We start from the raw sequence: 112734 nt of genomic DNA on the forward strand, positions 1-112734 counted from the left end.
CCGCCTTCATCCTTGCCGTCCCAGTGGAACGCCACCAGGCCTGCCGTGGGCGTACCCAGGTTGAGCGTGCGCAGCACGTTGCCGCTCGCGTCGGTGACCTGCACCAGCACCGTGCCACCACCATCGGGCACGTTCACCGCGCCATCCAGACCACTGGCTTGCAGCTGGCCGACCGCCGATGGCACGGTGACGCTGCGCCCCACCATGCCGCTGGCCTGCAGCATCTGGTTGCCCTGCAGCGATTTGCCCAGACTGTCGAAGGAGGTCTGCAGCGATTGCGTCGCCGAGACCTGGCTGATCTGCGCCAGCTGGCTGACCATCTGCGACGAATCCATCGGCTTGGTCGGGTCCTGGTTGCGCATCTGCTGCACCAGCAGGCTCAGGAAGTCGGCCTGGCCGAGGGTCTTTTCCTTGCCCACGCTGGCCGCCTGCGCGGCGCTGGAGCCTACGCCGGAAACATTCATGTCGCTCATGCCGCATGCCTCATGGTTCGCCGCCTCACTTGCCCAGGTCCAGCGTCTTCTGCATCAGCTGGCGCGTGGAATTCATCACCTCGACGTTGTTCTGGTACGAACGCGAGGCGGAGATCATGTTGACCAGCTCGTCCACCGGGTTGACGTTGCTGCTGTAGACGTAGCCGTCGGCGTCGGCCAGCGGGTTGCCGGGTTCGTAGCGGCTGGGGATCGCCGCCTGGCTCTCGCTGACGCCGAGCACCTGCACGCCTTCGCCCGGCGCATCGCTGCCGTCCAGCCGGTTCTTCACCGCGGCGAACAGCGGTTCGCGCGCGCGGTAGGCCGCTTCCGGCGTGGTCGCCACGCTGTCGGCATTGGCGAGGTTGCTGGCCACCGTGTTCAGGCGCAGCGACTGCGCCGCCATGCCGGAACCGGCCACGTTGAAAATCGAGAAGAGTGACATCAGCCCTGGCCTCCGCTGATGGCGGTGCGCAGCATGCGGATCTGCGCGGTGATGAAGGACAGGCTGGCCTGGTAGTGCACGCCGTTGGCGGCGAAGGCGGCCTGCTCGGCCTGTGCATCGACGGTATTGCCGTCCATGCTCGGCTGGGTCGGCACGCGGTACGCCAACCCGTCCGCCGCCGGCCCGGCCGCATCGATCTGGCCGGGCCCGGTCGCCTGCAACGGCAGCGTGTCCGAAGCGCCACCCGCGGCGGCCAGCACCTTGCGGAAGTCGATGTCGCGGGCCAGGTAGCCGGGTGTATCGGCGTTGGCCAGGTTGTTGGCCAGCACTTCGGTACGGCGCTGCCACAGATCCAGTGCCTGGGTGTGGATGCCGAACAGGTTGTCAGGGGTCAGGGACATCGCTTCGCTCCGCGTGCAGTTGCCGCACGGAGCTGGAGGCAAATTGCATGCCACCACGGGAGAAAGCGTTGCTGCAGCTGGGCTGGCGAGGCCATGCCCGCGACGCGACGAAGGCGCCGCCGGCGAAAAGACGGATTGTTGACGCTGCCTGGCGCGAGCTGCGCCGGAGTCAGCCTGCCGGCGCTTCCGCCGGCTCCGGCAGCAGCTCCAGCACGGCCTGCGCCAGCAGGTCCGGCTGGAACTTGGCGACGAAGCCGTCGGCCTTGACCTCCTTCACCATCGCCTCGTTGAAGATGCCGCTGAGCGAGCTGTGCAGCACCACCTTGAGCTGGCGCAGGCCCGGCGTCTCGCGGATCGCGCGGGTCAGCGCGTAGCCGTCCAGGCGCGGCATCTCGATGTCCGACACCACCAGCTTGACCCCATCGGCAGGATCGCCCGCAGCGAGTTGCTGCAGGCGCTCGAGCGCCTCGCGGCCATCCGTCGCCACCACGCACTCGATGTTCATCTGCTTGAACAGGCCGACCAGCCGGCGACGGGCGATCAGCGAATCGTCCACCACCATCACCCGCCGCGACGACAGCGCGCGGGTGTCGGCGGCGCGCTGCATCTGCACGGACAGTTCGGCCGGTGCCGCATCGATGCTGGCCAGCACGTGCTCCACGTCGACCACCGCCATCAGCGCGCCATCGATGCGGGTTACCGCGTTGACCCGCGCGCCGAAGCCCAGGTTGCTCGGCGGCGCCACCAGCGTCTCGCCCGCGCACTGCACCATGCGCTGCAGGTCCGCCACCAGGAAGCCCTGCACCGAACGGCTGAACTCGGTCACCATCAGGTGCGCCGACTCCACCTCGCGCAGCGGCGCATAGCCCAGCGCGGCGGCCAGGTCGATCACCGGGATGGTCTGCCCGCGGTAGTCGCAACTGCCGGCCAGCAAGGCATGTACGCCCGGCATGCGTTCCAGCGGCGGACGTCGCAGCACCTCGCGCACCTTGAACACGTTGATGCCGAACAGCTGTTCGTCGCCGAGCCGGAACAGCAGCATGGCCACGCGGTTGTGCCCGGCCAGCCGGGTGTGCTGCTCCACTTTTTCCAGCAACGTGCCGCCCATGCGGACTCCTCGGGTGCGTTGCCGCCATGGCGGCTGTCCGCGTTGGCTATCGGCCGTAACCCGGCGCGCTTGAGCGGCCATTGCCGCGCAATCTCTGTGGCATGCGACTTGCTTCCTCAAGTTCCAAAGGTTTTTGTCGATGCACCGGTTGCACTCCCGCGCCATACACAAGGTGATCTCCGCCCCATGAGCCTGATCTGGAACCAGCACCTCACTGCCCTGGTGGAGGCCGCTGCCGCGGGCGACGACGTGAAGCTCGCCGCGTTGCGGCGCCGCTACCCGCGCGCGGCGCTGGCGCTGGCGCCGTTGCTTGCCCGCGTCGCCAGCCGCCCGCCCGCTTCCGTGGCGCTGCAGACGGTGGAACAGCAGAGCCTGGTACTCGGCGCGGTGCAGCAACTGTCGCGCGAGCAGGCGGCACTGGAGAAGGCCGCCAGCGAAGGCCGCGGCAGCGTCGATCGCTTGACGGACGGCAGCGCCGGTATCTCGACGGCACTGCAGCAGATCGGCGCCGATCTCGACCAGGCCGGACAGGCCGGGCAGGCTGGCGAACGCAGCGTCAGCGAGCTCGACGGCCAGCTGCGGCTGCTGCGCAGCGCGCTGTCGGCGATGAACCGCAACCAGAGCAAGCTGGCCGAGCAGGTCGCGCAGATCCGCAAGCTGACCGGCGTGGTGCAGGAGATCGCGCACCAGACCAACCTGGTGGCGCTGAACGCGGCGATCGAGGCCGCGCGTGCTGGCGAGGCGGGCCGCGGCTTCGCCGTGGTGGCCGACGAGGTCAAGCAGCTGGCGGAAAAGACCACGCTCACCACGACCGAAATCGAGACCGTCACCGGTTCGATCGGCGATTTTTCGCTGCAACTGGACGGCGACGTGCAGCACGGTCTGCAGCAGCTCGAGCGTGCGCAGGCCGGCGTCGGCCAGTCCGGCGCCACCCTGCGCGAGGGCCGCGAAGTCCTGCAGGCCGCCAGCGGGCGCATCCACAAGCTGCAACAAAACCACGACGTGCAACACGCTCGCGCCACCGCGGCGCAGGCCGCGCTCGGCGCGCTGCAACGTCGCGGCAACGAGGCGCGCCGCCAGTCCGACTCGCTGCATCGTGCTGCCCTGCTGGCCCACCGGCTGGGGCTGGACTGGCTGGAGGGTGAAAGCGGCCGCGACCCGGCCAGCCTCAGCCTGACCCTGCGCGAGGCAGCGCTGAACCTGCGTCAGGCGGCGGAACTGGCGCTGCTGGAACCGGGCGCGCTGGACCGGCGCTGGTTCGATACCCATGCGATCAACCGCAGCGCCAGCCGGCTGGGTGCCCTGTACCAGGGCCATCCCGCCAGCGCCGGCCTGAACGATGGCGGCGCCCGGCTGTGCGAACAGGGCAGCCGCTTCGTCACGCTGCTGTGCGATGGCCAGCTCGAACAGGCCACCGCGCTTTCGCAGCAGATGGAGTCCGGGCGCGAGGCCCTGCTGGGGCAACTCGGCGCCCTGCTGGCAGACGCATGAAGCAACGCCGGAGCATCGTCACCGGCTTGCTGGTCGCCATGCTGTGGTCCGCCGCAGCGTGGCCCGGAAGCGCCCACGCCGATCGTGCAACGGCCGCGACGCAATCGCCCGACAGCGTGCGTGCCGTGGCCGAACAGGCCATGCGCAAGCACTACGCGCTGCCGGGCAGCCGCGTCGTGGTCAGCTCCACGCCACTCGACCTGCGCCTGCACCTGGCTGCCTGCCGCGAGCCGCTGCGCGCGATGATTCCCCCCCAGGCGGCGGCTTCCTCGCGCATGACGGTGCGGGTGCAGTGCCCGCAGGACGGCGGCTGGACCGTGCGGGTGCCGCTGCAGCTGCAGCTGTTCCGCAGCGTGCTGGTGGCCAGCCGGGCGCTGCAGCGCGGCGACGGCGTAAGCGCCGCGGACGTGCGCGCCGAAGAACGGGACATCACCCGGCTCGGCTATGGCTACATCGAGAATCTCGACCAGGTGGCCGGCCGCACGCTGGCCCGCACGCTGGCCGGCGGCAGCGTGCTCTCGCCCGGTGCGCTGGGCGGCCGCCGCATGGTGCGCGCCGGCGACCATGTGGAAATGGTGGCCAGGCTCGACGGCATCGAGGTGCGCGCGGCCGGCGTGGCGATGGGCAGCGGCGACAATGGCGCCCGGCTGCGGGTGCGCAACGAAAGCTCGGGCAAGGTGGTCGACGCGATGGTCAGTGCGCCCGGCGTGGTGGTCGCGCTGCCATGAGGACCTGTTCCTGATCTCCAGGCGCCCCTAAAGTTTCCGCGAAACCGGCCGATCTGACAGTCACAGGGCCACACCCCCAGCGAGAACGGACCCATGAATACGACCATTTCCAACAACGGCTTGCCGAAATTCACGCAGGCCACCGGCAGCTCGGGCAACGGCCCGTCCACCGCGGGCGCCAATCCGCCGGACGCCGCCGCTGCCGCGCCCAAAGCCGATGACCAGGTCAGGCTGACCGACTCGGCCCTTGCGTTGCAGCAGGCTGCCCGCGCCGGCGACGCGCCGGTGATCGATTCGCAGCGGGTGGAACGACTGCGCCAGACGCTGGCCGACGGCAGCTACAAGGTCGATGCCGGACGTATCGCCGACCGCATGCTCGCACTGGAGCAGCAACTCGGCGGCACGGGCAAGGCATGAACCGGCAGCTGCAGCACGAGCTGGACGATGCGCTCGCCGCGGTGCTGGGCGACATGCAGCAGGCGGTCGACCAGCTCGCCCGGGTGCTCGAGGCCGAGCGCGCCGCGCTGGACACGCGCGACAGCGACGCCCTGGGCCAGGCCGGCACGCGCAAGCAGACCCTCATGCTGCAACTGGAACAGCTCGACGCCGAGCGCCAGCAGCTGGCCTTCGAGCAGCCGGCCGCGGCGGCCGCAGCGACGTCGGCCTGGAGCAGGGTCGTGCAACGGCTGCAGTACTGCCACCTGCTCAACCAGCGCAACGGCAGCGTGGTCAGCCAGCGGCTGGGGCAGACGCGCCGGGCGCTGGCGGTGTTGACCGGCCATGCCGGCGAAAGCGAGCTGTACGGACGCTCCGGCGAGCTGCACGCCAGTTTGCGCTCACAGGTACTGGCGGCGGTGTGACGCCGAGATGAGCGATGGCAGCGCCACCGGCCACACAGGCGATCTTCCCACTGACCGCGGAGCAGCCGCCTGCGGCATGCCCTCGCCCTAACTCACGACGACCGATCATGAGCAACCTCAACGCCTCCATCGCTGCCTCCCCTTCCATCGGCGCGCCAGGTTACGACGGCATGCCGACATCGGCACCGCTGCCGGTACTGCGCGTGCCGATGCTCGATCGCGAACGCCAGCTGTTCGCCTACGAGGTCGTGTTCCATCGCGAGCCAGGCGACGAACAGACCCTGCTGCAGTGCGTGCTGTCGACCATCACCGACGGCGCGCTGACCCGGCTGGTGCGCGGCAACCGCGCGTTCCTCAACATGCCGGCCGAGCTGCTGCCGGAAGATTCCGACGTCTTGCTGCACCAGCCGCGCCTCGGCGTGGTACTGCAGCCGGACGTTGCCAACGACGCGCCACTGATGAAGCGCCTGCAGCAGATGGCGCAACGCGGGTGCCAGTTCATGCTCGACGCGAGCGGCGTCGACCTGGAAAGCAGCCTGTCGCTCGAGACGCTGCTGCAGATGGTGCAGCTGGTGCGGCTGGATGCCAGCCATCTGACCCCGCAGCGGCTGAAGGAGCATGCCGAGCACCTGCACCTGCGCGGAATCCAGGTGGTTGCCGGCCACGTCAACGACCACCCCACCTACGAACGCTGTCTGGAGTTGCCATTCGAGGCGATCCAGGGACGCTACCTGCTGATCCCGCAACCGGTGGCGGTGCCCGTGCTCACCGCCAACCGGCTGAGCATGCTGCGCCTGATGCGCGTGCTGCAGGAAAGCAACCCCGGGCCGGTGGAGCTGGGCAACATCATCCGTGACGACGCGGTGCTCAGCTACAAGCTGCTGAGCTGTGTCAACTCGGCCTACTTCGCGTTGCCGCGGCAGCTGAAGTCGGTGCAACAGGCCGCGATCTTCTTTGGCGTCACGCGCATGCGCAACTGGATCGACACCATGTCCATGTGCGGCATGGACGACCGCCCACCGGAGCTGCTGCGCGCCGCACTGATCCGCGCGCACATGTGCGAGAAGCTGGCCACCGGCATGCCCAACGGCTATCCGGAGATGGCCTTCACCGTGGGCCTGTTCTCCCTGCTCGACACCCTGATGTGCGCGCCGATGGAATTCCTGCTGACCCACCTGCGGCTGGTGCCGGAGATCAGCGACGCGCTGACCGGTCGCGGTGGCCCGTTCGCACCCTTGCTGAAGCAGATCATCGCCTGGGAAGCTGGCGAGCTGACCAGCGAACACGCCGTACCGCAGCGCATCCAGCGCATGGCCACGATCTACCTGGGCGCCACGCAGTGGGCCGACCAGGTGTTCGCCTCCGCGGGCGGCAAGTCGGCTAGCGCATGAAAGAAGGCGTGGCTGTGCCGCGCGCGCGACGCAGCCGCCACCCGGTGAGCAACAGGCCGAGTACCGTCAGCGCCAGCCAGCCGCACATGGTCCCTGTGTCGTTGCCAAGCCAGAGCACGCTGGCCACGCTGCCAACCACCAGCGCGCCCAGACCAACAGCCAGCAGCGGATCGTGCCGGTCGCGCTGGGCCGAGAGCAGCGCAAACGCACCCAGCGACGCCAGCAGCACGGCCAGGATCCGCCAGCTCAGCACGTATTCCGGCGGCACCGGCAGGTCCGGGAAGATGTCCAGCACCGGCACATCGCCGACCTGCACGACGTAACCCTTGCCGTCGGCCGCATCGCTGGCCGCCACCAGCCGGTCACCGTCGATGCGGCCGACCACGGTCAACTGCTGCAGCGGCACTTCGTTCCAGCTCACCCGCACGTCGCCCAGCCGCGGGTCGCCCGGCCGCGCACTGGTCACCAGGTAATCCTGGTAGCGGGTGAAGCTGGCCGCGAGGTTTGCCGGCAGCGCGCCCGGATCCGGCGTGACCCGCTGCGTACCCGGCAACGCATGCAGCAGCACGGGTCCCAGCCCGAACCCGCCGAGCCGCACCAGGCCGGCGTCGAACTGCTTGCCGCTGAGCGGGAAGCTGGCCGGGTTCGCATGGCCTTGCGGCTCCTCGAAATGGCCGGCATCGAGCAGGTGGTCGACCCAGTCCAGTTCGTAGTGCACGCTGCTGCCGACACGCACCTCGCGCCACTGGAACATCTCCACGTGGCGCACCAACACCGGGGTATTCGCCAGCAGGTTGAAATCCGGGTCGCGCGGCGCCTCCACCACGGTCGGCGTGCCGACCACCCGCGCCATGGCGCCGTGCTGGCCGCCGCTCGGCGGCGAGTTCGCCCCCAGGTCGATCACCTCGCCACCATGCAGGCTGGCCACCGCGCGGTAGTTCAGCAGGCTGCGGGAAGTCATCGCCACCAGGCCGATGCCGGCCAGCACCAGCAGCGCGCCGAAGATGTTCAGCAGCAGCCCGCGCATGGATATCCTCCTGCGAAAATCCATCAGGCCACCCCGGTCCGATGCTGCGGCGGGACACCGCGCAACGCACGCTGCTCGTCGGCGGTACCGAAGCGGCCGCGCTCGTCGCGGGTCACCCGCGCCAGCGCGCACTCGTGGTCATGCGTGAAGAACAGTCGCACGCCGCGCGCCAGCTTGTCTTCCAGGAACACGCGCTTCTCGTCGACCAGCTTCTCCGGCCAGCGGTCGTAGCCCATGGTGATCGGCAGATGCACCCAGAAGCGGCCGGGGATCAGGTCGGCGCAGAACACCACGCCGCCGGCTTCGGCCAGCATCAGGCCCGGCGTATGGCCGTCCGAAAAGAAGAAGCGAACTGACTCGCCCAGCGTCTGCGAATGTTCGCCCTCGACCAGCTCCAGCCGGCCGCTGGCTTCCAGCAAAGGCTGCAACTCCGGCACGAACGAGGCGCGGTCGCGCGGGTGCGGATGCGTGGCGCGGCGCCAGTGCTCCGCACCCACCACGAAACGCGCGTTCGGGAACAGCAGCCGCGGCGGCTGGCCCTCTTCCCATGCCGCCAGCAGGCCGCCGGCATGGTCGAAATGCAGGTGCGACAGCACCACCACGTCGATGTCCTCGTGGGTGAGCCCGGCCTCGGCCAGCGAGTCCAGCAGCACATGCCGCGGTTCGACCACGCCGTAGCGCTCGCGCAGCGCCGGCTCGAAGAATGCGCCGATGCCGGTCTCGAACAACACGTTGCGCCCGTCCAGATCCTTCACCAGCAGGCAGCGGCAGGCAAGCGGAATGCGGTTCTCTGCATCCGGCTCGATCCAGCGCGACCACAGCGCCTTCGGCGCATTGCCAAACATCGCACCGCCATCGAGTTGCTGCGAATTGCCCAGCAGGGACCAGAGTTCCATATCAGATATCTCGCGTTGCCGACGGATTCGCCGGGAGCGAATCCGGACGCCGCAGGCGGCCCCGCGCAACGCGCGGGGTGAGGCCCATGGATGGGCCGAACAACATGGCGCCGCCGTCCAGCTGCTGCGAATTGCCCTGAATCGAGAACAGTTCCATGGCTGACCCTACTGCACCTTGCCCAGCCCCGACGGCCGGCGCGGGTCGCTGGCGGCGTCGAGCTTGTTGGTCTTGCGATCCCAGGTCACCACGTTCATGAAGCCCCACGACTCGCGCGGCTTCAGCGTGTAGCCCATCCTGGTCAGCGCATCGCTGGTGGCAGCGTCGAACGTGCCCTCTTCCACGTTCACCACGTCCGGCAGGTACTGGTGGTGGAAGCGCTTGTGCGCCGCGATCTGCTGTGCGCTCTCGCCGTCGATGAAATGCAGGATGCCTTCCAGCACCTGGGTGATGATGGTCGAGCCGCCGGGCGAGCCGATCACCGCGGTGCGGTCGGCGCCGATCACGATGCTGGGCGACATCGACGACAGCATGCGCTTGCCGCCCTTGGGCGCATTCGCCACGCTGCCGAGCAGGCCGTACACGTTCGGCTTGTTCGGCACCAGCGCGAAATCGTCCATCTCGTCGTTCAGCAGCACGCCGGTGCCCGCGGCGACGAAGCTCGAACCCATCGTGTAGTTCACCGTCGAGGTGACCGCGGCCATGTTGCCGTCGGCGTCGATGATCGAGAAATGCGTGGTGTGCATGCCCGGCTCGGGTGCCTCGGCACGCGGCAGCATCGACGACGGCGTGGCCTTGTCGGGCAGGATGCCCTGGCGCAGGCCATCGGCGTAGAACGGCGACAGCAGCATGTCCAGCGGCATCTTCACGAAATCCGGATCGCCCAGGTAGTCGTTGTGGTCGCGGAACGCGCGGCGCATCGCCTCGACGATGTAGTGCACGCGCGTGGCGGCATCCATCTTCGTCAGGTCGTAGCCGGACAGGATGTTGAGGATCTCGGCGATCGCCACGCCGCCGGACGACGGCGGCGGCGCAGTGACGATCTTGTAGCCGCGGTAGTCGACCGTGATCGGCGTGCGCTCCTTCGCCTGGTAGCCAGCCAGGTCGGCCAGCGTCCAGTTGCCGCCGGCGGCCTGCACGGCGGCCACCAGCTTCTGCGCGGTCTCGCCATGGTAGAAGCCCTCGTCGCCGTGGCTGGCGAGCAGCTCCAGCGTGCGCGCCTGGCCCGGGTCCTTCCAGATCACGCCCTCGGCCGGCGGCTTGCCGCCCGGCAGGTATTTCGCGGCCGAAGCCGGCCAGCGCTGCAGGTCTTTCTGCATGCCGGCGATGGCACCACGCAGGCGCGCATCAGGCTCGAAACCTTCGCGTGCGATGCGGATCGCCGGTGCCAGCGATTGCGCCAGGGGCAGGCGTCCGTAACGCCTGGCCATCAACACCAGTCCGGCCGGCTCGCCCGGGATGCCGGCCGACAGCGGCCCCTTCAGGGCGGTATCGCGGTTCGGGCTGCCGTCGGGGTTGAGATAATCCTTCGGGTTCACTGCCGCCGGCGCGGTCTCGCGCGCGTCGATGAACACGTTGTGGCCGTCCTTCGCCCGGTGCAGCACGGCCATGAAGCCGCCGCCGATACCGGAGCTCTCCGGCTCCACCACCGACAGCGTGGCCGCCACTGCGATCGCCGCGTCGAACGCGTTGCCGCCTTTGGCCAGCACTTCAAGGCCGGCTTCGGTGGCGTGGAAGTTCGCGCTGGCGACGGCCGCATGGCCGGGACGCTGCTGTGCGGTGCGGACCGCCGCGGCCGGGGCCGTCTTCGGCGCGCCGTCGGCGGCGAGCGCGATGCCGCCGACCAGCAGCAGGCTCAGCGAAAAAACACCCGGCAACAGCCGGTGCCAGTTCATGGGAAACCTCATGCCGCGGACTCCTTCGCCATCAGCTGGCGGTACTTGAATTCAAGCTGCTCGCGCGATTCGACGTGATCGGGGTCGCTGATGATGCATTCGACCGGGCACACCACCACGCACTGCGGTTCGTCATGATGGCCGACGCACTCGGTGCACAACGCGGGGTCGATCACGTAAAACTCCTCGCCCAGCGAAATCGCCTTGTTCGGGCAGGCCGGTTCGCAGACGTCGCAATTGACGCAGGTGTCGAGGATTTTCAGGGACATGGCGGTCGATACTACATGCCGGGGGGCGACGCCTGGGGAAGCGTGCGGTGCGCTGGCAACCTTGCAGCGACCAGTCGTTCGGCGCCCTCCCGTTGCGCGAGGGCGCCGCTGCGGGTCCGCGCCGGTGCTGCCGGCGCGGCGACCGCGCTTACATCGCGACGAAACGGACCGTGGCGCCGGTCGGCTTCAGCACGTCGTCGACGCGCTGCTGGTCGGCCTGGGCACCGATGAACAGGACGATCACGTCCTTGAACGAACCGGGCTTGGCATCCTTGAATGCCGCGGCGATCAGGTCGGCGGTCTTGGCCGAGTCCGGGCCGGCAAACACCAGCATGTTGCCCGGCAGCACGCCGCGCGCCACGGTGTCCTGCACGTTCGACAGCTGGCGAGCGCGCCCGGCCACCGCCTCCTCGGAATCGCCACCCGGCACCAGGTACGGGTACGGACGGTCGGCCTTCATGCCCTGCATGTTGTTCTGCACGATCTGGCCGAGGTAGGCGTTCCACGCCTTGGCATCGTTCGGATCGGTCGGCTTGGTCAGCTGCTGGCTGGCTTGCTGGCCATCCTGCTCGGCGGCTTCGTGCTTGCCGCAGGCGCTCAGGGCCAGGCTGGCGGTCAGCGCGACGGCAGCAATGAGAGCGAACTTACGCATGGTTATCACCTTCTGTTTCGGGTTGCTTGTTGAAGCCGGAACGGCTCTTCTGCCAGCGCTGCCGCATGGCCTGTTGCACCGCCGGATGCACGAAACCGGAGATATCGCCGCCGAGACGGCCGATCTCGCGCACCAGCGACGAGGAGATGAAACTGTATTGTTCCGCCGGCGTCAGGAACAGCGTCTCCGCCTGCGGAATCAGATGCCGGTTCATGCTGGCCAGCTGGAATTCGTATTCGAAGTCCGACACCGCGCGCAGCCCGCGGATGATCACGCCGGCGCCGATCTGCTCGACAAAGGTGGCCAGCAGGCAGTCGAAGCCGCGCACCTCCACGTTCGGCAGGTCGGCCAGCGCCAGCCGCGCCAGCGTGATCCGCTCGCCGATGCTGAAGCCTGGCCCCTTGCTGGAACTGTCGGCCACCGCCACCACCACCTTGTCGAACAGCGGCGCGGCGCGCGCCACCAGGTCGGTATGGCCGTTGGTGATCGGGTCGAAGGTGCCCGGATAGACGGCCAGGCGCGAATTGCCCAAAGTTTTGCTCACGAGACGGAAGCGGCAGTGATTGTGGCCCTAGCTTAACGGAAGCGCGCGCCGATAGAGCGCAAAACGCACCTCGCCGGCCTGCCCTTCGCGGTGCAGCTGCCAGTTCGGCGGCAGCGCCGGCGCGAGGCCGCGTGGCGATTCCACGTAGATCAACCCTCGCGCAGCCAGCCAGCCGCCCTGCTCCAGCTGCCGCGCCAGCGCCGGCCACAGCTCCAGCGCGAATGGCGGGTCGAGGAAGACCAGGTCGTACGGGTGCGCCGCGCCCTGCAGGAACAGCCCCGCGTCGAGCACCGCCAGCTGGCCGGCTTCGGTCTTCAAACGCGCCAGGTTCGCGCGCAGCGCCTGCGCCGCGCGCGCGTCGCGCTCGACGAACTGCACGCTGGCCGCACCGCGCGACAGCGCCTCGATGCCGAGCGCGCCGGTGCCGGCGCACAGGTCCAGGCAGCGCGCACCGTCGATCACCGGCGCCAGCCAGTTGAACAGGGTCTCGCGCACCCGCTCAGGGGTAGGCCGCAGACCCGACAGATCCGGCACGTCGAGCCGCGAATTGCGCAGGCTGCCGCCGATGATGCGGATCCGCCCCGCTGCGGCCTTGCGCCCGCCGTTCATGCCGCCGGACCCTCGGCAATCAGACCCTCAGCGGCCCGTACAGGTTGGAGTGTTAGCATGCCGCCCATTGTCTTTGAATCACGGCCGCAATGCTCAAGTTCTGGAAGAAGAAACCTGCCGGCAAGGACGCGCAGCAAGCCACCGCCAAGGCACCTGCCGACGCCAGCGTGCCGGAAAGCGGCGACGGAACCCTGCACGAGGCGCTGGCGGAAATTCCCGCGCCCGCCGAAACCCGGCCCGACACTGAGCGCTTCGTGGCGCCCGCCGCCGAAGCCGCCACCGAAACACCGGCATCGACCCGGCGCAGCTGGCGCGAGCGGTTGTCCGGCAATGTATTCGCGCGCAGCCTCGGCTCGCTGTTCGTGCGCCATCCCCGGCTCGACGACGACCTGCTCGACGAACTGGAAACCACCCTGATCACCGCCGACGTCGGCATCGAGGCCAGCACCGAGCTGGTCGAGAACCTGCGCAAGCGCATGCACAAGCGCGAGTTCGCCGACGCCCCGGCGCTGCTGGCCGCACTGCGCCAGGCGCTGGTGGCCCTGCTCAAGCCGGTTGAGCAGCCGCTGGACATGCGCGGCCGGCAGCCGTTCGTGGTGCTGGTGGTCGGCATCAACGGCGCCGGCAAGACCACCACCATCGGCAAGCTGGCCCGCCGCTGGCGCGACGAGAAGCGCGCGGTGATGCTGGCTGCCGGCGACACCTTCCGCGCCGCCGCGGTCGAGCAGCTGAAGACCTGGGGCGAACGCAACGCCGTGCCGGTGATCTCGCAAGGGCAGGACGCCGACGCCGCCAGCGTGATCTTCGACGCACTGCAGGCAGCACGCTCGCGCGGTGCTGACGTGCTGATCGCCGACACCGCCGGCCGCTTGCACACCCAGGGCGGACTGATGGACGAACTGGGCAAGATCGCCCGCGTGCTGAAGAAGCTCGACGCCGACGCGCCGCACGAGGTGCTGATGGTGATCGACGGCACCACCGGCCAGAACGCGGTCAACCAGGTACGCCAGTTCCGCCAGATCGTGGGCGTGACCGGCCTGGTCGTGACCAAGCTCGACGGCACCGCCAAGGGCGGCGTGGTGTTCGCGCTGGCGCGCGAGTTCGGCCTGCCGATCCGCTTCGTGGGGCTGGGCGAAACCGCCACCGACCTGCGCGTGTTCGAGGCCGAGGCGTTCGTCGACGGCCTGCTGCCGGCCAGCCTCGGTGGCGAGGCGCCCGACCATGACTGAACCACGACGGCGAGGTTGAACGCATGTCGCGCCGACTGCGGCTGACCCTGCTGGCACTTGGCAGCTTCGTGCTGACGGTGATGCTTGCCGCGGTGATCGCCGTCTACCTGCTGCTGCAGCCGGAGCGCTTCACCCGCATGCTGCAGACCCAGGCACGCAGCGCCGGGCTCGAACTGAACCTGGCCAGCCCGGCCAGCCCGACCCTGTTCCCGCGGCCGGCGCTGGACCTGGACGGCATCACGCTCAACGCCGCAGGCGCCAGCGCGCCGATCCTGCTGGCCGCGCACGGCCAGCTGGCGTTGCCGTGGCATACCGTGCTCGGCGGTCCCACGGTGATTTCGCAACTGCAGATCGAATCGCCGCGGGTCGACCTCGACGCGCTGCAGGAGTGGCTCGCCGCCCTGCCCGCGCAGCCCGCGGGCGCGCCGCCGAACATCCCGCGCATCGACACCGGTGTCAGCATCAGCCACGGCAGCGTGGTGCGTGGCAACCAGGTGCTGCTCGGCAACGTCTCGCTCGAAGCCGGCAGCCTGATTTCCGGCCAGCCGTTCCCGCTGCGCCTGTCCGCCGTCACCGCCACCGGCACGCCGCTGCAACTGCGGCTGTCCGCCACGCCGCGCATCGAAGGCAATGCACTGCAGTTGAACAACATCACCCTGCACCTGTCGCAGGGCAGCGCGATGACGCTCGCGCTCACCGGCAATGCGCGCTGGCACGGCGCCGCCGACGCCGCCGCCAGCCTTGCCGGCAAGCTCGACCAGGCCAGTGCCGGCCAGTACGACATCTCGCTGCTGCTGACCCCTGCCGACCAGAACAACCCGCTGCTGCTCGCGCTGAAACTCGACGGCCCCGCCAACCACGCCGACCTGCGCCTGCCGCCGCTGGCGCTGGCGCACTGGTGGAACCAGCTGGGCAATCCGCAAGGGCCGCAATTGAGCGTGCCGCCGGGCAGCGGCCACGCGGAAATCGCGAAGCTCGACGCCGCTGGCATCAGCATCGAAGGCCTCACCATCAGCACCGGCGATGCCGTGCCCGCGCCGGCCGGGACGGCAGCCGCGCCAGCGAAACCCGCCGGCAAGAAACAGCCATGAGCGCAGCCCTGGCGACCCGCCTGCTGCGCTGGTTCGACCAGCACGGCCGCAAGGACCTGCCCTGGCAGCGCACGCTCAACGACGGCCGGCGCGACGCCTACCGCGTATGGCTGTCCGAGGTGATGCTGCAGCAGACCCAGGTCGCCACCGTGGTCGGCTATTTCGAGCGCTTCGTCCGTGCGCTGCCCACCCTGCGCGCGCTCGCCGCCGCCGACGAGGACACCGTGCTGGCGCTGTGGTCCGGCCTCGGCTACTACCGTCGCGCGCGCTTCCTGCATCGCGCCGCGCAGCTCTGCGTGGAACGGCACGGCGGCGAACTGCCGCGCGACTTCGCGGCATTGAGCGCACTGCCCGGCATCGGCCGTTCTACCTCCGGCGCGATCCTGGCGCAGGCGCACGGCCTGCGCTTTCCCATCCTCGACGGCAACGTCAAGCGCGTGCTGACCCGCTACCACGGCATCCACGGCCACCCCGGCGAAAGCGCGGTAGAAAAACAGCTGTGGCAACACGCCGAGACGCACACGCCGAAAACTCGCGTCGCCGACTACACCCAGGCGATCATGGATCTCGGCGCGACGCTGTGCACGCGCTCGCGCCCACGCTGCGGGGACTGCCCGCTGGCCACCGGCTGCATCGCCCATCGCGACGACCTCACCGCGCAGCTGCCCAGCCGCAAGCCAACCAGATCCATTCCCACCCGCGCCACCGTGATGCTGATCCTGCGCGACCATGATCGACGCGTGCTGCTGGAACGGCGCGGTCCGCAAGGCGTGTGGTCCGGCCTGTGGAGCCTGCCCGAAGCGGGCGACCCGGGCAGCGCCTGGCGCCTCGCGCAGCAGCACGCGCAGATCGACGACGCGCAGGCGCTTGCCCCGTTCACCCACGTGTTCAGCCATTACCGGCTCGACATCGAGCCGCTGCTGTTCGACCGCGCGACAGCACGCGGCGGCATCGCCGATAATCCGCATCTGCGCTGGTGCAGCGCCGGCGAACTCGGCGCACTCGGCCTGCCCGCACCGGTGCGCAGCCTCCTGCTGCAGATCAACGACAGCACCTGAGCAGAACGGCAAGCTGCCTCCATTATTGTGGTCCCATCAGGATTCGAACCATGAGCCGTACCGTCCACTGCGCCAAGCTCGGCATCGACGCCGAAGGCCTCGACTTCGCCCCCTGGCCCGGCCCACTGGGCCAGCGCATCTACGCCGAGGTTTCCAGAGCTGCCTGGCAGCAATGGCTGGCCCACCAGACCACACTGATCAACGAATACCGGCTCAACCCGCTCGACCCGAAAGCACGCAAGTACCTCGGCGAACAGATGGAGAAATTCCTGTTCGGCGGCGACGTCGACCAGGCCGCCGGATTCACTCCGCCCGACCTGGAGTCTTGACGAAAAGCCGTGCATTCGGTCTAATGCGCGGCTCCACGCATCATCGGCAAGCTTCGCGGCAGCCCCTGATCGCCAGGTTCCCGGCCGGGTAGCTCAGTTGGTAGAGCAGGGGATTGAAAATCCCCGTGTCGGCGGTTCGATTCCGTCCCCGGCCACCATGAAAACAAAGACTTAGCCCGCTCTCACTCAGCGGGCTTTTTCTTGTGTAAGCCCTATGTAAGGCTGTAGCACAGGCAACAAAAAACCCCGCTCTTAGACGGGGCTTTCATCCACACAATCGCATCACACCGCGTCAGCCGGCGTGAACAAGCCGCCGCTGAGTGCTACGCACGGTATCGATCAACTTTCTCTGTTCCTGCGTCGATTTCTCGATCACTTCCTTGTAAACACGCTTCTTGTCCGCCGAGGAAGCGTTCCGAATGAAATCGGATAAGGGGGTCGACGCAAGCTTCTTATTTCCGAAGAACATGCTAGCTCCCATTGAGTATCCCTAGCGCATCGCTTAGGGACCGAACATCATAGGTCTCTTTAACGTAACCGTCAATAGCTTGAATGTTGCCTTCGTAGACTCGATTGCCACCGTCAAGGTTCTTGATGATGAGATCGACCTTTATCTTACTTCCAAGTTCCTCTTTCAACCTGTTTACCACATCTCGGGCCGCGAAGTATTGACCGATGAACACGCCTACAGGAATGCTACGTCCGTCTAACGCCTCTCGATCCTTTACGAACCGCCAAGCTTGGCAAGGTTCCTGAAAAACATACAAAATCTGAACCACCCTGCCCTTCGTCAGAGCCCGGCTTACGTTTCTGAACGCCACTTCGTAGTTCGACAACGTTCCGTCAAGGATGAAGCTTTGCCTATTTCCAAACGCTTCGTCTAGAACCTTCTCGACAATCTTGCCGACAGCTCTCTGGAAGAGGTTTGAGTTTTTGCCGGTGTACCCGGGTATGAGCTTGCGGTAGTCATCCGGATCGATCCTTAAAACGGGCCCGCCCAGTTTTTCGATGAGAGCTTGCGAAGCCTCAGTTTTCCCTGCACCGGGCGAGCCGGCCATAAAGACCGCTACGGGATCCCTCTCTGCGGGATAGATCGCAAGGTCCGTCAACTGCCTAGCAATCCGTCGACGATTTTGGCTCACGAAATCAAGAGCGGCATCCTCAACAGCTTGGTCTTCAGGCGTCAGATTCATTTCCCCCTCCCGCCTCAGTGTAGCGTAGCTGCCAAGCGTGCAGCGGCGGGCGGCACGACGGCGTGCAGGCGCCCGCCAATCCCCGTCACTCGGCGAAGGGATTGGCCTTTTCCACCGGCTTCGCCACGACACGCGACGCGTCGGCCGGGGACATGCCCAGCGACGAAAGCATGGCCGTCAAGCGCGACAGCTTGGCGGGGTGCATGTTCGCCGGGTCGGCCCTGAACTGGACGAACAGGGAGGAGGCCACTTCTACCCAAACGCGATCCCGGTCGGCGAGCACGCCGTCGGGGCACTGCGCGACGATCATGGCCCACGCCTTCGCGAAGGTGATCAGCCCTTGTTTCGGTGCCTTGCCGATCGGACCGTGTGGCACGGGATCGACGCGGCGACGGTTCGGATTCTTGGCAAACGCCCCGCTCAGTTCCAGGACGTTCGTTGCTTTGCGCTGGCGCGGCATGGATGCCTCCGAAAAATTTCAATTGGGGACGCGTGAAAAAAGGTGCCCGAACGGTCCCGGTGCGCGTTCATTTCAACTCTCGACCGTCCCTACCCACCGCTGGAAATTCTGAAATTCTGGTGCGGGCGCTGGGCAGCGGATCGGGCGTGCTGTTGGTGTTGCTCGTGCGTGCCGCGCGTGCTGCTGGCGCCGGTGTAGGTCGATGCTCGGCGACCCTCTTCACTTCACCTCACCCCCACACACGCAACGGGCCGCACACATCGCTGCATGCGGCCCGTCGTGCATCACTCACCGTCGCATGCGGGCCACGTGCGAGAATCGGCCACCCATCGATGTCTCGCCAATGCCATGACCTCCCCGAAATACGATTTCCGCCAGTTCCAGGAAGAGCTCGCCAGGCTCGAACGCAAGGTCGAGCAACAGCAGCCGGCCAAGCCGCTCGGCAAGAAGGCTGCGGCGGCGCAGCGGCTGGCGATGGCGCGGGAGGAGTTCCTGGCGCTGCGCAAGCGGCACGAACTGAGCGTGGCGGATGTGGTGGCGTTCTTCCCGGAGGAGGAAGGCATTGCCTACCTGCAGCAGCTGATTGCGGCGGCGCAGGCGAAACCCCGACGGACGCGGAAGGCGTAGACGAATGCTGACCAGGGACCGAGACATGATGAGCATGCCGACCGACACCCGCGCCCTGCCGCCAGATGCTGCCAACCGGCAGTGGCGGACACGGGTGCTGCTGATGGCGCTGGCCCTGACCACGCTGGGGGCAGGCGGCTGCACCCCGCTGCGCGACAGGCATTCCTCGGTGGTGGTCACTCCATCGTCGCCATCACCGGCAAGTGCCTCCAGGGAGCCCACGCTGGCCGCGATCGGCAGTCGGCTCCAGTCCGGTCACTACGCCGAAGGCGAAAAGGCCCTGCGACAGTATCTGGAGCGGCACCCGGGCGACCGCGCCGCGCCGGCCATGCTGCGCCAGCTCACCGCCGATCCGCAGCAGGTGCTGGGCGAGCGCTGGCGCGCGCATGTCGTGCAGCCGGGCGATTCCTACAGCACCCTGGCCGAGCGTTATCTCGGCGACCCGAACCAGTTCCTGATCCTGGCCCGCTACAACGGCTCGACCAACCCGTCGCGGCTGCGCGTCGGCGAGACGCTGCACATGCCGCTGTCTGCTGCCAGCGATTCCGCAGCCGCGGCGCCGGCTGCCACGACGATGCCGACAGCGATCGTGCGTGGCGCCGAATCGCCGGCGACGACGGCGCGGCGGTTGCAGGACGAGAGCGTGTCCCTGCTCGGCCAGGGGCACAAGGACCAGGCACTGGCCCGTCTCGACCAGGCACTGACCATCGATCCGCAGCTGAAGCCAGCCGGAGCCGGCGCAGCCGCGCTGCGGAAGCAGCTGCTCGACTCGTATCACGAGCGCGCGATCGTGCTGTACCGCGACCAGCAGCTGGACCAGGCCATCGCGTTGTGGGACCGGATCCTGGCGATCGCGCCGGACTATGAGCCGGCGATCGTCTACCGCACCCGCGCCCGCGAGCTCCAGCAGCGGCTCAAGCAGTACTGAGCCACGACTCAGGACTCGGCGGCGCCGTCATCCCCGGCCGTCGCCATGATCCGCGTCGGCCGCGAGACGTCCTCGCCGGCGGCGGCCGGCGTGGGCGCCCCGGACCGGTGCTGCCGGGCCTGCAACGCGCCGTTCATCAGGTTGAACGCGGCGAACAGGCGACCTAGCTCGTCGCGACGGGCCAGCCGGATGCGATGGCGAAAGTCGCCACGCGCCACCCGCAGCATCGCATCGCCCAGCAGGTTCAGCGTGTTGAGCGGCCGGCGGAACAGCCAGAAAGCCGCGCCGACGACCGCCACCAGGGTCAGCACCAGCACGCTGACGATCACCCACAGCGTGGTCCGCTGCGCCGCGCGCAGGGCCGCGTTGCTGATGCCCAGGCGCAGCTCGCCCACCGTCTTGGCCTGGTACTGGATCGGCACGTCGAACAGCAGCATGCCGCCCTGCTCGCGGTCGCCCGCGGTGCGGCTGAGATAGCTCTGGATGTCATCCGGGCGCGGCAGGTACTCCGTGCCATCCGGGGCGGACAGCCTGTGGCCGACCTCCTGCGCCTGCGTACTGGCGATGATGCCGCCATCGTGGTCGGCGATCGCCAGGTAGCGGATCTGCCGGTTGCGCGAGACGTCGGTGACCAGCGCGCGGGTGGCGGCCTGGTCGCCGAGCAGCAGGTTCTCGGCCGATTCGCTGGCGATCATGCGCCCCATCGAGCTGCCGAAATCCAGCGCCACGCCGGTTACTGCGCTGCCCTGCTTGGCATAGATCGCGGCCAGCCCCAGCACCAGCACCAGGCTCAGGATCGCACCCAGGCTGCCGGCCCAGCGCAGGCGCAATGAAATGATGCGGGTCGCCAGCGGGTTTTCGCGTTCGCGCTCGTACTCGCGCGCGGCCAGGCGCAGGTCGTCGATGACCTCCGCGCCGCGCTGGTAGCGCGACTCCGCCGCCGGCGCCAGCAAGGTGCGCACGATGTTGACCAGGATCGACGGCGTGGCCGGGTCGCGCGGGCGGATTGACGGGCGCGGCGAGCGCAGGCGCTTTTTGATCAGCTGCTGTACGTTGCCGATGTCCGGCCACGGCAGCTTGCCGGTGACCAGCCAGTACAGCACCACGCCCAGCGAGAACAGGTCGCTGCGCGCGTCGGTGCGCTCGCCACGCAGGCGCTCCAGCGCCATGTAGGCCGGCGTGCCGCCGATTTCCGCGGACGCCCCGCCGGCCTCGCGCGGCGAGCCGCGCCGTTCGGCAATGCCGAAGTCGCTGATCTTGGCGTAGCTCCAGCCGTCGGCCAGCATGATGTTCTCGGGCTTGACGTCGTGGTGCAGCACGCCTCGCGCATGCGCATAGTCGAGCGCCGCGGCAAGCTGCCCGACCAGCTCGATGATCACCGGCAGCGGCGGAAAGCCCTCGCGGGCGACCGCGCTGGCCAGCGTCTCGCCCGAGAGCCGCTCCATTGCGATGTACGAACGGCCGTCGTCGGTCTCGCCGACGTCGAAGATGGTGACGATGTGCGGGTGGGTCAGGTGGCCGGCCGCGCGCGCCTCGACCTGGAACCGGCGCCGGTAGGTGGGGTCGGTGGCAATCTCCCGGTGCAGGCACTTGATCGCCACCTTGCGTTCGATGCCCGGGTCGAAACCGGCATAGACGACGGCCATCGCGCCTTCGCCGAGGACGCCCTCGATGCGGTAGCGGCCGACCTGCTGCGGCATGGGACTCTCGCTCACGGCGACCCGAGCAACCACCACGCCAGCGCACCCAGCACGCCCAGCGCGGCAAGCAGCAGGACGATGCCGATCCAGCGCCGGGATGCGGGCTCCGGCAGGTCGCGTTCGCGGGTCAGGAACACGAATTCCGCCTGCCCCAGCCGGATGTGGTCGCCGTGGCGCAAGGCCACTTCGTGGATGCGCTGGTCGTTCACGAAGGTGCCATTGGTGGACAGCGTATTCACGATGACGCAGCGACCTTGCTGGTTGGTGATCCAGGCGTGATTGCCGGACACGCTCAGGTCGTCGATGACGATCTCGTTGTCGGCCCGGCGGCCGATCGCCTGCCGGCCCGGGCGAAGGATGAAGCGTTGTCCTTCGATGCCGGGGCTGCTGCCTTCCAGCACCGGTTCGCGCGCGCTGATCCGGCCATTCATCGCGCCCTCGGCGTCGCTGATGTACTGCCGCAACGCCTCGGTGGAAAAAAACCGGGTGCCCTGCGGTCCTGAAGATCGTTCGCCGGAACGGCTCAACGGTGCCTGACCACGATCGCTCATCGAAACCCCATGTTTCCGGACCAGTTGGCACTATAGCCGGACACGAGGGCGCTGCCATCGCATCCGGAAAGGATTGACGCGTACGTCACATGCCTGAACGCCAGCCACCGCTGGCACCCCATGTTCACCGCAGGTTGGATGGGGCGATTCAAGACTCGGGTTTCCCACAGGCAACGAGGTACTTCCCCATGACCAACAAGCTCGCTCCACTGACCCTTGCCCTGGCGCTGGGAACGCTGGCGCTGGGAGTCTCCACCACCGCCGCGGCGCAGCAGGCCATGACCGAACCGCTGGTACAGGGCCGGCTCACCGCACAGGGCTACACCAAGGTGCACGACCTGAAGTTCAAGGACGGCATGTGGTACGCCGAGGCAAGGAGCGCGAACGGCCATCGGGTGGAACTGCGCATCGACGCGAAGACCGGCCAGGTGTATCCGGACGAGCAGGTGTCCCAGCTGAGCAGGCAGGATGTGCATGCGGCGCTGGAAACCCAGGGCTACACGCACGTGCACGACGTGGACTTCGAGGACGGCATGTGGAAGGCCAGGGCCAGGAACCCCGCCGGCAACAGCGTCAGGCTGAAGATCGATGCCAGCAGCGGCAAGGTGATCGGCACGTACTGAGGCGCAGGCGGCCCGGCCGGCGGCAGCGGAAGGTCTGGAAAGCTCAGGAATGCCCCGCGGTTACGGGCAGTGCCGGCGATACGGACGACCCGGTCAGGTCGAGCCAGTCCGAAGCAATCTTCGCGACAGCGGCGCTGCTCATGTCGTGGGTATCGACAGCCTTGTTGGCGTGGCCATAGGGCGCATATTTTGTGGAGCTGGTGACCGAGAACAGGCCCAGTGTCGGCGTGCCGCTGGCGACGGCCAGGTGCATCACGCCGCAGTCCGCGCTGATGAATCCGTCCAGGTTGGCGATCATCGAGGCCAGTCGCCGCAAATCACGCGTGTAATAGGAGGCGAATTCCCCGCCAAGTTGTGTCTGTCCGTGCTCCGCCACCACATCGACGATCAGCACATCCGGTTGCAGTGTCAGCAGCGCATCGACAAATTGCTTCCACCAGCCCTCGCCGTAGCGCTTGGCACCGGTGGCGTTGGCAAAAATGCCGACGACACGGCGTCGTGCCGGCGGCTGTTGCGATGCACCGAGAATGGCAGCCAAAGCCTGGCCTGCCTGCTGCTTTTCGCCATCGGACAGCCGCAGGTTGAGCGAGAAACACTCCCGATCCACTCTCCCGGCATAGGCCGTGCGCAGCAGAAAAACACTTCGATGCGCCAGATGCTCCGGCGAGGTCAGGTCGTGCCATGCCGACGTCCTGTTCGCCCCGGCGTCCGGGAAGCCGATTTTGAAACGCGCCCTGACCATGGCCAGCAGCAGCCGACCGGATTGCGAACCGTTGCAGGCATCGATGGCCAGATCGTAGGAATGCAGCCGCAGCTGCCGAAGCAGGGTCACCGTCAGCCACGGATGCCGCGCCATCTTGCGTGGCAGGCTGAATATGCGGCGAACCTGGAAGCGATTCGTGAACAAGTCCCTGGCTGCGTCGCCGCCACTGACGAGATCGATTTCAGCACCCGGATAAAGCGCCTCGACTTCCGCAAGCAACGGACTGATCAGCACGGTGTTGCCAAGCCGGTGATTGGGCCGGCATATCAAGACGCGATGCACGCCTCGCGTCGGCAACTGGCCCGGCTCGCAAAGCTGCCTGCCGGTGAGCGCAAACAGCCGGCCAAAGAACAGCGCGATGGCCCGGTGCCGCAACACATCCCGGCGTCGCGCCACGATATGGGTGTGTGGCTGCCCGGCTTGCGGCAGTTCTGCAACGTCAGTCATCGGGAACCGGGCAAGATCAGGAAGGTTACCGTACGGTACGACGCGCCACCTTTCGAAACCCTTTTCGAATTCAACGACATCACTTCGGCCGCCGGCCTGGCGCAACGACTGAAAGGGCGTTGAAAAACATCCGGTCGATGCGGCCACGGGTGGCCCGCCACCCACGGATGGATCAATGCGTCCGACCTCACTACTATCGGCGGACCCATCCCCGCAACTGGTGACTGCCCGTGAAGCGATTGCTCCTGTGCGCCCTGATCATGTCTGCCTGCGCCGCGGCGCAGGCCTCCGATACACCGACCTTCAGCACCGAACGACTGTCCGCCGAAGTGAAGACGCTGGCCTCGGACGCGTTCGAGGGCCGTGGCCCGGCCACGCCGGCCGAGGCGAAGACCATCGACTACGTGGTGGCGCAGATGAAGGCCGCGGGCCTGCAGCCCGGCGGCGACCTCAAGGACGGCAAGCGCAGCTGGACCCAGGCGGTGCCGCTGCTGCGCAGCGAGATCGTCGGTGTGCCGAAGCTCTCGCTCACCCTCGGCGACAGCCACGAAGCATTGACCCAGGGCGAGCAGATCGCGGTGCGCGCGCCGATGGACGGCTCCACCTCGGTGGCGATCGCCAACGCGCCGCTGGTGTTCGTCGGCTACGGCGTCGAGGCGCCGGAGCGGCACTGGGACGACTTCAAGGGCGTCGACCTGCACGGCAAGATCGCGGTGGTGCTGATCAACGACCCGGATTTCGAGACCGGCGTGGGCGACTTCGGCGGCAAGGCGATGACCTACTACGGCCGCTGGACCTACAAGTACGAGGAAGCCGCGCGCAAGGGCGCGCTGGGCGTGCTGATCGTGCACGAGACCGCACCGGCCTCGTACGGCTGGGCCACGGTGAAGAATTCCAACACCAACACGATGTTCGACATCGTGCGCGACCAGCCGTCCGCCGCGCATCCGCAGCTGGAAGCGTGGATCCAGCGCGAGCTGGCGGTGGCGATGTTCAAGCACGCCGGGCTGGACTTCGACGCGCTGAAGAAACAGGCGCAGACGCGCGCGTTCAAGCCGGTGACGCTGAAGGGCGAGAGCCTGTCGGCCAGCTTCAAGGTCAACAAGAGCGTGATCACCTCGCACAACATCGTCGGCCGCATCGAGGGCAGCAAGCACCCGGAGCAAACGGTGATCTACAGCGCGCACTGGGACCACCTCGGCGTCGGTGCGCCCGACGCCAGGGGTGATCGCATCTACAACGGCGCCGTCGACAACGCCACCGGCACCGCCGCGCTGATCGAACTCGGCCGCGCCTTCGCGCAGGGGCCGCGCCCGGAGCGCTCGATGGTGTTCCTCAACGTCACCGCCGAGGAGAAGGGCCTGCTCGGCTCCGAGTACTACGCCGCCAACCCGCTGTACCCGCTGGCCACCACCGTGGGCGTGATCAACATGGACGCGCTCGACCCGCACGGCCCGGCGCGCAACTTCACCATCTCCGGCAGCGCGAAGCTCGGCCTGCTGGACGACCTGATCGCCGACGCGAAGCAGTACGGCATGAGCTACACCGCGGACCCGAAACCGGAAGCCGGCTACTTCTTCCGCTCCGATCATTTCTCGTTCGCCAAGCGCGGTGTGCCGGCGGTGTCGTTCGGCTCCGGCAATGACTGGGTCGACGGTGGCATCAAGGCCGGCAAGGCGGCGGAAGACGACTACACCGCCAGGCGCTACCACCAGCCCGGCGACGAGTGGCAGGCCAGCTGGCCGTTCACCGGCATGGCGCGCGACCTGCAGTTGCTCTACACCGTCGGCCACGACCTGGCGAACTCCAACCAGTGGCCGGACTGGAGCAAGGACTCCGAGTTCCGCGGCATCCGCGACGCCAGCGCCGCCGACCGCAAGTAAGCCACACTGTCGATGTGCTCCCTCCCCTGCTTGCAGGGGAGGGTTGGGGTGGGGTCGGCTCTTGATCTTCTTCGCTACCCTGAGCAACCCCCTCCTGACCTCCCCCCTGCGACCGAAGGAAGTCCCTTCTGGGGCAAGCAGGGGAGGAATCATTGTCAGTGCCGGCCGTAGGCCCAGCGCAGGAACAGCGGCAGCATCCGCTGCCATGACGCCTGGTTGTGCACGCCACCCTGCAACAGGAACAGCGAGGCATCCGCCCTGCGCGACGGATGTCCCGCGTAATCCAGGTTGATCGAATAACCGAGCTGCCTCAGGCCACGGGCACGGAAGCCGTCGGCGCCGCGATAGCCCTGCAGCAAATCCTGCACGTCGTCGACGGCATCGTTGACACCGTCGCCATCGCGATCATCGGTTTCCTCCGCCGTACCCACCGCGAACCACATGCGCAAACCGGCGCGCTTGTGGCCGTGATCGACCATCGCCTGCGCCAGCCGCGTGTGCTGCACCGCGGTGGCGCTAGTGCGATCCGCGGCCAGCCAGAACGAGGGCGAGAATGCGCCGACCTGGCCGAACACCTCGGGGTACTGCCAGCCCAGGTTGAACGCGTTCAACGCACCGAGCGACCAGCCCAGTATCGTGCGCCCGCGCGCGGACCGGCGCGTGCGGTAGTGCGCGTCCACGTACGGCACCAGCGCGGTGGCGACCCAGGCGGAATAGTCCTGCGCACGGGTGCCGATCGGGCCGATCCGCGAACCGCCGACCAGGCTGCGTGCCGTGGCGCGATCGGACAGGCCGTAGCCGCTGGCGCGGTCGTCGAGCATGCGGATCGCCACCACGATCACCGGCTCGATCGCCTTGTCCCGATACAGTTGCGCCAGCGTCGCTTGCAGGCCCACCGCTGCCATGTCCTGGCCATCATTCGCGTACAGCACCGGATAGCGGCGGCCGGATGCCTGCGCGTAGCCCGGCGGCAGATAGACGGCCAGCTTGATCCGCTGCGGCGCGAACGCCGATGCATCGAGCTGCAGTTGCACCGGTTCGTTGGCGGCGACGGCCTCCGAAGCGAAGGCGGGCGCGCCACCGGCAAGCAGCAGCACGCCGGGCAGCAGCCACGACAGGAGCGTGCGGCGACTCATCGTCGTCACGCCACGCCAGCGAACCATGCGCCGTAGCCAGGCAATCGCAAGCGGCCGCCGTCGAAACGGCCGCTCGTCAGGCCGTGGCCATCCAGCGGTTGCGACGTGCCGAGCGCTGCCGGCAGGTCGACCTCGACGGCGGAGCCAGCCAGGTTGAACACCACCAGCACGGTCTGCCCGTCCAGGTGGCGGGTGAACGCCAGCACCGGCTCGGCGGTGTCGATGAACGCGATGTCGCCCCAGCGCAGCGCGGGTTGCGACTGGCGCCAGTGCATGAAGCGGCGGAAGCCGTTCAGCACCGAATGCGGGTCGGCTTCCTGCCGGCTCACCGCCAGCGCGTGATGCTCCGCCGGCACCGGCAGCCACGGCAGGCCGCCGCTGAAGCCGGCCTGCGCATCGGCGTCGTTCCACGGCATCGGCGTACGGCAACCGTCGCGGCCCTTGAACTGCGGCCAGAACGCGATGCCGTAGGGATCCTGCAGCGCCTCGTACGGCAACACGGCCTCGGTCAGGCCCAGTTCCTCGCCCTGGTAGACGCAGACCGAGCCGCGCAGCGAACAGACCATCGCGGTGAGCAGGTTGGCCAGCGGCGCCGACGGGTGGCCGCGGCCCCAGCGCGTCAGCACGCGCTCGACGTCGTGGTTGGAGATCGCCCAGCACGGCCAGCCGTCGGTCATCTGCGCTTCCAGCGCCTGCACCGTGCCGCGGATGTGTGCCGCGCTGAAATCGTCGGTGAGCAGCTCGAAGCTGTAGCCCATGTGCAGGCGGCCGGGGCGGGTGTATTCGGCCATCGTCGCCAGCGAATCCTCCGAGGAGATCTCGCCCAGCGTGGCCGCGCCCGGGTAGCGATCCATCAGTGCGCGCAGCTCGCCGAGGAAGGCCAGGTTCTCCGGCCGGGTGTTGTTGTAATAGTGGTACTGGAACGCGTAGGGGTTGTCCGGGCTGAAGCCGCGACCCGTGCGCTTGTCCTTCGGCTTGGGCGGGTTGTCGCGCAGCTCGCGGTCGTGGAAGCAGAAGTTGATCGCATCCAGGCGGAAGCCGTCCACGCCCTTGTCCAGCCAGAAGCGCACGCTGTCGAGGATCGCCGCGCGCACGTCGGGGTGGTAGAAATTCAGGTCCGGCTGCGAGGTCAGGAAGTTGTGCAGGTAGTACTGGCCACGGCGCGGCTCCCACTGCCACGCGCTGCCCCCGAACAGCGACAGCCAGTTGTTCGGCGCGCTGCCGTCGTCCTTCGCGTCGGCCCACACGTACCAGTCGGCCTTCGGATTGTCGCGGCTCTCGCGGCTTTCGTGGAACCACGCATGCTCGGCCGAGGTGTGGCTGAGCACCTGGTCGATCATCACCTTCAGGCCCAGCTTGTGCGCCTTCGCCAGCAGCGCGTCGAAATCGGCGAGCGTGCCGAACAGCGGGTCGACGTCGCGGTAGTCGGCGATGTCATAGCCGAAGTCGGCCATCGGCGACTTGAAGAACGGCGCGATCCAGATCGCGTCCACGCCGAGGCTGGCCACGTAGTCGAGCCGCTCGATGATGCCCGGCAGGTCGCCCACGCCATCGCCATCGGTGTCCAGGAAACTGCGCGGATAGATCTGGTAGGTGACGGCGCCGCGCCACCAGGGTGCATCGGTCATTTGAACGGTTCCCCACGACATGATGCGGGCGCGTTCCATCGCCCGTCGTTGAATGCGGGCCAGCTTAGCCGTAGCCCCGCCGCCACCAGCACGGGTGTGCATACGTATTCATTCGTGCTGCAGCTGCGGCATGCCGCGCCTGCGGGGTGCCTCGTCCGCGTGCATACGTCCCGAGTGGATGTCAAGCCGCACCGCGGCTCGCGCTGGCATGGCCCGTTTCCTACATGCCTCATGCTGCAGTGCCATAAACGTTCGATGGCACCCGGCATGAATACGTATGCAGGAAATGCTTCGCTGCGGAAACGCCGGCCTACCATGCGATCACGCCGCCGAAAACCTCGGCAGCGCACCTGCCGACGGTCGTCGCCGACGAAAGCGCGGGGAACCCAATTATCGAATTCGACGGCGACACACCTTTGTGGGAGGGGAACATGGTTCTGAAACATAACGTGCTGGCAATGGCGATCGCCTCGGTTTGCCTTGGCATGTGCGCCACGGCCTATGCCGGGACTGCACCGTCAGCCAGCCAGCAGCAGAGCACGCAAGATCAGGCCCAGCCGTCAACGACCGACAAGGCGGACAAGAACGCCAAGGACGCCGACGGCAAGCGCAAGGCGCAGAAGCTGCAGGCCGTGGAAGTGAACGGCTTCGTCAGCAGCATCGAGAACTCCACCGCACTCAAGCGCAACTCCAGCACCATCGTCGAGGCGGTGTCGGCCGAACAGGTCGGCAAGCTGCCCGGCGTGTCCATCGCCGACACCCTCGGCCGCCTGCCCGGCCTGGCCGTGCAGACCGTCAGCGGCCGTCCGCAGGTGCTGACCATCCACGGCCTGGGCCCGGACTTCTCCACCGCGCTGGTCAACGGCGGCCAGCAGGTCTCGACGTCCAACAACCGTGACGTGCAGTTCGACCAGTACCCGTCGAGCTGGTTCGACAACGTGGTGGTGCACCTGACCCCGGAGGCCTCGCTGATCGGCCAGGGCCTGGCCGGCACCGTCGACATGCACACCATCCGCCCGCTGGAAAAGAACGGTCCGGAAGCCGCGCTGAATGCCCACTACATCTGGAACGACGCGTCCCAGCTGTCCAGCGGCCCCGGCGTCAGCGACAAGGGCTACAACCTCAACGGCGTGTGGGTGAACCAGTTCGCCGACCACACCCTGGGCGTCACCCTGGGCTTGGACATGGAATCCAACCCCTCGCAGATCCAGCACCAGGCACCATGGGGCTACCCAAGCGACAACAACGGCAACGCGGTGATCGGCGGTGCGAAGAACTACGGCATCTCCGACACCATGAAGCGCCGCGGCGTGCTGGCCACCGTGCAGTGGCAGCCGACCGAGTGGTACACCGGCACCGTCGACATGACCTACGACAACTTCAAGGAAGTGCAGCAGGCCAAGGGCATGGAGTTCCCGCTGTGGTGGAGCTCCGCGCAGCTGCAGCCGGGTAGCACGGTGCAGAACGGCATGGACGTCGCCGGCACCTACGGCAACGTCAAGCCGGTGATCCGCAACGACTACAACAGCACCAGCGCCCGGGTCTACAACTTCAACTGGGACAACAAGTTCACCATCAACGAGAACTGGACGGCCGACCTCGACGCGAACTACTCGCGCGCCACCCGCCGCGACATCAACCTCGAGAGCTACTCCGGCACCGGCTTCGCCTCCAACGGCGCCACCGACACGCTCGGCTTCGTCGAGCGCAACGACGGGCTGCTCTACGTCAACCCGTCGCTGGACTACACCAACGGCGTGGTGCTGACCGACCCGCAGGGCTGGGGCGGCGGCAACGACGTGGTGCAGGCCGGCTTCATCAACGCGCCGCACACCGTGGACTACCTGGCCAACCTGCGCCTAAGCGTGGAACGCAGCTTCTCCAGCGGTCCGTTCTCCAGCATGGAGTTCGGCGTGGCGCACAGCACCCGCGACAAGACCTACCACATCGACCAGAGCTTCCTGACCCTGGGCGGTGGCACCATCAGCGGTGGCAGCGCAGTCACCACGGCACCGTTCAGCGGCACGTCGTGCTCCCCGCTGGCGTGGATGGGCGTGAGCCAGCAGCTCTGCTACAACCCGTTCGACCTGATCAACAACGGTACCCTGCAGCAGGTGCCGACCTTCGGCTCGTCGCTGTCGATGCCGCCGAACTGGAAGGTGCGCGAGAAGACGTTCACCCCGTTCGTGCAGTTCAACCTCGACACCTACCTGGGCGGCGTCAGCCTGCGCGGCAACTTCGGCGTGCAGGCACAGCACACCTCGCAGCGCGCCATCGGTGAACGCGTGGCGCCGGGCAGCGCGATCACCGGCAACGCGATCACGTTGCTGCCGGTGGTGGGCAGCACCAGCTACAACAAGTACCTGCCAAGCGCCAACCTGATCTTCGGCTTCACCGACAATGACGACCTGCGCGTCAGCGCCGCCCGCACCCTGGCCCGTCCGCGCATGGACCAGATGAACGCCAGCCTCGGGGTGAGCGGCAACATCACGCATCTGTCGTCGACCGACCCGAACCAGGCCTACTTCAGCGCGTCCGGCGGCAACGCCAAGCTCAAGCCGACCATGGCCGACAACTACAACGTCAGCTACGAGCACTACTTCTCCGGCGGCAACGGCTACCAGTGCAACTCCAACGACGCGAAAAACTCCGACCTGTGCCGCAGCGGCGGTGGCTACTTCGCGCTGTCGGGCTACTACCTGAAGCTGAGCGACTACATCAACCCGAACGCCGCCTACCTGTATGACTTCAGCTCGTTCCTGCCGTTCGGCCTGACGCCGGCGCAGCAGGCCCAGCTGGGCACCACCCAGGGTACCGTCTCCGGCCCGACCAACGACGGCCATGGCTACGTGAAGGGCGCCCAGGTAACCCTCAACCTGCCGTTCAACGTGGTCACGCCGGTACTCGACGGCTTCGGCACGATCCTCACCGGCAACCGCACCAAGAGCTCGCTGGTGTTCGCCGGCAATCCCGATCCGATCACCGTGCCGGGCCTGTCGAAGTGGGTCGCCAACGCCACGCTGTACTACCAGCACAGCGGCTTCGAGGCGCGCATCAGCGACAGCTACCGTTCCAGCTTCCTGGGCGAGGTGTCGGGCATCAGCGCTTCCCGCATCGAGCAGACCATCCAGGGTGGCAGCAGCTACGACGCCCAGATCAGCTACGGCTTCGACAGCGGCAGCCTGAAGGGCCTGACCTTCATCGTGCAGGGCTCCAACCTGTCCAACAAGAAGTTCATCACGTTCCAGAACAACGACCCCCGCCAGGTACTGACGTGGGAGCGTTACGGCCGTCGCTACGATATCGGCGTGTCGTACAAGTTCCAGTAAGTCGTATTGACGTACCTCCCCATGAAGCCCCGCTGCGTACTTTTCAGCGGGGCTTTTTTTTCATGACCCGCGCCGCTGCAACGACGGCGGCGCGGCAACCAGGACGGCATCCCGATGGACCATGACACGCACGACTCGCGCATTCGCCAGTTGGTGATCGTGGGCGGCGGCACCGCCGGCTGGATGGCGGCGGCGCTGCTCGCCAAGGCGCTCGGCACGGGTGTTGCCATCCGCCTGATCGAATCAGCCGAGATCGGCACCGTCGGCGTGGGCGAGGCCACCATTCCGCAGATCCGCCACATCAACCGCTTCCTCGGCATCGACGAGGACGAGCTGCTGCGCTTCGCGCACGGCACCTACAAACTGGGCGTGCAGCTCAACGGCTTCGGCCGGCTCGGCGATTCCTACCTGCACGCTTTCGGCGACCTCGGCCTGCCGCTGGGGCTGACTCCGTTCCATCACTACTGGCTGCGTGCCGTGCAGGAACGCGGCCATGCGGACGCACAGGGGCTGTGGGCGTACTCGCTCAACGCCGCGGCGGCCGCCGAGAACCGTTTCGCGCCGCTGGAAAAAGTCCCGGACAGCCCGCTCGGCGGCATCCGCTACGCCTACCACTTCGACGCCTCGCGCTACGCCCAGTACCTGCGCGAACACATCGCGCCCGGCGCGGTGCAGCGCATCGAGGGCAAGGTGGTGGACGTGCGCCTGCGCGAGGGCGACGGTTTCATCGAATCGCTGCAGCTGGACAACGGCGAGATCGTCGAAGGCGACTTCTTCATCGACTGCTCCGGCTTCCGCGGCCTGCTGATCGAGGGCACGCTGAAAACCGGCTACGAAAACTGGCAGCAGTGGCTGCCCTGCGACCGCGCGCTGGCCGTGGCCAGCGCGTCGGGCGGCCCGATGCGCCCGTACACCCAGGCCAGCGCGCGCACCGCCGGCTGGCAGTGGCGCATCCCGCTGCGCCACCGCGTGGGTAACGGCCACGTGTACTGCAGCCGCTTCATCAGCGATGACGAGGCCGCCGCGCAACTCGTGGCGAACCTGGAGACCGAAGCGCTGGGCGAGCCGCGCCCGCTGCGTTTCGTCACCGGCATGCGCAAGCTGGCATGGAACCGCAACTGCCTTGCGCTGGGCCTGGCCGCCGGCTTCATGGAGCCGCTGGAGTCGACCAGCATCCACCTGGTGCAGTCCGGCGTCAGCCGCCTGCTGACGATGTTCCCCGACCGCCACTGCGACCCGCAGCTGGTCGACGAGTACAACCGGCAGACCCGCTTCGAGTACGAGCACGTGCGCGACTTGCTGATCCTGCATTACAAGGCCACCGAACGCACCGACACGCCGTTCTGGCAGCAGTGCGGCGCGATGGAGATCCCGCCGTCACTGCAACGCCGCATCGAACTGTTCCGCCGCACCGGCATGATCTTCCGCGAGGCCGACGAACTGTTCACCGAGACCGGCTGGCTGCAGGTGCTGCTGGGCCAGCGCATCGAACCGCAGCGCCACCACCCGCTGGCCGACGCGCTGACCGAAGGACAACTGGACGGCTTCCTCGCCGACATCCGCACCCTGGTCGGCCGCGCAAAGAACACGCTGCCGCCGCATCACGAATTCGTGGCACGCGCGGCCGGCAGCCTCGCCGCATGAGCGCCGCAGCGGCGCGCCACCCTTGCCGGAGCCACCCATGATCCGACGCATCGCTTCATCGCTGCTGTTCACCCTGCCCCTCGCCCTGCTGGCACCGGCCAGCGCCGCGCCGGTCGCCGCCGTGCCCGCCACCGCCGCGGCAGCAGCACCCTCCGGTGTCTGGTACGAGATCTTCGTACGCAGCTGGGTCGACACCAACGGCGACGGCATCGGCGACCTGAACGGCGTCACCGCCAGGCTCGACTATCTCAAGTCGCTTGGCGTCAGCGGCATCTGGCTGATGCCGATCAACCCCTCGCCGAGCTACCACGGCTACGACGTCACCGATTACTACAACGTCAATCCGCAGTACGGCACGCTGGCCGATTTCCGCCGCCTGACGGCAGCGGCGCACCAGCGCGGCATCCGCGTGATCATCGACATGGTGATCAACCACACCAGCGACCGGAGCCCCTGGTTCAAGGCCGCGCCGGACCCGGCCAGCCCCTACCACGACTGGTACACCTGGGCCGGCCCCTACACCGACCTGGAAAGCGGCAGCGCCGCCGGCAGCCGCGCCTGGCACGCCGCCGGCCTGCAGCACTACCTGGGCATCTTCACCGGCGAGATGCCGGACCTGAATTACGACAACGCGGCGGTGCGCGGCGAGATGATCAAGGCCGGCCAGTTCTGGCTGAAGCAGGGCGCGGACGGCTTCCGCCTCGACGCCGCGCGCCACATCTACGAGAACTTTCCCTGGGACGTGGACGATCCTGCCGCGCTGGCGAAGAACCTCGCCTGGTGGAACGAATACCGCCGCGGCCTCGACGCGGTGAATCCGCACACCTATTTGGTGGGCGAGGTGACGCAGCCCGCGGCCACCGACCTTGCACCGTACCTGAAGCCGCTGGACGCGGTGTTCAACTTCCCGCTGGCGGCACAGCTGATCGACGCGGCCAGAAGCGAGCGCAACCTCGGCGTCGGACCCACGCTCGATCGCACCTATGCCGCCTATGAAGCCGTGGGCGGCGTCGCAATCAAGGACGCGCCGTTCCTTTCCAACCACGACCAGGAGCGCGTGATGAGCCAGCTCGATAGCAACCTGCAACACATGCGCACCGCCGCGGCGATGCTGCTCACGCTGCCGGGCGAGCCGTACATCTATTACGGCGAAGAGCTGGGCACGCGGGGCAGGAAGCCCGACCCGGCACTGCGCGAACCGATGCGCTGGCAGCGCTCGACGAAAGCCCCGGGCGAGACCACCTGGGAGGCGACCGATGCGGCCAATGGCGCCGCGGTCTCGGTCGAGGCCCAGCGCGCCGATCCGCATTCCCTGCTCAACCTCTACACGCAGCTGATCCACTGGCGCAGCGAGCTGCCCGCGCTGCGCGACGGCGGTTTCCGCGCCTATCCCGAAGCCAGCGACCACCTGGTGGCGTGGCAGCGCACCGATCCGCACGGCAGCGTGCTGGTGGTGCACAACCTGTGCGGCCAGACGCAGACGATGGCGCTGGACGTGCCGGGTGCGCCGCACTTCGGTCGCGTGCTGAAACAGACCGGCCCCGGCGCCGCGATCCACGGCGACACGCTCAGCGTGCCGGCCTACACCAGCGTGGTGCTGCAGTGATGGGCCGGCGTACACTCGCCGCCGCGTTGGCCACGAGCCTGCTGCTGGCCGTGCCGGCCCATGCCGCAAGGACCGCCGTACTCGCCAATCCAGGCGTCGACGACGGCAGCGTGACGTTCCGGCTACCGCACGAGACATTGTCGATCCAGCTCGCCGGCCAGGGCGTCGTGCACGTGCGTGCGCTGCCCGACGGCGCGGACGACAGGCCCACGCTGGTGATGGACCCGGTCGCACCACCCGAAACGAAGTCGCAGGTCCGTCATCAGGACGGCGACCTGATCCTGGTCGGCAGCCGACTGACGGCGACCTGGCGCAAGGGTGGCAACACGCTGGAACTACGCGATACGCAGCACAAGCTGCTGCTCACCCTCGATCTCGCTGCGCTGGCGCAAGGTCAGGTGGTCCTGACCCACGCGCAGGGCGACGCGCTGTACGGCATCGGCGGCTATGACAAGGATGCCGATGCCTCCGCCGGCCTGCTGCGCACCGGCGCGCAGGTCGCCAGGGCCGGCGAGCAGGGCCATGCCGGTGCGCCATTCGTGTGGAGCACGGCGGGCTATGGCGTGCTGGTGGACAGCGACGGCGCGAGCTTTGCGCTGCGTGACGGGCGCATCGCCATCGACGGCCTTTCCAGGACCGCGATGGACGTCTATCTGATGGCCGGCAACCCGCCGCAACTGTTCGGCGAACTGGCCAACCTCAGCGGCCACGCGCCGCTGTTCCCGAAATGGTCGAACGGCTTCATCAACAGCCAGTGGGGCATCGACGAGCCGGAGTTCCGTCGCATCATCGCCACCTACCGTGCCAGGCACATCCCCATCGACGCCTTCACCTTCGACTTCGACTGGAAGGACTGGGGCAAGGACTGGGGCGAGTTCCGCTGGAACGCGGCGAAATTTCCCGACGGCCCCGACGGCAAGCTGAAGGCCGACATGGACAAGCTCGGTGTGCACATGACCGGCATCATGAAGCCGCGCGTGCACGTCGACACCGTGGAGGGCCGCTACGCCACCGCGCACGATCTGTGGCTGCCCGGCGAGAAGGCCAGTCCGGACTACTTCTCGCACTTGCCGGTGAAGGACATCGATTTCGACAAGCCAGCCGCGCGCGCGTGGTGGTTCAACGACGCGCTCAAGCACAGCTTCGACAGCGGCATCGTGGGCTGGTGGAACGACGAGGCCGACACCACGCAAAGCAACACCCAGTTTCTCAACATGCAGCGCGCCACGTATGACGGCCAGCGCGCGCATTCGCCGCTGCGCGTGTGGTCGATCAACCGCAACTTCTGGCTCGGTTCGCAGCGCTATGCCTACGGCCTGTGGTCGGGCGACATTGCCACCGGCTTCGCCAGCATGGCCGCGCAGCGCCCACGCATGCTCAGCGCAATCAACGTGGGCGCGATGCAGTGGGGTATGGACGGCGGCGGCTTCAAGAGCGGCACGCCAACGCCGGAGAACTACGCGCGCTGGGTGGAGTTCGGCGCGTTCACGCCGATCTTCCGCGTGCACGGCGAGTTTGGCCAGAAGCGCCAGCCGTGGGTATACGGCCCGCTCGCCGAGAAGGCCGCCACCGACGCGATCCGCCTGCGCCAGGCGCTGATCCCGTACATCTACAGCTATGAACACGTGCGCCGCACCACCGGCGTGGGCCTGGTACGCCCGCTGCTGTTCAACTGGCCGCAGGACCCGAAGCTGCGCAATGACGTCGACAGCTGGCTGTTCGGCGACTGGCTGCTGGTGTCGCCCGTGGTGGTCGAGGGCCAGACTGCCAAGGACATCTACCTGCCCGCTGGACGCTGGACCGACTGGTTCAGCGGCAAGAGCTACGACGGCGGCCAGACCATCCGCCTGGCAGTCGACAGCAAGACCTGGCGCGACATCCCACTGTTCGTCCGCGAGGGCGCGATCGTCCCCACCCGCGCCGATCCGGTGGACTACGTGGGCGAACGGCCGCTGACCCAGCTCGACGTCGACGTGTTCCCCGCCGCGCAGCGCAGCACGTTCGACTATTACGACGACGACGGCGCCACCTACGGCTACGAGCACGGCGCGTACTTCCTGCAGCCGCTGTCGGTGCAGCGCCAGGGTGCCACGGTGCAACTGGAGATCGGCAAGGCGAGCGGCAGCTTCAAGCCGGCACTGCGTTTCTACCTGCTGAAGATCCACGGCACCGCGGCAGCCAGCGTCGGCCAGCTGAAAGCCTTCGCCGATCTCGCCGCCCTGCAGCACGGCGACGGCGAAGGCTGGGCCCGCGGCCACGACCGCTACGGCGACGTCACCTACGTACGGGTGACGGCAGCGCGTGCCGCGCAAATCACGATCGCCATGTAGGACCGGCCGGCGGTTCAAGGTTTCCTGAAAGCGCAAGAACCCCGGCGTTCCCATGCGGGCACGCCGGATCCACTCACCTGCGGAGGGACGTTCGATGGGCAATCACGGCAACGCGAGACACGGCTCGAAATCCACCCTGGCTTGCGCGCTCGCCGCAGCGCTGGCGCTCTACGCACTGCCGGCCCTCCATGAGCAGGCGCGGGCCGCCAGCAACGACAACAACGTGGAGTGGAGCGGCCTGTTCCACGACCAGGGCCCGTTGTACGACAACCACGTCGAGCCGACTTCCGCGCAGGCGGTCACGCTGACCCTGCGCACGTTCAAGGGCGACATCAGCAGCGCCAACATCAAGTACTACGACAGCGCGGACGGCCTGTTCCACTGGGTGGCGATGAGCTGGACGGCTAACGACGCCACCGGCAATTACGATTTCTGGAAAGGCACCATCCCGGCCAGCGCCTCGAAGAAGTACTACCGCTTCCAGATCAACGACGGCAGCGCCACCGCCTGGCTCAACGCCGCGGGCACCACCTCCGCCGAGCCGTCCTCCGGCGACTTCTTCATCCTCCCAGGCTTCACCACCCCGGCATGGATGAAGAACGGCGTGATGTACCAGGTCTTCCCTGACCGCTTCTACAACGGCGACGCCGGCAACGACGTAACCAACGGCCAGTACACCTACGCGGGCTGCGCCACCGAGAAGCATGCCTGGGGGTCGAGCGTGGTGGCCAACGTCAGCGGCTGCAACACCGCCGTGTTCTTCGGCGGCGACCTGGCCGGCATCGACCAGAAACTGGGCTACATCAAGAACACCGTGGGCGCCGACATCATCTATCTCAACCCGGTCTTCCTCTCGCCGAGCAACCACAAGTACGACACCGAGGACTACATGACGGTGGACCCGGCGTTCGGCAGCAACAGCACGCTGCAGACGCTGAGCGCCGACATCCACAGCACCAGCAACGGACCGAAGGGCTACCTGGTGCTCGACGGCGTGTTCAACCACACCGGCGATACCCACAAGTGGTTCGACCGCTACAACTGGTGGACCAGCATCACCGGCGCCTACGAGTCGCAATCCAGTCCGACCTACGGCTACTACACCTTCCAGAGCTGGCCCAATACCTACTCAGCCTTCTTCGGCTTCTCCAGCATGCCCAAGCTGGATTACGGCGCCAGCGGCTCGGCCGTGCGCAACGCCATCTACGGCAGCACCAGCTCGGTGGTGAAGACTTACCTGGCATCGCCCTATTCGATCGACGGCTGGCGCCTCGATGCGGCGCAGTACCTCGACGCCGGCGGCGGCAACGGCAGCGATACCGCCAACCACCAGATCATGGCCGAGCTGCGCAGCGCGGTGAAATCGGTCAACGCCAACGCCGACATCCTCGGCGAGTTCTGGGGCAACGCCGGTCCGTGGACCGACGGCGGCGACCAGTGGGACGGCGCGATGAACTACGATGGCTTCACCCAGCCGGTATCGGAGTGGATCACCGGCCAGGATTACAGCGGCAATGCGGCGAGCATCCCGGTCTCGCAGTTCGACAGCTGGCTGCACGGCACCCGCGCGAACTACCCGACCAACGTGCAACAGGCGATGAGCAACTTCCTCAGCAGCCACGACATCACCCGCTTCGGCAATCGCGCCGGCGGCGACATCTGGAAAACCTACCTCGCGCTGTTCTTCCAGATGACCTACGTCGGCACGCCCACGATCTATTACGGCGACGAATACGGCATGCAGGGCGGTGCCGACCCGGACAACCGGCGCACCTTCGACTGGACCGTTGGCACTTCGACCAACAGCGCGGTGGCACTGACCCAGAAACTGGTCGCGATCCGCAATGCCTATCCGGCCCTGCGCACCGGCTCGTTCATGACCCTGCTGACCGATGACACCAACAAGCTGTACGCGTACGGCCGCTTCGACGCGACCAACCGCATCGCGGTGGCGCTCAACAACGATTCGGTGACGCACACGGTGACGGTGCCGGTGTGGCAGCTGAGCATGACCAACGGCAGCACCGTCACCGAGCTGATCTCGGGCACGCAGTACACCGTGCAGAACGGCCAGGTCAGCGTGAGCGTGAACGGGCATTACGGGGCGATCCTGGCGCAGTGAACCCGGGCCCGTGGCGGCGACGTGGCAAACGCGCCACGCCGCCGCTGGACGCGGCCCCTTGCGGTGTAGGAAACTCCGCTCGATGTAAACGTTTACATCCTGATGGTTGCAGGCTCCGGCTGCTCCGTCCCCCGCGCCACTCCCACGCGTCGAACAGGATCCCGCCATGACTCGTTCCGCCTCGCTTCGCCACCTGGCCCTGGGCGTTTGTGCGGCCGCCCTGCTGCTCACCGGCACGGCCAGCGCCACGCCACCCGCCACGACCACCAGCCTGAACATCGACGCCAGCGCGCAAGGCACGCCGTTCCCGCATTTCTGGGAACAGATGCTCGGCTCCGGCCGTGCCGCACTCGCGCTGCGCGACGACTACCGCAAGGACCTGGATGCCGTGCACCAGGCTACCGGCGTCGGCTACATCCGCTTCCACGGCATCCTCGACCACGACGTGGGCCTGATCCAGCGCGACGCGCAGGGAAAGATCTCCTACAACTTCTCCTACATCGACCAGATCTACGACGGCCTGCTCGAGCACGGCTTCAAGCCGTTCGTGGAGCTCGGTTTCATGCCGCCGGAACTCACCTCTGATCCCGCCGCGCTGCATCCGTTCTGGTACCACCCGAACATTGCGCCGCCGAAGGACTACGCCGAGTGGGACGCGATGATCGACGCACTGGCCAGGCACCTGGTCGGGCGCTACGGCATCGACGAGGTGGCCAGCTGGTACTTCGAGGTGTGGAACGAGCCGAACATCGGCTTCTGGGTCGGCAAGCCCGCGCAGTCCACCTACTTCACCCTGTACGACCACACCGTGCGCGCGCTCAAGGCGGTCAGCCCGCGCATCCGCGTCGGCGGCCCGGCCACGGCGCAGGCCGCGTGGGCCACCGACTTCCTCGCCCACGTGCACAAGAACAACGTGCCGGTCGACTTCATCAGCACGCACGTCTACGGCGACGACACCGCCGACAACGTGTTCCACACCAGCGAGAAGATCCCGCGCCGCGACATGGTCTGCCGCTCGGTGGACAAAGTGCACAAGGAGATCGCTGCCTCGCCCTATCCGCACCTGCCGCTGATCTTCAGCGAGTACAACGCCAGCTACGCCAACCTGCCCAACGTCACCGACACCGTGTTCATGGGTCCGTGGCTGGCCAACACCATCCGCGAGTGCGCCGGCAAGGTGCAGGCGATGAGCTACTGGTCGTTCTCCGACGTGTTCGAGGAACAGGGTGTGGTGCGCAACCCGTTCTACGGCGGCTTCGGCCTGATCGCCGCCAACCGCATCGCCAAGCCTGCGTTCAACGCGTTCGCGATCCTGCACAAGCTGGGCGACCGCCAGCTGGCGACGAAGTCGGATTCCGCGCTGGTCACCCGCCGCGACGATGGCACCGTCGTCATCGCACTGTGGAACTACGCGCCGCCGGTCGGCGACACCGCCAGCTACACGCCGGGCAAGCCGACCGGCACGCCGAAGCGCTTCGACATCGCGCTGAAGAACCTGCCCGCCGCCGCCCGCGCCACCGTGTGGCGCGTGGACGAAAGCCACGGCAACGCCGTCGCCGCGTTCGACCGCATGGGCCGCCCCGATTCCCCCAGCCGCGCGCAGATCGTGCAACTGCGCGAAGCGGGCAAGCTGGCTGCGCCGGAAACGGTGGACGTGCATGACGGCAAACTCGCGATCGACGTGCCGGTGCAGGGGCTGGTGGTGATCGAGCTGCGTTGAGGCAGCTTCCGCCCAACAGGGCGGGCACGGCCCGCCGCTCCGGTCCCGGCCAAAAGCTGGCGGGCCGTGCCCGCCCTGCGGAACGGCGCTGGTAATGTCGAGGTCGGCATACCGCCCGTTCGCCCATGAATACGTATGCATGGGCTGGTTGCTGCAGTGCGACGCTACCTACCATGCAGGGCTCATCCCGACATCCGTCTGTCGCCGATGTTGCAGCCGCAAATGCGGGACATGCCACGCCGTGACATAACAGCCGCCGGAGAGCCCATGTCGACGACCCACCCGATCCGCAACCCGCTGCAGCTGGCCAGCCGATGCTGAGCCTGCTGCTCGCCGCGGCCATGGCCGCCACCACCGCGCCGGCCTGGCACGACGGCCTTGACTGGCACGGCGTGCACATCGCCATCAGCCGCGACGCGCAGCACAGCTACACGCTGGCATGGCCGTACGGCCAGCGCGTCATTGCAGCGCAGCCGCTCTCCACGGACACCGCCAGCCCCCTGTTCGACGGCCTGTTCGCGATGGCGCAGGACGACCTGGCGCAGGATTCGGTCAGCGCGATCCGCGACGGCGCGTTCGACCACGGCCAGCCGATTCCCTGCCAGTGCTTCGTGACCGGCCTGAAGTGGCCGTACGTGTGGACGCGCGACCTGTCCTACGCGATCGACCTGGGCCTGTGGCGTTTCGACCCCACGCGTTCGCGCAACGGGCTGAAGTTCAAGCTGTCCGGCGTGCGCGTTCCGTCCGCACCGCAGGGCTTGTACGCGATGCAGGACACCGGCTCCGGCGGCAGCTGGCCGATCAGCACCGATCGCGTGGTGTGGTTCCTCGGCGCGCGCCACCTGCTCGATGACAAGGCCTTTGCCGCCGATGTGTACAAGGCGCTGGGCAATACGCTGGCACAGGATCGCCTGTACGCGTTCGACGCCGCGTTCGGCCTGTACCGCGGCGAGACCTCGTTCCTCGACTGGCGCGAGCAGAGCTACCCCGCATGGACGGCGGACCAGGTCACCTTCATCGCGCAGTCCTTTGCGCTGTCCACCAACGTGTTGCACTACCAGGCGCTGCAGCTGGCCGCGAGCCTGGCCGATGCCCACCACGACGCGAAAGCCGCTGCCGCTTACCGCACCAGCGCGGCGGCGCTGAAGGACGCGATCAACGCCCACTTCTGGCGCGCCGATCGCGGCATGTACATGAGCTACATCGGCGGCGATGGCACGCCTTACGACAGCTACGACCTGCTCGGCATCGCGCTGGCGGTCGACAGCGGCGTGGCCGACGGCGAGCGCGCGCGGCAGGCGCTGGCGAACTACCCGGCCTGGCCCGCGGGCAGCCCGGTGATCTGGCCCGAGCGTTCCGACCAGCCGATCTACCACAACCGCGCGATCTGGCCGTTCGTCAGCGCGTACGCGCTGCGCGCCGCGCGCACGACGGAGCAGCCCGCACGCATCGCGCACGAAATCGAATCGGTGATGCGCGGCGCCGCGCTGTACGGTTCCAACATGGAGAACTACGAGCTGCTCACCCAGGGCCAGCACGTGGACGAGGGCAAGCTCAGCGGCCCGGTGGTGAATTCGCCACGCCAGCTGTGGTCGGTGGCGGCCTATCTCGCGGTGGTCACCGAAGGCGTGTTCGGCCTCGACGAAGACGGCAGCGTGCAACCGAAACTGCCGACCTCGCTGGTACCGATGCTGTTCGGCCAGCGCCACGCGATTACGCTCGACCTGCGCAACCGCCGGATCACCCTGCAGCTTCCGGAAAACTACACCGGCAACCTGCTCGTCGCCGGCCGCACCGCCACGCGCGGCACGGCCACCACGGTGATGCTGAAGGCGGTGCAGGTGCCGGACCCGCCGCTGCGCACCGACGCGCCGCTGTACGCACCCGTCGCCCCCGCCGCACCGCTGGCGCGAGCCGATGGCGACGGCTGGAAGATCACGACCGACGGCAAGGTGCGGCTCTACCTCAACGGCCAGGCCTACGGCAGCGTCGACGGTGACGGCCACCTCGCGCGGCAAGCCGGCCTAGCCTGCCTCAGCGCAACGCGCGTGGATGCACACGGCCTGGAATCACTGCACAGCCCCGCCACCTGCGTGGGCGAGGTAACGAAAGTCACCGGCAACTGGCCGCGCACGTGGACGGCACCGGCCAGCGGCAACTATCGCGTCGCGCTCGACTACGCGAACGACCACGGCCCGATCAACACCGGCATCACTGCCGCAGTGAAGATGCTGGTGATCCGCTGCGACGGCAGCGACGAGCAGCGCCTGCCGATCGTGATGCCGCACAGTGTGCGTACGCAGCAGTCCACCTGGGGCAGCTTCACCGCGAAAGCCGGCAGCACCTGCCACTTCGCCCTCGACGACGGATTCAACATGAGCTACCTCGCCCACTTCGCCCACTACACCGCTGACAATGGCAGCGACGGCAACGGCGGCAGCAGCGGCCCGCTGAACCAGGCCGAGGTGCATGCCCTGCTGGTCGCGCCGCTCGCCACCGACCGGGGCACGCCATGAAGGACGGCACGGCCTTGCGCGCCAAACCCGAGCTGTCGTTCTGGCAGATCTGGCACATGTGCTTCGGCTTCCTCGGCATCCAGTTCGGCTTCGCGCTGCAGAACGCCAACGTCAGCCGGATCTTCCAGACGCTGGGCGCGAACGTGGACCAGATCCCGGTGCTGTGGATCGCCGCGCCGTTCACCGGGCTGATCGTGCAGCCGCTCATCGGCTATTTCTCCGACCGTACCTGGAACCGCTTCGGCCGGCGCCGGCCGTACTTCTTCGCCGGCGCGGTGCTGGCCACGCTGGCGCTGCTGGCGATGCCGAACTCACCCACGCTGTGGCTCGCGGCGGGCCTGCTGTGGATCATGGATGCCTCGTTCAACGTGTCGATGGAGCCGTTCCGCGCCTTCGTCGGCGACCAGCTGCCGCCGAAGCAGCGGCCGCTGGGCTACGCGATGCAAAGTGTGTTCATCGGCGTGGGCGCGGTGGTCGCCTCGTTCCTGCCCTACGTGCTCACCCACTTCGGCGTGGCCAACACCGCGCCGGCCGGCGAAGTGCCGCACTCGGTGAAGTACGCCTTCTACGCCGGCGCGTTCGTGCTGCTTGGCGCGATGCTGTGGACCATCCTCGGTACCCGCGAGTACCCGCCGGAGCAACTGGAGTCGTTCTCCGACAACCGCGTCGAAGAGGCGCCCGGCAGCGTTGCCGGCGCGTGGAAGATCGGCACGCTGTTCCTGGTGCTGGGGCTGGTGCTGCTGGGCCTGATCGGCCAGTTCGCGCTGGAGAAAGAGCTGTACCTGCTGGCCGGTGGCCTGGCCGGCTTCGGCGCACTGTTCGTGTGGCTCAGCCAAACCCGCAGCAACGGCGCGCTGCGCCACATCATGGGCGACCTGCACGGCATGCCGCTGCCGATGCGCCGGCTGAACTGGGTGCAGTTCTTCTCCTGGTTCGCGATGTTCGCCATGTGGATCAACACCACCTCGGCGGTGTCGCAAACCTTCTACGGCTCCAGCGACACCACCTCGGTTGCCTACAACGAGGGCGCCAACTGGGCCGGCGTGCTGATGGGCACTTACAACGGCGTGGGCGTGCTGGCCGCGATCCTGATCCCGCTGCTGGTGCGCGCCTGCGGGCTGCGCATGAGCCACCTGGTCAATCTGTGGCTGGGCGGGCTCGGCCTGCTGTCGTTCCTGGTGATCCGCGACCCGCACTGGCTGATCGCCTCGATGGTGGGTGTGGGCTTCGCCTGGGCTTCGATCCTCTCGCTGCCCTACGCGATGCTGTCGGACAATCTGCCGGCGGCGAAGATGGGCGTGTACATGGGCATCTTCAATTTCTTCATTGTGATCCCGCAGCTGCTCGCCGCCAGCGTGCTGGGCGTGCTGCTGAAACTGTTCTTCCACAACCAGCCGATCTGGGCGCTGGGCCTGGGCGGCGTGAGCCTGCTGATCGCCGGGCTGTGCACGCTGCGCGTGCCGAAGCCCGAGACCACCGCGTAACCGGCGCGCCCGCGCCACGTCCCGCTCCACGGAACCCGAACCATGCCGACGCTCCGCCTGCTTTCCGCCCTCGTCGCCACGCTGGCCTGCGGCCTCGCATACGCGGCCACGCCGGGCGGGGCGCCCGAATTCGTCGGCACCGACGCGCCGTTCGCCTCCAACGCGATCTACTTCGTGATGACCGATCGCTTCGTCAACGGCGACCCGTCGAACGACCACCGCGACCAGGGCGGCGCGCACCGCACCTTCGACATCCCGGTGCCCGGCGCGCCCAAGGGCGAAAGCGCGAACATCGGCTACCTCGGCGGCGACTTCAAGGGCGTGCTGGACAATGCCGGCTACATCCGCGGCATGGGCTTTGGCGCGGTGTGGATCACCCCGATCGTGGACAACCCCGACGAGGCGTTCACCGGCGGCGACCCGGTGAGCTGGGGCTCGAAGTTCACCGACCGCGGCAAGACTGGCTTCCACGGCTACTGGGGCGTCAACTTCTACAAGCTCGACGAGCACCTGCCCAGCAAGAACCTCGACTTCCGCCAGTTCACCACGGCGATGCACCGCTCGGGGCTGAAGGTGGTGCAGGACATCGTGGCCAACCACGGTTCGCCCGCCTTCAGCATGCCGGTGCGCCAGCCGCAGTTCGGCCAGATTTTCGACAAGGACGGCAAGCTCGTCGCCGACGAACAGAACCTGCCGCCATACCAGCTCGATCCCGCACGCAACCCGCTGCACCGCTTCTACCACGCCTACGACGACCTGGTGCAGCTGTCCAACAACGACGACCAGAGCCCGGCCGTGCTCGATTACTTCGTCGGCGCCTACACGCAGTGGGCCGACCAGGGTGCCGACGCCTTCCGCATCGACACCATCAGCCACATGTCCACCACGTTCTGGAAGCAGTTCAGCGCGCGCATCCGCGCGAAGCATCCGGGCTTCTTCATGTTCGGCGAGGCGTTCGACTACAGCCCCGACAACATCGGCCAGTACACCTGGCCGCAGAACGGCGCCATCAGCGTGCTCGACTTCCCGCTGCGCGGGCGCATCGCCGAAGTGTTCGAGCACCCCGGCAGCGACTACGCCCACCTGCTCGACCGTCTGTATCTCACCAACGGCCCGTACCAGAATCCATACGAACTGGTCACCTTCTACGACAACCACGACATGGCCCGCCTCGCCGCCAGCGACAACGGCTTCATCGACGCCAACAACTGGCTGTTCACCGCCCGCGGCATCCCCGCCATCTACTACGGCTCGGAAACCGGCTTCGAGCGCGGCAAGGCCGAGCACCAGGGCAACCGCAACTACTACGGCCAGCAACGCATCGACGCCGCGCCGCAAAGCCCGATCTACCAGCAGCTCAAGCGCATCGCCCAGCTGCGCGAGAAGACCCCGGCGCTGCAGCGCGGCCTGATGCTGCCGGTCCATTTCGCCGGCAACCAGGCCGCGTTCTACCGCGTGTACCAGCAAGGCGACACCCACCAGATCGCACTGGTGCTGCTCAACAAGGGCGATACCACCGCGTCATTCGACATCGCCGACTACCTGCAGCCCGGCCACTGGACACCGGCGCTCGGCGGCGCCGCGATCGACGTGGCCGAAGGCGGCAGCCTGCACGCCAGCGTCCCTGCACATGACGTGCAGGTCTACCTGCTGGATGCCACGGCAAAGCGCGCGGACCTGGTGGCGGAGCTGACGCGGCTGATGCAGGAGCGGGGGCATCCGGCGCACTGATCCAACCGATTCAATACTGCGGGATCAGGCAACCGGATCAGGTGGCAACAAGAAGCTGATAGATTGATTTTTCAGGCTTGGCGCAACGATGCGTGCCTCGATGGCATGGGGTAGGCTGCGGGATTAGACTGCGCTTTGAAATCTACTTAGCGTTAGGCAGCATGGACAGTGCTATGCCCGTCGAAGAACCATCGCTTAGCCATGCGCAAATCCAAGCTGAAGTGTGGAAGCGACTTGAGAAATACAAGGCGCTCAATTTCTTCGAGCAATTTGCAATGTTCATGGGTCTAGCCCAAGCCTTCGAGATCAGCCTTAAGCAACTTCTCCATCGCAAATACGGTGTGGAATTTGAGAGCCTCGAACGCACCACTCTAGGTCAGGCAGCGCACCAGTTAAAAGATCGTGGTCTACGCCCGGACTTCTGTGCGCTGCTAGACAGCGTTGTGAGCTATCGCAATCACATCGCTCACTCTCTTCTCGCCAACCAAATCATGCTCCAGTCATTGGGTGTTGGTGATGCGTGCTTCGAGCACCGAGAGCTTGAGAAGGGCATTTTCGAGTTGGAGCAGCTTTGGCTTCTCTTTGAATGGACGGAAAAGCCCAATGCTTGGGGCTGAAGGCTTGATGTCTAACAGTCCATTTCAATTGGATGGCTGCGCCGCCGCTCAATTCAAGCCTTAGGCCGGTATGTTCAAAGATGCTTCTAACTGCGGAATTGTGGCTACGGAGTACTCGCCAAGGTATCGCCGCTTCTCGCTCACACTCCAACCACAGGACGGTGGGCCCGAATTCCGTGTCGGCTTCACAGACGTAGCAGCCTATCGGTTCGACAACTTTTGCTCAGATGTCATCGTCACGGTCAGTCCAACTCCACTCGGCGTCATCGTCGCTAACGACTGGCAACAATTTCTCGTAGCCGATCAATCCGGCCTTTGGCCAGGCCCACTACCCCGGCCCCACTCAGTAGTTGCTGTGGCATCACGCTTGGACCTTCGTGGTTTTACGATCTCCCTGGCCTCAGGAGCGTGCGCGTGGGCAATAAGCAAAGATTTCGTGCTACTAGGCCGTCGAGCGCGCGCCTAACCACCCACGCAAGTGGGCGTGCGCATCACGCACGGTTTAATTCAGGCGCTAGGCGGCAAAAGGCGTCATGGACATTTTCTACTTTCCAATCGCGGGGACACAGATGAGACGCCTTCTTCTGGTTGCACTACTCGCAATCTCGTTCACGGCCAGCGCCATCGTCATTCGTAGCGACGTCAACGATGCCGAGTATCGAGTCCCGGCTTCGGCATTCCCCGCGCTGGTCGACATGCCGGGTGAGGGGCACGGTGTCCTGATTGCGCCTCGGTGGGTGTTAACCGCAGCGCACGCGGCGCCCATGCAAATGGAAGGCATGGAACACGAAGTATCCATCGGCGGTGTGGCGCGCAAGGTCAAACGTGTCATCACCTATCCCGGCTACAAGAAGCTGCCCAACCCGTTGGTCGAGGAAGCCCTGGCATCTGGCGATCTCTCCAGGGTGCACGCATTTCTTGCATCATCCGATGACATCGCGCTGATCGAACTTGCATCGCCGGTGACGGATGTGATTCCTGCGCCTCTCTATCGCGGGAACAAGGAAGCGGGGATGACCGTGCAGCTCGTGGGCAAGGGCGCCACCGGCAATGGCGTCGATGGCCAGGATCCCCACAGCCCGCATCGGACTGTGCTGCGCCGTGCCTTCAACGTGATCGAAGGTGCCGACGCGCGCTATGTCTGGTATCGCTTTGACCCGCCGCCATCCGCCTTGCCGCTTGAAGGCATCACGGGGAGCGGCGACAGCGGCGGCCCCTTGTTCATCGAGAACGGGGATTCAAGGCAACTCGTCGGCCTGGCCTCCTGGGGCAAGTATCCGGCAGGCCATCCATTCTGGGGCAGATGGGCACCGGGTCGCCAATTCGTGGAAGGTCTCTATGGCGAAATCCTGTACGGCGTCCGCGTCTCACGCTACATCCGATGGATAGATGGCGTGATATCAGGGCCCGCGAATGCTCATACCGGGCTTCAGCCGGCGGAGGGTGGCAACGCCGCGGGAGACTCCCCTTCGCCCCCAGGTGCGTAACGCTTTGCGCCTCGACGCCTGCAGCATCGAATATCGCCGGACCACGTTTCACCCACACACCAGGCACTCGCGGGAGACCCCGTTGCCCGTCATCCGACCAGCCACTCCCAGTGACGCAGAACCGCTCTCGCGGCTTGCCGAAGCGACCTTCCGCAGCACCTTCGGCGCGGCGAATACGCGCGAAGACATGGACCTCCACTGCCGCACCAGTTACGGCGCGGCAATCCAGTCAGGTGAGATTGCCGACCCGCGTATGCTGACCCTGCTGAGCGATGGCGATGAAGGGCTGGTCGGGTTTGCCCAGCTGCGCTGGGGTGATGCTCCGAAATGTGTCGCGGCCGAATCCCCGGGCGAGATCCAACGGCTGTATGTTGCCGATGCGTGGCATGGCAAGGGCATCGCGCAGGGCCTCATGCACGCCTGCACCGAAGCATTGCAGGCACGCGGCTCGGACGTGGCCTGGCTGGGCGTATGGGAGCACAACCCGAGGGCAATCTCGTTCTACCGGAAGTGTGGCTTCGTCGAGGTCGGCGACCATGTTTTTCCGCTGGGCAGCGATCCGCAGCGGGATATCGTCATGGCACGATCCATCGCAGGCGCACCGTCGAACATCACACCACAACGCGAGACATCGGGAGAACGACGATGAACTACAGAGGCAGCTGCCACTGCGGCAGGGTGGCATTCGAGGTGGAAGGCGAGATCGGGGAGGCGCTGGCGTGCAACTGCTCGATCTGCCAGCGCAAGGGTTCGCTGCTGTGGTTCGTTCCGCGCGAGAAACTTCACCTGCTCTCGCCCGAGGACGCGGCCAGCAGCTACACGTTCAACCAGCACGCCATCAGGCACCGCTTCTGCCCGGTCTGCGGCATGCATCCGTACGGCGAAGGCACGGATCCGAAGGGCAACGCGATGGCCGCGATCAACATCCGCTGCATCGAGGACATCGAGCTTTCGGCCATCCCGGTGCGGCAGTACGATGGCCGTTCGCGATGAAATGGCCGGGCCGGCCCCTGCTTCCACGGAACGGCCAGTAGCCGCCCGCGAAGCCATGCACCGCGCACCACACAACGAGGTGAACCCATGCGCCACCTGATCACATTCGCCATCTTCCTCGCGGCCGTCGCCGCCTATGCCCTCGGCCTCGGCCCGCTGTTCTTCGGCGCGCCGCTGGTCGGCAGCGTGCTGGTGCTCGCCGGCGTGCTGTTCGAGCTGGCGTTCTGGCTGCGGTTGTTCCGCCGGGCGCACCCAGCATCCACGTCGACAGGCAAATGAACCGGCGCGAATAACCGATGGACACGAACGACCCGGCCTACGCCGTCGTCCACGCCACCCCGAGCGCCAGCATCTACAACGCCCTGCGCACCGGCGCGGGACTCAGCGCGAAGAGCGATGAGGCCGCCGCGCGCGGGCTGCCGGGCTCGCTGTTCGCGGTGCAGATCCTGCATCGCGGCGAGCCGATCGGCATGGGCCGCGTGATCGGGGACGGCGGGTGCTTCTATCAGGTGGTGGACATCGCGGTGCTGCCCGAACACCAGGGCAAGGGACTGGGCAAGCGCGTCATGCAGGAGATCATGGGCTACCTCGACGCGAACGTGCCGCCCGGCGGCTACGTCAGCCTGATCGCGGACGGCAAGGCGCAGGAGCTGTACGCCCGGTTCGGTTTCGTACCGACCGCGCCGGCCGGCGTCGGCATGGCATACCGGACCGGGAGCGTGCGGCCGGCGAGCTGACTGCTTGCGCCGCCGCGATGACTGCCATGAGCCACGCCGTCTCGAACCTTGCCGAACTGCTGCACTCGATGAGCCCCGTGCTGAACCGCGGCGTGTATGTGTTCGTCGCGCTGCCCAGCGGCGATGTGCCGGATCGGATCGAGCCGATCGCCAGCTTCCGCGAGCGCGAGGGACTGACCCTGATCGTCGAGGAGCAGCAGGCGAAGGATGCCGGGCTGGCGGTGCTGTTCCGCGCCGCGTGGATCACCCTGAGCGTGCATTCCGACCTGCACGCCGTCGGCCTGACCGCCGCCGTAGCGACTGCGCTGGCCGAGGCCGGCATCAGCTGCAACGTGGTCGCCGCTGCGCATCACGGCCATCTGTTCGTGCCCGTCGAGTCGGCCAGCCAGGCGCTCGCCGCACTGCGGGCACTGCAGGAAAGTGCCGGCGCCGCCTGAGCGAATGCCGCCGATGCGCTACTCGCGCACCGGGCCGAAGCACTTCCCGGCCTGCTCCACATTCACGGCCGGACCGAGGTGGTTGCCCTGCAGTTCGTCGCAGCCGGCGGCGGCGAGGAAGTCCGCCTGTGCCGCGGTCTCCACGCCTTCGGCGGCAACCTGCATGTGCAGCTCGTGCGCCACCGCAATGATGGTGCGTGCGATCGCCGCGTCGGCGCTGTCCGCCGGCAGCTCGCGCACGAACGCCTGGTCGATCTTCAACTTGTCGATCGGGAACTGCTTGAGGTAGGCCAGGCTGGAATAGCCGGTGCCGAAATCATCCAGTGACAGCCGGATACCCAGCGCCTTCAGCTCGGCCAGCGTGCGCTGCACGCGCCAGACGTTCTCCATGAACGAGCTTTCGGTGATCTCGATGTCCAGCATCGCCGCCGGCACGCCGTGCCGCTGCAGGGCCGCGCCGACCTGTGCGGCCAGCCCGGGGCGCTGCACCTGCTGCGCGGACATGTTCACCGCGACGGTGAAGTCGCGGTGGCCGCGGTCCAGCCACGCCCGCAGCTGCCGGCAGGCCGCGTCGAGCACCCACTGGCCGATCTCGGGCATCAGGCCCAGCGCTTCGGCGATCGGGATGAAGCAGGCCGGCGGTACCTGGCCGAGCTGCCGGCTGTTCCAGCGCAGCAGTGCCTCGAAACCGGTCAGCCGGAGGTCGGCGGCGCGGTACTGCGGCTGGTAGTGCAGCTCCAGTTCGCCGTGCCGGATCGCATCGCGCAGCTGGTTGCCCATCACCAGGCGGTCTTCCAGGTGGCGCATCTGTTCGACCGAGAATGCGGACACCCGGTCGCGCCCTTCCCGCTTGGCCTGGTTCATCGCGGCCTCGGCCCGGCGCAACAGGTTGTTCGGGTCGCTGCCGTGGTCGGGCGAATGGCTGATGCCGACGCTGGCGGTCAGCAGCAGGCGGTAATCGCTGACCTCGACCGGTTCGGCCACGACAGCGCGCAGGCGCTCGGCCAGCGCATGCGCGCCGTCCGCCGACAGGCCGACCGCGGTCACCACGAACTCGTCGCCGGCGACACGGGCGACCTGACTCTGCTGCCCGGCCAGCGCCGCCTGCAGGCGGCCAGCCAGTTGCCGCAACACGTCGTCGCCGGCCTGGTGGCCCACCGATTCGTTGACGCCCTGGAAGCGGTCCAGCCCGATCACCAGCACCCAGACCGGCGCCGTCGCGTCCTTCAGCATCTCGCGCAGCGCACGCCCGAGCAGCAGGTACTGCGGCAGGCCGGTGACCGGGTCGTGGCTGGAGGCATGCGCCAGCTCGGCCTCGACCCGCTGGCGTTCGGTGATGTCGCGCGCCACCGCATAGACCAGCCCGTCGGGCGCGGCGAACGAGACCCACTCCAGCAGGCGCTCGCTGCCGTCGCTGCAGCGGCAGCGGTTGACGAACTCGTGGATCTGCTCGCCGCAGCGGCCGCACACCAGCATCGGGTCGGCAGCGTCGCCGGGATGCCGCGGCAGCAGGAATTCACGGTAGGGGAGCGAGGTCAGCTCGCTGGCGCGGTAGCCGGTCAGCTGCTGCAGCGACGGGTTGAACTGCCGCAGCCGTCCGCTGCGCGGGTCGAGAATGCAGAAGATTTCCTGCGACATCTCGAAGAAGCGGTTGCGTTCGCGCAGGCGGGCGGCCAGGCGCTCGCTCTCGATCGCGATACCGGTGATCGACAGCATGCGGTCGATGCTGTGCAGCTCCTCCTCGCGCGGTTCGCGCTGCTCGCGGAAGTACACCGCGAAGGTGCCCAGCACCTCCTTGTGGCTGCCGAACACCGGCGTCGACCAGCACGCCTTGAGGCCATGCGCCAGCGCCGGCTGCCGGTAGTTTTCCCAATACGGATGACTGGCGATGTCGGCCACCACCACCCGCTCGCCAAGCCACGCGGCGGTACCGCACGAGCCATGCGCCTCGCCGATCTCCTGCCCGTGCATGGCGCGGTTGTACGCGTCGGGCAGGCTGGGCGCGGCGCCGTACAGCACGTGCCGGCCGTCGTCGTCCAGCAGCAGCAGCGAGCACAGCGCGCCGGGGTTCATCGTCTCGTGCAGGCGCGCGATCCGTTCCAGGCTCTCCGCCAGCGGCCGCTGCGCCGCGATCCCTTCCAGGATCTCGTGCTGTCCGGCCGCCAGCTGTTCGGCGCGCTTGCGCTCGGTGACGTCGCGGAAATAGATGGTCAGCCCGTCCGCCGACGGGTAGATGCGGTTCTCGAACCAGCGGTGGTACGGCGGGTAGAACGCCTCGACCTGCTGCGGGCGCTGTTCGGCCATCGCCTTTTCGTAGGCCAGCTGGAACGGCTGCCCGACGCCTTCCGGAAACTCCGTCCAGATGTGCCGGCCGATCAGTTCCTCCGCACTGCGCCCGAAAAGCTCGCAGGCCGTCGCATTCAGGTAGGTGTAGCGCCAGTCCCGATCCAGCGCCACGTAGGCATCGGTGACCCGCTCGAACACCTGATGAAAGTCCAGCTCCAGCCGCGGTTCATCCATGGTGCGAGCACCCTCGTCACGCCAGTGGCGCTATGGCAACGCGGGCAGATTAGGTGATCGCGCGTGAAGGCGGTAGTGGCGCCGCGCGGTCAGCGTTTCAGCGCAGGCTGGACCGCCGTACCACCAGCTTCACCGGCAGCACCTCGCTGTCCACCGGCTCGCCGCGGATCAGGCCGAGCAGGCTGTCGACCAGCACCTCGCCGGCCTGCTTGGTGTCCTGCAGCACGGTGGTCAGCGGCGGGTTGACGAAGCTGGCGGTGGCGATGTCGTCGAAGCCGGCCAGCGCCACGTCCTGCGGCACGCGCAGGCCGTGGTCGCTGAGCGCGCGCATGGCGCCGATCGCAATCAGGTCGCTGGCGGCGAACACCGCGTCGAAGCCGACCTCGCGCAGGATCAGGCTGCGCATCGCCTCGTAGCCGGAGCGCTCGGTGCTCTCGGCATTTTCCTGCAGCGCCGGGTCCACCGCCACGCCGGCCTGCTCCAACGCGTCGACGTAGCCGCGATAGCGCCCGAAGAATTCCGGGTAGTGGCTGGATGCGTCGCCGAGGAAGGCGATGCGGCGGCAGCCGCGCTCCAGCAGGTGTCCGGCCACCGCCTGGCCGCCGCGGAAGTTGTCGCAGCCGATCGACACGCCGGGCTGGTCGGCCAGCACCGCGCCCCAGCGCACGAAGCGGGTGCCCTGGGCGACCAGCTTGTCCAGCTTGTCGGTATAGGCCAGATAGTCGCCGTAGCCGAGCAGGATCAGGCCGTCGGCCTTCTTGCTGTCGGCGAAATCGGCGTGCCAGTCGCGCGAGAACTGCTGGAACGAGATCAGCAGGTCGTAGCCCTGCAGCGCGCAGGCGCGGGTGATCGAGCCCAGCATCGACAGGAAGAACGGGTTGATGTGCGACTCGTCGGCGGTGGGGTCCTCGAAGAACAGCAGCGCCAGCGTGCCGGTGTGCATCCGGCGCAGGTTGGAGGCGTTCTTGTCGACCTTGTAGTTGAGCTGTTCGGCGGCGGCCTGGATGCGCCGCCGGGTTTCCTCATTGACCAGCGGGCTGCCGCGCAGCGCGCGCGACACCGTGGCCTGGGACACCCCGGCCAGGTGGGCAATGTCGATCGATGTGGCTTTTCCCTTCATCCGCAGCCTGATCCGGAATCCACCTGCCGCCCGGCACGACGCCGGCGCCCCCGAATCCTAGCCGGTTTGCCCGCCGCCTGTCGTATACAGCCCGCCGCGGCGCGATGCCACGGCAGCCGATGGGTACAGCGGCTCCATGAGGCCGCGGGCTCTGCAGGGATGGCGTCGCAACCCGCGCCCTGTCGGCACGGGCTAAAATGCCGGGATTCCCTCCACGGCCCACCGACATGCAGCACCTGACCATCGTCACCACCGGCGGCACCATCGACAAGATCTACTTCGACGACAAGTCGGACTACAAGATCGGCGCGCCGCAGATCGGCGAGATCCTCGGCCAGCTCGGCGTGGCGTTCCAGTTCGACGTGATCCCGATCCTGCGCAAGGACAGCCTGCACATGGGCGCCGAGGACCGCGCACTGGTGCGCTCGACGATCGAGGCGCAGCCGCACCGCCACGTGCTGGTCACCCACGGCACCGACACCATGGTCGAGACCGCGCGCGAACTGGCGAACATCAAGGGCAAGGTGATCGTGCTGACCGGCGCGCTGAACCCGGCGCGCTTCCAGGGTTCCGACGCGGTGTTCAACATCGGCTGCGCGGTGGCCGCGGTGCAGACCCTGCCCGATGGCGTCTACATCGCCATGAACGGCCGCGTGTGGGACCCGGCCAAGGTGCGCAAGAACCGCGACGCCAACCGTTTCGAGGAAGTCGGCGGCTGAGCCACGCCGATGAAAAAGGGCCCGGTCGATCCGACCGGGCCCGGGTTACTGCTCCTTGAGTAAAACGACGGGCCTTCCCTGGCCCGTCAGGGGGCTTACCAGGTGGCTTTCAGCGACACGCCGGAGAACGTCGTGTAGCCGCGCACCTTGATGTAGTACGTGCCCGAGGCCGCGCTGAACGAGCAGCTCTCGTTGTTACCGGTCAGGTACGGGCGGCAGTCGTAGCTGGTGGTGGTCGGCGCCATACCCTTCTTCACGTACAGGTCCGCGTCGCCGGTGCCGCTGGAGATCGCGATCGTCAGGTTGCTGCCCGACGGCACGGTGACCGTGTAGCTCAGCTCCTGGCCCGAGGAACCGGCCAGGCCGGTCACCGGCACGCCATTCTGCAGGCCGCCGGTGCCGCCACCGGTGCTGTAGGACGCCTTGACGGTGACGCCGGAGTACGCCGAGTAACCGTGCACCTTGAGGTAGTACTTGCCGGCACTCGGCGCGGCCACGCTGCAGCTCTCTGCATTGCCGGTCTTGTACGGGCGGCAGTCGTAGCTGCTGGTGGTCGGCGCGCTGCCGAACTTGGTGTACAGGTCCGCATCGCCGGTGCCACCGGAAATCGACATCACCAGATTGCTGGCACCGGTCGGCACGGTGATGAAGTAGTCGTTGTCGCCGCCCGTGGCTGCCGCCACGCCGGTGACGCCGACGTTGTTCTGCAGCTCGGTGGTGCTGCCGCCACCACCACCGCCCGCGCAGCTCACGCCCACGCTGGTGAACGCGGCGGTCACGTCGCTCTTGTTGTAGACCAGGTCCTGGGCCGCCGATTCTACGCCGCAGGCGCCGGAGTTGAAGGTGGTGGTGGCATTCCAGTAGACCTTGTTGGCCAGCGCAAAGACCTGGAAGGCCTTCTTGGTATCCCAGCCGGCAGTCTTGGCGAGCAGGCAGAACGCCTTGTTGTACACGCCGCTGCTGTAGTGCACGTCCATGGTGGAAGTGAAGTTGGCGGCGTTGTCGATCGAGCTGCCGTCCTGCGTCGGCGTGCACATCCAGCGCAGCGCGGTGCCGCTCTTCATGATGTCGGCGCCGACCAGCCAGTCGTTGCTGCCGCGATCGTAGAACTCGGCCGCCTCGCCGGCGATGTCCGAATAGGCCTCGTTGATGCCGCCCGACTGCCCGGAGTACTGCAGCGCGGAATGCTGCTCGGTGTAGCCGTGGCTGATCTCGTGGCTGGTCACGTCCAGCGACACCAGCGGGTAGAACGTGCTGGCGCCGTCGCCGAAGTTCATCGACGTGCCGTTCCAGAACGCGTTCTCGTAGTTGGCCTTGTAGTGCACGTTCATCACCAGCTGGAAGTTCAGCGGCGCCACGCCGACGTAGGCCATGTACATGTCATGGGTCACGCCGCCGAAGTGGTGGGCGTCGTTGACCGGCGAGTAGGCGCCGTTGATCGCGTCGGTGTCGCTGTTCGGACAGGTGAAGCTGACCACCGAACCAGTGGTACCCTGATGCAGGTTGTTGGTCACGACGTCGGTGTTCTGCAGCGTGCAGGTGCTGCCGGACTGGGTCACGTTGAGCGCCGCGTAGTTGGTGCCGTAGAGGTACTTGCCGGTCTTGGTGTTGCCGCCGGGACCGGTGGCGGAAGCATCGGTCAGGCCGTTCCAGCTCTGGATCACCTCTCCGGTGTTGGCATCGATGATCGCGGTCGGACGCGACGGATTGGTGCCGTCGACGAAGTAGGACACGCGGTAGACCAGGCGGGCCGGGCCATTCTCCTGCGGGTACACGAACAGGTCGGTCTGCTGGTTGCTGATGGTGGCGCCACCGATCAGGGTGGTATGCGCGTGCGACTTCAGCGCCGAGATGGCGCGGTCGCCGCTCAGCCTGGGCGCAACCGAGGCCAGGCCAACCTGGTCTTCCTGCATCAGCTCGCCGGTGGCGCGCAACGCGTTGCCATTGGCATCCTGCACCACGGCAATGCTGCGGCCGTAGACCGGCACGCCGCGATACATCTGCTGCTGGCGCACGACCTGGTGGCCGTTGGCGATGGCGGCCGAGTTGCGCGGTACCAGCGACATGTTCTGGCCAAGGTTGAGCTGGGCGGCCAGCAAGCTGACCGGCACCGCACCGAGATTCTGTGCATGCAAGGTCTTCGTGTTGGCAGCCGTGGCCACCGAGGCGGTAGCCATGCCGATCGCGGCAACCAGCAGCTTCAGACGGTAATGATTGGGCATTGAAAACTCCTAGACAAATTTTTTTCGGGACAAACGGGCCCGATGCGGCCACGTAGACCCCATTCAGAATTGCCGTGCGAGGCACGGCCCCTTTTTTTGGTGTGCTGTCTAGCGATCCCAAACTACGCCCGGATCGGCTGCCTCCCCCTGGCATTCCCTTGCATGGGCAGCGCGTGGACGCGTAACTGCAAAACGGCGATCACGCCGCCAAAGGATCATCCGTCAACCTCCCCGATGACGAATCTGGTTACGTTATTCCTTGCGCATCATGACGACAATCCGACTTTTTCCTACGCCGGGTGACGACAGTCACAGGACGCAGCATCTGCGCCGTTGCAGCGCGGATGCCGGGCAGGAAACAAGGTGGCGGCACCGCGTGCCGCGTTCCCGTATCGTCAGTTATTGCGCAAGGAAGCGATGCGTCATGGCGAATCGTAAAATTGTGCGCCAGCGCCGTCCATCACGCCGGCGCAGGGCCGGCAGGCGGGTTCAGAGCATGCCGGTTTCGAGCTTCGCCGCGTCGGACATCATCGAATGCGTCCACGGCGGGTCGAACACCAGGTCCACGTCGGCTTCGGCGATGGTGGGAATCATCTCCAGCTTGGTGCGCGCGTCGTCCACCAGGATGTCACCCATGCCGCAGCCGGGAGCGGTCAGGGTGAGCTTCACGTAGACCTTGCGTGCGCCGGATTCGGTCTGCTCCAGGCTGAGGTCGTAGACCAGGCCCAGCTCGACCACGTTCACCGGGATCTCCGGATCGAACACGGTGCGCAACTGGTCCCACGCCAGTTTCTCCACGTCCGCATTGGTGGCGTCGTCCGGCACCTCGATCGGCGCCGGCCGCTCCTTGCCCAGCGCGTCGGCATCGTCGCCGGCGATGCGGAACAGGTTGCCTTCCACGTAGACGGTGAAGCTGCCGCCCAGTGCCTGGGTGATGTAGCCGATCTGGCCGGCCGGCAGGGTCACCACGTCGCCTTGTGGCACCATCACGGCGCTGCAATCGCGCACCAGGGTGAAGGGTTCGCTGCTCAGACTGAAACCACTCATGCCAACGCCAATCCTGTATCTGCGGGCACGGCCAAGCGTCGAACCCTGATTGCCTATTATGCCGTCCGCTGCATGCGGCTGCTTGTCCCAGATCAGGCCGGGATCACCGGAACTCAAGGGATGCCCGCCGGCGACACGTTATGATGGCCGCTTTAACCGACGGCAAAACCCATGCTCCCTGCCCTCCTGACGTGTCGTCGCCGATGAGCGTGCGCACCGTATCGCTGTCGGTGTTCGTGCTGTTCAGCGCCGCCATGCTGGGACTGGCCGCCGGTGCCGTGTGGATGGTGGCGGCACTGTACCTGCGCCATCCGCTGCCATGGCTGGCGCTGCCGCTCGGCGCGCTGCTGGCCTGGACCATCCGCGCCTGCGTGCGCCCGGCCGGCACCAGCGCGGCGCTGCTGGCCGCAGGCGCCACCTTGCTGGCCGCGTTCTACGTCAACATGCTGGTCGCCGGCGTGCTGATCGCTGGCAACATGGGCATGGGCCTGATCGAGGCGATGCGCACCGCCGGCCTCGGCATGCTGTGGCAGCTGTCACGCATGGCGCTGTCGCCGGCGGACTTCGGCTACGCCGCGCTGGGCATGCTGCTGGCCGCGTGGCTGGCCTGGCGCCAGCCGCGCCGGCGTTGAAACGGCCCATCGCCGGTCAGGCGTCGATTTCCTTCAGCGACGCTACCAGTTCGCCCACCGCCGCCTGGCCGTCGCCATACAGCATGCGGGTGTTGTCGGCGTAGAACAGCGCGTTCTCGATGCCTGCGAAGCCGGTGCCCTTGCCGCGCTTGATCACGATCACGTGCTTCGCCGCGCTGACGTCGAGGATCGGCATGCCGTAGATCGGCGAGGCCGGATCGGTCTTGGCCAGCGGGTTGACCACGTCGTTGGCGCCGATCACCAGCGCCACGTCGGTGGCCGGGAACTCGGGGTTGATGTCGTCCATGTCGGCAATCAGGTCGTACGGCACGCCGGCCTCGGCCAGCAGCACGTTCATGTGGCCTGGCATGCGGCCGGCCACCGGGTGGATCGCGAACTTCACCTTCACCCCGCGCTTGATCAGCAGCTGCGCGAACTCCCACACCTTGTGCTGCGCCTGCGCCACCGCCAGGCCGTAGCCGGGCACGATCACCACGCGCTCGGCGTAGGCCATCATCACCGCCGCATCGGAAGCGTCGATCGGCTTCTGCGCGCCCTCGATCGCCTGCGCCTCGCCGCCGGCGGCGCCGAAGCTGCCGAACAGCACGTTGCCGATCGAGCGGTTCATCGCCTTGGCCATCAGCTGGGTCAGCAGCGTGCCGGCCGCACCGACCACCATGCCGGCGATGATCATCGCCTCGTTGCCCAGCACGAAACCCTCGAACGACACCGCCAGGCCGGTGAACGCGTTGTACAGCGAGATCACCACCGGCATGTCGGCGCCGCCGATCGGCAAGGTCATCATCAGGCCGAACAGCAGCGCCAGCGCGAAGAACAGAGCGATCAGCGCCGGGCTGGCATGGCTGGTGGCCAGCAGCACGCCCGCGACCACTGCCGCCGCCAGCAGCAACAGGTTCACCGCACGCTGGCCGGGGAACACGAAGCGCTTGTCCAGCCAGCCCTGCAGCTTGGCGAAGGCAACCAGTGAACCGGAGAAGCTCACCGCGCCGATCAGCGCGCCGAGCACGCCCAGCGCCAGCTCGGTCGGCGACAGCGCCGGCGGCAGGCCGTTCACCGCCCAGGCTTCCGGCCGCAGCGGCGAGGTATCCGGCACCACGTGCAGCAGCCCCGACGAACGCGCGTAACCGATCAACTCGACCGCGCCGATCGCCGCCGCCGCGCCACCGCCCATGCCGTTGTACAGCGCCACCATCTGCGGCATCGCGGTCATCGCCACGCGCTTGCCGCTCCACCAGGCGGCACTGACGCCGACCAGCACCGCGGCCATGATCAGCCCGCGGTTGTGCATGTCCGGCAGGAAGAACGTGGCCAGCACCGCCAGCAGCATACCGTAGCCGGCCCACACGATGCCGCCGCGCGCGGTGCGCGGCGAGCTCATGCGTTTCAGGCCAAGGATGAACAGCAGCGCGGCGAGGAAATAACAGGCCTTGATCAGCGTCGGCAACCAGCTCATCACTTGGCTCCCTTGCCGGCGTCCGGCTTGCTGGACTTGAACATATCCAGCATGCGCTCGGTCACCACGTAGCCGCCGGCGGCGTTGCCGGCGCCCAGCAGCACGCCGATGAAGCCGATCGTCATCTCGAATGGCGTCTGCGCATGGCCCAGTGCGATCATCGCCCCCACCAGCACGATGCCGTGGACGAAGTTGGAGCCGGACATCAACGGCGTGTGCAGGATCACCGGCACCCGCGCGATGATTTCATAGCCGGTAAACGCGGCCAGCATGAAGATATACAGCGCCAGGAAACCGTCGATCATGAGCCCATCCCCCGTGAGAGCCGCCCGCCAGGACGTCAAGTTCGCATCATACGGGTGCCGGTCAACCCGTGCGAGCCTGCCGCGTTGAACAACGGGAACCCACCGCTGGAGCCCGAGGATGCTTCACCCGATGCTGCGGCCGACGAGTCCATGAACGGCGTGGCCGGCACGCTCGACACGGACTTGCTGGGCGACGCCCGCGAAACGCCTGCCACGCTGGACGCGTTCCTGGCGCAGGTCGAGCGGCGCGCGTTCCGCATGGCGGAACTGCAGCTGCGCCATCGTGAGGACGCCATGGATGCGGTGCAGGACGCGATGCTGCGGCTGGTCAGGCATTACCGCGACAAGCCGGCCACGGAGTGGGCGCCGCTGTTCTGGGGCATCCTGCGCCGGCGCGTGGTCGACCTGCAGCGCCGGCGCAAGGTGCGCTCGATCGTGGTGGGCTGGCTCGGCGGCGGCCGCGACGACGACGGCGACGAACTGCCGACGTGGGAACCGGCGGACCCCGGCCAGGATCCGCTGGGCCGGCTGCACGACGTGCAGTCGTATGCGGACATGGCCGCCGCGGTCAGGCAGCTGCCGCAACGCCAGCGCGAAGCGTTCATGCTGCGCATGCTGGAAGGACTGGACGTGGCGGAAACCGCCCGCGCCATGGGCTGCTCCGAAGGCAGCGTGAAAACCCATCTGTCGCGCGCGATGCACCATCTGCGCGACCAACTGGAGGACTGGCGATGAACTCGCCCGATAACCGCAGGCCCGACGAACATTTCGAACAGCGCGCCCGCGAACTCTGGCGCGAAGCCGCCCAGCGCATCGACCCGGCCACCGCCGGACGCCTGCGTGCGGCCCGGCGGCAGGCGCTGGAGACAGCCAAAGCCCCCGCGCACCGCGCCGTGCGCTGGCTGATCCCCGCCGGTGCCTTTGCCGCGATCGCGCTGGCCACGATGATGGTGTGGCAGCCGTTGCCGCAGCGCCAGGCGACCACCGTGATGCACGCCACCAGCAGCACCGACGAGCTCGACAACGAGCTGCCGCCGGACGCCGACAAGACCGATCCGAACCTCTACCAGAACCTCGACTTCTACGGCTGGCTGGCTTCCACCGGTAGCCACACGGCGAGTCGCTGAGCCATGACCCGAATCCTCCGCACGCTCCTGCCGCTGCTGCTGGCCGCCCTGCTCGGCAGCATCACCGTGGCACCACTGCACGCGCAGGCTGCGCCACCGCCGCCCCGTGGCGACATGCCGCCGCCGCGTCCGTGGAGCAGCCTCGACCCGGCGCAGCGCGACGTGCTGGCACCACTGCAGAAGACCTGGGACAGCCTGTCGCCGCGCAAGCAGTCGCACATGCTGCAGCGTGCCGAACACTGGGTCACGCTGCCGCCGGAAAAGCGCGAGGAAGTGCGCCAGCACATCGCCCGCTGGCAGCAGATGACGCCGGACGAGCGCAGGCAGGCGCGCGAGAACATGCGCAAGTTCCACCAGCTGCCGCCACAGCAGCGCGAGCAACTGCACGCCACCTTCGAGCGCTTCCAGCAACTGCCGCCGGATCAACGCGAGAAACTGATCCGCGAATGGCACGCGCTGCCGCCCGCCGAACGCCTGCACTGGGACGAGCGACGCGGCCACGGCCATCCGCCGCCGGGTGGTCCCGGCCACCCCTGATCGACAAAACGCCCGCCTTGCGCGGGGCGTTTTCCCCAAGATTTGCAGGGCGGGCAGTGCCCGCTGCTCTTGCCGTCAAGAAAGCCGGCGGGCAGTGCCCGCCCTACGCAGTCAAGTCAACCAGTGAAGCACGTCTCGCCGGCATTGCTCAGGCAGCTCTTCGCCACCAGCTCGTCGTCGAAATCCGGCTTCAATGCGCCGTCGTGCACCAGCAGTTCCAGGAAGTTGAACACGTTGCGCGCGTACATCTCCGACGCGTGCAGCGGCGCGCCGGCCGGCAGGTTCAGCGGCCCCAGAATCACCACGCCACCGTGCTCGACCCGCTCACCCGGTCGGGTCAGTTCGCAGTTGCCACCGCTCTCGGCGGCCAGGTCGACGACCAGCGCGCCCGGCTTCATCCCTTCAACCATCGCCGCGCTGAGGATCTTCGGTGCCGGCCGCCCCGGCACCGCGGCGGTACTGACCACCACATCGAACGACTTCAGGTGATCGGCGAGCGCCTGCTGCTGCGCAGCACGTTCCTCTGCCGACAGCTCGCGCGCATAGCCGCCGCTGCCGGCGGCGCTGACACCGAGGTCGAGGAACTTCGCACCCAGCGACTCTACCTGCTCGCGTGTCTCCGGGCGCACGTCGTAACCCTCGATCTGCGCGCCGAGTCGGCGCGCGGTGGCGATCGCCTGCAGGCCGGCCACGCCGGCGCCGATCACCAGTACCTTCGATGGCCGGATCGTACCCGCGGCGGTGGTCAGCATCGGGAAGAATTTCGGCGAGGCCTCGGCTGCGATCAGCATGGCGCGGTAACCGGCCACCGCAGCCTGCGAGCTCAACACGTCCATCGCCTGCGCGCGGGTGGTGCGCGGCAGCAGTTCCAGCGAGAACGCGGTGAGCTTGCGCGCGGTCAGTGCGGCGATGCGCACGGCGGCGCCGTACGGACGCAACTGGCCGACCACCATGCTGCCTTCGCGCAGCCCGGCGAACACCGCGTCGTCCGGCGGCAGCACGCAGGCCAGCACGTCGGCCTGCGCCAGCACACTGGCAACATCGGCAAACTCGGCATCGGCGTACAGGCCATCGGGGAAACCGGCCGCGCGCCCCGCATCGTGTTCCAGCAGCACACGCAGGCCCTTGCCGCGCAGCTTCTTCGCCATCTCGGGCGTGATCGCCACGCGCCGCTCCCCGGCGGCAGTCTCACGCAAGGCGGCTACGGTGATCGGCATGGTCCATCCCCTCTGAGTGGTTCACGCATCTTAGCGGCACTCGCCGGCTTTGATCCGGCTGCCCGCCAAAGAGTAAGCTGGCCCGCCGGCAGTGGCTGACCGGGGGTCACGCCGGAGATCCCGATGCCCGCTACTTCCAACGCTTTCGACGACCTGCTGGCCCTGGCGCGCAGCGCACGCGAACAGGCCTATGCGCCATATTCGAACTTCCTGGTCGGCGCCGCGCTGCTGACCCGCGACGGCCGCCGCTTCAGCGGCTGCAACGTGGAAAACGCGTCCTACGGCCTGTGCAACTGCGCCGAACGCACCGCCCTGTTCAGCGCGATCGCCGCCGGCTGCCGGCCCGGCGACTTCGCCGCGCTGGCGGTGATCGCCGATACCGACCACCCGGTCAGCCCCTGCGGCGCCTGCCGCCAGGTGATGGCCGAACTGTGCGACGACGCCATGCCGGTGCTGCTGGCGAACCTGCACGGCGACACCCAGCAGACCAGCGTGGCCGCCCTGTTGCCCGGCTCGTTCAAGCTGCCGCTGTCGGCGTGACGGTTCGCGCGTCATCGGCCCGCCCGCTAGCATGGGCATTCCCCCATCGAAAGAACCGCTCCATGTCCGCTGCCCTGTCCCTGCTCCAGCAACGCCATTCCGTCCCCTCGCGCCAGCTGGGCGAGCCGGCGCCGGACGAGGCGAGCCTGCATGAACTTTTGGAGGCGGCGATCCGCGTGCCCGACCACGGCAAGCTGGTGCCATTCCGGCTGATCCGCCTCGAAGGCGAAGCGAAGCTGACGTTCGGCGAGCGACTGGCGGCGATCGCGATCCGCAACCACCCGGAGATGTCCGACGCCAAGCTCGAGAAGGAACGCCTGCGCTACACCTTCGCGCCGCTGATAATCGCGGTGGTCGCCCGTCTGCATGCCGACAGCAAGGTGCCGGAGATCGAACAGAAGTTGTGCACCGGCAACGTGGCCTACAACATCCTGCTCGGCGCCTACGCGCTGGGCTACGGCGCGCAATGGCTGACCGGCTGGGCCGCCTACGACCGCGAGGTGGCAGGCATCCTCAACCTGGCAGACAACGAACACGTGGTCGGTTTCATCCACCTCGGCACGCCGCAGATCGACGTGCCCGACCGCGAGCGCCCGGCGCTGGCCGACCTGCTGAGCACGTGGACACCGTGAACGCGCCGGCGAACGGACGTCCAGCCGTCCATCTTGTTGACGGTAGCATGTACGTTTTCCGCGCCTGGCACTCGATGCCGGACGAGTTCTTCGACGCCGACGGCCACCCGGTCAATGCGGTGCACGGCTACACCCGCTTCCTGTGCGAACTGCTGGAGCGCGTGCAGCCCGAGCACATCGCGGTGGCGTTCGACGCCTCGCTGAACAGCTCGTTCCGCAACGCGATCTACCCGCCGTACAAGGCCAACCGTGACCTGCCGCCGCCCGACCTGGAGCGGCAGTTCGTGCAATGCCGTGCGATTACCGATGCGCTCGGCGTGCACCTGATGATCGACCATAGTTTCGAGGCCGACGACCTGATCGGCAGCACCGTGTGGAACCTGCGCGCGCAGGGCTGGCGCAGCGTGATCGTCTCGGCCGACAAGGATTTCGGCCAGCTGCTGGGCGAGCACGACGAGCAGTGGGACTATGCCCGCGGCCTGCGCTGGGGGCCGGCCGGGGTGCACGAGAAACTCGGCGTGCACCCGCACCAGGTCGCCGACTACCTGGCCCTGTGCGGCGACAGCGTGGACAACATCCCGGGTGTGCCCGGCGTCGGCGCCAAGACCGCCGCCGCCTTGCTCAGCCACTTCGGCAGCCTCGACATCCTGCTCGACCGCATCGACGAAGTCGCCTTCCTGCGCTTGCGCGGCGCCGCGGCCTGTGCCGCCAAGCTGCACGAACACGCCGAGCAGGCCCGGCTATACCGCCGCCTCACCCGTATCGCGCTGGACGCTCCGGGCGCCGAATCCGCCGAAGCCCTGCAGCGCCGTCCAGCACCCGCCGACCAGCTCGAAACCCTGTGCGAACAACTGCGCCTCGGCGCCTTCACCCGCAGCCGCCTGCGCGCGCTGCTGCGCTGACCACACGACCAAAAGAGCACCCCCACCCAGCCTCCCCCTGCGTTGCAAGGGGAGGCGCCAAGCCCCCGCAGCCTTGCTCCCTCCCCTGCTTTGCAGGGGAGGGCTGGGGTGGGGTGCTCTTGATCTTCTTCGCCAGCCCGGAACTCCCCCCTCCCGACCTCCCCCTGCCTTGCTGGGGGAGGAACAAAAACGGCGACCCGAAGGCCGCCGCTTTCATGACTTCAACCGGCTCAGTGCGAAGCGGCTTTCGGAGCGCCCTTCGCCGTCCACTGCTTCAGCCACGCGTTCACCGCGTCATGCCACTGCACGCTGTTGTGCGGCTTCAGCACCCAGTGGTTCTCGTCGGGAAAATGCAGCAGCTGGCTGGGAATGCCGCGGCGCTGCAGCGCGGTGAACGCGCCCAGGCCCTGGGTGTCGGGGATGCGGAAATCCTTCGCCGAGTGGATCACCATCATCGGCACGCGCCAGTCCTTGACGTGATTGACCGGGTTGAACTTCTCGTAGTTCTCCGGGTGCTCGTACGGGGTACCGCCGTTCTCGCGCTCCTCGAACCAGAGTTCCTCGGTGTCGTAGTACATGGCGCGAGTGTCGAACACGCCATCGTGGTCGATCAGGCACTTCCACGGCTGGTTCCACACGCCGGCGATCCAGTAGGTCATGTAGCCGCCGTAGCTGGCGCCGAGCGCGCAGGCGCGGTCGCCGTCGAGGAAGCTGTACTTGTCCAGCGCGGCCTTCCAGCCCAGCTTCAGGTCCTCCAGCGGCTTGCCGCCCCAGTCGCCGGAGATCGAGTCGGTGAACGCCTGGCCGTAGCCGGTGGAGCCGTGGAAGTTCACCGTCACCACCGCGAAGCCCTGGCCGGCATAGGTCTGCGGGTTCCAGCGGTAGCTCCAGCCGTTGCTCATCGCGCCCTGCGGGCCGCCGTGGATGATGAAGGCAACCGGGTAGGTCTGCCCCGCCTTGTAGTCGGCCGGCTTCACCACGTAACCCTGCACGGTCTCGTTGTTCCAGCCCTTGAAGGTGAAGAACTCGGCGTCGCCCATCTCTGTGTTCTTCAGGTCTGCCGCGTTGAAGTGGGTGACCTGCTTCAGGCCGCTGCCGTCGGCGGCAGCAAGATAGACGTCGGCCGGTCGCTTCAGGTCGTCGCGGGTCAGCAGCAGCTTGCCGTTGGCCAGCGAGAAGCCGCCCACCGTGCCTTCACCGACCACCTGGCTGACCTTGCCGCTGGCCGCGTCGATCGCGAACAGCGGATGCTGGCCGTTGTCGTCGGCGGTGGCGTACAGGGTCTTGCCGTCGGCGGAAATCGTGAGGCCGCCCGGCGAACGATCCCACTGCGGATCCACCTCGTGACGGGTACCGCTGGCCAGGTCCAGCGCCATGATCGCGAAGCGGTCGGCCTCAAAGCCCGGCGTCTTCATCGCCAGGTAATACAGCGTCTTGCCGTCCGGCGAGGCCACCGGGTAGGCGTCCCACGCCTTGTTGTCGGCGGTGAGGTTCTTCGGCGCGGCGGAACCGTCCACCGGCACGCTGTACACGTCGAAGTTGGTCGACCACGGCTCGCTGTGGCCGGCGATGCGCACGTCGAAGTACACGGTCTTGCCATCCGGCGCGAAACTGAACTCGCCCTCGTCGCCGAACGGCTTGCTCGGCACATCGCCGTCGATGCCGCGGCTGAGCAGCTTCGGTTCAGCGGAAAGCTGCCCCTTGCCGTCGAAGCGGGCCACGAACAACTGGTTGCGCCGGCCGTCGGCCCAGGTATCCCAGTGCCGCACGAACAACTTGTCGTACAGCGTGCCGCTGGCCTTGTCCTTCGCGCGCGCGTCAAGCCGCTGCTGGGTGCACGCCAGCGTGCCGCAATCGGTGAATACCTCATACGACAGCAGCACCTGCTTGCCGTCCGGTGACAGCTTGTAGCCGCCCAGGTCCAGCACGCCACGACTGACCTGCACCGGCGCGGCGTGCTTGCCCAGGTTCAACCCGTCCTTGCCACCCAGATCCACCCGCCACAACTGCGCCACACCCTTGGCCGGCGCCACGAAATACAGACTGCGCCCATCCGCCGACCAGCGCGCCGAGCCACCCTTGTCCACCACCCTCACCGGCTGGCCAGCCTTGGCCAGGTCCAGCACGTAGATCGCATTGACGCCCTTGTTCGCCGCGTAGTCGGTGCTGCGCACGCCGAACGCCGCGTAACGCCCGTCCGGCGACAGCTGCGGATCGCTGACCCGATCCATCATCACCAGGTCGCGGACGTTGAAGGCGTGCGGGCCCTCGGCCTTGACGAAGCTGGTGTCCACGACATCGCCCGCCATCGCGGGCGCCGCCGTCACCAGTGCGAGCAGCAATGCAGCCATCAGGGGTTTCATGGGTGGTCCCTTGGTAGTCAAAGTAGTGACGGTAAGCGCCAAATTCGCCACGGGCAAGCTTTGCCGTGATCGGTGAAGAGTGAGCATGCTACCAACCCAGCGGCGGCCTCCGTATCAGCTTGCTACGTACCGTGTATCGATATGCGATATGAGCTCATGATCAAAACCTTCGCCAACAGGATGTGGGGTCGCTGTTCGATAGCGTGCGAGTTCACCACTTCGTGAACATCGAAGCTCCCACCCGCCACAAGCTGGAAGACCTCGACCCAGCCGGCACGCTGGAAGACCTTCGGTTGCCGCCGGGCAACCGCCTGGAAGCACTCAAGGGAGACCGACCGGGACAGCACAACATTCGCGTAAACGATCAGTTCCGCACCTGCTTCCGCTGGAAGATCGGTGACGCGTACGACGTCGAGATCACCAACTACCATTAAAGCGACAACGACGATGACCTCCACCCCGCTGTCCCCGTCCACCCCGGCGAAATCCTCCGTGAGGAATTCATGCTGCCGCTGGCGCTTTCCTGCAACACGCTCGCCCGTGCCATCGGTGTCACACCGGCACGCGTCAGTGACATCGCCATTGAGAAGCGCGGCATCATCGCGGACACCACCACCCTGCGCCTCGGCCGCTACTTCGGCACGACGGCGGACGTATGGATCAAACTGCAGAAGTGGTTCGAACTGGAAGTGGCACGCCGCGAACTTGGCAACGCGCCAGCCCGCATCCGCCCGCGCGCAACAGGCCGTTTCTGCATGCTGGTGGATCACCACCTGGCTGCAGCACAAGCATGCCAACAGACAGGCCACCTTCGACACCGCAATATTTAGGTAACCCCGGGCGAAAGTAGTCATTCCCGCCATTGTCGTCGCACAAACTGACAATAAACGTCACTAAGTGTCCTGGATGAACAGTACAAACCCATGCATCCGGGATCACATTTCCCGAACTTCATGGGCCCTTCCACCAAGGCTTGCGGGCTTTCGTGACCGCGGGCACAATCCAAGGGCCTACGGTTGTGAGGGAATACGCCTGCGGCAAACGTGGCATACAAGCTGCTTGACTTTGCCGCGAGCTTCCTGGTCGTTCCGACCATGCGAATGGGGTCCGATCCCGCCTAGGGGGATTACGGGGCTGGGGCTCAGGGGGCATCACACGGTTAGCTAACCAAAACAGAGGAACCACCATGAAGAGCATGCAAAAGGGCTTTACCCTGATCGAACTGATGATCGTGGTTGCGATCATCGCGATCCTCGCCGCGATCGCCATCCCGGCCTATCAGGACTACCTGATCCGCACACAGGCGAGCGAAGGCGTCACGATGATGGACGGCGCCAAAGTTGGCGTCACCGAGTTCTTTGCCAACACCGGCAGGCTTCCGACCAACAACACCTCAGCAGGTCTTTCGTCCGCTACCTCCATCACCGGCAAGTATGTGGCCTCCGTTACCGTTGGTAATACTGGCATCATCACTTCCAAGTTCAACACGACCCAGGCCAACAAGGCTATCCAGGGTACGGAGATCAACCTCTCGCCAGCGACGCTCAACGGTGTCGTGGTTTGGGCCTGTCATCCGGGTACTACGGCGCCGGCACTCAAGTACCTGCCAACGACCTGCCGCAACTGATAAACATCAACCCCAGTTGATCCACCTCGAAAGGCCGCCCAGCGCGGCCTTTCCTTTTGTGCCCCCCAGGCCGGGAAAGCTGCTGTGAGCTTGCGCAATCCCTTGTTTTTTCTACTGACGGCCTGCGCCCTGCTGCTGTTGTGGGCGTATGCCCCCGGCCTGCATGGCAGCTTCCTGTTCGACGATTTCGCGAACCTGCCCGCGCTGGGGACCACCGGCCCGGTCGACACTTGGCCGACATTCTGGCGCTACCTCACTTCCGGCACCGCCGACCCCACCGGTCGCCCGCTGACGTTGTTGACCTTTCTGCTGGATGCGCACGACTGGCCCGCTGATCCTTTCCCCTTCAAGCGCACCAACCTGATCCTGCACCTGCTCAACGGGGGCCTGCTTTACCTCTTGCTGGCCCAATTGAGCCGCTTGCTGGACCATGGCAAACGGCAGAGCCAGACCGCCGCCCTGACGGGTTCTGCGCTCTGGGTGCTGCACCCCCTGCTGGTCTCCACGACGCTGTATATCGTGCAGCGCGAGGCCATGCTGCCCACCACTTGCACCCTGGCAGGGCTGCTGCTTTGGCTGCATGGTCGCAGCCTGCTGATCCGGGGCAACACCACGGCGGGCCTGACCTGGGGCGTGCTGGGACTGGGAAGCTTCACCGTGCTTGGGGTACTGGCCAAGGCCAACGGCGCCCTGCTGCCACTGTTTGCCTTGCTGATCGAAGCCATCGTGCTTGCGCCACGGCATCCCGTGCCTGCCGGTGGATCACGGCAGGCGCATCGTTTCACGCTGTTCGCATTCGGCATCATTCCCGCCGCGGCTATTCTCGGTTACCTGTTCTGGATCGGCCTCAACGGAGTACTTGCCGGTGGCCCGGTGGGCATCCGTCCATGGAGCATCGGTCAGCGCCTGCTCACCGAGCCACGCGTGCTGCTGGATTACCTGCAGTTGCTGTGGCTGCCGCGCCCGTTTTCGAGCGGACTGTTCAACGACCAGTACGTCGCCTCGACCACGTGGTGGCAGCCGGCCACCACCTTGCCTGCCATGCTGTCCGTGCTTGGACTGATCGGGCTGGCCTGGTGGCAACGCAGGCGATACCCCGCACTGGCGCTGGCCATACTGTTCTACTTTGCCGGCCAGTTGCTGGAATCCACCTCGATATCACTGGAGCTCTATTTCGAACATCGCAACTACCTGCCCGCCCTGCTCATGTTCTGGCCGCTTGGCCTGTGGCTGGCCGATACACGCAGCCTGCGCCTGTTCAAATACACCTTGATGCTGGTGCTGCCACTGGGCCTGGCATGGATGACCCACGCCCGCGCCGAGCTGTGGGGCAACGTACACAGCCAGGCACTGCTGTGGGCACGGATCAACCCTGATTCGGCACGTGCCCAGACCAATGCCGCACAGATCGAAATGCAGGCTGGGCGACCGGAAGCGGCCATCCAGCGTCTGGAAAAGCTGCTCGCGACCCAACCGGATCAGGTGCAGCTCGCCTTCAACCTGATCGGCGCACGTTGCATGACCGGCGGCGTCCAGGCTGCCGATCTCGCCGCCGCCCGAACCGCCATGCAAGGCACGCCGAATACTGGCGCCCTGTTCGCCCATTGGTTTGACCGAACCCTGCCCGTGGCACTTTCGGGTAGATGCCCCGGACTGACGACGCAAGACCTGCAGGAGCTGATTGACACCGGGCTGAAGAATCCAAAACTGTCCGCGGCCGGACGGCAGCAGGATCTGACCTACATGCGCGGCAAAATTGCCCTCGCACACGGGCAACCCGATACGGCACTGGCCGATTTCATCCATGCCCTCGATCTGCAGGTTCGCCCCGGCATGGCGCTGCAGGCCGCGGCAACCCTGGGTGCCGCCGGTTACCCGGCACACGGCCTGCGCCTGCTCGACCATTACGAAATCGTCAGCGGGAACGCCATGAAGCCGGGCTTCGGCATGCCCTGGCTGCATGCATGGGTGCTTGAGCACCAGCACTACTGGCAACATGAAATGGATCACCTGCGCAGCCAACTCACCCTCGACGCGAAGGCTGGCTCCGTGAATACTTCCAGCCAGTCATCCCGACCGGACACACCAGATTGACGGACTCCCTTCGCCGTTCGCCATGGCAGCTGCTGATGCTGCTTACTGCCTTCGCCATGACCCTGGCCGTCTATTGGCCGGGGCTTTCCGGCGGATTCCTGTTCGACGACTACCCCAACATCGTCGACAACAAGGGGGTGCAACCGACGGACGCCAGCCTCCCGTCGCTGGTCGGCGCTGCGCTTTCCTCGCCGGCGAGTGACTTCAAGCGTCCGCTGGCCTCACTGAGCTTTGCCGCGAACTACCTTGCCACCGGGCTTGATCCGTACTGGATGAAGCTGACCAATCTGCTGCTCCATCTGCTGAACGGCTGGCTGGTGTATCTACTGTCGCTGGCACTGTTGCGATCCGATCCTTCCGATCGGCATCCGCACGCGCAGCTCGTTGCCGTGCTGATCGCTGCCAGCTGGATGCTGCTGCCGATCAACCTCACCGCCGTGCTGTATGTGGTGCAGCGCATGGAAAGCATGGCGAACCTGTTTGTGCTGCTGGGCCTGCTCGGCTACGTCGCCGGCCGCCGCCGCATGCTTGCCTTGATTCCTGCTTCCTCCCCTGCAGGCAGGGGAGGACTGAGGTGGGGTAGCTTCATCCTGTGCGCGACAAGCATCACCTTGCCCACCCTGCTTGGGCTGCTGGCCAAGGAAACCGCGGTGATGCTGCCGCTGTATGCGTTGTTGATCGAGTGGGCGCTGTTCCACTTTCGCAATCGACAGGAGGTTTCTACCGCTTCTGAAGAAAACGAGCCAAAACGCTCGCCATATGATCCGCGCACCATCGGCCTGTTCATGCTGGTGCTTGCACTTCCAATGCTGGCTGGCCTGGCGTGGCTGCTGCCCGGTGTGTTGAACCCGGAAACCTGGGCTGCACGCGACTTCACCCTCGGCACCCGTCTGCTCAGCGAAGCACGCATCATCACCGACTACGTCGCGTGGACCCTGCTGCCTACACCGGGCGCACTGTCGTTCTACCACGATGATTTTCAGGTCTCAACAGGGTTGCTGACTCCATGGAGTACGCTGGCCAGCATCGTTTTTCTCGCCATACTGATCGCGCTGATGCTGTGGCTGCGTCCACGCAAACCGCTGGTGGCACTGGGCATCGCCCTGTTCCTCGGCTGCCAGTTGCTCACCGGCACCATCCTGCCGCTGGAATTGATCTACGAACACCGCAACTACTTTGCCAGCTTCGGCTTGCTGCTGGCGATCATGCCTTTGCTCGCCGTACCGCGGACTTTCCCCTTGCCACTGCCTCGATACGTGCTGCTGGCCGGACTGATGCTCTGCTGGATTGGGCTCACGGCACTTACCGCCTACGTCTGGGGCAACCCATTGCGCCTGGCTGAGGACCTCGCCGCGCGTGCGCCTATGTCACCACGCGCTCAATACGAACTGGGCCGCACTTACATCATCTACTCGCATTACGACCCTGCCTCGCCGTTCACCCGTATGGCCTACACGCCATTGGAAAAAGCGGCCGCGCTGCCGAATGCTTCCATCCTTCCCGAGCAGGCATTGATCTTCATGAATTCACGCATGCACCTGCCGATCAAGGATGCGTGGTGGGACAGCATGGTCACCAAGCTCGTGGCCCGCAAACCTGGCGTGCAGGATGAAAGTTCACTGGGGGCGCTGACCATGTGCGTTCGTGAACGCAAGTGCGATTTGCCTACGCAGCGCATGACTCAAGCCTTTCTAGGCGCGCTGTCACACCCCGATCCCAGCGCGCGATTGCTCGCCATGTACGGCGACTACGCATGGAACGTGCTCGACGACCATGTCCTGGGTGAGCGCGTGACCGATGCTGCAGTGAAGGCCAACCCGGATGAATCCGCCTACCAGGTCACCTTGATTCGCATGCTGGCGGTGCAAGGCCGCCGGACCGAAGCCGAAAAAGCCCTGGAACGATTGGATCGGTTGAATATCGGCGGTCACCTGAACAACACTCTGGACCAGTTGCGTACGCAATTGTCCGACCTGCCAACATCCGTCCCATCAACGAGCACTCATTGAAAGGTCCACTCGCGCGCAGCAGCCTGCAGACCAGCGTCATGCTCGGGTTGCGGGTAATGACCCAGGCGATGGTCCTCGTCCTGCTTACACGACTACTCGGACCGCGCGCCTACGGAAGCTTCGCCGCCGCCGCTTCGCTGGCCGTGGTGCTGGGCCTGCTGCCCAATTTCGGCGCCGGCTTCGTGATGCTGGCCCGAAATGCGCACGACGCCAACGGCACGGCAGCCGTATGGCGTTATGCGTGGCCGATGACGGCATCGTTCGGACTGCTGTTGCTGGGCGTCTATATCGTCGTTGCCGGCTTTGTTACCCGGCCGGCGCTTCCACTGCACGTCCTGCTCGCGATAGGTGCGGCCGAGTTGCTGTTGACGCCGTTCACCATGCTGCTGAGTTTCGCGCTACAGGCGCGCGAACGGGTACCGCTGAGTCAATGCGTGCAATGGCTGCCGCTGGGTCTCAGGGTGCTTGCAGTATTGCCTTGCTTCCTCTTGCCGGATGTACAGCGGCTTTCGGCTTATGTCTTCTTCCAGCTGCTCGCGTCACTGCTCGGCTTGCTGCTGGGCTTGTGGATCACCAGCCGTCTCGTGACACTGGATTGGCGCCCGCGCCATGCCACGCGACAGGAGCTGCGCGACGGCGCCTCATACGCGGCAATGAACCTGGTAGCGGCGAACCCTTCCGAACTGGACAAGATCATTGCCGTTCGCCTGGTTGGTGCGCACGACGCGGGCATCTACGCGGCCACGGCACGCGTCATGGCGGCCACGGTAATGCCGGTGACCGCCATGCTGCTGGCCTCGCTGCCCCGATTGTTTCGACACGCGCACGCACCCACCCGGGAAGGGCAACGGCTGATCGGCCTGATCGCCTTGTTAGCAATGGTTTGGGGCCTCGCCAGTGGACTGCTGTTGGCGCTATGCAGTCCGTTACTGCCGTGGCTGTTCGGAGCTTCGTTCGCAGTCATGGCCCAGCTGATGCCGTGGCTGGCCACGGCCGCGCCACTGCTTTCGCTGCGACTGGCTGCTGGCGCCGTGCTGGTGGCATTGGGCAAGCCACTGGAGCGCATGGCGTTCGAACTCTGCGGCATCCTGCTTCTGGTTGGCAGCATGCTGGCGCTGGCGCCGCATTACGGTATCCGCGGAGTCGCCGTGGCTCTCGTCATCGCCGAAACAAGCATGGCGCTGATTGGCTGGTGGCTGGTGCGCCGCCGCCTCGCAAGCCGCGTGGCAATGGACGGGACTCTCTAGCGTCGTCCTGATGCTATCCGTACGCCATGCCACAAGGCCTTGCACGGCACCAGCGAACGGAAGCGAATCGAGCGGATCGCCCCACGCGCCACCAGCATGCACATGCGAGATGCCAGCAGGACGCCTGTCTCCACCCAACTTCGTGCAAGCTTGCGCGCCAGGATCAGGTGCGCGGCGACCATGTGCGACTCGTAGAACGCGGACCCCAGTCCGCTGCTCGCCGAGCCATCATGCTCGACCAGTGTCTCGTGCACATACGCCATCGCACCCGGCAACTGAGCGAGCCGCCAACCCAGCTCCCAGTCCTCGCCGTACATGAAGAAGTCCTCGTCGAACAGCTGCAAGGCGAAACGCCCGGTGGCGACCAGCAGGCAACAACCACTTGCATAGGGAAAGTAGCCGCGACGCGGCCGCCACGACAGCAGGCCGGTCAACCGATGGCAGTATGCCGGGCCCAGAACACGCCCGGCATGGTCAATATCGGGATAGGCGATCCTCGCGTTGCTATTCGCAACAAGCGCATCGACAAGTTTGGTCAGCCCACCCGGCAGCAAGCGTGCATCGTTGTTGATCAACAGCACCCAGGCGCCCGGATACCGTTGGTGACAATGCTCCAGTCCGCGGTTGACCCCTGCCGCGAACCCGAGGTTAGCCACGCTCACATGCAGATCGACACGCGCATCGTGAACAAATACGGCAGCGATCGCCGCTGCAGAGGTTCCTCCATCGGCCGAGTTGTCCCATACGACAACATGCTGGATGCCCTGCCCAAGCAGCGAATGGACGCAGCTGATGCTACGCACGGCATCGCGGTAGTTGAGCAAAAGCCCCGTAACCATTACTCGCACAGTGTCATCCAACCTTGCGCCAATAAACACCGCCCCAATCAATCGGAATGATTTCTTCGCGCAGCTCGAATTTAGCACGATAATCGTCGACAGCTTTGCGGCATCCATCGACAGCGCCATAATCATCGATAATAAGAAACCCTCCAATGCTAATCTTTGGATAGAGTGCATTCAAAGAATCCATGGTTGATTCATACATGTCGCCATCCAGCCTACAGACGGCCAGCTTGCTGATAGGCGCACTCGGTAATGTGTCTTTAAACCATCCCTTGAGGAATTTAACTTGTTCGTCAAGCAGCGAATAAAGCTCGAAATTCTGCCTGACCTCTTCGAGCCCAACTGCGAGGCCTTTGTAGGTGTGGTGTTTGTCGCCTTTGTCGGCTGGCGCTTTTTTTTCATTCGGTCGCGGGAGTCCTTCAAACGAATCAGCAACCCAAACAACGCGATCAGAAATGCCGTATGATTTAAGAATGCCCCTCATGAAAATACATGCACCACCCCGCCATACACCCGTCTCAATGAAATCACCCTCAACACCTTCGTTTATGGCCGTTTCCATGCAGAGCTGAAGGTTGTTCAATCTCGGCAAACCTATCATCGTGTGCGCGTATTGCGGCCACACTCGGCCTTCAATTTTCTCCTGAAAATTTCCGCGTGGATGCCCAAAAATGCTAGGCGCAATTGATTTTAAATTTCTCATAACCAAAGAGTCAACTGGCTCCTTGTTGTACCACAATGAGTGCATCAAAGATTTTTTCAAGATTTCAAGATAGAGCCGGCGAACATCCATAACTGATATATTTTCCGACATATTAAATTCCTCCGAAATTGGTTACAGGTGAGATTTTTATTTACACCTTAGAAACGACCGGTTGCCACGATAGACACATAACGCCATTCATGTGCGCGTCGGCACTATCTCGATACAGTCAGTTACAAATCAAGTACTACCAAGCACGGATCGATAAACATTTACATACGCCGCAATCGCCTTGGTCTCGCCGAAACATTCGACAGCACGCCGACGCCCTGTCGTCCCCAGCTGTGCGCATAGCGACGAGTTCTGCGCCAGCTGTTTCACGTAACGAACCAATTGATGAAGATCGTCTACTGGCGCCAGCAATGCCGTCTTCTCGTGCTGGCAGACTTCGGCCGTACCGGAGCTGGCAAACCCGACCACCGGCAACCCGCAGGCCATCGCCTCCAGCGCGACATAGCCGAACGCCTCGTAGCGAGTCGGCACCAGTGCCGCGTCGACAGACCGATATGCCGCCGGCATCTGCTCGGGCGCCAGGCGAGGCAACGGCTTCACATTCGCCGGCAGTCCAGAGGCATCGAAACCGGCGCGCAATCCACCAATACAGCGTATCTCGAAGCCCGGCCCCAACCGATCGGCAATGGCCGGAAGCAGGTCAGCACCTTTCCAACGCGATGGGTTGCCCACGAAAAGAAGTTTGAACGGTTCCGCATTCTTCCGCGGATCGGTTTCATGGGTTGCATCCACGTACGCCGGCGCGAAGCAGTCCGTGTCGACCCAGTTGTGGATGACGGCCACCGGCTTGTCCACGTCCGCGCGCATGGCCGTGGCGCAGTATTCGCTGACGGCGACGACGGCATCGGCAGCCGCGTAGGAGCGTTTGATCCATCGACTGCAAAACAGGTCGTGATACAAGGCCTGCGACCGACTACGCCAGGGCGCGAAATCCGGATGGGCGATGTACTGGTGCTCCGTGATCACCAGCGGAATCCCCGGACGCTTGAAGGCGAATCCCTGCCAGCTGTTCGCATGCACCACATCGATGCCTTCCGGCACAGCCATCGACGCGAGCCGCCAGGGCATCAACTCGTATCGGTGCTTGAACCATTGCACCACCGGCTCATGGCCGGCGAGACGCAATCCCTGCGCCAGGCGCTGTACGAAAACATCCGCCCCGCTACCGGCACGGATGGCCGGAAGCCAGATCCTTAGCGGCCGGTTCATGGCAATGATCCGTCATTGGAGACCAACTGCCGGAGTCGGTCGCTCAATCTTGCGCCGAACTTCCTCCATTCGAACCCGGCAGCAAATCGTCGACATGCAGCACTCACTTCGACCGTCCGACCAATCTGCAGGGTCTGCACGACCTGCTCGACGAACATGTCGTAATCGCCTGCTGGCACCAGCCGACCCGAGCAACCGTCGGCAACGGCGTCGCCAACGCCACCAACATCAAACGCCACCGTGGGAAGACCGTGCGCAGCGGCTTCAACCGCCACCATACCGAAGCCTTCCACGTCGCCGGGTAATGCACGGACCGGGAAAATACACAGATCCGCCACGTCGTAGGCGATAGCCAGCTCAGCATCCTCGCATGCGCCGAGCATCCGGATGTGCCGTTCGAGTCCCAACTCGCGCGCGCACTCCATGAGTCGTTCGCCGGCACCAAGCCCGCTGCCCTGAAGCGCATTCGGCGCCTCGTCGCCGATGATCACCAAGACCACATCCGGACATGCCGACACGATGCGCGGCAAGGCTTGGCGGACAAACTCCGGAATACCCTTGCGCGGCGTCAATCGCCCCACGGAGAGCATGACCTTGCATGCCTGGAGACCATGCCGCTGCCGAAAGTCAGGGGCGGCGCAACCATCGTTGCCGGTCTCGACCGGTAGTTCTACACCCGGGTGAATCACGGTGATGCGTTCCTGACGGATTCCCACCTGCCGGGCAAGCCGGGCGGTGTTACGGCTGTTGACGATACATACGTCACACCGTCGCAGGAATGGCAACCACAAAGCCCGGTACAGCAGGTTCGGCGTCACCAGATCGAGGCCATGTGCGTAGACTGCACTTCGCGCATGCATGATCCCGGCTGTGATCACAGCGATCGGTGCCGTCAAGCCGCTGCCTGCGAGAACGATGCGAGGCCGCGCCTTTTTTCCCCGCGACAACGACAGCAGGAGCGCCCTCGCGAGGAACCGCCAGAGCGGGCGGACCGGTGCCTCATGCACATCGACCGTTGCCGGCAAATGTGCGCGACACCCGTTCGGCCCCACCACCAGAACGCGGAACCCGCTGGCCAGTTCAATGGCAATGTGCCGGTTCAAGCGCTCCATGCCGCCGCGCAAGGGCGGCAGGTTGCGGGTAACGAGCAATATTGCTGCACGCGCGTTGCCCAACTCCTGCCCTTCAATCATGTGAGGTTCGGCAGTAGTGATAGACCTGGTATTGCCAGGCCGTCGGCCACGTCGTCAAGGCCAGGGCCTGCATCGCCCGCAATGGCCAGGACAAGATGTTGCCTCGGCAGATCCACGACCGCGAGAGTGGGTGCAGGTCGCGCCATTTCGCCACCACCTGCAAGCCCGCATCTTCAAAGAGCCGCTCCCATGCGGCAAGCTCGAGCACGTCCTCTCTGGCCTTGACTTGTTGCGTCCCCCCGTAAAGCCCCATACGGCGCGTCAGAAATCCCGCGTTGGGCACCAGCAGAAGAAATTTCGCGTCGGGCTTGGCCACGCGTTTCATTTCGTTCAATGCGCGTGGTTTATCCAGGAAATGTTCCAGCGACCCCATACAGGTAACAAGATCGAAACGGCCAGTATCGAACGGCAGCGATTCGGCCGGGCCACAGTAGAACTCGCCCTCAGGGAAACGCCGCACACACTCGTCGACCGCCTTGTGTGACAGGTCGATGCCAGCAATGGAGGCGCCACGGGACCGGAAAAAATCCAGCCACTCGCCGGTGCCGCAGGCTACATCCAGCACGGCCCGTCCGCTCAAGCCGCCTAACTGCTTGCCGATCTTTCGACAATGCCAAGGCAACGATTTACCTCCCGGGCCTTGGGCGTAATACTCATTGTCGTAAAAGTCGCGGATCGGGGCGAACTTGTCGGAAGTATCGGTCATGGTTATTTGGCCTACGTGTTGCCGTCGCGCCGATACGTCAGCGCAGTGACCTGTTCGGACACCAGCCCGATCAGGAACACGATCACCGCCGCGCTCCACATCAGAGTGCTGCCGTTGGTGAGGCGGCCTTCGTGCAGGAAGGTCCAGGCGTAGTTGGCACAGCCAAGCAGAAAAAACAGCGCACTCGCCGGCACGAACAACTTCAGCGGCGAGTACAGTGTGGCGATCTTGAAGATGATCAGCAGGAAGCGCACACCATCGCGCAGGGGCTTGATGTGGCTTTTGCCGACGCGTCGAGCGGCCTTGATCGGCAGGTAGGCCACCGGATAGGCGCTGCGGAAGAAGGCCATGGTGCTGGTAGTGGGGTAGCTGAAGCCGTTCGGCAGCAGGTGCAGGAATTCGCGGAACTTGTCCGCGCGCACAGCGCGGAAGCCGGAGGTGAGGTCCAGCACGCGATGGCCGGTCATCCGGGTGGCCAGCCAGTTGTACAGCGTGTTGGCGAGGCCGCGGCCGACACCGGCCTGGCTGCCCCAGTCGCGTGCGCCCACCACCATGTCGTAGCCGCGCTCCAGTTCGGCCAGCAGCCGCGCGACGTCAGCCGGATCGTGCTGGCCGTCGCCGTCCATGAACACCAGGATGTCGCCGCTGGCGGCACGGGCGCCGCGTTTGATCGCCGCACCGTTGCCCATCGAGTACGGCGAGGACAGGCACTGGACGCCACCACTCTTGCAGACACTGCGGGTGTCGTCGGTGGAACCGTCGTCGACCACGATGATTTCGGCCTCGGGATGGGCCGCGCGCAAACGCGGCAGCAACGCGGCGAGCGCGGGCGCTTCGTTCTTGGCAGGCAGGATAATGCTCAGGCGGTTCAACAGGCGACTCCCCCGAATGGAGAGGGGATCATAGCGTGAAGGCCGTCTGTAGGTTGCGGACGGGGTTGGTCTTTTGGGGTGCGACTTGGGCCAGCACGTCTAGCAAGGTCGAGGCCTTGACCAACTGCGCTGCATCGTCCTGCATGATGTGACGCACCAGCACATGGGTATCCAGGCCGATCATTTCGCCGCTGCACCCGCTGCAGCGATCACGGCGTTTATCCGCTCGATCGATATCGTCTTGGGCGCCTTGCCGAACATGCCCTTGAGTGCGGTTATGGGGCGCGTGGCGGCGACGAACTCACAGGATTTCCACAAGCTCCACTCGATCCCCTGCACGCAGGTGCATGGCCTCGCGCACGGCAACCGGGATCGTGATCTGGCCCTTGCTGGTAACGCTGGCGGTGATGATGGCCTTCTCTAGTGCCGAAGGGGAGATTTACAGGGTCTTGCGGGGGGAGATCAAGAGCTTTACCCCCTCCTGACCTCCCCCTGCACGCAGGGGGAGGAACTGAACGTGGGACCTCTACACGCAGGGGTAGGAACCGAACGTGGAGCCTCTGTGCGCGAGAAACTGAACATGGAGCCTCTGTGCGCAAGGGGAGGAGCCGAGCCTCACGGCCCCGCACCGACCAAGAAGCAGAACCAGGCTTGCGGAAGCTGGCTTGTGCGCTGCATCACCGCGCTGGATCGGGCTTGCAGGGAATGGGTGACCTGCGCGCTGGACTGCGGTAGATTCAACAACATACAGGGGCAAGGTCGAGCAGATTATGTCATCTCAATTACAACCATCGCTCGCGGGTCTGTCCGGCATGGCGCGCCGACTGGTGTCCGAGGGGGTAATGCCCGAAGACGTCGTGCGCAAGGCGATGGCCGACAGCAACCAGAGCAAATCCACGCTGACCACCTGGCTGCTGGATCGCAACCTGGTCGACAGCGCCGAACTGACCCGGATCGCCTCGGCCGAATTCGGCATGCCGACGATGGACGTGGCCGCGCTGAACCCGACGACGATGCCGCTGGACCTGATCAGCGAGGCGCTGATCACCAAGCACCAGACGCTGCCGCTGTTCCGCCGCGGCAAGCGCCTGTTCGTGGGCATCGCCGACCCGATGCAGTCGCATGCGCTGGACGAGATCCAGTTCCACTCCAACTGCATGGTGGAACCGATCCTGGTGGAGCGTGGCTCGCTGCAGCGGGTGATCGAAAGCCTGCTCAACAACCTGCGCAACACCATGCCCGACATGGGTGGCGGCGACCTGGACGAGCTGGACGTCGAGGGCGGCGACGACGAGGGCGAATCGAGCAGCGGCGTCGACGCGAACGCGAACGACGACGCGCCAGTGGTGAAGTTCGTCAACAAGATCCTGGTCGACGCGATCCGCCGCGGCGCCTCGGACATCCATTTCGAGCCGTTCGAGACTCAGTACCGGGTGCGCCTGCGCATGGACGGCATCCTGAAGGCGGTGGCCAGCCCGCCGATGAAGATGGCCAACCGCATCTCCTCGCGCATCAAGGTGATGGCGCAGCTGGACATCGCCGAGAAGCGCGTGCCGCAGGACGGTCGCATCAAACTCAACCTGTCCAAGACCCGCGCCATCGACTTCCGCGTGAGCACGCTGCCCACGCTGTTTGGCGAGAAGATCGTGATGCGTATCCTGGACGGCTCCTCGGCCAGGATTGGCATCGAGAAGCTTGGCTACGAGCCGGAGCAGCAGAAGCTCTACGTCGACGCCATCCACAAGCCGTACGGCATGGTGCTGGTCACCGGCCCCACCGGCTCGGGCAAGACGGTGTCGCTGTACACCGGCCTGAACATGCTCAACACCGCCGAGCGCAACATCTCGACGGTGGAAGACCCGGTGGAAATCCGCGTCGAGGGTATCAACCAGGTACAGCAGAACGTGAAGCGCGGCATGACCTTCGCCAGCGCGCTGCGTTCGTTCCTGCGCCAGGACCCGGACGTGATCATGGTCGGCGAGATCCGCGACCTGGAGACCGCCGAGATCGCGATCAAAGCGGCGCAGACCGGCCACATGGTGCTGTCCACCCTGCACACCAACGACGCCGCGCAGACCATCTCGCGCCTGATGAACATGGGCATCGCGCCCTACAACATCACCTCGTCGGTGACCCTGATCATCGCCCAGCGCCTGGCGCGGCGCCTGCACGACTGCAAGAAGCCGATCGAACTACCGCCCAAGGTGCTGCTGGACGCCGGCTTCAGCCAGGCCGATATCGACGCCGGGCTGACCATTTACGAGGCCGTCGGCTGCGACGGCTGCAACGAGGGTTACAAGGGCCGCGTGGGCATCTACCAGGTGATGCCGATGCTGGAGGATATCCAGAAGATCGTCCTGCAGGGCGGCAACGCGCTGCAGATCGCCGAGGTGGCCAGGGCCGCCGGCATCAACGACTTGCGCGCGTCGGCCCTGCTCAAGGTGAAGCAGGGGCTGACCAGCCTGACCGAGATCGACCGCGTCACCAAGGAATAAACGGGGAATTCTGGGATCTCCGTTGCACCGAACTTGCGTCCGGCACCACGGTTTGGCGCCGCAAAAATGACATAAGCTGTACCGGATACCTTGTCAGCCGCCGCAAAGGACGGCTTCGGGACTGGACCACTGGGGGAAGATGCGCATGGCTACGGCTACCGCAACGAACATCAACAAGGCGCGTGAGCTCGGTGCCCAGCGCGCCGAGGTCAGCAAGCTGACCACTTACGAGTGGGTGGCGCTGGACAAGCGTGGCAAGCGCATGAAGGGCGACATGCCGGCGAAGAACGCCTTGCTGGTCAAGGCCGAACTGCGCCGCCAGGGCATGAACCCGCAGACCGTGCGCGAGCGCGCCAAGCCGCTGTTCGGCGCCACCGGCAGCACCATCAAGCCGGGCGACGTGGCCATCTTCAGTCGCCAGATTGCCACCATGATGGCGTCCGGCGTGCCGATGATCCAGGCCTTCGACATCATTGCCGACGGCCAGAAGAACATCCGCTTCAAGAACGTCCTGCTCGACGTGAAGCAGAACATCGAGGGCGGTGCGTCGCTGCACGAGGCGCTGGGGCGTTACCCGGTGCAGTTCGACGAGCTGTACTGCAACCTGGTGAAGGCCGGCGAGGCCTCCGGTGTGCTGGACACCGTGCTGGACACCGTGGCGACCTACAAGGAGCGCACGGAAGCGATCAAGAAGAAGATCAAGAAAGCGCTGTTCTACCCGATGATGGTGCTGGCGGTGGTATTCATCGTCGTGCTGATCATGTTGCTGTTCGTGGTGCCGGTGTTCGCCAAGACCTTCCAGGACGCCGGCGCGCAGCTGCCCGCACCCACCCAGCTGCTGGTGACCGCCTCACGGTTCATGCAGAGTTACTGGTTCGTGGTTGTCGGCGTGATCGGCGGTAGCATCATCGCGATCGTGCTCGCCAAGAAGCGCTCGGTGAAATTTGCCCACTTCCTCGACCGCATGGCGCTGAAGATGCCGGTGATGGGCAATATCGTGCGCAACTCGGCGATCGCCCGCTTCGCCCGCACGCTGGGCGTCACCTTCCGTGCCGGCGTACCGCTGGTCGAAGCGATGGACGCGGTGGCCGGTGCCACCGGCAGCGTGGTCTACGGCGATGCGGTCAGGCAGATGCGCGACGACATCTCGGTCGGCCACCAGCTGCAGCTGGCGATGAAACAGACCGGCCTGTTCCCGAACATGGTGGTGCAGATGACCGCGATCGGCGAAGAATCCGGCGCGCTGGACAACATGCTGTTCAAGGTGGCGGAATTCTACGAGGAAGAAGTCAGCAACGCCGTCGACACTCTCTCCACCTTGCTCGAACCGATCATTATGGTAGTGCTCGGCACCCTGGTCGGCGGCATGGTGGTGGCCCTGTACCTGCCTATCTTCAAGCTCGCCGGCACGTTCTGACGACAATGCCGCAAGAAAGCCCCTCTCCCGTCGGCGACCGCAAGGAGTCCCCTTGTGGGTGAGAGGGGTGGGGAGAGGGGCCGCTCGAAGCGATGCATCACAAACCACCCCTGCCCACCCAAACGCTAGCCACAGCCAAGTCGCTGCGAGCCACCAGCACCGATGCCGAACGCAAGCTCTGGTATTACTTGCGCGCGCACCGCCTTGGTGGATTCAAATTTCGCCGCCAACATCCCATACCGCCATATGTCGCGGACTTTTACTGCGACGGACTCAAACTGGTCATCGAACTCGATGGTTCGCAGCACAGCGAAGAAATCGACAGCACGCGTATGCAGGCCCTCGAACGCCAGGGTTTGCTTGTATTGAGGTTCTGGAACAATCAGGTGTTGCAGGAAATCGAGGCAGTGCTTGAGGCGATCTTGAACTTCGCTCGGCACCGCACCCTCTCCCCCACCCCTCCCCCGGAGTGGGAGGGGCTTTAAAAAACACAAGGCCGACGCATGCCCGAACTTCCCCTTGTCCTGTGGATCGCCCTGGCCGGCGTGCTCGGCCTGCTGGTGGGCAGCTTTCTCAACGTGGTGATCCTGCGGCTGCCCGAGCGGATGGCCGCGGCATGGCGGCAGGAGGCACGGGAGGTGCTGGAGCTGCAGGCTGATGCCACGCCGCTGCCGCCGGGCATCGTGCGCGAGCCGTCGCACTGTCCGCACTGCAAGCATCCGCTGTCGGCGCGGGACAACATCCCGCTGTTCGGCTGGCTGCTGCTGCGCGGGCACTGCCGTTACTGCCAGGCGAAGATCTCGATCCAGTACCCGCTGGTGGAACTGCTCAGCGGCGTGCTGAGCGCGGTGGTCGTGTGGAAGTTCGGCCCGTCGTGGGCTGCGCTGGCCGGGCTGGCGCTGACCTGGACCTTGATCGCGCTGTCCGGCGTCGACTTCCGCACCCAGCTGCTGCCCGACCAGCTCACCCTGCCGCTGCTGTGGCTGGGCCTGCTGCTGTCGCTGCTGCCGATGTTCGTCACCGCGCCAGCGTCGATCCTGGCCGCGGCGATCGGCTACCTGAGCCTGTGGAGCGTGTACTGGGCATTCAAGCTGCTCACCGGCAAGGAGGGCATGGGCCACGGCGATTTCAAGCTGCTCGCCGCACTGGGCGCATGGATGGGGCCGGTATCGCTGTTGCCGATCATCCTGCTGTCGTCACTGATCGGCGCGCTGGTCGGTGGCATCCTGATCGCGCTGCGCCGGCACGAGCGCGAGATCCCGATGCCGTTCGGCCCGTTCCTCGCCGCCGCCGGCTGGGTCTGGTTCGTAGCCGGCGCGGATCTGCTGCAGGGTTACATGCAGCTGACTGGCCTGCGGTGAGCCAGCGCCCGCACGCCATGGCGATCGCCCTGACCGGCGGCGTCGCCGCCGGCAAGACGGCGGTGACGCGGCGCTTCGAGGCGCTGGGCGTGCACGTACATGACGCCGACGTGGCCGCCCGCGAGGTGATCGAGCCTGGCACGCCCGGGCTGGCCGCGGTGGTCGAGGCCTTCGGTGCCGGCGTACTGGATGACTCAGGGCGGCTGGACCGCGCAGCCATGCGCCAGCACGTGTTCACCGACCCTGCAGCACGAAAAACACTGGAGGCGATCATCCACCCGCGCGTGCGCCAGTGGCTGCACGAACGCGCCATGGCCGAGCGCGGCCCGTATTGCCTGCTGGCGATTCCATTGCTGGCCGAGAATATCGAACACTACCGCTGGGTCGACCGCGTGCTGCTGGTCGACGCCCCCGAACCGGTCCAGCTCGCGCGCCTGATCGACCGCGACGGCATCGACGAAACCCTTGCCCGCCGCATGCTGGCCCACCAGGCCAGCCGCAGCGAACGCCTGGCCCTGGCCGATGACGTGATCGAGAACAGCGGCGACGAAGCCGCGCTGGATCAGGCTGTCACCGACCTGCATCGACGCTATCTGGCCCTGGCGTCTGACCGGTAGGGTCCGCGCGGGCGCCGCGCGCCTCGATCAGGGTTTGCAGGATCGGGCAGTCTGCCGGGGTGAGGATCGCCATGTCGATCAGGGCGGGGAACTGCCATTGCAGCGCCTGCCCTTCCAGCGGACGTGGTTCGCCGATCCACGCTTGGACCCGCCAGGCGTCGAGCAGCAGCTCGCGCTCGCCGTAGCGCCACGGCAGCGCGACCAGCGGCTCGGCGTGTTGCAGCGTGACGCCCAGTTCCTCGCGCAGTTCGCGGGCCAGCGCCGCCACGGGTGCCTCGCCGGGTTCGCGCTTGCCGCCGGGGAACTCCCACAGTCCGGCCAGATGCTTGCCGGGCGGTCGCTGCGCCAGCAGCACGCGGCCGTCGGCGTCCAGCAGCAGTCCGGCCATCACGTGCATGACCGCGGGCGACACGGACGCGGGCATCAGCTGCTGCGCAGGTATTCGACCATGTCGAAGTCGTAGGCGTGCTCGGCATCGGCCTTGTGGTGCACGCGGGAGACCTCGGTCCAGTCGCTGAAGTGCACGCCGGGAAAGAACGCGTCGGCGCCGTCGATCGCGGCACCGACCCAGGTGAGGTACAGGCGACGGGCGCGCGGCAGCGCTTCGGCGAACACCATGCCGCCGCCGATCACGATCAGGCCGGTGTTGTCGCAGCGCGCCTGCGCTTCCTCGATCGAGCGCACGGTGATCTGGCCCGGATACGGCGCCTCGTGGCGGCGCGTCAGCACCAGGTTGACCCGGTCCGGCAGCGCGCGGCCGATCGACAGCGCGGTGTTGTAGCCCATCAGCACGTTCTTGCCGGTGGTCAGCTGCTTGAACCAGCGCAGGTCGTCGGGCAGGTGCCAGGGCAACTGCCCCTTGCGGCCGATCGCGAAGTTTTCGTCGAGTGCGGCAATCAGCGAAATGGCCATGGCGAATCCTTGGAAGGCTGGACGATCAGTGTGACGGCCTGCGCCCGCGAAGGACGCCGCCGATGACGCCCGATCTTAACAGGCGGCGGCAACGGCGCGCGGGTTCCGCACGTTCCTGCGCAGCGACTACACGGCAACGGCGGCCTTGATCGCCGGATGCGGCTGGTAGCCCTCGATCGCGACGTCCTCGTAGCGGAAATCGAAGATCGAGCGCACCGCCGGATCGAGCTTCAGCCGCGGCAACGGCCGTGGTTCGCGACTCAGCTGCAGCTGCGCCTGCTCGAGGTGATTGTTGTACAGGTGCGCGTCGCCCAACGTGTGCACGAAGTCACCCACGCCCAGGCCGCAGACCTGCGCCACCATGTGCGTGAGCAGCGCGTAGCTGGCGATGTTGAACGGCACGCCGAGGAAGATGTCGCCCGAGCGCTGGTACAGCTGGCAGCTGAGTTTTCCACCCGCCACGTAAAACTGGAACATCGTGTGGCACGGCATCAGCGCCATCTTCGGCAGCTCGCCTACGTTCCACGCGCTGACGATCAGCCGTCGTGAATCCGGGTTGCGCCGGATCTCGTCGACCACCCAGGCGATCTGGTCGACCGCGCCGCCGTCGGCGGCGGGCCAGGCGCGCCACTGCCGGCCGTAGACCGGGCCGAGATCGCCGTTCGGATCGGCCCATTCGTCCCAGATGCGCACGCCGTGTTCTTTCAGGTAGGCGATGTTGGTGTCGCCGCGCAGGAACCAGATCAGCTCATGCACGATCGACTTGATGTGCAGCTTCTTGGTGGTGACCAGCGGGAAACCATCGTTGAGGTCGAAGCGCATCTGCCAGCCGAACACGCTGCGCGTGCCGGTGCCGGTGCGGTCGGTCTTTTCGGTGCCATGGTCGAGGACATGGCGGAGCAGGTCGAGATAGGCGCGCATCCGGCAAGTATAGGCAGGCGCGTCAGGCAGTGGCGAGCGGCAGGGTCGGCGCGCGCCGCGACATGGCGAGCAGCAGCAACCCGACCGCGATCAGCGGCAACGACTGCATCTGCCCCATCGTCACCCACGACGTGCCGAACAGGTAGCCGAGCTGCGCGTCGGGCACGCGCACGAACTCCACCGCGAAGCGGAAGCAGCCGTACAGCAGCGCGAACAGGCCGGACACCAGGTAGCGCGGCCGTGGTTTCAGCGACACCAGCCACAGCACCACGAACATCACCACGCCTTCGAGCAGCATTTCGTACAACTGCGAGGGATGCCGCGGCAAGCGATCCGGCGCCTGCGGGAAGATCATCGCCCACGACACGTCGCTGGGCTTGCCCCACAACTCGCCGTTGATGAAGTTACCCAGCCGACCCAGCCCCAGCCCGATCGGCACCAGCGGCGCCACGAAGTCGATGGTGTCGAAGAAGTGCAGCTTCTGCTTGCGCGACCACCACCAGCCCGCCACCAGCACGCCGAGCAGGCCGCCGTGGAAGCTCATGCCGCCGTCCCACACCTTGAACAGGGTTTGCGGTGCAGTCCAGATCCAGTCGATGTCGGCGTAGAACAGCATGTACCACACGCGCCCGCCCACGATCACGCCCAGCATGCCGTAGAACAGCAGGTCGCCCAGCGCATCGCGGCTGACCGGCAAGCGGCCGCGCCGACGCCGGTATTCACCCAGCACGGCGACGAAGAAAAAGCCGAGCAGGTACATCAGGCCGTACCAGTGCACCTGGATCGGGCCGATCTGGAAAGCGACGGGATTGAAATCGACGACGTAGGGCTGGGACATGGCGACCGCGCTGACGGATAAAGGCCAAGTGTAGCGGGACGCCGGAGCGGGCGGCGCCGGCACCTCTTCCGCCCGGGCTTTCGCAGGAACTAGAATCCTCCCCTGATACCGTCACATCGTCCGCACTGGGGAGTCCGGACGAGGGTAGCGCCGCTACTTTGCCAGGGATGTCCGCATCCAGCCGCACCGTCTTGCTCCAGACGGCCGGACTTGTCGCATGGAGCTTCAGGGGAGAAAACCGATGTCGTACCGTCTTGCGCGGACCATGCTGTCCGCGGCCTGCCTGCTGTTGCCCGCCGCCGCCGTGGCTGCCGATCTGGTGCCGGTGGAGGATTTCGCGCGCCACGCGCAACTCTCCATGCCGCGGCTTTCACCGGACGGCAGGCACCTCGCCGTCAACATGAACGATACCGACGGCAACTCGCATGCGCTGGTCGTCTACGACGTGACCGACATGAGCAGGCCGGTCAGCCTGCTGCGCCTGCCCAAGTACGAGCTGGCCGTCGGCATCACCTGGGTCAGCAACACCCGGCTGGTGGTGGAAAAAGGCAAGCAGATGGGCTCGATCGACAAGCCCGCCGCCACCGGCGAAGTGATCGCCACCGATTTCGACGGCAAGAACCAGGACTATCTTTACGGCTTCGAAAGCAAGTTCGGCTCGCGTGCCGGCACACGCGGCACCGACCGCGGCTGGGGCTTCCTGGCCGGGCTGCCGACGCCGACCAACGGCCGCTTCTACATGACCACGTACGGCTGGGAAAGCCAGGACTACAGCACCCTGTACGACGTCGACGCGGGCAAGAACACGCGCCGCCTGATCGGCCAGATCAAGATGAGCGGACTGGACTTCATGGTTGGCGCGGACGGCAAGGCCCACTACGCCTATGGCCGTAACGACAACTGGGACTACGTGGTCTACCACCAGCAGGCTGGCGGCTGGACGCCGATGGCTGCCGCCCGGATCGGCAGCAGCTTCACCCCGATCGACTCCACGCCCGACGGGCAGCGCGTCTACGCCCGCTACAACGCCGGCGGCGGCCCGACCTCGCTGGTCGAACAGGACGAGGACGGCGGCAACCGCAAGGTGCTCGCCAGCGACGGTTTCAGCAGCATCGGCAGCATCGAGTGGACGGCGCTGCCGCGCCAGCCGTTCGCCACCGTACCGGCCACCGGCATGCCGCAGACTAGCTACATCGACGCCAACACGCCCACGGCCAAACTGCACCGCGCGCTGAGCCAGAAATTCGCCGGCCATGTCCAGTTCGTCGACTTCAGCGAGGATGGCAGCAAGCTGCTGTTCTGGGTCGGCAGCGACCGCGACCCGGGCACCTACTACCTGATCGACACACACAACTACAAGGTGAGCAAGCTGTTCGCCGAGGAGCCGTGGATCGACCCGGCGAAGATGGCCGAGCGACGCCCCCTGCACTTCAAGGCCAGCGACGGCATGGAACTGGAGGCGATCCTCACGATCCCCCGGGGCGTTGCCGGCAACAACCTGCCCATGGTGCTGCTGCCGCACGGCGGCCCGATCGACGTGCAGGACACCTGGTACTACGACGACGACGCGCAGTTCCTGGCCAGCCGCGGCTATCTGGTGCTGCAGGTGAACTACCGCGGCTCCAGCGGTCGCGGCGTCGGTTTCCAGGAAGCCGGCTACCTGAAGTGGGGCACCCGCATCCAGCAGGACCTGATCGACGGCGTGAAGTGGGCCATCGCGGAAAACTACGCCGACCCGAAGCGCGTCTGCGTCTACGGCGGCAGCTTCGGCGGCTACTCGGCCATGATGACCACGATCCGCGCACCGGGCATGTTCAAGTGCGCGGTGGGCTACGCCGGCATCTACGACCTGAAGATGATGTACAGCAAAGGCGACATCCGCGAAAGCAAGTCCGGCCGCAACTACCTGAACATGGTCATCGGCAAGGACGACGCCGATCTCGATGCGAACTCGCCCGACAAGCTGGTCGACAAGATCGACGTGCCGGTGCTGCTGATCCACGGTGAAGACGACAAACGTGCACCGTTCGCGCAGGCCAAGGCGATGCGTGCTGCACTCGACGCCGCGCACAAGCCGTACGAATGGCTGAGCAAGCCGGGCGAAGGCCACGGCTTCTACAGCGAAGAGAACAACATCGAGTTCTACAACCGGCTGCAGGCCTTCCTCGCCAAGCACATCGGGCCGGGCGCCAGCGCACGCTGAGTCCACCAACAGTAGGCCACTCCCGGAAGGCGCTTCGGCGCCTTCCTTTTTTGCGAGTGCATGGGGCGTGCTTGTGATGGACCGTCAGCCCACCCGTGAAGCACCGCAGCTCAGAGCAGCACCGGTCGGTCCGGCAGCTCGTCGGGATTGGCCTTGCCGTCGCCGGGGAAATGCCGTTCCAGCAAGGCGTTGGCGGCGGCGATGCCGTCCAGGCTGCCGGTGCGCCATTGTCCGGCGGCATAGCTTTCGCGCATGCGGGCGCAGAGGTTCGCCCATTCGTGCGTCGACACCTTCGCCGCGATGCCGCGGTCGGCGACGATCTCGATGCGGTGCTCGGCCATCAGCACGTAAAGCAGCACGCCACTGTTGAGTTCGGTGTCCCACACGCGCAACTGGGCAAACACCTGGCGCGCTCGAGCCGCGGCGTCGAGGCCCTCCAGCACGGCCAGCGGCGCCAGCCGCGATTCCACTGCGAAGCGGATCTCGCCCAGGTGGGTGCGCTCGCCGGTGGCGATCGCCGCGGCCATCTCGTCCAGCAATGCGCGCGGAAAACGCCGCGACAGCTGGAACCAGCCGCCACAAAGATTCGCCCACAGTCGCCGCATGCGCGCCATCACCAGCTCCCCGAAGAACCGCCACCGCCGAAGCTGCCGCCACCGCCGCTGAAGCCGCCACCGCCGAAACTTCCGCCGCCACCCCAACCACCACCACCACCGAAACCGCCCCAGCCGCCGCCACCGACCGAACGGCCGGCGCCGCCGGGAAGCAGCATCAGCACGCCGCCAACCAGCGCGCCGAGGATGCCGGCGCCCATCGAGATCAGCAGCCACAGCAGGCCGCCGACCAGCACGGCGCCCAGCGGCGTGCGCAGCCAGCGGCTGGTGCGGCCGAAAATGCCGCGCAGGAACAGCGCCACGAACACGGCGATCATCAGGCCGCCCTGCAGATCGAGGCCGGGACGGTCGCGCTCGGGAGCACCTTGCACCGGCGGCGGCAGCGGCTCGCCGTTGATCAGCTGAGTCAGCGCGCCGACCGCGTCGCTGATGCCGCCGAAGTAGTCGTTGGCGCGGAACTTCGGCGCGATGTATTCCCGGATGATGCGTGCGGTAGCGGCGTCGGGAATCGCACCCTCCAGACCGTAGCCAACCTCGATGCGCACCTGGCGGTCGTCCTTCGCCACCAGCAGCAGCACGCCGTCGTCGGTACCCTTGCGGCCCACCTTGTTCGCCTCGGCCACCGCCAGCGAGTAGCCCTCGATGTCCTGCTCGCCGGTGCTGCCGACCATCAGCACCACCAGTTGCGCGCCCTTGGCTTTTTCCAGCGCCACCAGCTGCGCATCGAGCTGGTCGATCTGTGGCGCGCTCAGCGTGCCGGTGAGGTCGGTGACGTGCCGCGCCAGTTTCGGCACGGCGTCGGCCGCCAGCAGCAAGGCCGGCAGCAGCAGCGCCAGCAGCAGCCAGCGGCGCGGGAGGCGCCCGGGCATCATCAACGCGTCGCGGCAGGCGCCGGCGTGCTGGTGCCGAAATCCACCTTCGGCGCGGTGGAGATCGCCTGCTCGTTCTCGACCGAGAAATTCGGCTTGACCTGGTAGCCGAAGATCTTCGCGGTCAGGTTGTTCGGGAAGGTACGGATCATCCCGTTGTACGCCTGCACCGCCTGCACGTAGCGGTTGCGCGCCACGGTGACGCGGTTCTCGGTGCCTTCCAGCTGCGCCTGCAGGTTCTGGAACAGGCCGTCGGCCTTCAGCTGCGGGTAGTTCTCGCTGACCACCATCAAGCGCGACAGCGCGTTGCCCAGCTCGCCCTGCGCGGCCTGGAACTGCTGCAGCTTCGCCGGATCGTTGAGCGAATCGGCGTTGACCTGCAGGCTGCCGACCTTGGCGCGGGCTTCGGTCACCTCGACGAAGACCTTCTCCTCGTGCTGGGCGTAGCCCTTGACCGTGTTGACCAGGTTCGGCACCAGGTCGGCGCGGCGCTGGTACTGGTTCAGCACTTCGGACCAGGCTGCCTTGACCGCCTCGTCCTGCTTCTGGATGGCGTTGTAACCGCAACCGCTCAGGCCGAAGGCAAGCAGCAACAGCACGAGATTGCGCAGAAGTTTCATGGGGTCGCTCCGATCCGGTGGAAAGCCATTCCATCATCCCACGCCACTTGCCGCAATCGTGTCAGCACGGGGTGAACGCGCGCGCTAACCGAACAGGCGCGGCCCGAGGATCAAGGCCCAGCTCAACACCACCAGCACCAGCAGCATGAATACCGCGGCCGAGCCCATGTCCTTGGCGCGCCCGGCCAGTTCGTTGAATTCCGGGCTGACCTTGTCGACCACCGCCTCGATCGCCGAATTCAGCAGCTCGGCCGACAGCACCAGCATCGGTGCCAGGACCAGCACGAATTTCTCCACCCCGCCGTGCCCCAGCCACAAACCGAGCGGGATCAGCACCACCGCCAGGCAGGCTTCCAGCCGGAACGAAGCCTCGTGCCGCCAGCCCGCGCGCAGCCCCTTCATCGACCACAGGAACGCGTTCCAGACCTGCTTCGGACCGCGGAAACCTTCGGCGGCCATCAGCGGCGGCGCCCGGTCGGCTGCGAACGCCTCGGCGATGTCGATGCAATGGTGGACATGGACGGCAAGACTCCCTGGAACGGGTCGGTTCGGACGGCCGATGATGCCACAAGCGCCGGCAGCGGACGCCCGTCACGGGCCCGCTGTCATGCCGCAGTGCAGCTACACCGTGATGGCGAATGGGTTACGCTTCGTCGGTTGTGGCCCATTCAGGGGCCGCATGGCAATGGCGCGTGCCCGCACGTCGCCACGGTTTTGAATCTCGCACGGAAAACCTATGGCAACCCAGAACCCGCCCGTCTCGCAGACGCGGTCCTTCAGCACCGTCTTCCTGATCGAAATGTGGGAGCGCTTCGGCTTCTACGGCATGCAGGTGCTGATGGTCACCTACATGGTGAAGAAGCTCGGCTTCGTCGACAGCAAGGCCAACCTGATCTGGGGCGCTGCCGCGGCGCTGATCTATGCCACGCCGGCCATCGGCGGCTGGGTCGGCGACAAGCTGATCGGCACCCGCCGCACCATGCTGCTCGGCGCGGTGGTGCTGACGCTGGGCTACGCGATGCTGTGGATTCCCACCAACAACGCCTACTTCCTGTACGTCGCGCTCGGCGTGATCATCGTCGGCAACGGCTTCTTCAAGCCGAACGCCGGCAACCTGGTGCGCAAGATCTACGAGGGCGACGACACCAAGATCGACAGCGCCTTCACCATCTACTACATGGCGGTGAACATCGGCTCGACCATCTCGATGCTGCTGACCCCGTGGATCCGTGACTACGTGGGCGCGAAATACGGCGACGCCTGGGGCTGGCATACCGCGTTCGGCGTCTGCGCGATCGGCCTGGTGCTCGGCCTGATCAACTACACGCTGATGCAGCGGACGCTGGCGCACATCGGCTCGCCGGCCGATGACAAGCCGGTGGACGTCAAGCGCCTCGGCATGGTGTTGCTGGCCGCGATCGGCATGGTGTTCGTCTCCGCCTTCATCCTGCAGGACCAGACCGTCGCCAAATGGTGCGTGTACGCCGCCGGCGTGGTGATCCTGGGTATCTTCGTGCACCTGATCCGCAGCAGCGAGCCGCACGAGCGCGCCGGCCTGGTCGCCGCGCTGGTGCTGACCGCGCAGACGATCTTCTTCTTCATCTTCTACCAGCAGATGTCGACCTCGCTGAACCTGTTCGCGCAGCGCAACGTCGACCTCTCGTTCGACCTGTTCGGCCTGCACCTGTTCAACTGGATCCCCGAGCAGTTCCAGTCGCTCAACGCGATCTGGATCGTGCTGCTGAGCCCGGTGCTGGTGTTCCTCTACAACACCATGGGCAAGGTCGGCAAAAACCCCTCGGTGGCGGCCAAGTTCGCCTGGGGCTTCGCCGCGGTGGCGATCGGCTTCTTCATCTACGGCGTCGGCGCCCGCTTCGCGGTGAACGGCCAGGTCTCGTCGTGGATCATGGTGTGGGGCTACGGCCTGTACTCGCTGGGCGAGCTGCTGGTCTCGGGCCTGGGCCTGGCGATGATCGCGCGCTACGTGCCGGCCCGCATGGGTGGCTTCATGATGGGCGCCTACTACGTGGCCTCGGGCATCTCGCAGTACCTGGGCAGCGTGGTGGCGAACTTCGCCAGCATCCCGACCGACATCAAGGATCCGCTGGTGTCGCTGCCGGTCTATACCGCGCTGTTCAACAAGCTCGGCTTCGCCGGCGTCGCCTGCACGGTGATCGCGCTGGCGATGCTGCCGCTGATGAAGAAGCTGTCGAGCAGCCACTCCGACTCCGTCGCCAACAACCCGCTGCCGGCCGTGCGCAGCGAGGAATTCAACACGCCGTCGTGACCCGACTGGGCCGCCGCACGGCGGCCCGGCAAGTCTGGATACCACCATGCCGCACCGGCACTCCCAACGCATCGGTCCGTTCGCGCTGACGCGCTCGCTCGCCTGGCTGCGGATCTGCGCCATCGCGGGCCAGAGCACCGCCGTGCTGGTGTGCGCCTGGGGAATGCACCTGGGCATTCCGCTGCTGCCGCTGCTGCTCGGCATCGGGCTGCTCGGGGTGTTCTCGGTGTTCGCCGCATGGCGGCTGACCCAGCCGTGGCCGCTGCGCGAGTGGGAGGCGGTCGGCCACATCGCCTTCGACACGCTGGTGCTCGGCTACCTGCTGTACTTCACCGGCGGCGCCAGCAACCCGTTCATCACCCTGCTGCTGGTGCCGATCGCGCTCAGCGCGGCGGCGCTGTCGGGTCGGGCGGTGCTGGCGGTGGCCGCGCTGGCCGGTGTCGCCTATGTGATCCTGCTGTACTCGTACGTGCCGCTGCCGCTGCCGATGCCCGCCGGTTCGCCCAGCCGCTTTACCCTGCACGTGGTCGGCATGGGCGTGAACTTCGTGATCATGGCGCTGCTGCTGAGTTTCTTCATCAGCCGGCTGGCCCGTGTACTGCGGCTGCAACAGCTCGAGGTGCAGCGGGTGCGCGAGCGAGCGCTGCGCGACGAGGGCATCCTGGCGATCGCCACCCAGGCCGCCGGCGCCGCGCACGAACTCAACACGCCGCTGTCGACCATGCGCACCCTGCTGCCCGAACTGCGCCGCGAGCACGCCGGCGATGCGACGCTGGCCGAAGACCTGGCGCTGCTGGAAGGCCAGGTCGACCGCTGCCGCACGATCCTGCGCGAGATGGTCGCCTTCGGCAAGGCGCAACTGTCGCAGGAGCCGGAACGGCTCACAGTGGCTGCCTTCATCCACGGCTGCCTGGAGCGCTTCCAGCTGCTGCGGCCCGAGGCGGAACTGGCCACGACGCTGGACGAGGACATCGTGCATACCGTGTTGCGCACTCCGCCGGGCCTGCGCCATGCGCTGCTCAACCTGCTCAACAACGCCGCCGACGCCTCGGCCGCCAATCACTCGCACGCGGTGGCACTGCAGGTCTCGCGCGACGGCGAATGGCTGCAGCTGAACGTGCGCGACCATGGCCCGGGTTTCGCCACCGACAGCGAACTCACCCTGCTCGGCTACTCGCAGAAGCAGACCGGGCTGGGCATCGGCCTGGCCCTGGCCGAAGCCACCGCCGAACGGCTCAACGGCGAACTGATCGCGCGCAATGCCGAACACGGCGCCGAAGTGTGCCTGCGCCTGCCGTTGGCGGTGATCGCCGAAAAATAGCCCGCCGGACGTGCAAGTGTCGCCGCTTCCGGCAAGAATGGGCACCTGATCCACTTTCAGGGAACATAGCCGATGACCGAGTTGCCCCATGCCGTCACGGCGCGCCCGCTGCTGCTGGTCGACGACGACACCACCTTCCTGCGCGTGCTGGCACGTGCGCTCGGCTCGCGCGGTTTCGAGGTGATCACCGCCAGCACCTTCGACGAGGCGCGTGCGCTGACGCGCCGGCACAACCCGCGCTACTGCGTGCTCGACTTGAAACTGGGCGAGGAGAACGGCCTGCGCCTGATCCCCGAGCTGCACACCCTGGTGCCGGACCTGCGCGTACTGCTGCTGACCGGCTACGCCTCGATTGCCACCGCGGTGGAGGCGATCAAGCGCGGCGCCCACGATTACCTGGCCAAGCCGGTCGACGCCGACGCCGTGGTGCGCGCCCTGCTCGACGGCGACAACGAGATCGACGACAACGACCTGCCGGACGCTCCCGAACAACCACTGGCGCTGCGTCGGCTGGAGTGGGAGCACATCCAGCGCGTGCTCACCGAATGCGACGGCAACATTTCCGAGACCGCCCGCCGCCTCGGCATGCACCGCCGCACGCTGCAGCGCAAATTGAGCAAGCACCCGGTACGCGAACGCCCTGACCGCGAAGAGTGAGCTGGCGCCACGTATAGAAGCGCATCCCGGATCGGGCACCTTTTGGCATGTCCGCGCATCCCATCGGCGAACCCCGCTGCGACAACGCGCCATCTGTCGCGCGCATGGCAGCGGACTATCCTTGCAACCCTAGATCCCCATCCAGAGTGTCGTCTTGAACACCCTACCGCTCGGCCTTTGTGCAGTCGCACTCGCCGTGTCCGCCAGCCCGCTGCTGGCCGCCGATGAACCCGCTCCCGCCACCACCACGCTCGCCCCGGTCTCGGTGCACGCCAGCGACACTATGGTGATGGAAACGCCCAGCGTGCAGGTACGCATCCGGCGGCAGAAACTGCAGCAGCAGAACCTCACCGAAAGCGCCGATGCACTGAAGTACGCGCCGAACATGCAAGTGCGCAAGCGCTACATCGGCGATCCCAACGCGGTGGTCAGCGGCCGCAACGCCGGCACCCTGCAGAGCGCGCGCAGCCTGGTCTACGCCGACGGCCTGCTGCTCTCCAACCTGATGACCAACGGCTGGGACGGCGCGCCGCGCTGGGGCATGGTGGCGCCCGAGGAAATCGGTGCGGTCGACATCCTGTACGGCCCCTATTCCGCGCTTTATCCGGGCAACTCGCTGGGCAGCACCGTGCTGATCCACACCGTGCTGCCGCAGCAGTTCACCGCCAGCGCGAGCACCCAGTTCTTCAGCCAGGACTACCATGACGCGTATGGCGCCGGCGGCCACTACAGCGGCCATCAGGCCGCCGCCACGCTGGGCGACAAGCAGGGGCGCTTCAGCTGGCTGCTGGAACTCAGCCGGCTCGACAACCATGGCCAGCCGATGCAATACGCCACCGCCAAGGCCGGCGGTAATGCGGCCGCGGCGGTGCCGGTCAGCGGCGCCGTGCTGGACCACAACCCGAACGGCTCGCCGCGACTGGTGTACGGCGCCAACAGCATCGAACACACGGTGCAGGACCAGGCCAAGCTGAAGGTCGGCGTGGATATCACCGATCACGTCGCCGCGCTGTTCACCGTGGGCTGGTGGCACAACCGCGCCGAGGACCGCACCCGCAGCCTGATCCGCGATGCCGCCGGCCACCCGGTCGCCGCCGGCACGATCAGCGCCGCCGGGCAGACCTGGACGCTGCCCGCCAGCGGTCTGGCACCCTCCTCGGCCAGCGACACCCACCTGCTGTACGGCGTCGAGCTGAACGGCCACCTCGACAACGGCTGGCGCTGGACCGCGGTGGCCAGCCACTACGACTTCCTGCGCTCGCAGGCTGCCACGGCCAACCTGGCCGAACCCGGCAGGCCCAGCGGCGGACCCGGCACGATCGCCGACAAGGCCGGCTCCGGCTGGAACACGCTCGACCTGCGCAGTTCCGGACCGCTCGGCGAGCGCCACATGCTCTACGCCGGCATGCACGGCGACCGCTACGTGCTGGACAGCCGCGTGCGCAACGCCAGCAGCTGGCTCGGCGATGCCGACGGTGCACAGGTCAGCGCGTTTGCTGGCCGCACGCAGACCCGCGCACTGTACCTGCAGGACGTGTGGAGCTTCGCCGACGCCTGGGCGCTGACCCTCGGCGGCCGGCTGGAGCAATGGCGCGCCTACGGCGGCCTGCGCGCGAATGCGGTCGACACCCTGCGTTATGCCGATCGCCGACGCACCGACTTCTCGCCCAAGGCGGCGCTGAGCTGGGATTTCGCCGACGACTGGGAGCTGCGCCTGGCCTACGGCAAGGCCGTGCGTTACCCGACAGTGACCGAGCTGTTCCAGGGCAGCCTGTCGGCCAACGCGATCGTCAACAACAACCCCGCGCTGAAACCCGAGACCGACGAGTCCACCGACCTCACCCTGACCCGCCACCTGGAGCACGGCCACTGGCGAGTCTCGCTGTACCAGGACCGCATCGCCGACTCGCTGTACTCGCAGACCGACATCACCGTCAGCCCCACCGTCACCAGCGTGCAGAACATCGACAGGATGCGCAGCCGCGGCATCGAGGGCGAGCTTGCCCTCACCGACCTCTGGCTGGACGGCCTCGACCTGCAGACCAGCCTCGCCCTCAATGACGCGAAGACGCTGCAGGATCACCAGTACCCGCTGGCCAACGGCAAGACCTTCCCGCGCATGCCGAAAGTCCGCGCCAGCGTGTTCGCCGATTACCGTTTCGCACCGCAGTGGGACGCCTCGCTCGGCATCCGCCACTCCGGCCGCCAGTACGGCACGCTGGACAACAGCGACTACATGGATACTTACGGCGCGGTCAGCCGCTTCACCGTGGCCGACGCGAAACTGCGCTGGAAGTTCGCACCGGGCTGGACCGCCGCGCTCGGCGTCGACAACCTCACCAACGAGCAGTACTGGGTCTACCATCCCTACGCCGGCCGCACCTGGTTCGGCGAGCTGCGCTGGGAGCTGTGAAAAGCTGCCAAGCCCTGCGCGCACTACTCCCTCCCCTGCTCGCAGGGGAGGGTTGGGGTGGGGTCGCTCTTGATCGCAAAGTCAAAAGCTTCACCCCCTCCCAACCTCCCCCTGCCTGCAGGGGGAGGAGCGAAGCCCGAGGAACACTCATGCGCCACCTGCTGTTTACCCTGTTCTGCCTGCTGTCACCCGCGCTGCTGGCGCACGACGGCATGCGCATGGAGATGCCGAAAGGCCCCGAGCTGGGCGCCAGCGCGGCGTTCGACAGCCACGGCCGGCTGTGGCTGGTGGATGCAGCCGATGACCACGTGCGGCTGCGCCATTCCGACGACGACGGCCGCACGCTGAGCGCACCGGTCGAGGTGAACGCCACGGCCGAACGAATCTACGCCGAGGGCGAGAACCGCCCGAAGATCGCGTTCGGGCCACACGACGAAATCTACGTGAGCTGGTCGCAACCGCGCGCCGCACCGTGGACCGGCTTCGTACGTTTCGCCCGTTCGACCGATCGCGGCGAACACTTCAGCGCCCCATTGACCGTGCACCACGACCGCGCCGAGATCACCCACCGCTTTGATGCACTGGCGGTGGATGGCAAGGGCCGCATCGTGATCGCCTGGATCGACAAGCGCGACCTGATCGCCGCCACCGCCGCCGGCAAGCCGTACCTGGGCGCCGCGATCTACTACAGCTGGTCGGACGACGGCGGCAAGAGCTTCGTGCCCGAACGCAAGCTGGTCGACCAGAGCTGCGAATGCTGCCGCATCGCGCTGGCGCGCATGCCCGATGGCGAAGTCGCCGCGTTCTTCCGCGGCATCTACGGCGACAACATCCGCGACCACGCGTATGCCGTGTTGCGTACGGACGGCCAGGCCAGCCGGGTCGCGCGCGCCACCTTCAGCGACTGGCAGATCGCCGGCTGCCCGCACCACGGGCCCGGCCTGGCGATCGGCACCGACGGCATCCGCCACGCCGTGTGGTACGAGGCGAAGGGCCAGCCCACGATCCGGTACGGCCAGCTCGATCCCGGCCATGCACCGAAACATGCGCTGGCGATCGCCGGTAGCGGCGCCAGCCACGCCGACGTGGCCGTGCACGGGCGCACCGTGTGGGTGGTGTGGAACCAGGTCGGTGCCGACGGCTACACGCTGATGCTGCGCCGCTCGACCGACGATGGCGCACACTTCGACGCGCCCCGCGACATCTCCCATAGCAGCGGTGCGGTGGGTTCGCCGCAGCTGCTGCTGAAACAGGGCCGTGCGTTCGTGGCCTGGAACACCGCCGCCGGCTTCCGCCTGGTCGAGGTACCACGATGAAGCGCCTGCTGCTCGCTTTCGCCCTGTGGCTGCCGGCGCTGGCCTGTGCCGGCACGCTGCAGCCGCTGGCCGCCACCGATGTTGCCGCCCTGCTGCAGCCGCCGGCGCACGGCACGCGCATCCTCGCGCTGTGGTCGCTCGACTGCGCCTACTGCGAGCCGAACCTCGAAGCGCTCGCGACATTGCAGCGTGCCCATCCGCACGAGCTTGAACTGGTCACCGTGACGACCGACAGCATTGCGTTGCGCACGGCGATCGAGGCGCGCCTGCACAGCATGAAGATGGACGTCTATCCCGCGCGCGCCTACGCCGAGGCCTCACCCGAACGCACCAACTTCCTGCTCGACCCGAACTGGGGCGGCGAGACACCGCGGGTGCTGGTGATCCGCGCCGACGGCAGCCGCCTGGGCATCAGCGGCGCGCTGACGCCGGCGCAGCTGCACAAAATTTTGTAGGCGGACAGCGCCCGCCGCCTTGCCCCGCCACCGTGCAGACCTCAGGGCTGCGCGACGCTGTCGGCCGGCGCCGGCAGCTCGGCGGTGCCGTCGTCCTCGTCGCCGTAGAGCGCCACGTGCGGCACGCCGTCGGCGCCGATCCAGCCGCGGTACATGCCGTCGGTGTTGAACGGGATCGAGATGTGGCCTTGCGCGTCCAGCGCGATCGCACCGCCGTTGCCCCCCATCGAGGGGATTTCCTGGTTGATCACCTCGGCGGCGGCACGCTTCAGCGGCACGCGCATCTGGGTCACTTTCATGCAAATTTCATGCGCGGCCACGGTGCGGATGTAGAACTCGCCCCAGCCGGTGCCGGAGACCGCGCAGCCGCTATTGGCATAGGTGCCGGCACCGATGATCGGCGAATCGCCGATGCGGCCCCAGCGCTTGTCGGTTATCCCGCCGGTGGAGGTGCCGGCGGCCAGGCGGCCCTGTGCGTCCAGCGCCACCGCGCCGACCGTGCCGAAGTGTTTGGCCGTCTCGACGTCCGCATGCGGCTGCTTCGCGGCATCCTCCTTCAGCGCCTTCTGCAGCTGCTGCCAGCGTGCTTCGGTGCGGAAGTATGAGGGATCGACCAGGGTGATGCCCTGCTCCTTCGCGAAGGCCTCGGCACCGGCGCCGGACAGCATTACGTGTGGCGAATGTTCCATCACCGCGCGCGCCAACAGGATCGGGTTCTTTACCCGCTGCACCCCGGCCACCGCGCCAGCACGCAGCGTGTTGCCGTCCATGATCGCCGCATCCAGCTCGTTGGTACCGTCATGGGTGAACACCGCACCCTTGCCGGCATTGAAATTCGGATCGTCCTCGAGCACGGTGATCGCCGCAGCCACCGCATCCAGCGCTGGCTTGCCCGCCTTGAGCTCGACGTAGCCTTTCTGCAACGCCTGCGTCATCGCCGCGCGTACCGCCTGCTCCTTCGCCGGCGTCATGTCGCGCTTGATCACGCCGGCGCCGCCGTGGATCACCAGCACGGGCGAGACGGCGGCGTGGCTCATGGCGGTGATCCCGAAGGCAGCAAGGGCAAGCAACAGGTGGTGCGGTCTCACGTGGGCGTTCTCCGGACAACGGCACGAGTATACCGGTGTCCGGTTGCTCACTTGGGCGCGAAGCGTACCCGCTTGCCGTCCAGCACCAGCTTCATGCCGGCAAGGTCGGCCACCCGCTGCAATGCCGTGCCCGCAGGCATCTCGTTGAACGACAGCGTGACCGGGGCAGCACCCAGCGCGTCCGGGTTGACGAGCGTCCAGCCCGCCTTTGCCGCTATCGATTCCGCCACGGCACGCGCCGTGCCGTTGGTGACGTGCTCGGTGACCTTGACCGGGGAAGCTTCGGCAATCGCTCGCGCCGGACAGCCAGCCTGCGGCGTGACGTCGATGACGTATGCATGTATTCCGTCGACTCCGGTACCTTCGGCGTGCAACTTCTGGCCGAGCGTGCCAAGCAGTTGACTGCGCGCAAGCGGTGAGGCGCCTGTGTTGCCCACGGCAAGGTCGATACGCACCTGTCGGTCGCCAACAGCAACGGGGGTCGCCTGCACCATCAAGCTGCCCACGTTCGCCACTGCTGTCTTGCCCGGTACCACGCACAACGCAAGCGCCACGCTCTGGGCCTCACCCTTGTGACCATCATCAGTCGACAGCTCGACCTGCATGTCCAGCTGGTACTCCGGACCCCGGACCTTCCAGGTCGCATGATCTGCCTGGACCTTCCAGGCCATGCGCTCTGCTTGCGGCGCACTGGCGGCATAAACCGAACCGGCCACGGCAATGGCGAGTGCAAAGCCGGCGATCGTTCCGACGTTCCGGCGCAGGCGATTTGGCGAAGGCAGTTTCAACATGGCAATACGCTCCGTGAGTGGATGACGGGGGGACCAGGTACACCCCACCGGCAGCGCGAACGCGGCCGACTGGGTCTTCAGCATCGCGTTCGCATAACTGCGCCGCTGCTCGCCGTGTTCGCGCAGCACGGCGGCGTCGCAGGCCAGTTCCTGGTCGTGGCGAAGTGCGGCAAGCGCCCACCAGGCCAGCGGATGAAACCAGAACAGCGCGACCGCCACCTGCGCGAACAGGCACCACCAGCCATCATGGCGGCGCGCATGCGCGGTCTCGTGAGCGAGGATCAGCGCGCGTTCGTTGGCGTCGTAGCGCTGCTCGAAGTCTGCCGGCAACACGATGTGCGTGCGCCAGGCGCCGACCAGCGCCGGGCCGACATCCGTACCGACGGCACGCAACACGGGCCAGCGCGACGAGGAGACATTCACGGCGGTGGCTCCGCGCAGACAGCGGCGGTAGCGCTGCTGCACAAGCGCGGCCAGCAACAGACTGCACACGCTGCCGGTGACCCAGGCGAGCACGGCAAGGACGCGCCAGTCGATGGCACCGGATTGGACCGCGTACCCGGGCAATGCGGCCGCCGCCGAGGTGATCGCAATCACCACCGGCGACAACACCACGACCGGTGCTTCAGCCACATGCGGCAACTGGCTGGCCAGCATCGCCAGCGGCGGCAGCAGCCACAGCTGGAACGCCCGCTCGGTGCCGAACAGTCGGCGGCATGGCCTGCGCAGCGCGGCGACCAGCAGCACCGCCGCGGTGAACGCGAGCAGCAGCAGCCAGCCGCGGCCTAGCCAGTCGATTGCGGCCAGCTCACTGCTCATCATCTAGCTCCTTCAGCAGCTTGCGCAGTTCGGCGATGTCCTTCTTCGTGAGCTTGCGCTGTTCGGAGAAGTGCGCCACCAGCGGCGCCACGCGGCCGCCGAACAGGCGGTCGAGCAGGCCCTTGCTTTCCTGCTGCACGTATTGCTCGCGCGCCAGCAGCGGTGTGTAGAGGTAACGGCGGCCGTCGCGTTCGGCATGCACCGCCTTCTTGCGCAGCAGGCGGTTGAGCAGCGACTTCACCGTGCCTTCCTGCCAGCCCTGCGCCGGGCCGACTTCGGCCAGGATCTCCTCGGCCGTGCGCGGCGCCTCGCGCCAGAGCACGTCCATCACTACCGCTTCGGCTTCGCTGATCGCCATGAGTCACCGTTTACATGTGTAAGTGAATTAATGTTTACACGCGTAATTGATTGCGTCAAGCCATGTGTCTGCGCATCTGCGACCTTGGTACAAGGCCGGCCGGCGTCAATCCGTCGTATCCTTGGCAGCTGACTCTCCATGAGAAAGGCACGGCAATGGACAAGGTTTATCCGAGCGCGGCGAAAGCCCTTGACGGCCTGTTGTTCGACGGCATGACCATCGCCGCCGGCGGTTTCGGCCTGTGCGGCATCCCCGAGAACCTGATCGGCGCACTGCTGGAGGCCGGTACCAAGAGCCTGACCATCGTCGGCAACAACGCCGGCGTGGATGATTTCGGCATGGGCCCGCTGCTGAAGACACACCAGGTCAAGCGCGTGTACGCGTCCTACGTGGGCGAGAACAAGGAATTCGAGCGCCAGGTGCTGGCCGGTGAACTCGAACTGCACCTGACCCCGCAGGGCACGCTGGCGGAGAAGCTGCGCGCCGGTGGCGCCGGTATCCCCGGTTTCTACACGCGCACCGCGTTCGGCACCAAGCTGGCCGAGGGCAAGGAAACCAAGGTGTTCGGTGGCAAGGAATACGTGCTGGAGGAGTCGATCACGGCGGACCTGTCGATCGTGAAGGCGTGGAAGGGCGACGCCCACGGCAACCTGGTGTTCCGCGAGACCGCACGCAACTTCAACCCGATGATCGCCACCTGCGGCAAGATCTGCGTGGCCGAGGTGGAACACCTGGTGCCGGTGGGCGAGCTGGACCCGAACAACATCCACGTGCCGGGCATCTACGTCGACCGCATCGTGCAGGGCGCGAAGTACGAGAAGCGCATCGAGTTCCGCACGCTCGCCGGCGTGGTCGGTGCGAAGGAAAGCCCGATCCGCGTGGCCATGGCCAAACGCGCCGCGCAGGAGCTGCAGGACGGCTTCTACGTGAACCTGGGCATTGGCATTCCCACCATGGTGGCGAACTACATCCCCGACGGCGTCAGCGTCACCCTGCAGTCGGAGAACGGCCTGCTCGGCATCGGCCCATTCCCGACCGAGGACCAGCTCGATCCCGACCTGATCAACGCCGGCAAGCAGACCATCACCACCCTGCCCGGCTCCAGCTTCTTCTCCAGCGCCGAGTCGTTCGCGATGATCCGCGGCGGCCACATCGACCTGTCGATCCTGGGCGGGCTGGAAGTCTCCGCGCACGGCGATCTGGCCAACTGGATGGTCCCGGGCAAGATGGTCAAGGGCCCGGGCGGCGCGATGGACCTGGTCAGCGGCGTCAAGCGAGTGGTGGTGCTGATGGAGCACAACGCGAAGGATGGCTCACCGAAGATCAAGGACGCCTGCGACCTGCCACTGACCGGCAAGCAGGTGGTGGACCTGATCATCACCGACCTGTGCGTGTTCGCGGTGGAGAAAGGCAAGGGCCTGACCCTGATCGAACTCAACGACGGCGTGACGCTGGACGAAGTGAAGGCGAAGACCGGCTGCGCATTCACGGTGGCGCTGCAAGCCGGTTGATGCCTGGCGCTGCGGAATCGAAAGAACCGGCGGGCCGTGCCCGCCCTACACGGCGGATTCCGCCGCTGCCTCGACCGGCAGCGGATGCGGGAAGCGGATGCGGGCGATGTTTTCCTGGCCCTGGCCCGTCTGCAGTTCCAGCGGCCAGGCAAACCGGTCGCTGATCCGCTGGGCGATGGCCAGCTCGAAACCGTGCCGGTCCGCGCTCCGCACGCGTACCGGGCGGCCATCGCCGCCGGGCAGCTGCGGCGCGGCCCGATTGCGCACGCTGACTACGCCGGGCAGCACGCAGACCACCACGCTGCCCTGCTCGGTCTGCTGACAGGCATTGCGGATCAGCTGCCAGCACAGCACCGAGAATGCCTGCGGCGAACCCTGCAGCGCGAAGTGGGCAGGCTCCTCCAGCAGCAGCTCGATCGGGCGGCCGGCGAGCAGCTCGCGGGCGAAGTCCAATTCCTTGCGCAACGCATCGTTGACGATGAAATATTGGTCGTCGGCCGCGCTGTCGGTCTCGCGCGCAAGGATCAGCAGCGCGTCCACCAGCACCTCCATCTCGCGGGCGGCGCGCTTGATCCGGCGCACCGAGCGCACGCCGAAGTCACTGAGGCCATCCTCCTCGGCCAGCATGTCCACCGACATCTTGATCACGGTGAGCGGGCTGCGCAGCTCGTGGCTGGCGTCGCGGGTGAAATTGCGCTCGCGCTGGTTGTAGCTGGCCAGGCGCGTGGCGAAGCCGTGCAGCCCCTGCGCCAGCGAAGCCACGTCGGCATCGGTACTGGCGGACCACTGGTCCAGGTTCAATGATTCCGGGTCCAGCTGCTGGCCGTCCCAGCGGTTCACCATGCGGGCCAGCGTGCGCACCGGCCGCCACTCGCGTCGCAGTGCGAGCCAGGCGAATGCGGTGGTGAGCACGATCACCGCAATCACCACCGCGGTGTGCGCGACGTTGTAGATGCCCAGGATGCAGACGATCACCACGATCAGGAACTGCAGGGCGAACACCCACGCGACGCGCCGGCGGAAGGCACCCACCCGGAACGTGACCGCGTTGACCCTGCTATCCATTAACTGCGTGCGCCTACCTGTATGCGCGGTGATCGTTGCTCAGGCCATCTGGGGCGAAGAGGCCACTTCCGATTCGAGATCCGCGAGACGATAACCTGCCGAATGGATGGTGTGTAACAGGGGTCGCGCGAAAGGTTTGTCGATGACCCGGCGCAGGTTGTACAGGTGCGAGCGCAGGGTGTCCGAATCGGGCAGCGTATCACCCCAGATCTCGCGCTCGATATCGCGCCGGCTGACCACTCGCGGCGACTCGCGCATCAGGATCGCCAGCAGCTTCAGGCCGATCGGCGACACGGTCAGTTCCTGGCCGTCGCGGGTCAGCCGCAAGGTGGCCGTATCCAGCGTCATGTCGCCCACGGTGAGCACCTCGGTGGATACCTGGCGGCGGTCGCGGCGGATCAGTGCGCGCAGCCGCGCTTCCAGCTCACGCACCTCGAACGGCTTGACCAGGTAATCGTCGGCACCGGCCTCGAGCCCGGCCAGCTTGTCCTCCAGCGTGTCGCGGGCGGTCAGCATCAGCACCGGGGTGGCTTTCTTGGCTTCCCGGCGCAGCTTGCGGCAGACCTCCAGCCCGTCCAGGCCCGGCAGCATCAGGTCCAGCACCAGCACGTCGTAGCTGTTGGACACCGCCAGGTGCAGCCCGCTCACGCCGTCGGCGGCGTAATCCACCGAATAGCCACGCCGCTCCAGGAATTCGCCGATCATCTCGGCAATCTGGCGGTTGTCCTCGACCAGCAGGATCAATCCCGCCTGTTCATCATGTACGGTCATCGTCCTTACCTCCGTGGCTTCACATATGTGAAGAGATAACCGGCGCGCAAGTGACGGCCGCGTGAAAGCCGGCGATGACGGTTCAGAACCGGTTCGGTTTCAATGCAGCAACGGTCGCAACGGCTTCCATACGGTAGCCAGCACCCGCGGCTGGGCGGCAGCCACCGGATGCAGGCCGTCGTCCTGCATCAACGCGGGGTCGAGCGCGACGCCTTCGAGCAGGAACGGCACCAGGGCGACGTGGCGGCTCTGCGCCAGTTCCGCGTAGATCGCGCGCAAGCCGTCGCGGTAGCGCGGGCCGTAGTTCACCGGCAGCTCGATGCCGACCAGCAGCACGCGTACCTTCGCTTGCTGCGCGATGCGGATCATCGCGTCGAGGTTGTTGCGCAGCGCCGGCAGCGGCAGGCCGCGCAGGCCGTCGTTGGCGCCCAGCTCCAGCACCAGCACCTCGGGCCGGTACTTCGCCAGCAGCGCGGGCAGGCGGTTGCGCCCGCTCAGCGAGGTCTCGCCGCTGATGCTGGCATTGATCGCGGTCCACTTCGGCACCATCTGGTTGAGGCGCGCATCCAGCAGATGCACCCAGCCGGCCTCGACCGGGATGTTGTGCGCGGCGGACAACGAATCACCCAGCACCAGCACGGTTTTCGGCGCCGCCGCCTGGGCGCTGCCGATGCCGCACAGAAAAACCAGCCACCACAGGCATCGACGCATGAGCGATTCTTCCCGGCCTCTTCTTGAAGCCTGCGATGTTAGCAAGTCGGTCAACGGCCCCGAAGGGAGACTGGAGATCCTCAGCCGGGTCAGCCTGCAGGTGCGGCCGGGCGAGAGCTTCGCCATCGTCGGCGCCTCCGGTTCCGGCAAGACCACCCTGCTCGGCCTGCTGGCCGGACTGGACACGCCGGACGACGGCAGCATCGCGCTGGACGGCCATGCGCTGCAGCTGCTGGACGAGGAGGCCCGTGCCGACCTGCGCAGAAAACTGGTCGGCTTCGTCTTCCAGTCGTTCCACCTGCTGCCCGCGCTCACCGCCGAGGAGAACGTGATGCTGCCGCTGGAGCTGGAGGGCAGCAGCGCGGCGCGTTCGCGCGCACGCGACGCGCTCGACGCCGTTGGCCTGGGCGCGCGGCGGCGGCACTATCCGGCCCAGTTGTCCGGCGGCGAGCAGCAGCGCGTGGCGATCGCCCGTGCGTTCGTGCACGGCCCGCGCGTGCTGTTCGCCGACGAACCCACCGGCAACCTCGACCAGCGCACCGGCCACCACATCTGCGACCTGCTGTTCGCGCTGAACCGCGACCACCACACCACCCTGGTGCTGGTCACCCACGATGCGACCCTGGCCGCGCGGTGCGACCGCCGGATCGAGCTGGAAGAGGGTCGCGTCGTAGCGTCCGGCGCGGACGCGCAGGCATGAAGATGCTGCTGCTCGCCCTGCGCAGCCTGCGCCGCGAATGGCACCTGCCGGAACTGCGCACGCTGGCCGCCTCGCTGGTGCTGGCGGTGGTGGCGCTGGGCGTGGTCGCCACGCTGGCGACGCGGATCGAACGCGGCATGCTGGCCAGCGCCGCCGAACTGATCGGCGGCGACGTCGGCGTGTCGTCGCCGCAGGCGCTGCCGGAAGCGTTCGTCGACAAGGCGCGCCAGGATGGCCTGCAACTCGCCCGTACCGCCGGCTTCCCCAGCGTGGCGTTCGCGCATGAGCAGACCCAGTTGCTCGACGTGCAGGCGGTCGATGCGGCCTATCCGCTGCGCGGCAAGCTGGAACTGCGCGATGCCGCCGGCCGCACGCGCAACGGCCACGCCCCGGCCGCGGGCGAGGTCTATCTCGACCATCGTGCGCTGGTCGCGCTGGGCCTCAAGGTCGGGCAGCCGCTGCAACTGGGCGGACGCGAGCTGACCATCGCCGCCGAACTGCTGCGCCAGCCCGATGGCGGCGAGCTGCTGGCGCTGGCGCCACGCGCGCTGATGAGCCTGGCCGATGCCGAACAGGCCGGACTGCTCGGCACCGGCAGCCGCGCCCGCCATCGCCTGCTGCTGGCCGGTACACCGGCCGCGGTGCAGGCCTGGCGCGACTGGGCGCAGACGACCGCGCTGCCGCAAGGCGCCCAGCTGATCACCCCGGAACAGACCCAGGAACGCATGCGCACCTCGTTCGACCGCGCCGGTGCGTTCCTGCGCCTGACCGCCCTGCTCTCGGCGCTGCTGGCCGGCATCGCGATCGCGTTGTCCGCGCAGCGCTACGCGCGGCGCAAGACCACCGAAGTGGCGTTGCTGCGCGCGCTGGGCATGTCACGTCGACGCGTGCTGGGGCTGCTGCTGGGCACGCTGGGTGCGCTCGCCGTGCCGGCGACGGCACTTGGCGTACTGCTCGCGTTGGGACTGGCGCAGCTGGCTTGGCTGCTGGCCAGCCAGCTGTTCGGCAACGTGCCGACCGTGCTGCCGCTGGCGCCCTCGTTCGCCGCCGCCGCGATGGGCACCGCCGTGCTGGTCGGCTTCGCGCTGCCGCCGCTGGCGCGGCTGGCCGAGGTCGCTCCGGTTGCCGTATTTCGCCAGAGCATGCAGCGACGCGTGCGGCGTTTCGATGCGCTGTACCTGATCCCCGCGCTGGTAGCGCTGGGCCTGATCTGGAGCCAGAGCAGTTCGCTCACCCTGGCCGGCATCCTCGCCGCCAGCCTGCTCGGTGTGGCGCTGATCGCGGCGCTGCTGGCCGGCGCGCTGCTGTGGCTGGCCCGGCGCATCGCGCCCGGTGCGCACCCGGCGTTGCGCCTCGGTCTCGCCGCGCTGGCGCGACGGCCTGCGCTGAGCGTGATCCAGGCCACCGCGCTCAGCCTGGGCCTGTGCGCGCTGTTGTTGCTGGCGGTGGTGGCGCCGGCGCTGCTGCAGGGCTGGCGCCAGGAGCTGCCGGCGGACACGCCGAACTGGTTCGCGTTGAACCTGCAGGACGACCAGCGTGCCGGCTTCGAGCAGGCGCTGGCCAGGGCCGGCGGCGACCAGCTGAACATGCTGCCGCTGGCGGTCGGCAAGCTCACCGCGATCAACGGCCGCCCGATCGACCAGCTCGCCTTCGCCGACGAGCGCGCGAAGGACTGGGCCGACCGCCAGCTGCGGCTGTCCTGGTCCGCCGAGCTGCCGCCCGCGAACGAAGTGGTCGCCGGCCGCTGGCAGGGTCCGCAGCCGGCCCAGGCCGAGGTATCGATCGACACCATGTGGCGCGACATGTTCGCGCTGAAGCTGGGCGACACGCTGAGTTTCGACGTGGGCGAAGGCCGCATCGACGCCAAGGTCAGCAGTATCCGCAAGGTCGACTGGAGCTCGTTCCGGGTCAACTTCTTCCTGCTGCTCGACCCGGCCCACGCCGGCAAACTGCCGCATACCTGGCTGGCCAGCTTCCACCTGCCGCGCGGACATGCCGCCGAACTGGCGCAGCTGTCGCGCGACTACAGCAACCTCAGCCTGGTCGATGTCGACTCGCTGCTCGACCGCGTGCGCGAGATCGTCGACCGGGTCGGCAACGCGGTGCGCTGGATCCTCGGCTTCAGCCTGCTCGCCGGTGCGCTGGTGCTGGCCGCGGCGCTCGCCGCCAGCGCGGCCGAGCGCCGCCACGAAGCCGCGCTGCTGCGCACGCTTGGGGCGCGCCGCGCACAACTGCGCGTGGCCGCCGCCTGCGAATTCGCCCTGCTCGGCCTGGTCGCCGGCCTCACCGCCGCACTCGGTGCCGCCGGCGCGGGCTGGTGGCTGGGCCAGGCGGTGTTCCACATCGAGCACTTCGTGCCGCCGCTGTGGCCGCTGCTCGGCGGTGCCATCGGCGCGGCGCTGGTGGTGATGCTGCTGGGCCTGGCCGGTACGCGCAAGGTCAGCCGCACGCCGCCGATGCGGCTGCTGCGCGAGGGTTGAGCCGGCA

Annotated in this window: 107 protein-coding genes and 1 tRNA gene (1 of these 108 running past the window's edge); 59 read left to right on the forward strand and 49 right to left on the reverse strand. The window is 66.6% G+C overall.

Annotated elements, in window-relative coordinates; translation table 11 throughout:
• The 4 genes from QQA13_RS11825 to QQA13_RS11840 form a co-directional block, all read right to left on the reverse strand.
• Positions 1-473, reverse strand: the 5' portion of a protein-coding gene (locus tag QQA13_RS11825) for a flagellar hook assembly protein FlgD (protein ID WP_108470746.1). 175 nt of this gene lie to the left of the window's left edge; the window shows 473 of its 648 coding nt (coding positions 1-473); it begins with the start codon at positions 471-473; its stop codon lies beyond the left edge, outside the window.
• Positions 474-498: 25 nt separating this feature from the next.
• Positions 499-915, reverse strand: coding sequence for a flagellar basal body rod protein FlgC (gene flgC, locus QQA13_RS11830; RefSeq protein WP_108470747.1), 417 nt, complete (start codon positions 913-915; stop codon positions 499-501).
• Positions 915-1316, reverse strand: a complete 402-nt coding sequence (gene flgB, locus QQA13_RS11835) for a flagellar basal body rod protein FlgB (RefSeq protein ID WP_108470748.1) — start codon at positions 1314-1316, stop codon at positions 915-917. Before flgB ends, flgC begins: the two co-directional genes overlap by 1 nt.
• A 169-nt stretch (positions 1317-1485) precedes the next feature.
• Positions 1486-2424: a chemotaxis protein gene (locus QQA13_RS11840; protein ID WP_108470749.1), complete on the reverse strand. Its 939-nt coding sequence runs from the start codon at positions 2422-2424 to the stop codon at positions 1486-1488.
• A 186-nt stretch (positions 2425-2610) separates the two neighbouring features.
• On the opposite strand from QQA13_RS11840, the gene QQA13_RS11845 reads away from it, so the two are divergent.
• From QQA13_RS11845 to QQA13_RS11865, 5 genes are all read left to right on the forward strand, one after another.
• Positions 2611-3915, forward strand: coding sequence for a methyl-accepting chemotaxis protein (locus QQA13_RS11845; protein WP_108470750.1), 1305 nt, complete (start codon positions 2611-2613; stop codon positions 3913-3915).
• On the forward strand, positions 3912-4643 hold the full coding sequence (flgA, locus tag QQA13_RS11850; protein ID WP_108470751.1) for a flagellar basal body P-ring formation chaperone FlgA: 732 nt from the start codon (positions 3912-3914) through the stop codon (positions 4641-4643). Before QQA13_RS11845 ends, flgA begins: the two co-directional genes overlap by 4 nt.
• 93 nt (positions 4644-4736) lie before the next feature.
• Entirely contained in the window at positions 4737-5060 is a 324-nt protein-coding gene (gene flgM / locus QQA13_RS11855; protein ID WP_108470752.1) for a flagellar biosynthesis anti-sigma factor FlgM, read from the forward strand.
• Entirely contained in the window at positions 5057-5503 is a 447-nt protein-coding gene (locus QQA13_RS11860) for a flagella synthesis protein FlgN (RefSeq protein WP_108470753.1), read from the forward strand. Before flgM ends, QQA13_RS11860 begins: the two co-directional genes overlap by 4 nt.
• 107 nt (positions 5504-5610) lie before the next feature.
• A complete protein-coding gene (locus tag QQA13_RS11865; RefSeq protein ID WP_108470754.1) occupies positions 5611-6894 on the forward strand; it encodes an EAL and HDOD domain-containing protein in 1284 nt (427 codons plus the stop codon).
• Here the strand turns inward: QQA13_RS11865 and QQA13_RS11870 are convergent.
• The 8 genes from QQA13_RS11870 to rsmD all read right to left on the reverse strand — a co-directional run bounded on the left by QQA13_RS11870 (position 6884) and on the right by rsmD (position 12784).
• Complete coding sequence (locus QQA13_RS11870) at positions 6884-7921, reverse strand: TMEM43 family protein (RefSeq protein WP_428992315.1); 1038 nt, start codon at positions 7919-7921, stop codon at positions 6884-6886. The two genes, QQA13_RS11865 and QQA13_RS11870, sit on opposite strands and share 11 nt — an antisense overlap.
• A gap of 23 nt (positions 7922-7944) precedes the next feature.
• A complete protein-coding gene (locus QQA13_RS11875; protein WP_108470756.1) occupies positions 7945-8817 on the reverse strand; it encodes an MBL fold metallo-hydrolase in 873 nt (290 codons plus the stop codon).
• A gap of 1 nt (position 8818) precedes the next feature.
• Positions 8819-8974 carry a hypothetical protein gene (locus tag QQA13_RS11880; RefSeq protein ID WP_159082159.1) on the reverse strand — a complete coding sequence of 52 codons (156 nt, stop codon included), beginning with the start codon at positions 8972-8974 and terminating at the stop codon, positions 8819-8821.
• An 8-nt stretch (positions 8975-8982) separates the two neighbouring features.
• Positions 8983-10722, reverse strand: a complete 1740-nt coding sequence (ggt, locus tag QQA13_RS11885) for a gamma-glutamyltransferase (protein WP_108470757.1) — start codon at positions 10720-10722, stop codon at positions 8983-8985.
• Positions 10719-10979: a YfhL family 4Fe-4S dicluster ferredoxin gene (locus QQA13_RS11890; RefSeq protein WP_108470758.1), complete on the reverse strand. Its 261-nt coding sequence runs from the start codon at positions 10977-10979 to the stop codon at positions 10719-10721. The genes ggt and QQA13_RS11890 overlap by 4 nt, the downstream gene beginning before the upstream one ends.
• 148 nt (positions 10980-11127) lie before the next feature.
• Positions 11128-11631 (reverse strand): hypothetical protein, encoded by a 504-nt coding sequence (locus QQA13_RS11895; RefSeq protein WP_108470759.1) that lies wholly within the window; start codon positions 11629-11631, stop codon positions 11128-11130.
• Positions 11624-12175 (reverse strand): pantetheine-phosphate adenylyltransferase, encoded by a 552-nt coding sequence (gene coaD / locus QQA13_RS11900; protein ID WP_234411264.1) that lies wholly within the window; start codon positions 12173-12175, stop codon positions 11624-11626. Before coaD ends, QQA13_RS11895 begins: the two co-directional genes overlap by 8 nt.
• A 27-nt stretch (positions 12176-12202) precedes the next feature.
• Positions 12203-12784 (reverse strand): 16S rRNA (guanine(966)-N(2))-methyltransferase RsmD, encoded by a 582-nt coding sequence (gene rsmD, locus QQA13_RS11905; protein WP_108470761.1) that lies wholly within the window; start codon positions 12782-12784, stop codon positions 12203-12205.
• A gap of 89 nt (positions 12785-12873) precedes the next feature.
• Here rsmD and ftsY point away from each other — a divergent pair, with 89 nt between their 5' ends.
• The 5 genes from ftsY to QQA13_RS11930 all read left to right on the forward strand — a co-directional run bounded on the left by ftsY (position 12874) and on the right by QQA13_RS11930 (position 16649).
• Entirely contained in the window at positions 12874-14013 is a 1140-nt protein-coding gene (ftsY, locus tag QQA13_RS11910) for a signal recognition particle-docking protein FtsY (protein WP_108470762.1), read from the forward strand.
• 23 nt (positions 14014-14036) lie between these two features.
• On the forward strand, positions 14037-15104 hold the full coding sequence (locus QQA13_RS11915) for an AsmA family protein (RefSeq protein ID WP_108470763.1): 1068 nt from the start codon (positions 14037-14039) through the stop codon (positions 15102-15104).
• Entirely contained in the window at positions 15101-16162 is a 1062-nt protein-coding gene (gene mutY / locus QQA13_RS11920) for an A/G-specific adenine glycosylase (RefSeq protein ID WP_108470764.1), read from the forward strand. Before QQA13_RS11915 ends, mutY begins: the two co-directional genes overlap by 4 nt.
• A gap of 50 nt (positions 16163-16212) precedes the next feature.
• Positions 16213-16491 carry an oxidative damage protection protein gene (locus QQA13_RS11925; protein ID WP_108470765.1) on the forward strand — a complete coding sequence of 93 codons (279 nt, stop codon included), beginning with the start codon at positions 16213-16215 and terminating at the stop codon, positions 16489-16491.
• 82 nt (positions 16492-16573) lie between these two features.
• Positions 16574-16649 (forward strand) — tRNA-Phe (locus tag QQA13_RS11930).
• A gap of 312 nt (positions 16650-16961) precedes the next feature.
• On the opposite strand, the gene QQA13_RS11935 is transcribed toward QQA13_RS11930, so the two are convergent.
• Both QQA13_RS11935 and QQA13_RS11940 read right to left on the reverse strand, forming a co-directional pair.
• Positions 16962-17684 (reverse strand): zeta toxin family protein, encoded by a 723-nt coding sequence (locus QQA13_RS11935; protein WP_199909802.1) that lies wholly within the window; start codon positions 17682-17684, stop codon positions 16962-16964.
• 85 nt (positions 17685-17769) lie between these two features.
• Positions 17770-18144: a terminase gene (locus tag QQA13_RS11940; RefSeq protein ID WP_108470766.1), complete on the reverse strand. Its 375-nt coding sequence runs from the start codon at positions 18142-18144 to the stop codon at positions 17770-17772.
• A gap of 348 nt (positions 18145-18492) precedes the next feature.
• Between QQA13_RS11940 and QQA13_RS11945 the strand changes: the two genes are divergently transcribed.
• Entirely contained in the window at positions 18493-18771 is a 279-nt protein-coding gene (locus QQA13_RS11945; protein ID WP_108470767.1) for a hypothetical protein, read from the forward strand.
• 25 nt (positions 18772-18796) lie between these two features.
• Positions 18797-19699, forward strand: a complete 903-nt coding sequence (locus tag QQA13_RS11950; protein ID WP_159082160.1) for a LysM peptidoglycan-binding domain-containing protein — start codon at positions 18797-18799, stop codon at positions 19697-19699.
• 8 nt (positions 19700-19707) lie between these two features.
• On the opposite strand, the gene QQA13_RS11955 is transcribed toward QQA13_RS11950, so the two are convergent.
• Positions 19708-21414 (reverse strand): protein kinase domain-containing protein, encoded by a 1707-nt coding sequence (locus tag QQA13_RS11955; RefSeq protein ID WP_108470961.1) that lies wholly within the window; start codon positions 21412-21414, stop codon positions 19708-19710.
• The gene (locus tag QQA13_RS11960) at positions 21411-21950 is read right to left on the reverse strand and encodes an FHA domain-containing protein (RefSeq protein WP_234411265.1); all 540 of its coding nucleotides are present in this window, start codon (positions 21948-21950) and stop codon (positions 21411-21413) included. The genes QQA13_RS11955 and QQA13_RS11960 overlap by 4 nt, the downstream gene beginning before the upstream one ends.
• A 188-nt stretch (positions 21951-22138) precedes the next feature.
• Here QQA13_RS11960 and QQA13_RS11965 point away from each other — a divergent pair, with 188 nt between their 5' ends.
• Complete coding sequence (locus tag QQA13_RS11965; RefSeq protein ID WP_108470770.1) at positions 22139-22573, forward strand: PepSY domain-containing protein; 435 nt, start codon at positions 22139-22141, stop codon at positions 22571-22573.
• Between the two features lie 43 nt (positions 22574-22616).
• Here QQA13_RS11965 and QQA13_RS11970 read toward each other — a convergent pair whose 3' ends face one another.
• Entirely contained in the window at positions 22617-23930 is a 1314-nt protein-coding gene (locus QQA13_RS11970; protein WP_234411266.1) for a glycosyltransferase family 9 protein, read from the reverse strand.
• An 83-nt stretch (positions 23931-24013) separates the two neighbouring features.
• On the opposite strand from QQA13_RS11970, the gene QQA13_RS11975 reads away from it, so the two are divergent.
• Entirely contained in the window at positions 24014-25666 is a 1653-nt protein-coding gene (locus QQA13_RS11975; protein ID WP_108470772.1) for a M28 family metallopeptidase, read from the forward strand.
• 155 nt (positions 25667-25821) lie between these two features.
• On the opposite strand, the gene QQA13_RS11980 is transcribed toward QQA13_RS11975, so the two are convergent.
• Positions 25822-26829: an alpha/beta hydrolase gene (locus QQA13_RS11980; RefSeq protein ID WP_199909803.1), complete on the reverse strand. Its 1008-nt coding sequence runs from the start codon at positions 26827-26829 to the stop codon at positions 25822-25824.
• Positions 26808-28430, reverse strand: coding sequence for an alpha-glucosidase family protein (locus QQA13_RS11985; protein WP_108470773.1), 1623 nt, complete (start codon positions 28428-28430; stop codon positions 26808-26810). Before QQA13_RS11985 ends, QQA13_RS11980 begins: the two co-directional genes overlap by 22 nt.
• 431 nt (positions 28431-28861) lie before the next feature.
• On the opposite strand from QQA13_RS11985, the gene QQA13_RS11990 reads away from it, so the two are divergent.
• The 16 genes from QQA13_RS11990 (at position 28862) to QQA13_RS12065 (ending at position 51183) form a co-directional block, all read left to right on the forward strand.
• Positions 28862-31759 (forward strand): TonB-dependent receptor, encoded by a 2898-nt coding sequence (locus tag QQA13_RS11990; RefSeq protein WP_108470774.1) that lies wholly within the window; start codon positions 28862-28864, stop codon positions 31757-31759.
• 114 nt (positions 31760-31873) lie between these two features.
• Positions 31874-33403, forward strand: coding sequence for a tryptophan halogenase family protein (locus QQA13_RS11995; protein WP_108470775.1), 1530 nt, complete (start codon positions 31874-31876; stop codon positions 33401-33403).
• Positions 33404-33440: 37 nt separating this feature from the next.
• Positions 33441-35009, forward strand: a complete 1569-nt coding sequence (locus QQA13_RS12000; protein WP_108470776.1) for an alpha-amylase family glycosyl hydrolase — start codon at positions 33441-33443, stop codon at positions 35007-35009.
• On the forward strand, positions 35009-37339 hold the full coding sequence (locus tag QQA13_RS12005) for a TIM-barrel domain-containing protein (RefSeq protein ID WP_108470777.1): 2331 nt from the start codon (positions 35009-35011) through the stop codon (positions 37337-37339). The genes QQA13_RS12000 and QQA13_RS12005 overlap by 1 nt, the downstream gene beginning before the upstream one ends.
• 94 nt (positions 37340-37433) lie before the next feature.
• Complete coding sequence (locus QQA13_RS12010; RefSeq protein ID WP_108470778.1) at positions 37434-39461, forward strand: glycoside hydrolase family 13 protein; 2028 nt, start codon at positions 37434-37436, stop codon at positions 39459-39461.
• A 166-nt stretch (positions 39462-39627) separates the two neighbouring features.
• Positions 39628-41181: a GH39 family glycosyl hydrolase gene (locus QQA13_RS12015; RefSeq protein ID WP_108470779.1), complete on the forward strand. Its 1554-nt coding sequence runs from the start codon at positions 39628-39630 to the stop codon at positions 41179-41181.
• Between the two features lie 314 nt (positions 41182-41495).
• Positions 41496-43697 carry a Six-hairpin glycosidase-like protein gene (locus QQA13_RS12020; protein ID WP_108470780.1) on the forward strand — a complete coding sequence of 734 codons (2202 nt, stop codon included), beginning with the start codon at positions 41496-41498 and terminating at the stop codon, positions 43695-43697.
• Positions 43694-45181, forward strand: a complete 1488-nt coding sequence (locus QQA13_RS12025; RefSeq protein ID WP_108470781.1) for an MFS transporter — start codon at positions 43694-43696, stop codon at positions 45179-45181. Before QQA13_RS12020 ends, QQA13_RS12025 begins: the two co-directional genes overlap by 4 nt.
• Before the next feature lie 42 nt (positions 45182-45223).
• On the forward strand, positions 45224-46912 hold the full coding sequence (locus tag QQA13_RS12030) for an alpha-amylase family glycosyl hydrolase (protein ID WP_108470782.1): 1689 nt from the start codon (positions 45224-45226) through the stop codon (positions 46910-46912).
• 173 nt (positions 46913-47085) lie between these two features.
• Entirely contained in the window at positions 47086-47529 is a 444-nt protein-coding gene (locus QQA13_RS12035; RefSeq protein WP_159082161.1) for a hypothetical protein, read from the forward strand.
• Between the two features lie 569 nt (positions 47530-48098).
• Positions 48099-49016: a S1 family peptidase gene (locus QQA13_RS12040; RefSeq protein ID WP_108470963.1), complete on the forward strand. Its 918-nt coding sequence runs from the start codon at positions 48099-48101 to the stop codon at positions 49014-49016.
• A gap of 82 nt (positions 49017-49098) precedes the next feature.
• Positions 49099-49665, forward strand: a complete 567-nt coding sequence (locus QQA13_RS12045) for a GNAT family N-acetyltransferase (RefSeq protein ID WP_108470964.1) — start codon at positions 49099-49101, stop codon at positions 49663-49665.
• Positions 49662-50009, forward strand: a complete 348-nt coding sequence (locus QQA13_RS12050) for a GFA family protein (protein ID WP_108470784.1) — start codon at positions 49662-49664, stop codon at positions 50007-50009. The genes QQA13_RS12045 and QQA13_RS12050 overlap by 4 nt, the downstream gene beginning before the upstream one ends.
• An 87-nt stretch (positions 50010-50096) precedes the next feature.
• The gene (locus tag QQA13_RS12055; RefSeq protein ID WP_108470785.1) at positions 50097-50288 is read left to right on the forward strand and encodes a glycosyl transferase family 39; all 192 of its coding nucleotides are present in this window, start codon (positions 50097-50099) and stop codon (positions 50286-50288) included.
• A 17-nt stretch (positions 50289-50305) separates the two neighbouring features.
• Complete coding sequence (locus QQA13_RS12060) at positions 50306-50746, forward strand: GNAT family N-acetyltransferase (protein WP_108470786.1); 441 nt, start codon at positions 50306-50308, stop codon at positions 50744-50746.
• 26 nt (positions 50747-50772) lie between these two features.
• A complete protein-coding gene (locus QQA13_RS12065) occupies positions 50773-51183 on the forward strand; it encodes an ACT domain-containing protein (protein ID WP_108470787.1) in 411 nt (136 codons plus the stop codon).
• A gap of 18 nt (positions 51184-51201) precedes the next feature.
• On the opposite strand, the gene QQA13_RS12070 is transcribed toward QQA13_RS12065, so the two are convergent.
• Positions 51202-53703 carry a sensor domain-containing protein gene (locus QQA13_RS12070; protein WP_108470788.1) on the reverse strand — a complete coding sequence of 834 codons (2502 nt, stop codon included), beginning with the start codon at positions 53701-53703 and terminating at the stop codon, positions 51202-51204.
• A gap of 97 nt (positions 53704-53800) precedes the next feature.
• The gene (locus QQA13_RS12075; RefSeq protein ID WP_108470789.1) at positions 53801-54823 is read right to left on the reverse strand and encodes a LacI family DNA-binding transcriptional regulator; all 1023 of its coding nucleotides are present in this window, start codon (positions 54821-54823) and stop codon (positions 53801-53803) included.
• Between the two features lie 227 nt (positions 54824-55050).
• On the opposite strand from QQA13_RS12075, the gene QQA13_RS12080 reads away from it, so the two are divergent.
• On the forward strand, positions 55051-55542 hold the full coding sequence (locus tag QQA13_RS12080; RefSeq protein WP_108470790.1) for an asparaginase domain-containing protein: 492 nt from the start codon (positions 55051-55053) through the stop codon (positions 55540-55542).
• 95 nt (positions 55543-55637) lie between these two features.
• Here the strand turns inward: QQA13_RS12080 and QQA13_RS12085 are convergent, their stop codons facing one another.
• Positions 55638-57764: a M4 family metallopeptidase gene (locus QQA13_RS12085; RefSeq protein ID WP_108470791.1), complete on the reverse strand. Its 2127-nt coding sequence runs from the start codon at positions 57762-57764 to the stop codon at positions 55638-55640.
• A 489-nt stretch (positions 57765-58253) separates the two neighbouring features.
• Positions 58254-58811, reverse strand: a complete 558-nt coding sequence (gene sufT, locus QQA13_RS12090) for a putative Fe-S cluster assembly protein SufT (protein ID WP_108470792.1) — start codon at positions 58809-58811, stop codon at positions 58254-58256.
• 203 nt (positions 58812-59014) lie between these two features.
• Here sufT and QQA13_RS12095 point away from each other — a divergent pair, with 203 nt between their 5' ends.
• Positions 59015-59443: a hypothetical protein gene (locus tag QQA13_RS12095; protein WP_108470793.1), complete on the forward strand. Its 429-nt coding sequence runs from the start codon at positions 59015-59017 to the stop codon at positions 59441-59443.
• Positions 59444-59459: 16 nt separating this feature from the next.
• Here QQA13_RS12095 and QQA13_RS12100 read toward each other — a convergent pair whose 3' ends face one another.
• Both QQA13_RS12100 and QQA13_RS12105 read right to left on the reverse strand, forming a co-directional pair.
• Positions 59460-60917 carry an NAD(P)(+) transhydrogenase (Re/Si-specific) subunit beta gene (locus QQA13_RS12100; RefSeq protein ID WP_108470794.1) on the reverse strand — a complete coding sequence of 486 codons (1458 nt, stop codon included), beginning with the start codon at positions 60915-60917 and terminating at the stop codon, positions 59460-59462.
• Positions 60917-61222: an NAD(P) transhydrogenase subunit alpha gene (locus tag QQA13_RS12105; protein WP_108470795.1), complete on the reverse strand. Its 306-nt coding sequence runs from the start codon at positions 61220-61222 to the stop codon at positions 60917-60919. Before QQA13_RS12105 ends, QQA13_RS12100 begins: the two co-directional genes overlap by 1 nt.
• A 150-nt stretch (positions 61223-61372) precedes the next feature.
• On the opposite strand from QQA13_RS12105, the gene QQA13_RS12110 reads away from it, so the two are divergent.
• The 3 genes from QQA13_RS12110 to QQA13_RS12120 are packed head-to-tail and all read left to right on the forward strand — an operon-like array spanning position 61373 to position 62886.
• A complete protein-coding gene (locus QQA13_RS12110; protein WP_108470796.1) occupies positions 61373-61957 on the forward strand; it encodes an RNA polymerase sigma factor in 585 nt (194 codons plus the stop codon).
• Positions 61954-62349, forward strand: coding sequence for a DUF3619 family protein (locus QQA13_RS12115; RefSeq protein WP_108470797.1), 396 nt, complete (start codon positions 61954-61956; stop codon positions 62347-62349). The genes QQA13_RS12110 and QQA13_RS12115 overlap by 4 nt, the downstream gene beginning before the upstream one ends.
• 3 nt (positions 62350-62352) lie before the next feature.
• On the forward strand, positions 62353-62886 hold the full coding sequence (locus QQA13_RS12120; RefSeq protein WP_108470798.1) for a DUF3106 domain-containing protein: 534 nt from the start codon (positions 62353-62355) through the stop codon (positions 62884-62886).
• 116 nt (positions 62887-63002) lie between these two features.
• Here QQA13_RS12120 and QQA13_RS12125 read toward each other — a convergent pair whose 3' ends face one another.
• Positions 63003-64103 (reverse strand): NAD(P) transhydrogenase subunit alpha, encoded by a 1101-nt coding sequence (locus QQA13_RS12125; RefSeq protein WP_108470799.1) that lies wholly within the window; start codon positions 64101-64103, stop codon positions 63003-63005.
• Positions 64104-64226: 123 nt separating this feature from the next.
• On the opposite strand from QQA13_RS12125, the gene cdd reads away from it, so the two are divergent.
• From cdd to QQA13_RS12140, 3 genes are all read left to right on the forward strand, one after another.
• A complete protein-coding gene (gene cdd / locus QQA13_RS12130) occupies positions 64227-64643 on the forward strand; it encodes a cytidine deaminase (RefSeq protein ID WP_108470800.1) in 417 nt (138 codons plus the stop codon).
• A gap of 62 nt (positions 64644-64705) precedes the next feature.
• The gene (locus QQA13_RS12135) at positions 64706-65275 is read left to right on the forward strand and encodes a nitroreductase family protein (RefSeq protein ID WP_108470801.1); all 570 of its coding nucleotides are present in this window, start codon (positions 64706-64708) and stop codon (positions 65273-65275) included.
• A gap of 47 nt (positions 65276-65322) precedes the next feature.
• Positions 65323-66177: a 5'-3' exonuclease gene (locus QQA13_RS12140; protein ID WP_234411267.1), complete on the forward strand. Its 855-nt coding sequence runs from the start codon at positions 65323-65325 to the stop codon at positions 66175-66177.
• Positions 66178-66407: 230 nt separating this feature from the next.
• Here QQA13_RS12140 and QQA13_RS12145 read toward each other — a convergent pair whose 3' ends face one another.
• The gene (locus QQA13_RS12145) at positions 66408-68540 is read right to left on the reverse strand and encodes an alpha/beta hydrolase family protein (RefSeq protein ID WP_108470802.1); all 2133 of its coding nucleotides are present in this window, start codon (positions 68538-68540) and stop codon (positions 66408-66410) included.
• 221 nt (positions 68541-68761) lie between these two features.
• Between QQA13_RS12145 and QQA13_RS12150 the strand changes: the two genes are divergently transcribed.
• The 6 genes from QQA13_RS12150 (at position 68762) to QQA13_RS12175 (ending at position 75517) form a co-directional block, all read left to right on the forward strand.
• The gene (locus QQA13_RS12150) at positions 68762-68974 is read left to right on the forward strand and encodes a type II toxin-antitoxin system RelE/ParE family toxin (RefSeq protein ID WP_325051446.1); all 213 of its coding nucleotides are present in this window, start codon (positions 68762-68764) and stop codon (positions 68972-68974) included.
• A gap of 69 nt (positions 68975-69043) precedes the next feature.
• Positions 69044-69370, forward strand: coding sequence for a HigA family addiction module antitoxin (locus QQA13_RS12155; protein ID WP_108470804.1), 327 nt, complete (start codon positions 69044-69046; stop codon positions 69368-69370).
• A 365-nt stretch (positions 69371-69735) separates the two neighbouring features.
• Positions 69736-70167, forward strand: coding sequence for a pilin (locus QQA13_RS12160; RefSeq protein WP_428992317.1), 432 nt, complete (start codon positions 69736-69738; stop codon positions 70165-70167).
• 84 nt (positions 70168-70251) lie between these two features.
• A complete protein-coding gene (locus tag QQA13_RS12165; protein WP_234411268.1) occupies positions 70252-72261 on the forward strand; it encodes a tetratricopeptide repeat protein in 2010 nt (669 codons plus the stop codon).
• Positions 72262-72296: 35 nt separating this feature from the next.
• Positions 72297-74270 carry a hypothetical protein gene (locus QQA13_RS12170; protein WP_108470967.1) on the forward strand — a complete coding sequence of 658 codons (1974 nt, stop codon included), beginning with the start codon at positions 72297-72299 and terminating at the stop codon, positions 74268-74270.
• On the forward strand, positions 74267-75517 hold the full coding sequence (locus QQA13_RS12175; RefSeq protein ID WP_108470806.1) for a lipopolysaccharide biosynthesis protein: 1251 nt from the start codon (positions 74267-74269) through the stop codon (positions 75515-75517). The genes QQA13_RS12170 and QQA13_RS12175 overlap by 4 nt, the downstream gene beginning before the upstream one ends.
• Here the strand turns inward: QQA13_RS12175 and QQA13_RS12180 are convergent.
• The 8 genes from QQA13_RS12180 to QQA13_RS12215 form a co-directional block, all read right to left on the reverse strand.
• Complete coding sequence (locus QQA13_RS12180) at positions 75514-76485, reverse strand: glycosyltransferase family 2 protein (protein WP_286042671.1); 972 nt, start codon at positions 76483-76485, stop codon at positions 75514-75516. The two genes, QQA13_RS12175 and QQA13_RS12180, sit on opposite strands and share 4 nt — an antisense overlap.
• Positions 76370-77176: a TylF/MycF family methyltransferase gene (locus QQA13_RS12185; RefSeq protein WP_199909804.1), complete on the reverse strand. Its 807-nt coding sequence runs from the start codon at positions 77174-77176 to the stop codon at positions 76370-76372. Before QQA13_RS12185 ends, QQA13_RS12180 begins: the two co-directional genes overlap by 116 nt.
• Before the next feature lie 129 nt (positions 77177-77305).
• Positions 77306-78346, reverse strand: a complete 1041-nt coding sequence (locus QQA13_RS12190; RefSeq protein WP_108470809.1) for a glycosyltransferase family 4 protein — start codon at positions 78344-78346, stop codon at positions 77306-77308.
• Entirely contained in the window at positions 78343-79539 is a 1197-nt protein-coding gene (locus tag QQA13_RS12195; protein WP_108470810.1) for a glycosyltransferase family 4 protein, read from the reverse strand. The genes QQA13_RS12190 and QQA13_RS12195 overlap by 4 nt, the downstream gene beginning before the upstream one ends.
• A complete protein-coding gene (locus QQA13_RS12200; RefSeq protein WP_108470811.1) occupies positions 79532-80245 on the reverse strand; it encodes a class I SAM-dependent methyltransferase in 714 nt (237 codons plus the stop codon). Before QQA13_RS12200 ends, QQA13_RS12195 begins: the two co-directional genes overlap by 8 nt.
• 11 nt (positions 80246-80256) lie before the next feature.
• Positions 80257-81117 (reverse strand): glycosyltransferase family 2 protein, encoded by an 861-nt coding sequence (locus QQA13_RS12205; RefSeq protein ID WP_108470812.1) that lies wholly within the window; start codon positions 81115-81117, stop codon positions 80257-80259.
• A gap of 28 nt (positions 81118-81145) precedes the next feature.
• Entirely contained in the window at positions 81146-81301 is a 156-nt protein-coding gene (locus tag QQA13_RS12210; RefSeq protein ID WP_234411269.1) for a hypothetical protein, read from the reverse strand.
• 117 nt (positions 81302-81418) lie between these two features.
• Positions 81419-81478 carry a hypothetical protein gene (locus QQA13_RS12215; protein WP_234411286.1) on the reverse strand — a complete coding sequence of 20 codons (60 nt, stop codon included), beginning with the start codon at positions 81476-81478 and terminating at the stop codon, positions 81419-81421.
• 409 nt (positions 81479-81887) lie between these two features.
• Between QQA13_RS12215 and pilB the strand changes: the two genes are divergently transcribed.
• The 5 genes from pilB to coaE all read left to right on the forward strand — a co-directional run bounded on the left by pilB (position 81888) and on the right by coaE (position 87007).
• A complete protein-coding gene (pilB, locus tag QQA13_RS12220) occupies positions 81888-83612 on the forward strand; it encodes a type IV-A pilus assembly ATPase PilB (RefSeq protein ID WP_108470813.1) in 1725 nt (574 codons plus the stop codon).
• A 145-nt stretch (positions 83613-83757) separates the two neighbouring features.
• Positions 83758-85029: a type II secretion system F family protein gene (locus QQA13_RS12225; protein ID WP_108470814.1), complete on the forward strand. Its 1272-nt coding sequence runs from the start codon at positions 83758-83760 to the stop codon at positions 85027-85029.
• Between the two features lie 92 nt (positions 85030-85121).
• Positions 85122-85514, forward strand: a complete 393-nt coding sequence (locus tag QQA13_RS12230) for an endonuclease domain-containing protein (protein WP_108470815.1) — start codon at positions 85122-85124, stop codon at positions 85512-85514.
• A gap of 18 nt (positions 85515-85532) precedes the next feature.
• Positions 85533-86390 carry a prepilin peptidase gene (locus QQA13_RS12235; RefSeq protein WP_108470816.1) on the forward strand — a complete coding sequence of 286 codons (858 nt, stop codon included), beginning with the start codon at positions 85533-85535 and terminating at the stop codon, positions 86388-86390.
• 17 nt (positions 86391-86407) lie between these two features.
• Complete coding sequence (gene coaE, locus QQA13_RS12240) at positions 86408-87007, forward strand: dephospho-CoA kinase (RefSeq protein WP_108470968.1); 600 nt, start codon at positions 86408-86410, stop codon at positions 87005-87007.
• Here the strand turns inward: coaE and QQA13_RS12245 are convergent.
• The 4 genes from QQA13_RS12245 to lgt form a co-directional block, all read right to left on the reverse strand.
• Complete coding sequence (locus QQA13_RS12245; protein WP_108470817.1) at positions 86961-87431, reverse strand: NUDIX domain-containing protein; 471 nt, start codon at positions 87429-87431, stop codon at positions 86961-86963. The two genes, coaE and QQA13_RS12245, sit on opposite strands and share 47 nt — an antisense overlap.
• Positions 87431-87919, reverse strand: coding sequence for a dihydrofolate reductase (locus QQA13_RS12250; protein ID WP_108470818.1), 489 nt, complete (start codon positions 87917-87919; stop codon positions 87431-87433). Before QQA13_RS12250 ends, QQA13_RS12245 begins: the two co-directional genes overlap by 1 nt.
• Before the next feature lie 126 nt (positions 87920-88045).
• The gene (locus QQA13_RS12255) at positions 88046-88840 is read right to left on the reverse strand and encodes a thymidylate synthase (protein ID WP_108470819.1); all 795 of its coding nucleotides are present in this window, start codon (positions 88838-88840) and stop codon (positions 88046-88048) included.
• Positions 88841-88862: 22 nt separating this feature from the next.
• On the reverse strand, positions 88863-89678 hold the full coding sequence (gene lgt / locus QQA13_RS12260; RefSeq protein ID WP_108470820.1) for a prolipoprotein diacylglyceryl transferase: 816 nt from the start codon (positions 89676-89678) through the stop codon (positions 88863-88865).
• A gap of 241 nt (positions 89679-89919) precedes the next feature.
• Here lgt and QQA13_RS12265 point away from each other — a divergent pair, with 241 nt between their 5' ends.
• Positions 89920-91881, forward strand: a complete 1962-nt coding sequence (locus QQA13_RS12265) for an alpha/beta hydrolase family protein (protein ID WP_234411270.1) — start codon at positions 89920-89922, stop codon at positions 91879-91881.
• A 110-nt stretch (positions 91882-91991) separates the two neighbouring features.
• Here QQA13_RS12265 and QQA13_RS12270 read toward each other — a convergent pair whose 3' ends face one another.
• The 4 genes from QQA13_RS12270 to QQA13_RS12285 form a co-directional block, all read right to left on the reverse strand.
• Positions 91992-92495, reverse strand: coding sequence for a TPM domain-containing protein (locus QQA13_RS12270; RefSeq protein ID WP_108470821.1), 504 nt, complete (start codon positions 92493-92495; stop codon positions 91992-91994).
• Positions 92495-93367, reverse strand: a complete 873-nt coding sequence (locus tag QQA13_RS12275) for a TPM domain-containing protein (protein WP_108470822.1) — start codon at positions 93365-93367, stop codon at positions 92495-92497. The genes QQA13_RS12270 and QQA13_RS12275 overlap by 1 nt, the downstream gene beginning before the upstream one ends.
• Positions 93367-93984, reverse strand: a complete 618-nt coding sequence (locus QQA13_RS12280; RefSeq protein WP_108470823.1) for a LemA family protein — start codon at positions 93982-93984, stop codon at positions 93367-93369. Before QQA13_RS12280 ends, QQA13_RS12275 begins: the two co-directional genes overlap by 1 nt.
• An 84-nt stretch (positions 93985-94068) precedes the next feature.
• A complete protein-coding gene (locus QQA13_RS12285) occupies positions 94069-94443 on the reverse strand; it encodes a diacylglycerol kinase (RefSeq protein WP_108470824.1) in 375 nt (124 codons plus the stop codon).
• 277 nt (positions 94444-94720) lie between these two features.
• Between QQA13_RS12285 and QQA13_RS12290 the strand changes: the two genes are divergently transcribed.
• From QQA13_RS12290 to QQA13_RS12315, 6 genes are all read left to right on the forward strand, one after another.
• Positions 94721-96271 carry a peptide MFS transporter gene (locus QQA13_RS12290; RefSeq protein WP_108470825.1) on the forward strand — a complete coding sequence of 517 codons (1551 nt, stop codon included), beginning with the start codon at positions 94721-94723 and terminating at the stop codon, positions 96269-96271.
• 46 nt (positions 96272-96317) lie between these two features.
• On the forward strand, positions 96318-97592 hold the full coding sequence (locus tag QQA13_RS12295; protein ID WP_108470826.1) for an ATP-binding protein: 1275 nt from the start codon (positions 96318-96320) through the stop codon (positions 97590-97592).
• A gap of 72 nt (positions 97593-97664) precedes the next feature.
• Positions 97665-98249 (forward strand): response regulator transcription factor, encoded by a 585-nt coding sequence (locus QQA13_RS12300; RefSeq protein WP_108470827.1) that lies wholly within the window; start codon positions 97665-97667, stop codon positions 98247-98249.
• A gap of 154 nt (positions 98250-98403) precedes the next feature.
• Entirely contained in the window at positions 98404-100662 is a 2259-nt protein-coding gene (locus tag QQA13_RS12305) for a TonB-dependent receptor (protein ID WP_108470828.1), read from the forward strand.
• Positions 100663-100811: 149 nt separating this feature from the next.
• Positions 100812-101978: a sialidase family protein gene (locus tag QQA13_RS12310; RefSeq protein WP_108470829.1), complete on the forward strand. Its 1167-nt coding sequence runs from the start codon at positions 100812-100814 to the stop codon at positions 101976-101978.
• Positions 101975-102433, forward strand: coding sequence for a hypothetical protein (locus QQA13_RS12315; RefSeq protein ID WP_108470830.1), 459 nt, complete (start codon positions 101975-101977; stop codon positions 102431-102433). Before QQA13_RS12310 ends, QQA13_RS12315 begins: the two co-directional genes overlap by 4 nt.
• Before the next feature lie 41 nt (positions 102434-102474).
• Here the strand turns inward: QQA13_RS12315 and QQA13_RS12320 are convergent, their stop codons facing one another.
• From QQA13_RS12320 to QQA13_RS12330, 3 genes are all read right to left on the reverse strand, one after another.
• Positions 102475-103470 (reverse strand): isoaspartyl peptidase/L-asparaginase family protein, encoded by a 996-nt coding sequence (locus QQA13_RS12320; RefSeq protein WP_108470831.1) that lies wholly within the window; start codon positions 103468-103470, stop codon positions 102475-102477.
• Positions 103471-103568: 98 nt separating this feature from the next.
• Positions 103569-105131 (reverse strand): M56 family metallopeptidase, encoded by a 1563-nt coding sequence (locus QQA13_RS12325; RefSeq protein WP_234411271.1) that lies wholly within the window; start codon positions 105129-105131, stop codon positions 103569-103571.
• Positions 105121-105489, reverse strand: a complete 369-nt coding sequence (locus QQA13_RS12330; protein WP_108470833.1) for a BlaI/MecI/CopY family transcriptional regulator — start codon at positions 105487-105489, stop codon at positions 105121-105123. Before QQA13_RS12330 ends, QQA13_RS12325 begins: the two co-directional genes overlap by 11 nt.
• A gap of 155 nt (positions 105490-105644) precedes the next feature.
• On the opposite strand from QQA13_RS12330, the gene QQA13_RS12335 reads away from it, so the two are divergent.
• Positions 105645-107000: a 3-oxoacid CoA-transferase gene (locus QQA13_RS12335; RefSeq protein WP_108470834.1), complete on the forward strand. Its 1356-nt coding sequence runs from the start codon at positions 105645-105647 to the stop codon at positions 106998-107000.
• A 45-nt stretch (positions 107001-107045) separates the two neighbouring features.
• On the opposite strand, the gene QQA13_RS12340 is transcribed toward QQA13_RS12335, so the two are convergent.
• The 3 genes from QQA13_RS12340 to QQA13_RS12350 form a co-directional block, all read right to left on the reverse strand.
• Positions 107046-108065 carry a sensor histidine kinase gene (locus QQA13_RS12340; RefSeq protein ID WP_108470835.1) on the reverse strand — a complete coding sequence of 340 codons (1020 nt, stop codon included), beginning with the start codon at positions 108063-108065 and terminating at the stop codon, positions 107046-107048.
• A gap of 39 nt (positions 108066-108104) precedes the next feature.
• Complete coding sequence (locus tag QQA13_RS12345) at positions 108105-108836, reverse strand: response regulator transcription factor (RefSeq protein WP_108470836.1); 732 nt, start codon at positions 108834-108836, stop codon at positions 108105-108107.
• Between the two features lie 99 nt (positions 108837-108935).
• Entirely contained in the window at positions 108936-109547 is a 612-nt protein-coding gene (locus QQA13_RS12350; protein WP_108470837.1) for an arylesterase, read from the reverse strand.
• On the opposite strand from QQA13_RS12350, the gene QQA13_RS12355 reads away from it, so the two are divergent.
• Positions 109546-110247 (forward strand): ABC transporter ATP-binding protein, encoded by a 702-nt coding sequence (locus tag QQA13_RS12355; RefSeq protein ID WP_108470838.1) that lies wholly within the window; start codon positions 109546-109548, stop codon positions 110245-110247. The genes QQA13_RS12350 and QQA13_RS12355 overlap by 2 nt on opposite strands.
• A complete protein-coding gene (locus QQA13_RS12360; RefSeq protein WP_108470839.1) occupies positions 110244-112727 on the forward strand; it encodes an ABC transporter permease in 2484 nt (827 codons plus the stop codon). Before QQA13_RS12355 ends, QQA13_RS12360 begins: the two co-directional genes overlap by 4 nt.
• The last annotated feature ends 7 nt before the right edge of the window (positions 112728-112734 follow it).

This window comes from Rhodanobacter thiooxydans (assembly GCF_030291135.1).
Classification (GTDB): domain Bacteria; phylum Pseudomonadota; class Gammaproteobacteria; order Xanthomonadales; family Rhodanobacteraceae; genus Rhodanobacter; species Rhodanobacter thiooxydans_A.

What these genes read in the sequence shown, in the direction of transcription:
- flgC (WP_108470747.1), bottom strand. Translation starts at nt 915, where the DNA reads ATGTCACTCTTCTCGATTTTCAACGTGGCCGGTTCCGGCATGGCGGCG.
- flgB (WP_108470748.1), bottom strand. Translation starts at nt 1,316, where the DNA reads ATGTCCCTGACCCCTGACAACCTGTTCGGCATCCACACCCAGGCACTG.
- QQA13_RS11840 (WP_108470749.1), bottom strand. Translation starts at nt 2,424, where the DNA reads ATGGGCGGCACGTTGCTGGAAAAAGTGGAGCAGCACACCCGGCTGGCC.
- QQA13_RS11845 (WP_108470750.1), top strand. Translation starts at nt 2,611, where the DNA reads ATGAGCCTGATCTGGAACCAGCACCTCACTGCCCTGGTGGAGGCCGCT.
- flgA (WP_108470751.1), top strand. Translation starts at nt 3,912, where the DNA reads ATGAAGCAACGCCGGAGCATCGTCACCGGCTTGCTGGTCGCCATGCTG.
- flgM (WP_108470752.1), top strand. Translation starts at nt 4,737, where the DNA reads ATGAATACGACCATTTCCAACAACGGCTTGCCGAAATTCACGCAGGCC.
- QQA13_RS11860 (WP_108470753.1), top strand. Translation starts at nt 5,057, where the DNA reads ATGAACCGGCAGCTGCAGCACGAGCTGGACGATGCGCTCGCCGCGGTG.
- QQA13_RS11865 (WP_108470754.1), top strand. Translation starts at nt 5,611, where the DNA reads ATGAGCAACCTCAACGCCTCCATCGCTGCCTCCCCTTCCATCGGCGCG.
- QQA13_RS11870 (WP_428992315.1), bottom strand. Translation starts at nt 7,921, where the DNA reads ATGCGCGGGCTGCTGCTGAACATCTTCGGCGCGCTGCTGGTGCTGGCC.
- QQA13_RS11875 (WP_108470756.1), bottom strand. Translation starts at nt 8,817, where the DNA reads ATGGAACTCTGGTCCCTGCTGGGCAATTCGCAGCAACTCGATGGCGGT.
- QQA13_RS11880 (WP_159082159.1), bottom strand. Translation starts at nt 8,974, where the DNA reads ATGGAACTGTTCTCGATTCAGGGCAATTCGCAGCAGCTGGACGGCGGC.
- ggt (WP_108470757.1), bottom strand. Translation starts at nt 10,722, where the DNA reads ATGAGGTTTCCCATGAACTGGCACCGGCTGTTGCCGGGTGTTTTTTCG.
- QQA13_RS11890 (WP_108470758.1), bottom strand. Translation starts at nt 10,979, where the DNA reads ATGTCCCTGAAAATCCTCGACACCTGCGTCAATTGCGACGTCTGCGAA.
- QQA13_RS11895 (WP_108470759.1), bottom strand. Translation starts at nt 11,631, where the DNA reads ATGCGTAAGTTCGCTCTCATTGCTGCCGTCGCGCTGACCGCCAGCCTG.
- rsmD (WP_108470761.1), bottom strand. Translation starts at nt 12,784, where the DNA reads ATGAACGGCGGGCGCAAGGCCGCAGCGGGGCGGATCCGCATCATCGGC.
- ftsY (WP_108470762.1), top strand. Translation starts at nt 12,874, where the DNA reads ATGCTCAAGTTCTGGAAGAAGAAACCTGCCGGCAAGGACGCGCAGCAA.
- QQA13_RS11915 (WP_108470763.1), top strand. Translation starts at nt 14,037, where the DNA reads ATGTCGCGCCGACTGCGGCTGACCCTGCTGGCACTTGGCAGCTTCGTG.
- mutY (WP_108470764.1), top strand. Translation starts at nt 15,101, where the DNA reads ATGAGCGCAGCCCTGGCGACCCGCCTGCTGCGCTGGTTCGACCAGCAC.
- QQA13_RS11925 (WP_108470765.1), top strand. Translation starts at nt 16,213, where the DNA reads ATGAGCCGTACCGTCCACTGCGCCAAGCTCGGCATCGACGCCGAAGGC.
- QQA13_RS11935 (WP_199909802.1), bottom strand. Translation starts at nt 17,684, where the DNA reads ATGAATCTGACGCCTGAAGACCAAGCTGTTGAGGATGCCGCTCTTGAT.
- QQA13_RS11940 (WP_108470766.1), bottom strand. Translation starts at nt 18,144, where the DNA reads ATGCCGCGCCAGCGCAAAGCAACGAACGTCCTGGAACTGAGCGGGGCG.
- QQA13_RS11945 (WP_108470767.1), top strand. Translation starts at nt 18,493, where the DNA reads ATGACCTCCCCGAAATACGATTTCCGCCAGTTCCAGGAAGAGCTCGCC.
- QQA13_RS11950 (WP_159082160.1), top strand. Translation starts at nt 18,797, where the DNA reads ATGATGAGCATGCCGACCGACACCCGCGCCCTGCCGCCAGATGCTGCC.
- QQA13_RS11960 (WP_234411265.1), bottom strand. Translation starts at nt 21,950, where the DNA reads ATGAGCGATCGTGGTCAGGCACCGTTGAGCCGTTCCGGCGAACGATCT.
- QQA13_RS11965 (WP_108470770.1), top strand. Translation starts at nt 22,139, where the DNA reads ATGACCAACAAGCTCGCTCCACTGACCCTTGCCCTGGCGCTGGGAACG.
- QQA13_RS11980 (WP_199909803.1), bottom strand. Translation starts at nt 26,829, where the DNA reads ATGGTTCGCTGGCGTGGCGTGACGACGATGAGTCGCCGCACGCTCCTG.
- QQA13_RS11985 (WP_108470773.1), bottom strand. Translation starts at nt 28,430, where the DNA reads ATGACCGATGCACCCTGGTGGCGCGGCGCCGTCACCTACCAGATCTAT.
- QQA13_RS11990 (WP_108470774.1), top strand. Translation starts at nt 28,862, where the DNA reads ATGGTTCTGAAACATAACGTGCTGGCAATGGCGATCGCCTCGGTTTGC.
- QQA13_RS11995 (WP_108470775.1), top strand. Translation starts at nt 31,874, where the DNA reads ATGGACCATGACACGCACGACTCGCGCATTCGCCAGTTGGTGATCGTG.
- QQA13_RS12000 (WP_108470776.1), top strand. Translation starts at nt 33,441, where the DNA reads ATGATCCGACGCATCGCTTCATCGCTGCTGTTCACCCTGCCCCTCGCC.
- QQA13_RS12005 (WP_108470777.1), top strand. Translation starts at nt 35,009, where the DNA reads ATGGGCCGGCGTACACTCGCCGCCGCGTTGGCCACGAGCCTGCTGCTG.
- QQA13_RS12010 (WP_108470778.1), top strand. Translation starts at nt 37,434, where the DNA reads ATGGGCAATCACGGCAACGCGAGACACGGCTCGAAATCCACCCTGGCT.
- QQA13_RS12015 (WP_108470779.1), top strand. Translation starts at nt 39,628, where the DNA reads ATGACTCGTTCCGCCTCGCTTCGCCACCTGGCCCTGGGCGTTTGTGCG.
- QQA13_RS12020 (WP_108470780.1), top strand. Translation starts at nt 41,496, where the DNA reads ATGCTGAGCCTGCTGCTCGCCGCGGCCATGGCCGCCACCACCGCGCCG.
- QQA13_RS12025 (WP_108470781.1), top strand. Translation starts at nt 43,694, where the DNA reads ATGAAGGACGGCACGGCCTTGCGCGCCAAACCCGAGCTGTCGTTCTGG.
- QQA13_RS12030 (WP_108470782.1), top strand. Translation starts at nt 45,224, where the DNA reads ATGCCGACGCTCCGCCTGCTTTCCGCCCTCGTCGCCACGCTGGCCTGC.
- QQA13_RS12035 (WP_159082161.1), top strand. Translation starts at nt 47,086, where the DNA reads ATGCCCGTCGAAGAACCATCGCTTAGCCATGCGCAAATCCAAGCTGAA.
- QQA13_RS12040 (WP_108470963.1), top strand. Translation starts at nt 48,099, where the DNA reads ATGAGACGCCTTCTTCTGGTTGCACTACTCGCAATCTCGTTCACGGCC.
- QQA13_RS12050 (WP_108470784.1), top strand. Translation starts at nt 49,662, where the DNA reads ATGAACTACAGAGGCAGCTGCCACTGCGGCAGGGTGGCATTCGAGGTG.
- QQA13_RS12055 (WP_108470785.1), top strand. Translation starts at nt 50,097, where the DNA reads ATGCGCCACCTGATCACATTCGCCATCTTCCTCGCGGCCGTCGCCGCC.
- QQA13_RS12060 (WP_108470786.1), top strand. Translation starts at nt 50,306, where the DNA reads ATGGACACGAACGACCCGGCCTACGCCGTCGTCCACGCCACCCCGAGC.
- QQA13_RS12065 (WP_108470787.1), top strand. Translation starts at nt 50,773, where the DNA reads ATGAGCCACGCCGTCTCGAACCTTGCCGAACTGCTGCACTCGATGAGC.
- QQA13_RS12070 (WP_108470788.1), bottom strand. Translation starts at nt 53,703, where the DNA reads ATGGATGAACCGCGGCTGGAGCTGGACTTTCATCAGGTGTTCGAGCGG.
- QQA13_RS12075 (WP_108470789.1), bottom strand. Translation starts at nt 54,823, where the DNA reads ATGAAGGGAAAAGCCACATCGATCGACATTGCCCACCTGGCCGGGGTG.
- QQA13_RS12080 (WP_108470790.1), top strand. Translation starts at nt 55,051, where the DNA reads ATGCAGCACCTGACCATCGTCACCACCGGCGGCACCATCGACAAGATC.
- QQA13_RS12085 (WP_108470791.1), bottom strand. Translation starts at nt 57,764, where the DNA reads ATGCCCAATCATTACCGTCTGAAGCTGCTGGTTGCCGCGATCGGCATG.
- sufT (WP_108470792.1), bottom strand. Translation starts at nt 58,811, where the DNA reads ATGAGTGGTTTCAGTCTGAGCAGCGAACCCTTCACCCTGGTGCGCGAT.
- QQA13_RS12095 (WP_108470793.1), top strand. Translation starts at nt 59,015, where the DNA reads ATGAGCGTGCGCACCGTATCGCTGTCGGTGTTCGTGCTGTTCAGCGCC.
- QQA13_RS12100 (WP_108470794.1), bottom strand. Translation starts at nt 60,917, where the DNA reads ATGAGCTGGTTGCCGACGCTGATCAAGGCCTGTTATTTCCTCGCCGCG.
- QQA13_RS12105 (WP_108470795.1), bottom strand. Translation starts at nt 61,222, where the DNA reads ATGATCGACGGTTTCCTGGCGCTGTATATCTTCATGCTGGCCGCGTTT.
- QQA13_RS12110 (WP_108470796.1), top strand. Translation starts at nt 61,373, where the DNA reads ATGAACGGCGTGGCCGGCACGCTCGACACGGACTTGCTGGGCGACGCC.
- QQA13_RS12115 (WP_108470797.1), top strand. Translation starts at nt 61,954, where the DNA reads ATGAACTCGCCCGATAACCGCAGGCCCGACGAACATTTCGAACAGCGC.
- QQA13_RS12120 (WP_108470798.1), top strand. Translation starts at nt 62,353, where the DNA reads ATGACCCGAATCCTCCGCACGCTCCTGCCGCTGCTGCTGGCCGCCCTG.
- QQA13_RS12125 (WP_108470799.1), bottom strand. Translation starts at nt 64,103, where the DNA reads ATGCCGATCACCGTAGCCGCCTTGCGTGAGACTGCCGCCGGGGAGCGG.
- cdd (WP_108470800.1), top strand. Translation starts at nt 64,227, where the DNA reads ATGCCCGCTACTTCCAACGCTTTCGACGACCTGCTGGCCCTGGCGCGC.
- QQA13_RS12135 (WP_108470801.1), top strand. Translation starts at nt 64,706, where the DNA reads ATGTCCGCTGCCCTGTCCCTGCTCCAGCAACGCCATTCCGTCCCCTCG.
- QQA13_RS12140 (WP_234411267.1), top strand. Translation starts at nt 65,323, where the DNA reads ATGTACGTTTTCCGCGCCTGGCACTCGATGCCGGACGAGTTCTTCGAC.
- QQA13_RS12145 (WP_108470802.1), bottom strand. Translation starts at nt 68,540, where the DNA reads ATGAAACCCCTGATGGCTGCATTGCTGCTCGCACTGGTGACGGCGGCG.
- QQA13_RS12155 (WP_108470804.1), top strand. Translation starts at nt 69,044, where the DNA reads ATGCTGCCGCTGGCGCTTTCCTGCAACACGCTCGCCCGTGCCATCGGT.
- QQA13_RS12160 (WP_428992317.1), top strand. Translation starts at nt 69,736, where the DNA reads ATGCAAAAGGGCTTTACCCTGATCGAACTGATGATCGTGGTTGCGATC.
- QQA13_RS12170 (WP_108470967.1), top strand. Translation starts at nt 72,297, where the DNA reads ATGCTGCTTACTGCCTTCGCCATGACCCTGGCCGTCTATTGGCCGGGG.
- QQA13_RS12180 (WP_286042671.1), bottom strand. Translation starts at nt 76,485, where the DNA reads ATGGCGCTGTCGATGGATGCCGCAAAGCTGTCGACGATTATCGTGCTA.
- QQA13_RS12185 (WP_199909804.1), bottom strand. Translation starts at nt 77,176, where the DNA reads ATGTCGGAAAATATATCAGTTATGGATGTTCGCCGGCTCTATCTTGAA.
- QQA13_RS12190 (WP_108470809.1), bottom strand. Translation starts at nt 78,346, where the DNA reads ATGAACCGGCCGCTAAGGATCTGGCTTCCGGCCATCCGTGCCGGTAGC.
- QQA13_RS12195 (WP_108470810.1), bottom strand. Translation starts at nt 79,539, where the DNA reads ATGATTGAAGGGCAGGAGTTGGGCAACGCGCGTGCAGCAATATTGCTC.
- QQA13_RS12200 (WP_108470811.1), bottom strand. Translation starts at nt 80,245, where the DNA reads ATGACCGATACTTCCGACAAGTTCGCCCCGATCCGCGACTTTTACGAC.
- QQA13_RS12210 (WP_234411269.1), bottom strand. Translation starts at nt 81,301, where the DNA reads ATGATCGGCCTGGATACCCATGTGCTGGTGCGTCACATCATGCAGGAC.
- pilB (WP_108470813.1), top strand. Translation starts at nt 81,888, where the DNA reads ATGTCATCTCAATTACAACCATCGCTCGCGGGTCTGTCCGGCATGGCG.
- QQA13_RS12225 (WP_108470814.1), top strand. Translation starts at nt 83,758, where the DNA reads ATGGCTACGGCTACCGCAACGAACATCAACAAGGCGCGTGAGCTCGGT.
- QQA13_RS12230 (WP_108470815.1), top strand. Translation starts at nt 85,122, where the DNA reads ATGCATCACAAACCACCCCTGCCCACCCAAACGCTAGCCACAGCCAAG.
- QQA13_RS12235 (WP_108470816.1), top strand. Translation starts at nt 85,533, where the DNA reads ATGCCCGAACTTCCCCTTGTCCTGTGGATCGCCCTGGCCGGCGTGCTC.
- coaE (WP_108470968.1), top strand. Translation starts at nt 86,408, where the DNA reads ATGGCGATCGCCCTGACCGGCGGCGTCGCCGCCGGCAAGACGGCGGTG.
- QQA13_RS12245 (WP_108470817.1), bottom strand. Translation starts at nt 87,431, where the DNA reads ATGCCCGCGTCCGTGTCGCCCGCGGTCATGCACGTGATGGCCGGACTG.
- QQA13_RS12250 (WP_108470818.1), bottom strand. Translation starts at nt 87,919, where the DNA reads ATGGCCATTTCGCTGATTGCCGCACTCGACGAAAACTTCGCGATCGGC.
- QQA13_RS12255 (WP_108470819.1), bottom strand. Translation starts at nt 88,840, where the DNA reads ATGCGCGCCTATCTCGACCTGCTCCGCCATGTCCTCGACCATGGCACC.
- lgt (WP_108470820.1), bottom strand. Translation starts at nt 89,678, where the DNA reads ATGTCCCAGCCCTACGTCGTCGATTTCAATCCCGTCGCTTTCCAGATC.
- QQA13_RS12265 (WP_234411270.1), top strand. Translation starts at nt 89,920, where the DNA reads ATGTCGTACCGTCTTGCGCGGACCATGCTGTCCGCGGCCTGCCTGCTG.
- QQA13_RS12270 (WP_108470821.1), bottom strand. Translation starts at nt 92,495, where the DNA reads ATGGCGCGCATGCGGCGACTGTGGGCGAATCTTTGTGGCGGCTGGTTC.
- QQA13_RS12275 (WP_108470822.1), bottom strand. Translation starts at nt 93,367, where the DNA reads ATGATGCCCGGGCGCCTCCCGCGCCGCTGGCTGCTGCTGGCGCTGCTG.
- QQA13_RS12280 (WP_108470823.1), bottom strand. Translation starts at nt 93,984, where the DNA reads ATGAAACTTCTGCGCAATCTCGTGCTGTTGCTGCTTGCCTTCGGCCTG.
- QQA13_RS12285 (WP_108470824.1), bottom strand. Translation starts at nt 94,443, where the DNA reads ATGGCCGCCGAAGGTTTCCGCGGTCCGAAGCAGGTCTGGAACGCGTTC.
- QQA13_RS12290 (WP_108470825.1), top strand. Translation starts at nt 94,721, where the DNA reads ATGGCAACCCAGAACCCGCCCGTCTCGCAGACGCGGTCCTTCAGCACC.
- QQA13_RS12295 (WP_108470826.1), top strand. Translation starts at nt 96,318, where the DNA reads ATGCCGCACCGGCACTCCCAACGCATCGGTCCGTTCGCGCTGACGCGC.
- QQA13_RS12300 (WP_108470827.1), top strand. Translation starts at nt 97,665, where the DNA reads ATGACCGAGTTGCCCCATGCCGTCACGGCGCGCCCGCTGCTGCTGGTC.
- QQA13_RS12310 (WP_108470829.1), top strand. Translation starts at nt 100,812, where the DNA reads ATGCGCCACCTGCTGTTTACCCTGTTCTGCCTGCTGTCACCCGCGCTG.
- QQA13_RS12315 (WP_108470830.1), top strand. Translation starts at nt 101,975, where the DNA reads ATGAAGCGCCTGCTGCTCGCTTTCGCCCTGTGGCTGCCGGCGCTGGCC.
- QQA13_RS12320 (WP_108470831.1), bottom strand. Translation starts at nt 103,470, where the DNA reads ATGAGCCACGCCGCCGTCTCGCCCGTGCTGGTGATCCACGGCGGCGCC.
- QQA13_RS12325 (WP_234411271.1), bottom strand. Translation starts at nt 105,131, where the DNA reads ATGAGCAGTGAGCTGGCCGCAATCGACTGGCTAGGCCGCGGCTGGCTG.
- QQA13_RS12330 (WP_108470833.1), bottom strand. Translation starts at nt 105,489, where the DNA reads ATGGCGATCAGCGAAGCCGAAGCGGTAGTGATGGACGTGCTCTGGCGC.
- QQA13_RS12335 (WP_108470834.1), top strand. Translation starts at nt 105,645, where the DNA reads ATGGACAAGGTTTATCCGAGCGCGGCGAAAGCCCTTGACGGCCTGTTG.
- QQA13_RS12340 (WP_108470835.1), bottom strand. Translation starts at nt 108,065, where the DNA reads ATGGATAGCAGGGTCAACGCGGTCACGTTCCGGGTGGGTGCCTTCCGC.
- QQA13_RS12345 (WP_108470836.1), bottom strand. Translation starts at nt 108,836, where the DNA reads ATGACCGTACATGATGAACAGGCGGGATTGATCCTGCTGGTCGAGGAC.
- QQA13_RS12355 (WP_108470838.1), top strand. Translation starts at nt 109,546, where the DNA reads ATGAGCGATTCTTCCCGGCCTCTTCTTGAAGCCTGCGATGTTAGCAAG.
- QQA13_RS12350 (WP_108470837.1), bottom strand. Translation starts at nt 109,547, where the DNA reads ATGCGTCGATGCCTGTGGTGGCTGGTTTTTCTGTGCGGCATCGGCAGC.
- QQA13_RS12360 (WP_108470839.1), top strand. Translation starts at nt 110,244, where the DNA reads ATGAAGATGCTGCTGCTCGCCCTGCGCAGCCTGCGCCGCGAATGGCAC.